Origin of the sequence: Bacillus sp. ISL-45 (genome assembly GCF_018613195.1) — a bacterium.
Classification (GTDB): Bacteria; Bacillota; Bacilli; order Bacillales; family Cytobacillaceae; genus Mesobacillus.
In genome coordinates this window covers 1-111,033 of record NZ_JAGGQQ010000004.1, presented here as the reverse complement: position 1 = coordinate 111,033, position 111,033 = coordinate 1, and the positions used below count along the sequence as shown (strand labels likewise).

Sequence of the window (111,033 nt, the reverse complement as noted above, 5' to 3'; positions counted from 1 at the left end):
CAGGGTATTGCAGAGTTTCCAGAAACATCGGGTGAGTGATTCCCATTTCATCCCGACTACAGGTTACGGCTATGATGATGCCGGCAGGGAAACCCTCGAAAAGATTTACGCAGAGGTGTTTGGTGCTGAAGCCGGGCTGGTCCGCCCGCAAATCATCTCCGGAACTCATGCGATTTCGATTTCGCTATTTGGGATTCTCCGGCCTGGCGATGAGTTGTTATACATCACTGGAAAACCTTATGACACTCTTGAAGAGATTGTCGGGATACGCGGTACCGGAAACGGATCATTGAAGGAATTTGGAATTTCCTATAATACTGTGGATCTTACAAATAAAGGAGAGATTGATTGGGCTGCCGTCGAAAAAGCGATCAAGCCTGAAACAAAAATGATCGGTATCCAGCGTTCAAAAGGCTATGCGACGAGGCCGTCTTTTACCGTTGAGCAAATCAGTGAAATGGTGAGGTTTGTAAAAGAAATCAAATCCGATGTCGTTGTATTTGTTGATAACTGTTACGGGGAATTTGTTGAAGAGCTTGAACCATGCCATGCTGGTGCAGATCTGATGGCTGGCTCCTTGATTAAAAATCCCGGCGGCGGGATTGCCAAGACAGGCGGTTACATCGTAGGCAAGGAGGAGCTTGTCGAGGCATGTTCCTACCGGATGACATCTCCAGGTATCGGTGCAGAGGCTGGCGCTTCATTATATTCATTGCAGGAAATGTACCAGGGATTCTTCATGGCACCGCATATTGTCGCACAGGCCTTGAAGGGTGCTGTTTTCACAGCCGCAATGCTGGAACGTTTAGGGATGAATTCATCGCCTAAATGGAATGCCGAACGGACTGATTTAATTCAGGCGGTCCAATTTGACGACCGGGATAAGATGGTTGCTTTTTGCCAGGCTATTCAGTATGCTTCGCCAATCAATTCTCATGTAACTGCACATCCTGCTTATATGCCGGGATATGAGGATGATGTGATTATGGCTGCTGGTACATTCATCCAGGGAGCGAGCATAGAGTTAACCGCTGATGGACCGATCAGACCGCCGTATGTCGCGTACGTACAGGGGGGCTTAACCTATTCCCATGTGAAAATGGCCGTATGTATTGCAATCGATTCTTTAATCGAAAAAGGTTTAATTCATATAAAATAGGTAAATATACAACAGGACGCTTTCTAAATAAGTCCTGTTCTTTTTTTTATGATTTTTCATGTTAGATTATCTAACATATATTTGACATCATACCTTACATTGAATATAATGAGAGTATCTTAAAAGGAAGGAGGAGAAATCATCATGGGCGGAAGTGAAATTCGCCGGAATATGCCGCTCTTTAGCATTGGGATTGTCATGCAGCTGACAGATTTGACCGCTAGGCAAATCCGATACTATGAAGAGCATGAATTGATTTCTCCGGCAAGAACAGAGGGCAATAAACGACTCTTTTCCTTAAACGATATTGACAAGCTCCTCGAGATCAAAGATTTGATCGACCAGGGAGTCAACATGGCAGGCATCAAGCAAATTTTTAATGTTAAACAACAGACGGCCATTAGTGCTGCTGAGAAAAAACAAGCTGAAAAAACGAGACGGGAGCTATCTGATGCAGATCTGCGGAAATTGCTTCGCAAAGAACTTCAGCAGGCAGGACGCTTTAACCGATCTGGCAATCACGGAGACATGTCGAGATTTTTTCATTAGTAATCCAAAAATTATCTATCATTTAAATTCTAGGAGGAACTTTAACAATGGCTAAGACGTTTACAAGAGAAGACATTATTCGCTTATCAAAAGAAGAAAATGTAAAATTCATTCGTTTGCAGTTCACTGATATTTTAGGAACAATCAAGAACGTTGAAATTCCAATCAGCCAGCTTGAAAAAGCGCTAGATAACAAAATGATGTTCGACGGATCTTCCATTGAAGGCTTCGTTCGTATTGAAGAATCTGACATGTACCTGATTCCTGATTTAGATACATGGGTAATCTTCCCTTGGACAGCTGAAAAAGGCAAGGTTGCACGTTTGATCTGTGATATCAAAAATGCTGATGGCACACCATTTGCAGGCGACCCGCGCGGTAACCTTAAGCGTATTCTAAAGGAAATGGAAGAGCTTGGCTTTACAAACTTCAATCTTGGACCAGAACCGGAATTCTTCCTGTTTAAGCTCGATGTCAACGGCGAGCCTACACTTGAATTGAATGACAATGGCGGTTACTTCGACCTTGCACCAACCGATCTTGGCGAAAACTGCCGCCGCGATATCGTTCTTGAGCTTGAAGAAATGGGCTTCGAGATTGAAGCATCTCACCATGAGGTTGCTCCTGGGCAGCACGAAATCGACTTCAAATATGCAGATGCTTTGACAGCTTGTGACCAGATTCAGACTTTCAAGCTTGTTGTTAAAACAATTGCACGTAAACACGGTCTGCACGCAACCTTCATGCCAAAGCCATTGTTCGGCGTAAACGGATCCGGAATGCACTGCAATATGTCCCTGTTCCGCAACGGCGAGAACTCATTCTATGATCCATCCGATAAAAAGCTTGAGCTAAGCGAAACTGCGTACCAGTTCATCGCTGGAACATTGAAGCATGCTTCTGGATTCACAGCTGTAACAAACCCGACTGTGAATTCTTATAAGCGTCTTGTGCCTGGTTATGAAGCTCCTTGCTACGTTGCATGGTCTGCTAAAAACCGTTCACCATTGATCCGTATTCCTGCATCACGCGGCTTGAGTACACGCGTTGAAGTCCGCAGCGTCGATCCTGCAGCTAACCCGTACCTTGCAATGGCAGTATTGCTTGCAGCAGGCCTTGACGGAATTAAGAACAAAATGGCTCCTCCTGCATCAGTAGACCGCAACATCTACGTGATGAACAAAGAAGAGCGTGTAGAAGAAGGAATCGATGATCTGCCGCCAACATTGGCAGCTGCTCTCGACCAGCTGAAGAAGAACGAAGTAATCAGTTCAGCACTTGGCGACCATATCCTCGAACACTTCATCGAAGCAAAAGAGATTGAGTGGGATATGTTCCGTACTCAGGTTCACCCATGGGAGCGCGAACAGTACATGAGCATGTATTAATCATAATAACCCTTGATACCACTGGTATTGAGGGTTTTTCTTTTTGGGGCGATTTCCTATCGGTGTACAAACTGCCCAGAATTGCCCCAGAATTTAAAAAAGGTTTTTCGTTTGCTCTTCGAACTTTTCGATTGCTACCTGCTCCATCTTCTTCGAAACGTGAGCATACACATCGGAGGTTATCCTTTCACTTCCGTGACCTAGTCGTTCCTGCAACTCCTTCATGCTCATGCCGGCCTCGAGGCAAAGAACTGCATGTGTGTGTTTTGTAGAATGGATTGGCAAAGAAGGAATGCCAGCACGCTTCAATATTTAAAAAGAGAGCTAAAGCACTACTTGGAAGGAAAAGATGACGAGGAATACCTATTCAAGAGCAGGGAAGGCAGGGATAAGCCCATTGGACGTAGTATGGCATATAAAATATTGAGGCAGGTAGCTGAGCAGTATGGTCTTGAGGAAATTGGTACTCATACACTTAGGAAAACCTTTGGTTATCATTTCTATAACCAGACAAAGGATGTAGCAATGCTGCAGGGAATTTTTAATCATAGTTCCCCACACATCACTTTACGCTATATTGGTGTCAACCAAGACAGTATGGATAAGGCGATGAGTAAGTTCAAGATTTAATACCTTAAAATAATTCGAATTCTATAGAACTGAATATTGATCAATACTCAATAAAATTGTTCGGTATAATGAGATTATTTCGGGATTTACTCTTTCAATGGATGAATAATCCTTGTTTGGTATTTTATAAGTCCTTCTTATTTCTGCAGAAAGTGCCTTTAATTTAATGGTTTTTACTCGACTCGGCAAATTTGAATTAATTATTTTTTCATAAACAGCAGCAATTTGTTTAATTGATCTCATTAGCTGGTTCACCTCAAATTTTATTCAACCCTTATATTTGTTTTACTACCCTTACATAGAAATTTAATTCAACAATAGGTCTTTTTATCTAAAAAAGCGCGAGATTAAATAGGATGTTATGACTAAAAAATTCTAACAAAATCTTCTAAAAACTGACATATTGTGATAACATTCGAGAAGGGCAAATTTTACGAAAGTAAAAGACGCAAAGCTTCGGACCTAAAACAGTCTATTTTTTCTGTCATGGTGGCCGGGTTGCCAGAAACGTGAATATCAATCTTTCCTTTCCAATTTGCCTGAATTAATGTGAAAGGTGTTTTTAACATGTATTCTGTATTATTAGCCGATGACTCTACATTTTTAAGAGCTTGGCTAAGACGATTAATCAACAATGAAATCTTTCAAGTCACTGGTGAAGCAAAGAATGGTAAAGAGGCGTTTATGAGTTATAAGGAAAACAAACCAGATATTGTTTTTATGGATATTACAATGCCAATTATGGATGGCATAGAAGCACTAAAGAAGATAAAGGAATACGATCTAGATGCTCGTATTGTAATGGTTTCATCTCTCGGACAACAAAGTATAATATTAGATTGTTTGAGATTAGGTGCAATGGATTTCGTTGTTAAGCCACATTTTCAACATATCCAGTCGATATTGAATAATGTTGCTATAGTCCCTTCATCTAATGACAAGAAAGAAGTAGCAAGATAATGAAAAATATATACCATGATCATTCGTTATCTCCCCGTTGGTTACAGTCTTTAGTGAAATATAGAATTGTTATCTATTTACTTATTTTAATTGCTTTATATTTAACTTCCATATGTTTCAATAATTACCTAGGTTTGTTAACTGTCATTATGATTTTTTTAGGGGTTGTCTTTAGAAGTATAATAGTGCTGATTATCCAAAGTGGGTTACTCGCTATATACAGATTCCATTTTATTCTTTCAAGTTGGCCAGAAGTTGAGGGTTCTCTATTTCAATGGTTTACATACTTCACTGTTGGTTTAGCCGTTTCAACACTGGTAAAAGGAAATTTAAAACAAAAAACTAATCTCCTTGAGGTAACAACAGCTTTAGTAAAATCAATTGACTCTCGGGACCCCTATACAGCAACTCATTCGGAAAGTGTAGCCTTTTATGCGAAAATTATTGCCAAGAGATTAGGTTTACGCGAGAAGATTTGCGATGATATTTATCTTGGAGGTCTTATTCACGACTTAGGAAAAATAGGTATTGATGAGAAAATTTTAAACAAGCCATCAAAATTAACACTTAAGGAATATGACGTTATAAAACAACATCCATTTATCGGATATAAATCTATAAAGCATGTTACATCCTTTCAGAAAAACGGGATTTTAGATATGGTTTTATACCATCATGAAAGGTATGACGGAAAGGGATATCCCGAGGGATTAAAGGGTGCCGAAATTCCCTTCGTAGCTAGAATAATGGCTCTTGCTGATGCTTTCGATGCCATGACATCAAGGCGAATTTATAAAAATAAAAAGGATTTCGATTGTGTAATCAAAGAAATCGAGGAGAATAAAGGCAAGCAATTTGATCCATACATTGCTGATACATTCCTAACAATTTTAAAAACCGAGGGAGAAGCAATATTAACTAAAAAATATACGCTTAATAGTAAATATCAAAACTTCACTCCTAAAAACTGAAAATTTTATTTACACTGATTTAACAGGAAGGACTTTTGTAAAGTCCTTTCTTTTTTTATAAACAACATAAAGGAATTTTTGTGAATTCATCATTTTAAATAGTAGTGTAATTCATTTCCAATCAGTTGTAAAATAATAGATATTTCATAATGAACGCTGATAAGTCTATAACCTACAAGCACCTAATCTGGAATTGGAAGATGCTAAGAAGCTGCTAAATGATTTCTGTATATCAAAACCTGTAAAAGAAATTAACCCACAGATTCCAAAGAAAGAACCTAAACACTTAACTGAAGAGGATGTGTTCTTATGCTAACCGACAGAGATAAAGCGATAATTAAAGACTTGAATCGATTCAGGGTAATGGCTCGGGACAGTATAGCCGAATTGCACTTTGCGGGGCTGAAGAATCCCAAGTATGCTGCCAACAATGTCCTATTACGATTATTGCGTGACGGACAGATTCAGCGTTCTACCTCATTTACTCCATTTGTATACTTTGGACCCGAGGTATCCATGAAGCAGAACAGCGCGAAAATAGGGCATTTTCTAGCGATTTTGAAAGTGTACAAGGAAATGAGGAAGTTAGGTAAATTAGAAAGCTTCTGGGTGGAGCCTAAATACGGAATGAAGGGTATAGGGGCTGAACCTGATATCTATTGCATGTATAGAGGCACAGGCTTCTTCATAGAGGTACAGAGGACAATATATTCAGATAAATTGATGGGAAAAAAAAATAGAGCGTTATTTAGATTTATACCATGGCAGCATAGTTGCTAAACCATTCCCTCATATTCTGATTCTTTCTGAACAGCGATATGCTATTGATGATGAATATCCGTTTAAGATATTCCAGGCACAAAACTTTACCGACTTTGTAAACACAGTGAAAGGAGTAGAGGAAAAGAGGAAACAGGATAGAGAAGTAAAGATTAAAATTGGATAAAAATCGGGCCAAGTTGATTTACTAACTTGACCCTAATATTTTTGTACTGCCCCAAAACTGCCCCAGGATTCGAAAAAACATATGCTTGTAAGTGAAACAATTCATTTATATTTTCCTATTATATAAACTTTTGAGATACCCTAAGAATAATAAACGCAGGATAGAGCATAATCCGTACACAAGTTCACCCATGGGAACGCGAACAGTATATGAGCATGTATTAATAGAACAAATTGGCCTCCTGACTCTGTCAGGAGGTCGTTTTTATACCTGAAAAGGGACATAAGCTGGAGAGAAAGCGTCTTTTGTGGTCACACGCTTAAAATAGTACTCACTACGATCTTAACCTCCTTAGTAAAGGTAGTTTTCTAAAAGATTGTTGTTAAAATCCTAAAGCCGATTTTAACGTGATAAAAGCCATTTTGTAGTTCGGTATTAAGTGTGCAAGCTCTTTTCTCAGTAATAAGATTTAATTTTGTGAAGAAACATAGGTCATTCAATTTCTGCATTGTAGTCAATAACAACAAAGTTTGAGAAAAGAGCCTTAGTAAAATCACCAGGAATTCTCTCACACCCGCTAAAGATTTTCCCAATAATCATATAAAAATCACCACAATCACTTCTTTTACCTTCTGCAACTAGATTTTCTTCAGTAAAAATTAAAGTTTTCAGAAAAATAATTGACTTTTTCCTATATACACGTTATCTTTGTTTTAAAATATATAACACATTTATAGTGTTACGGTTATATAACGTTATATAAATAAAATTTTATGTATTGCAGGGGGCGTAATCTTGATTCTACATGAAATTGAAACGAGCAGTCGTGAGTCCATAGAAGAACTCCAACTTCAAAGACTCAAGGCAGTAGTGGAGAAAGTTGCTCAAAGGGTGCCATTTTACAAAAAGAAATTTGAGGATGCGAATTTTTCGCCTGATAGGCTAAATAGTCTGGAAGATTTGGAAGCGCTTCCTTTCACAGAGAAGCAAGATCTGCGCAATCACTATCCATTCGGGCTTTTCGCTGTTCCACAAAGTGAATTGGTCAGGGTACACGCTTCATCGGGAACAAGCGGCAAGCCGACTGTGGTTGGCTATACACAGAATGATATAGAAATGTGGGGAGAGATTGTCGCCAGGGCGATTGCTCTTGGCGGCGGTGAAGCGGGCAATTTTCTGCATAATGCTTATGGTTATGGCCTTTTCACCGGCGGGTTGGGCCTGCATTACGGAAGTGAACAGTTGGGGATGGTTACTGTACCAGTTTCCGGCGGCAACACCCAGAGACAAATCATGTTGATTGAAGATTTTAAACCGCAGGTCATTTGCGGGACACCTTCTTACATTCTGAATATCGCTGAAACGATGGAGGAAATGGGCATGGACCCACGCGAAACTTCATTGAAATACGGTATTTTCGGGGCTGAGCCTTGGTCAGAAGAAATGAGGAAGACGCTCGAAGAAAAACTGGGAATCAGGGCATGTGACATCTACGGGCTCAGCGAAGTGATCGGGCCTGGTGTCGCAAGTGAATGCCATGAAGCCCAGGAGGGACTCCATGTTGCCGAAGATCATTTTTTAGTTGAGGTAATTGACCCTGAAACGTTAAAACCTGTTCCTGAGGGAGAAGAAGGGGAGCTGGTATTCACAAGCCTGACGAAGGAAGCCTTTCCGGTCATCCGCTATCGTACGGGGGATATTGCTTCCCTGACGAAGGAAAAATGCAGCTGCGGACGGACGACAGTGAGAATGTCCCGAGTCAAAGGAAGAATCGATGACATGCTGATCATCAATGGCGTTAATGTGTTCCCATCACAGATTGAACATTGCCTGCTGACAGTACCTGAACTTGCCCCTCATTACCAGATTCAGATTTTACAGAAGCGTACGTTAAAAGTTCTTGAGCTGCATGTTGAGATGAATGAGGAATATTTCACAGTGATCGGGGCGGATCCGATTTCGGATTCGGTTTACCAACTTGAGCAAAGGATTCAATCATTGCTCAGGAGCCAGTGTCTGATATCGATGGAGGTACGGGTGCATCGTCCAAAAACAATACCGCGCTCTGAAGGGAAGGCAGTGCGGATTGTTGATAAAACAAAGGAAGCGATTGGAACTTAAATCTAAGGAGGTAAGGCAGCATGGAAAACACAATTTCCTTCGAGCTACTGAGCGAAGAGGCTAAATATGAGCACTTTATGAGCCGGATTGAAGCTGGCGATAAAATCGAGGCTGAAGATTGGATGCCGGATGACTATCGAATGACACTGATCAAGCTTATTTCAATGCACGGCATCAGTGAAATAATGGGTGCGCTCCCCGAAAAGGAATGGGTGCCAAAAGCTCCTTCTTTGAAAAGAAAACTGGGGATCATGGCGAAGGTGCAGGATGAAATGGGACACGGACAACTGCTGTTAAGAGTGGCGGAAGATTTGATGAAGCCGCTTGGAAAATCACGCGAGAACATCATTCAGGATTTGCTATCAGGCGACTTGAAATTCCACAATGTCTTCCATATGGAAGCAAAAACCTGGGGAGATGCCGGATTGATTGGCTGGCTTGTCGATGGTGCAGCCATTATATCGCAGACGAATATGCTTGATGCATCATATGGGCCATACGCTAGAGCGTTGAAGCGAATCTGCGCCGAGGAGGTTTTCCACGCCCAGCACGGTGAGGCGATCATCATGGCGCTTGCAGAAGGAACAGACGAGCAGAAAGCGATGATCCAGGATTCGTTGGACCGATGGTGGGAAGCGCTTCTTATGTTCTTCGGTCCTGCAGATGCGTCTACTACTGGAACTTCCAAACAGGACACAACCATCAAATACAGGATCAGAACGAAAACAAACGAGGAGCTCCGCCAGGACTTTTTCACAAAATATATTCCAAGGGTCCTGTCGCTTGGTTTGAAGCTGCCAGATGAAACGATGCATTTTGACCAGGAGTCAGGCATTTGGCAATACAAGCAGCCCGATTGGAGCAAGTTCAAGCAAATCATTAAGAATAATGGACCAAAATCGAAGGATCGTTTAAGGCTTAGGGAAATTTCCTATACCAACAACAAGTGGGTCATCGACGCATTGAGCGCTAAAGCATAATCCTCCAGCAAATGAAGAATTAGCCCCGGGAATACCACAGGAAAGGAGAGAGATCATGTCTGGAAATGGATTTTATCAGGAGTTTGAAGTCTTCAGCAAAAGGACGGCCACTTCGCCTATGCAGTACCAGTTCTCATTGCTGGCCCCGAACCACGAGCTGGCCCTTGTGATGGCTCAGGAGAATTTCATGAGGCGGGAGCCGGTTGCCGATATTTGGGTCGTCAAGCGGGATGATATCAGAAAGATGTCACTTGAAGAGCGACAAACATTGCAAAGGCTTGATAACAAGGATTACAGGAATACGAAAGGCTACGGTTATTTAAAAAAGAAATGGCGCCACTACGAGCAGGAAATGCTTGATGAAAAGGAGATCTTGTCATGGGGAGGGAAGCAGGAGAAATGAAATATGAACTTGAAGATGCGTTAAAAAATGAAGAACTTCGCGACGCTGCAGTTGAACTCCTGTTCCAGCTTGCTGATGATGATTTCATTATTGCCTACCGGGGTTCCGAGTGGCTGGGACTTGCTCCCCATATTGAAGAGGACGTCGCTTTCTCTTCAATCAGCCAGGATACAATGGGCCATGCTGCAATGTTTTATCAGCTTCTTAGCGACCTTGGTGCGGGTGAACCTGACCAGCTTGCCCACTCAAGGCCGGCAGCAGAACGAAAGAATGCGATTTTACTAGAAAAAGTGAACGGACCAGGTACTTATTTGACAGAGCCGCATTATGACTGGGCACTTGCGGTTGTGAGGAACTATTTTTACGCCCAGGCTAAGAAAGTAAAAATTGAATCGCTGAAGAATTCATCCTACCAGCCATTAGCGGAAGCAGCAGTAAAGATCAATATGGAACTTTACTACCATTTACTGCATTGGAAAACGTGGTTCTCTCAGCTTGTGAGTGCTGGAGGAGAAGCGAGGAAAAGGATGGAAGCCGCGATGGAGAAGGTTTTTGCTGAACTCGAAGGATTGTTCTCCATGGGAAGCCAGGCCGAAGAATTCTCAAAGCACAAATTGTTAGATTCAGAGGAAGCTTTGAAAACGAAATGGATGCAAATGATGTCACCGGTTTTCGAATCCCTTAACCTGGAGATGCCAGATCAATTCGGGATGAAGAGCGGAAATGGGCGAAATGGCGAGCATACCGCTGACTTGCAGACTGCTCTTGATACATTGGGTGAGGTCTATAAATCCGATCCGGCAGCAAGCTGGTGATGATGAATGATAAGAGATAAAATTATCGAAGCTTTGCAAACTGTGAAGGATCCCGAAATCGACAGTGTATCGATAATCGAACTTGGTATGCTCGAGGAAGTCGAAATCCAATCAAATGAAGTTTTGATAAAGCTATTGCCTACCTTCATGGGCTGTCCGGCACTAGATATCATCAAAAACAATGTGATTAAAGCAGTATCAGTTCTTGATGAAGTTGAAAAGGTAGAGGTTAAATTCATTTTCAGCCCGCCATGGACATCCGAACGGGTCACAGAGCTGGGCAGGGAAAAGCTGAAGGAATTCGGCATCGCTCCTCCGCCAAGGCACATTGCAGAAACGGGTGAGTGGCAGGCCGATTGCCCTTACTGCGGATCCACCTATACGACAATGGAGAACCTCTTTGGTCCAACAGCATGCCGCAGCATTTTATACTGCAAATCATGCAAAAACCCATTCGAGGCAATGAAACCAGTATCAACTATGATGTGACGCCAAAGTCGAAAAAAGATTCTTAGGTGTCATATCAATTGATTAATAGCTTCAAGAAGCAATGCATATATTCTATTTGGTCTATAAAAATTTTAAAAAGAAAAGGGAGAGATTTTTAATGGTTAAACTAATTGCGATTTACAAGCATCCACAGGACAAAGATGCATTTGACAAGCACTATTTCGAAACGCATGCCCCGCTTACTTCGAAAATCCCAGGTCTCCGTAAAATGGAAGTGACACGCATCGTCGGAAGCCCAATGGGCGGGGAAGGGAAATATTATCTAATGTGTGAAATGTATTATGACGATCATGAAGCATTGAAAGCCGGTATGAAATCTGCTGAAGGCAAAGCTTCCGGAAAGGATGTTATGAGCTTTGCGGGTGATCTGGTCACGATGATGATCGGTGAAGAAGTGAATGAATAAAAGCTATGAAATGATTGAAATATCTGTAAAGGGACAAATTGGATTAATCGAGCTTAACCGCCCGAAGGTCCTGAATGCCTTGAACAGGCAAATGGTTTCTGAGGTGCTTTCGGCAATGGAAGCATATGACGAGGATGCTGACATTAAGGTGATTGTCCTCGCAGGGAAGGGCAGGGCATTTGCTGCAGGTGCCGATATCGATGAAATGATGGACGCGGACGCGATCTCGATGGAAACGTTGAACCAGTTCACCGACTGGGATCGGCTCGCCTGGATCAAGAAGCCGGTCATCGGGGCTGTACATGGATTTGCCCTGGGCGGTGCATTTGAACTGGCGCTATGCTGCGACATGCTGTTCGCCGGCGAGAATGCGGAATTCGGATTCCCTGAAGTTAATCTTGGCGTCATGCCTGGAGCAGGCGGAACGCAGAGGCTCACAAAGCTTGTCGGCAAAACGAAGGCAATGGAATGGATCCTCAGCGGCAGGCGTATCACTGCCAAAGAAGCCTTATACCATGGAATCATTAATTCTACTTTTGCCGAAGAAGTACTGATGGAGGAAACTCTAAAATTTGCGGATACAATCGCGGATCAGGCTCCGATTGCCGTTAGACTTATTAAAGAATCTGTATTGAAAGCAGTCGATTATCCTCTATATGAAGGAATGCAATATGAACGTAAAAACTTCTATATGCTTTTTGCGACAGAAGACCAGAAGGAAGGCATGAGGGCTTTTAAAGAAAAACGAAAGCCGGATTTTAAAGGGAAATAAGGGGGTACATAGCTGTGTTTGAAACCGTTTTGTATGAAGTGCGGAATCAGGTAGCCTACATCACCCTGAACCGTCCTGATAAATTGAATGCATTCACCGAGCAATTGAACAAGGAAATCCAGACCGCAATCAAGTCTGCTTCGCGCGATAAAGAGGTAAGGACGCTGGTTATAACGGGTGCAGGCCGGGCATTTTGTTCAGGTGAGGATTTGGCAGGAGTTTCAGATGAAATGGACCATGGCGAAGTGCTTCGTAAACGCTATAATCCGATGCTTATGGAACTTGACCGTTGTGAAAAACCTGTGATTGCAGCTGTCAATGGTGTTGCGGCAGGAGCCGGTATGAGTCTTGCTCTTGCCTGCGATTTCCGGATCGCTTCTGAAAAAGCAAGCTTTGTAGAAGCGTTTATCCATGTAGGCCTTGTTCCGGATGCCGGCAATCTATATTATCTTCCACGGCTTATCGGCCACGCGAAAGCAATGGAGCTAGCTGTATTTGGGGAAAAAATTTCGGCAGACAAGGCAAAGGATTTGGGGCTGGTTACGGAAATCTACTCATTGGACAACTGGAACGACAATGTCTCTGCGTTTGCAGAAAGACTTGCCAATATGCCTACTAAGGCAATCGGCCTGATCAAAAGGAACTTGAAGGCAAGCTGGCATTCAAGCTTTGAGGAGTATCTTGAAAGAGATGCCCAGAGCCAGCGGATTGCCGGGAAGACCGCCGACCATAAAGAAGGCGTCCAGGCGTTCATGGAAAAAAGAAAACCCGTTTTCAAGGGTGAATAAATTTATCAATCAATTTACTAAAAGGAGATGTTACGCGTGACAACAGTAAAAGAGCAAAAATTCGAAGCAATGGCAGTAAAACGCGAGACATATCAGCTGATCATCAATGGAGTACGCCAGGACAGCGTCAATGGCGAAACCTACAAAGTCTACAATCCGGCGACAGGCGAGGAAGTTGCAACCGTGGCTAAGGCTTCAAAAGAAGACGCAGAGCTTGCGGTACAGGCGGCCAGAAATGCGTTCGATTTTGGGAAGTGGCGCCATTTTCCTGTCAACAAGCGCTCCCGAACACTGAATAAGATCGCTTCAATCATGCGCTCCCGTTTCAATGAACTGGTAGAATTGGAGATTCTCGATACAGGTAAATCTCTGGCTGCAGCACAGGGACAGGTGATGCAGGCAATCGAGGATTTCGAATTTTATGCAGGTGCGATTGTCAGTCACCGCGGTGCAGTGAACAGCATGCCTGGTGCATTCCAAAATATTACCGAAAAAGAGCCTGTCGGCGTTTGTGCCCAGATCATTCCTTGGAACTATCCGATGATGATGGCGGCGTGGAAAATCGCTCCGGCAATCGCCGTCGGCTGCTCGGTTGTCGTGAAGCCAGCCTCACTGACACCATTATCGGCAGTCGTCCTTGGTGAAATCTGTATCGAAGCGGGTGTACCTGAAGGCGTTGTGAACGTCATTCCTGGATCTGGTTCAGTAGTGGGGAACTATCTGGTCGAGCACGATAAAGTTGACAAAGTAGCCTTTACAGGTTCAACGCCAATCGGCAAGGATATCATGGCAAGAGCCTCCCAAACCCTAAAGCGTGTGACTCTTGAACTTGGCGGAAAGTCACCGAGCATCGTTTTTGAAGATGCGGATATTGATGCTGCAGTAGCGGGCTCTCTATTCGGGATTTTCTACAATACTGGCCAATCATGTGAAGCACGTTCTCGTTTGTATGTCCATGAGGATGTATATGAAGAGTTCATGGAGAAATTCGTCGCAAAAACAAAGCAGCTTAAGCTTGGGAATCCATTTGAAAAGGAAACTCATGTCGGCGCGGTCATCAGCCAGGACCAAATGGATGTCATTGATGGATATGTAAAATCTGCAGTTGCTGACGGAGCTGAAGTTTTAACAGGTGGAAAAGCTGCGAATCTAGAAGGCTATGAAAATGGCTACTGGTATGAGCCTACCATCATTGCTGAAACGAATCACAGCATGAAAGCTGTAAAAGAAGAAATTTTCGGGCCAGTTGTTGTCGTCATGAAGTTCAAGGATGAAAAAGAAGCTGTCAAACTGGCGAATGACAGTGAATATGGACTTGGTTCTGCCATCTGGACGAAGGATTACGGCCGTGCAACAAGGGTATCAAAACAGATCCAGGCGGGGATCGTCATGATTAACTGCCCGTTCTCTGCATTCCCGGGCACACCATTCGGCGGCTATAAGCAATCCGGATTCGGCCGTGAACTCAGCATCGAAACACTTGATTTATATACAGAAACAAAGAGTATCGTCTCTTATTACGGCAGCCGCCCGCTTAATCCGTTTAACGTATAATCATGAGGCGAGCACTCTACGATCCGGGTGCTCGCCTTTCAGTTTCTGTGAACAGGAGGAATATATAATGAAGAAACTCGTCGTAATCGGTTCGGGTGTCATGGGGAGAGGAATTGCATATGTCAGCAGCCTGGGCGGTTTTGATACTGTCCTTATTGATGTTGATGAAAAACAGCTTCTTAACGCCGAACAGGAAATCAACAGCATTTTTGATAAGGGGATTGCCAGAGGGAAAATCGAGCTAGAAGACGCAGAGTCGGCGAAAGCAAGACTTAAATATTCGAATTTCCTCGCTGATAATGTGAGGGACGCTGACCTGGTCATCGAAGCCGTGCCTGAAAAAATAGATATCAAGAAAACGATTTTCGAAGTGATTGACCAGCATGCACCTGAACATTGCCTGTTTGCGTCCAATACATCGACAATGAGCCCAACGGAAATTGCCTCTTTTACCAAGCGTCCTGAGAAGGTCATTGCGATGCATTTCTTCAATCCGGTCCACAAAATGCCGCTTGTAGAAATTATCCGGGGTCTGGAAACGAGCAATGAAACAGCTGAAGCAATCCAGAAGGCGGCAATCCAGATGGGCAAAGAAACTGTCATCGTCAACGAATTCCCTGGTTTCGTGACCAGCCGGATCAGCGCACTAGTTGGCAATGAAGCCTTTTACATGCTGCAGGAAGGATTGGGCAGCCCGGAGGATATCGATAAGGCGATTAAGCTGGGGCTGAATTATCCGATGGGACCATTCGAGTTGGGTGATCTTGTTGGGCTGGATACACGCCTGAACAATTTGAAATACCTTCATGAGAAGCTCGGTGAAAAATACCGCCCGGCACCATTGCTTGAGCAATACGTAAAAGCCGGCCGTCTTGGCAGGAAAACGGGACGTGGTGTGTATGACTATCAAGAATCTTTGACGACGAAGTAAGGAGGATGGCGATGAGAGAAGTTGTGATAGTTGATGCAGTAAGGACGCCGATCGGAAGATACAACGGAAGTCTCCGGCATATCCGTCCGGATGATTTAGGGGCAATGGTCATTAAGGCGTTGATCGATCGTAATCCAGACGTACCTGCAGTTGAAATTGAAGAAGTAGTTTTGGGGAATGCGAACCAGGCAGGCGAAGATAATCGAAACGTTGCAAGGATGTCAGGGTTGTTGGCTGGACTGCCTGTCGAGGTTGCCGGGACAACCATTAACCGATTATGCGGTTCAGGCCTGGATGCGGTCAACTATGCGGCCAGAGCGATTTTGGCCGGTGAAGGAGACATTTTCATCGCTGGCGGAACGGAAAGCATGACAAGGGCGCCATTCGTGATGGCAAAGCCGGAAAAAGAATTCCCGCGCGGCAATATGGAGATGTTCGATACGACAATCGGATGGCGTTTCGTGAACAACAAGCTGAAGGAAATGTACGGAACGGACAGCATGCCGGAGACAGCAGAAAACGTGGCGAAAAAATATGGCATTTCAAGGGAGGCACAGGACGAATTCGCTGCAGAAAGCCAGCTTCGCGCACAAAAAGCGGTGGAGGCAGGGCGTTTTGAAAATGAAATTATTCCTGTTGTTTACGAAGATAAAAAGGGGAACAAAACTGTCATTGACCGTGACGAACATCCACGGCCTGGAACGACGGTTGAAAAACTGGCAAAGCTGAGGCCTTTATTCAAGGACGGGACTGTGACAGCAGGAAATGCGTCTGGAGTGAATGACGGTGCATCGGCATTGCTGCTGATGAGCCGAGAAAAAGCAGAGGAACTTGGTTTGAAGCCGCTGGCAAAATATATTGTGTCAGCAACAGCGGGATTGGAGCCTTCCATCATGGGCATGGGTCCTGTTTATGCAGTTCAAAAGGCTCTTAAGCGTGCAAATCTGTCCGTTGGAGATATGGACTTGATTGAGTTAAACGAGGCGTTCGCGGCCCAGTCAATCGGATGCATCCAGGAGCTGGGACTTGATCAGTCTAAGGTGAATGTAAATGGCGGGGCAATAGCGTTCGGCCATCCGCTTGGTGCAAGCGGCGCACGTATTTTGACAACCCTTTTATATGAAATGAAAAAGCGGGATTCCAGGTATGGACTTGCGACCATGTGTGTAGGTGTCGGCCAGGGAATCGCCATGATTATCGAGAATATAGGAGAGAGATAAATGAACAACATCAAATACCAGAAAGAGCAGCATATTGCATATGTGACGATAGACCGGCCAGATTCGTTGAACTGCTTTAATTATGAAACATTAACCGAACTCGGGGACCTGACAGATAAACTTCATACGGATACGGATGTACGGGTTGTGATCTTCACCGGTGCTGGAGAAAAAGCATTCAGTGCAGGTGCAGATTTGAAGGAAAGGAAGCACCTTACAGAGGCAGAAGTTCGCCGGAATGTGAAAAAGATTCGTGATGTCTTCAGCGCGATCGCAGAGCTTCCGCAGCCAACGATTGCAGCTGTGAACGGCTTTGCTTTTGGCGGAGGTTTCGAACTGATGCTTGCCTGTGACTTTAAAATTGCCTCGGAAAATGCGTTAATGGGGATGACCGAGGTTAGCTGGGGCATTATTCCGGGTGCAGGCGGCACACAGCGTCTTTCAAGGCTGATCGGAGAGATGAAGGCGAAGGAATTGATTTTAACAGCGAGAAAAATATCAGCGGAGACGGCTTATGAACTAGGCATTCTGACAGCCGTAGAATCGAAGGAAAATGTCATGGCTGCCTCGAAAGACTTGGCCGAGGAAATCCTGCAAAATGCTCCAATTGCAGTGAGACAGGCGAAATATGCCATCCAGCATGGAAGCAGCACCGACCTGCAGACAGGACTGGCAATCGAATCCAAAGCTTATGAAGTAACCATTCCAACAAAGGATCGTGTGGAAGCATTGAATGCCTTCAGTGAAAAACGCAAGCCTGTTTTTACAGCACAATAAATCCATAGGGAGAAATCCCTATGGTTTTTTCGCAATATAAAGGGAAAATTCCCGGTTTGGTGGTGAACCGTAGAAACGGGGCACATAAAGAGAGGGTATGTTCCCGGTTTGGGGATGGACTAAAGAAACGGGGCACATAAAGAGAGTAAAAGTTCTCGGTTTGGTGGTGAACCGTAAAAAAACGGGGCATTCCATTCAAGTCAAAGAGCGACTTCACAGGTCTGCACTCCGCCGCCTGTTTTTTTGGGGGGCAAGGCGCTTACCAATTATCTATGAGAAAAAGTTTTTGCAAAATAATGATAATACTGTAAAATATTCTATAACGGTTTTATTACGTATATCAAAAACGGATGAGGATGACATAAGCTTGAATACAAGATCAATGATTTTTACCTTATACGGTGACTATATCTCCCATTATGGGAGCAAGATTTGGATTGGCAGCCTGATTCGGCTGCTGAATGAATTTGGCCATAATGACCAGTCGGTGAGAGCGGCTATTTCACGCATGAACAAGCAGGGCTGGGTTCAGGCGGAGAAAATTGGCAATAAGAGCTATTACTCCCTGACACCGCGAGGCCAAAAGAGAATAGATGAGGCAGGTAAGCGTATCTTTAAATTAAAGCCTGAGGAATGGGACGGAAAATGGAGAATCCTCATGTACACGATTCCTGAGGAAATCCGCAATGTTCGCGACGAATTGCGCAAGGAACTGATATGGAGCGGCTTTGGATCAATGTCGAACAGCTTCTGGATTTCCGCCAATAATCTCGAGAGACAAGTCAGGGACCTGATCGAGAAATACGAAATCGAACAATATGTCGATTTCTTTGTGGCTGAGTATAAAGGTCCGCATGAAAATCAACGCCTCGTTCAAAAGAGCTGGGACCTGCAGGAAATCAACGCCAAATACCAGGATTTCATAAGTGAGTATAGCCAGAAATACATCATCGATAAAAATAAGATCCAAAAAGGCAGCATGTCTGATGCTGAATGCTTTGTGGAGCGCACAAAGCTGGTACATGAATACAGGAAGTTCCTCTTCTTTGATCCGGGTCTTCCTGAGGAGCTTTTGCCGGAAAAATGGCTGGGAAGCCACGCCGCCGCATTGTTCAGTGAATACTACAAAGAACTTGCAGAACCCGCATCCCGCTTCTTTGAGTCTGTCTTCAAAGAAGGAAACGAGATCAAGCATAAAGATGTAGACTATAATGTTATGGACCACCCGTATATTCTTGAATGATAATGTCTATGAATATGTAAAAGCTGGCCAGGGGCAGAACCTGTGCCAGCTATTTTTTAATTGGATTTGTCTTCTCTAAGCCCTTTAATAACTGAGATGCACATGAGTACAATTAGAAGGGCGAAAGGGAGGGCAGTAGTAATGGAAGCTGCCTGCAGGGATTTTAATCCTCCGCTGATTAATAGCACGGATGCTGTGCCGGAAATGATAAAACCCCAAATTAATTTGACATATTTCTTGGGGTTAAGAGTTCCTCGTGATGACAATATACTTAGCACATAGGTGGCAGAGTCTGCAGATGTAATAAAAAAGATAGTGATGAGCAACAGCCCGGTAATGCTTAGAACCTTCCCGAACGGTAGATTTTCAAGCATGATAAAAAGGGCCGTTTCTACGTTTTCTTTTGCCGGCTTGACAAGTTCCAGTCCCTCGTATATTTGCATGTGAAGAGCTGTACCCCCAAACACAATAAACCACAGGCCGCCCATCAATGCAGGAACAAACAAGACTCCGAGCACGAATTCACGGATTGTTCGCCCTCTGGACACTCTGGCAATGAACGTGCCTACAAATGGTGCCCAAGAAATTCCCCAAGCCCAATAAAAAATGGTCCAATCCCCTCTCCATGATGAGTCTTTAAAAGGACTGAGTCCGAGGCTGAGCTGAAAATAGTTCCCTATATAGCTGCCAAATGAGGTAATGGCACTCTCAAGCAAAAAGATAGTAGGTCCAGCGAACAACACAAACAGGAATAATAGGCTGGCGATTCCGAGGTTGATATTGCTTAATATTCGAATCCCTTTATTAACTCCGGAAAGGGCCGAAATCATGAAGAGAACGGTAACGACAGCGATGACAATCAATTGGGTCATGGAACTGTTCGGAAATCCAAAAACCTTGCCCAATCCTCCGGATACCTGCATGGCACTGAGACCAAAAGTAGTCGCTACTCCAATGGCAGTAGCGATGATGGATACGATATTAATGGATTTTCCTAAAAAGCCATTTACTTTTTCGCCCAGCAGCGGGTAAAACGCATGACTGATCAGGCTTGCTTTATTTCTGCGGAATTTGAAATAAGCAATTGTCAATCCAACGAGCCCATAACCAGCCCAGGGCTGGAGTCCCCAGTGGAATACACTGTATTTCAGTGCTGATTCAGTTGCTTCGGTGGTCCCTGCTTCAACCCCAGGTGCCGGGTCGGCGTAATGCTGAAGGGGCTCTGCCACACCCCAAAACACTAGTCCTACTCCCATTCCCCCGGCAAATAATAGGCCGAGCCATGTAAAGTAAGAATACTTAGGCTCATCCTCATCTTTGCCCAGTTTAATATTCCGATAAGGACTGAACGCAAGATACAGCATGAAAAAGACAAAAAAAGTAGTTGCAGCCATGTAAAACCAGCTGAAATAGCTGATTGTCCAATTCAGCGCTTTATTGGCACTGGCGTTAAGATTTTCTGGAGCTATTCCTCCCCATAAAACAAAGCCCAGTACAAAAGCTGCAGATATATATAATGTGATCCCTGGTTGTTTTTTTTGTGAAATAATATCCCTCCTTATCCTAATTTCAAGAAAAAGCCCTATAAAATATCTACCCTATCAAACGACGGGAAATCATGGTCTGTTTTATTTACTGAATTAGGAAAATTACCTTTTAAGGAATTAGCGGAGAAAAGAAGCTGCTATGAGAATTTGGTATAATCGTGGGGAATACCGTAGTAAAGCAGGAGGTAACTATGAAAGTACACGAAAGAGGGATTATAGTTGGCAGGATGTCCCCCGGGACCAATAACTGTATAACTGATGTACCTGGTGTAATGGTCGGCCATGTAACGTTGGATTATCCACTGGATGACAAAGGTAAGGAGTATGCCTGTACAGGTGTTACGGCAATCCTGCCGCATGGCGGTAATTTGTTCAAAGAGAAAGTTACTGCGGCGAGCTATGTCCTTAACGGTTTTGGCAAGACGACAGGTCTCGTCCAGGTGAATGAACTTGGAACGATCGAGTCTCCAATCATGCTGACAAATACATTTGCAGTACCTGCAGTCACCCAGGGTACCCTGGAGTACATGCTTGGTGAAAATGAAGAGATTGGCGAGACGACGGGTACCATTAATATTGTCGTCGGAGAATGCAATGACAGCTATTTAAACTCAATTCGCCTTTTTCCGGTAAAACCTGAACATGCCATACAAGCGATTAAGAATGGTTCCGGACGTCCAGCTGAAGAAGGTGCCATCGGGGCAGGAAAAGGAATGGTTTGCTTTGGCCATAAAGGCGGCATAGGGACAGCATCCAGAATTGTCGAAGCAGATGGTCCTCTTACGATTGGCTGTCTGGTGCTCAGCAATTTCGGCAAAAAAGAAGAGTTCTTGGCAGGAAAATATGGGATTGAGTCAATTAAATCAGGGATATCCGAGAAGGCTGACGGTTCTATCATCATCGTCCTTGCCACAAATGCGCCGTTAAGTGACCGTCAGTTATTGCGCCTGGCCAAGAGATGCGGAATCGGCCTGAGCCGGACCGGCAGTCATTACAGTCATGGAAGCGGAGATATTGTGATTGCTTTTTCATCTGCCAATAAAACGATGCACAATTCAGATGAAGTCATTCAATCAAGCAGCCAGGTCAGGGATGACCATCCATTGATGAACGAGCTATTCACGGCTGCAGCAGAAGTAACAGAAGAAGCAATCCTGAATTCCTTATCACTGGCTGACACAACTAAAGGGAGAAGAGGCCGAGTTGTTCAAGCTTACCCTTTTTTGTAGGCATTAACTGAAGAAATGTGATAAGTTAAAAAAAACATAACCTGGAAGGAGAGATACATATGCGAGACAAAGAAACTTTAAAGCAGGAGATTCTTGACGCTTTCCAATTTAGGCATGCCACAAAGGAATTTGATCCAAGCAAAAAAATTCCAGAGGAAGACTTCCGATTTATCTTGGAGACAGGCCAGTTATCTCCAAGTTCATTTGGTTTTGAACCATGGCGCTTTCTTGTCGTCCAGAGTGAGGAACTTCGCCAGAAAGTTAAGAATACCGCCTGGGGAGCGTTTGGCAAGCTTCCGGAAGCAAGCCATTTTGTGATTATCCTTGCGAGGACAAAAGTTGATACAAAATATGACTCTGACTATCTGCAGGATCATTTTAGAAATAAGAAGAAAATGCCAGAGGAATTTATGGCAAATTACCTCAAGCGAATTGAGGAATTCCAAAAAACAGATTTTAAATTGCTTGACGGAGACCGCCCGCTGTTTGATTGGGCGTGCAGGCAAACATATATCGTCCTGGCCAACATGATGACAGCGGCTGCGCAAATTGGTATTGATTCATGTCCGATTGAAGGATTCAATTTTGAAAAGATGAACAAACTTCTTGCAGATGAGGGATTGCTTGATGATGGCCACTTTGGAATATCCGTCATGTGTGCGTTTGGTTATCGTGTAAAAGAACCGAATCCAAAGACCAGAAGACCATTGGATGATATCGTTAAATGGGTGTAAGAGACAAAAATTTTGTCCCTGATAAAACAAAGAGCCAGGCATCTGCCTGGCTCTTGTCTTTAGGTAATATTTTTTAAACTTTCTCGATATTCCTTTCCCTTTTGAACATATGTATCAATCGATAGTTGAATCAGCTCCAAATCCTTATCTCCGATTTCCCTCACCACTTTTCCCGGTGCGCCTACAACGAGAGACCGCGGCGGTATTTTTTTACCCGCAGGTATCAAAGTATTGGCACCGATGATGCATTCTTCTCCAATTTCTGCTCCATCAAGGATGGTTGAGCCCATTCCGATAATGCATCGTTTCTTGATGGTGCACCCATGCAGGATGGCATTGTGGCCGACCGTGACCTCATTTTCAATAACGAGAGGAGAACCCTCATAAAGATGACACGTGACGTTATCCTGGATGCTGCAGCTGTCGCCTATAGTGATTGTGTCTTCATCCCCGCGTAAAACTGCATTGAACCACACGCTGGAATTTTTGCCGATTTTCACATCACCGATGATGAAACTGCCGGGCGCTTGGAATACTGTTTCATCTACAACCGGTTTTTTATCGGAATAACTAAGAATCAATGAAAATCCCCCTTTTTCAATTGTCATAATTTTAGAACTAGTATAACATTAATTTAACGAAGGGGGAATTTTTGTGAATGGAATTACTTCTGTTCTTGGCATAAAATATCCAATCATCCAGGGTGGAATGGGGAACATCAGCAATGCTGTTTTAACGTCAGCTGTTTCTGAAGCCGGCGGCCTGGGGACAATAGGTGCCGGGACGATGCCAGCTGAAGAAGTGGAGCAAATTATTCTTGAAACAAAATCGAGGACATCGAAGCCTTTTTCGGTGAATGTGGCCTTGAGTGTTTCACCGAATGTGGTGGAAATCCTTCGCCTCGCTGTCAAACATAATGTGCAGGCAGTAACATTATCAGCAGGGAATCCCGCGCCATTCATTCCAAAGCTGAAGCAGGCTGGAATCAAGATTATTACCGTTGTTGCATCAGTAAAGCAAGCAAAGAAGGCGGAAGCTGCTGGTGCTGATATTTTAGTAGCCGAGGGGTATGAAGCTGCAGGAATTAATTCGAACCTTGAAACCACGACTTTGGCATTGATTCCTCAGATTGTTGCCCAGGTGAACATACCAGTTGTTGCGGCCGGTGGAATTGGCGACGGAAAGGGTCTTGCTGCCATGCTTGCACTTGGAGCGAGCGGCGTACAGATGGGAACAAGGTTCATCGCCACAAAGGAAGCTCCCTTCCATCAAAACTACAAGCAGAAGCTTTTGCAGGCTGGTGACCATGAAACAGTCATAGTCGGAAGGTCTGTGGGAAGAATTCGCAGGCTGCTGAATACTTCTTATGCAGGAAAACTGCTGGAAGCAGAAAAACAGGGTCTTACTCAAGAAGAATTCGCTGAACTGACAACTGAGGAAATACATAAAAAAGGTGCACTTGAAGGAAGCGAAGAAAACGGGTTCATGAATGGAGGCCAGGTGTCTGGACTGGTTTCTGATATCCCGACTGTACATGAATTATTGGATCGAATGGTTAAGGAAGCAAAAGATCGATTAAAGGCTGCGGAACGTTTACTATAATTTTAAAAAGTGTGCTCAAACAAAGAGCACGCTTTTTTTATGGTTTTTGGAAATATTGTTTTTTAATTTGAAGTCCTAACTAGGTACTTTTAAAAAAATAAAACACCAAAAGCCTGTAAAACGTGCGTTTCTTAATCGCTTTCGTGCATAAAAGCGAAAAAGTTAAATTATTTTTAAAAAACATCTTGATAGTTTGCTAAAGTGATGGTTTAATAATTAGAAATCATAACATACTAAATTTTCGGAATTTTATTGACTTTAAATTAAAGCTGGTGTTAATATAACGATATATTTACGGTGCTCATAGTGAATATCATACTTTTTGGAATCGCTTTCAAAAATTGACATCCAGAGAAACTTTACCTATTGTTTTAAATTTTGGTGTGTTCCGGCTGCTTGCATGTTTCAGACTACATAGTTTACTGCCGGTTTATAAATAATCAAGGGGGATTTTTATGAAAAAATCAGTAAAAGCTATTTCTCTTGTTCTTGCCAGTGCCCTGTTCATGGCTGGCTGCGGAGGAAATGAAGCATCAAATGGATCTTCAGACAAAGATCAGTACAAGATTGGCCTGACCCAATTCGCAGAGCATCCATCGCTTGATGCCGCAACCGAGGGCTTTAAAAAGGCTCTTGAGGACAAAGGGTTCAAAGAGGGAGACAATGTAACATATGACTTCCAGAACGCACAGGCAGACATGAATAACACGGCAAGTATCGCGAACAATTTTGTCGGTGATAAAGTCGACCTCATCTTCGCTAATGCTACACCAAGCGCAGTTGCAGCCCTTAATGCGACGAAGGACATTCCAATTATCTTCACCTCGGTTACAGATCCGGTAGGCGCAGGACTTGTCGAAGCATTCGATAAGCCTGGCGACAATATCACAGGTACTACCGATAACCATCCTGATGCTACAAAAAAGACGATTGACTTTATGACGAATGAAGTTGGTGCCAAGAAGATTGGCGTCATCTACAACGCTGGTGAACAGAACTCGGAAGTACAGCTGAAGGAAGTCAAAAAGCTTGCCGAAGCGAATGGAGCGAAGGTTGTGGAAGCCTCAATCTCAACATCAGCTGAAGTTAAACAGGCTGCAGAATCCCTTGTCGGACGCGTTGATGCTATCTATGTCCCTACGGATAATACGGTCGTATCTGCACTTGAATCTGTTATTTCTGTTGCTAATGGCAAAAAGATCCCGTTATTCGTTGGTGAGCTTGATTCCATGAAGCGCGGCGCAGTTGCAGCCAGCGGTTTTAATTACTATGACATTGGTTACCAGTCAGGCTTGATGGCTGCTGAAATTTTATCTGGCAATAAGAAAGCTTCTGAGATTCCTGTTGAACTTCCAAAATCATTAACACTGACAATCAACAAAAAGGCTGCTGAAGAGCAGGGTGTTGAAGTTAAGGAAGAATGGGGAGACGACGCAGAGTTTTACGAAGAATAAGAGAAAGGATGATTCAACTTGTTTACTTCAATATTTGGAGCTTTTGAGTCCGGCATTATCTATGCCATCATGGCTCTGGGTGTATACTTATCCTTTCGGGTACTTGATTTTCCGGATTTGACGGTTGACGGCAGCTTCGTAACTGGAGCTGCGGTCGCCGCCATCATGATTGTGAATGGTGCCAACCCATTTGCTGCTACGATGGTAGCCCTGGTTGCCGGATTCATCGCTGGTTGCTTGACAGGCATCATCCATACTGTCGGTAAGGTCAATGCGCTTCTGTCGGGTATCCTGATGATGATTGCTTTGTATTCTATCAATCTAAGAATCATGGGCAAATCGAATGTCCCGTTGCTGAATACAGATACTGCCATGACAGCGGTGAGGGACTTTTTCGATAAAACGGGAATTGACGGAATCTTCAATGGCATCCTGACGGCAATCGGCCTTGGGGACAGTCTTCCAAGGACATGGGGAATCCTCCTGTTCATGATTGTCGTTACGCTGGCTATTAAATTCCTCACGGATGCTTTCCTTAAAACAGAACTTGGACTTGCAATCCGGGCAACCGGTGATAACAAGAGAATGATCCGTAGTTTCTCATCAAATACAAACCTGATGATTATCCTTGGCCTTGGCCTTTCTAATGCGATGGTGGCTTTTTCCGGCGCTTTGATTGCACAGCAGGGTGGTTTTGCAGATGTCGGCATGGGTATCGGCATGATCATTATCGGTCTTGCTTCTGTCATCATTGGTGAAGCCCTGTTTGGTACAAAGTCGATTGCAAGAACAACGCTTGCGGTCATTGGCGGGGCGATCATCTACCGAATTGTTGTCACACTGGCATTAAGGGTAGAGTTCCTTGAGCCAGGCGACATGAAGCTGATCACAGCGATTATCGTAATATTGGCATTGACTGCTCCGAAAATGATAGAAAGCTACAAAGAGAAAAAACGGAAGGTGAAAAGACAGCTTGAGCACATGCAGATGGCAGCTGTTCCTTCTGATAGAAAGGGTGAGGCTGGTGCTGCACTTAAATCAGATTCATAGAGTCTTCAATGAGGGGACTCCAGATGAGAAGATAGCTCTGGACAATATTAACCTCACCCTGGATAAGGGAGACTTTGTCACAGTCATCGGGAGCAACGGGGCCGGAAAGTCAACGTTAATGAACGTCATTTCCGGTGTCATGCTGCCAGACCATGGTCAGGTGGAATTGGACGGCAAGGACGTAACCTACATGACCGAGTACAATCGCTCAAAATTGATTGGCCGTGTATTCCAGGATCCGATGGCAGGCACTGCGCCAAGCATGACGATTGAAGAAAACCTTGCTATTGCCTATTCAAGGAACAAGCGCCGCTCCCTGCGCCGAGGGGTGACGAAAAAACGTCGTGAGCTTTTCCAGGAGGTGCTTGAATCACTGCACCTGGGCCTGGAAAACCGCCTTAATGCGAAGGTTGGCCTATTATCAGGAGGAGAACGCCAGGCCTTATCCCTGCTGATGGCAACATTCACGGAGCCGTCCATCCTTTTACTGGATGAGCATACCGCTGCACTCGATCCTTCTCGTGCCGAGTTAATTACCAACCTAACAAAAGAAATCGTCGATAAATACCATCTCACTACACTGATGGTCACGCACAACATGCAGCAGGCACTCGATCTCGGCAACAGGCTGATCATGATGGACAAAGGCCAGATCATCCTGGAGGTAAATGAAGAACAAAAAGCAAAGCTGACAATCGAAGACTTGCTTAATGAATTCCAGCGGATCCGCGGAACAAAAATGGCAAGTGACCGGGCATTATTAGGCTAGACAAACATGCGGTATTATAAAAATTGCGGTTTATAAAAAAAGCCGGAATTATTCCATTTTTTTGGAATTGTTCCGGCTTTTTTTTCGATTATTTATTTAATAGGTTTAATAGCACTAGGTTGATTGGAGCGGAAGGTGCGTAGACTCCTCGAAAATCCTGCCGCATTTTCTTCGTGCGTGGGCAGGTTCACGGATGCCCCAAGGAAGAATTTGATTTTTGATAAAGCCGGCAGGTGGGCTTTTTCATAATTCTTCTCAGCGGAAAGCGAAGCAACCTGGAGTGGAAATCAACCGGCCAATTTAACAAAGCTATCTTTTAACGACTTTTTCAGTGGCCTCGCTCAAAATAGCTGGTTGTTTTTTTGTCTAGCTAAATATTATATCAAAATCATTTTTAAGAAAATACCAAAATTTCTTACAATTTATTGACCATTTATTTAACGAAATGTTATGATAACGTTAAATAAACGTTATACATATTTCCAACTTGGAAAGGTGGGATATGATGCGAGATGGCTTAATCGCTGGGCATACGGCCTCCATCAATGTCAGTGTTACACCAGATATGTTTGCCCGCTTCGGGGGTAAAGTTGTCCATCCAGTATACTCCACGGTTTCAATGGTGTACCACATGGAATGGGTTTCACGGCAAATTATCATTCCCTTTTTAGAGGATCATGAAGAAGGAATGGGAGGTGCGGTCACTGTTAAACACATCGCCCCTTGTACCGAAGGAGCTGAGGTAATTATTACTGCTGCCGTCACTGGTATCCAAGACAATAACATACTTACTAATGTAAAGGCAGAAAGCAAGGGTCGCCTTATAGGAGTAGGGGAAGTAAAGCAAGTGGTCCTTCCTAAAAAGAAGATAAATGAATTGCTTACTGGAAGCTAAAATTTTTGTGCAAAAATGTAAGCGCTAACATGGTTTAACGGAATAAAGGGGGAAAGAAAAATGGATATGTTTGAACAAATTCGTGAGCACGAGCAAGTTGTTTTTTGTAATGATGAAGCAACTGGATTAAAGGCGATTATCGCGATTCATAGTACGCGGTTGGGACCAGCATTGGGCGGCTGCCGCATGTACCCTTATAAATCAGTCGATGATGCACTTGAAGATGTACTGCGGCTTTCAAAGGGCATGACGTATAAATGTGCTGCGGCAGACGTCGACTTCGGCGGAGGAAAGGCTGTCATCATTGGCGACCCTACAAAGGATAAGAGTCCAGAATTATTCAGGGCATTTGGCCAGTTTGTAGAATCGATCCAGGGCCGTTTTTACACAGGAACAGACATGGGGACGGATCCGGAAGACTTTGTCCATGCACTAAAAGAAACGAATTGCATCGTTGGCGTTGATGAAGTATATGGCGGAAGCGGAGACTCTTCAGTCCCAACGGCACAGGGCGTTATCTTTGGCTTGCAGGCAACAAGCAAGGCTCTCTGGGATACCGATGATTTGTCCGGTAAATCCTATGCGATCCAGGGATTGGGCAAGGTTGGTTACAAGGTAGCAGAATACATCCTGGAAAACGGCGCAGACCTGTATGTAACAGACATTAATCAAAAAGCAATCGACCAGATCGTTAAGAAAGCGGAAGAAATGGGAGCAGGAATCAAAGTCGTTAACAGTAACGAAATCTATTCCCAGCCTGCGGACATTTTCATCCCGTGCGCAATGGGAGGAATCATTAACGATGATACAATTCCACAACTCCAGGTAAAAGCAGTCGTTGGTTCGGCGAACAATCAGCTCAAGGAAGAACGGCACGGTCACATCCTTCAGGAAAAGGGAATTCTTTATGCGCCTGATTACATCGTCAATGCCGGCGGATTGATCCAGGTGGCAGATGAGCTATATTCACCAAACAAGGAACGCGTCTTAAAGAAAACGAAGGCAATCTATAATTCTCTTTTAAATATCTACAGGCAGGCAGAGAGTGAAGGAATCACGACTGTTGAAGCAGCGAATAAATTCTGCGAAAACCGGATCGAAGCCAGAACAAGACGCAACAGCTTCTTCTCCCATATGAAGCGTCCAAAATGGGCAGTGAGGATGTAATAGAATCATAGACTTTTAAAAAAGGGTGAGCCGATGGAAAAGGATTTTCCGATTTTTCAAGTGATGGACCAGAACGGAAACATTGTGTCAGAGGAACATAAAAATTTGGTGACTGAAGAGCGAGTGAAGAAATTTTATTCAGAAATGGTAAGGATCCGGACGCTGGACAGGAAATCCATCAGTCTCCAGCGGCAGGGACGAATCGGAACATACGCGCCTTTTGAAGGGCAGGAAGCTTCCCAGGTAGGAACAGCTCTGGCGCTTGACAGTGAAGACTGGATGTTCCCAACCTACCGTGATCATGGAGCGGCAACGGTGTTCGGCCACTCCCTGAGGAATATTTTGCTGTTCTGGAACGGACGGAATGAAGGCTGTGTGCCGCCGGATGGTAAAAAGATCTTTCCGCCGGCCATCCCGATTGCAACCCAAATTCCACACGCTGCAGGGGCAGCATTTGCCGAAAAGCAAAAAGGTACAAAGAATGCGGCCATTTGTTATTTCGGTGATGGTGCAACCTCGGAAGGAGATTTTCATGAAGGCTTGAACTTTGCCAGCGTCTTCAAATCTCCAGTGGTGTATTTTTGCCAGAATAATCAATACGCAATATCTGTCCCTATCAGCAAACAGATGAACTCCGCAACCATTGCACAAAAAGCTCTTGCCTATGATATTCCAGGTGTAAGGATTGATGGCAACGATGTTTTTGCCGTGTTTGCTGAAACGGAAAAGGCACTTAAACGAGCCCGAAATGGCGAGGGACCGACACTGATTGAAGCGATGACCTGGCGGTATGGGTCCCATACCACTGCTGACGATGCATCCAAATATCGTGATCAAGGTGAAAGTGCGCTTAAGCGAATGGAGACAGATCCTTTGCTAAGGCTGGAACGCTGGCTGAAAAATGAAGGGCTTTACGATGAAGCATGGGTGAAGGAAATTGAAGAGCAAGCAGCGGCAGAAATTGATGGTGCTGTACAAGAAATGGAGAAATTCCCTAAAGCTGACCCGGCTGTGATCTTTGACTATGTCTTTGAGAAACCTACATGGACAATCGAGAAGCAGAAGCGGGAGTACCTTGAACTGATCGGAGGTGAGTCATGATGGAAACAGCACTGCATACAAAGACTTTGACGCTTGTCCAGGCGATAACCGATGGACTTGATACGATGCTTGGTGAAAGCAAGGAAGTCATCCTTCTAGGTGAAGATATCGGGAAAAACGGCGGAGTCTTTCGCGTAACTGATGGCCTTCAGGAGAAATATGGGGAGGACCGCGTGATAGATACGCCTTTAAGTGAAGCAGGTTTTGTAGGGGCAGCGATTGGCATGGCAGTGAACGGATTTCGTCCTGTTGTGGAAATTCAGTTCCTGGGCTTTATTTATCCTGCCTATGAACAAATCATGACCCATGCTTCGAGACTGCGGATGAGGACTCTTGGCCATTTTACGGTTCCAATGGTGATTCGCGCTCCTTATGGCGCTGGTGTGCGCGCACCTGAAATCCATTGTGACAGCACAGAATCACTTTTTACCCATATGCCAGGAATGAAGGTAGTCTGTCCATCCAATGCCTACGATGCAAAAGGACTGATGATCGCAGCTATTGAAGATCCAGATCCTGTTCTGTATTTAGAGCCAATGAGAAGTTATCGTTCCTCACGCGGTGAGGTTCCGGAAGGGAAGTATACAGTTGAAATAGGTAAAGGAAAGAAGCTGACAGAAGGCGAAGATGTGACGGTCATTGCCTGGGGCGCTATGGTACCGGTAGCGATGAAGGCCGCTGAAGATATGGGGCAAAAGGGGATCAATTGCGAGGTCCTTGATTTGAGGACACTCTACCCAATCGACAAAGACCTTGTCATCGAGTCTGTGCAGAAAACCGGACGCACGGTGATTGTCCATGAAGCGCATGCGACAGGCGGTACTGGCAGTGATTTGATTTCTTTAATCAATGATGAGGCTTTTCTTTACCAAAAGGCTCCGGCCGAAAGAGTGACAGGCTATGACACGCCTGTGCCGTATTTTGGGTTTGAGGATCATTATCTGCCGACGCCGAAAAGAGTCGCAGCTGCAATACAGAAAGTAATGAAGTTTTAGGAGGCGTGCCGATGGTTGAAGTAAAGCTCCACGACATTGGGGAAGGCATGACCGAAGCGGACATCAATTGTTACCTGGTGAAGCCAGGGGATTTCGTCAAGGCAGATGATCCATTGGTTGAAGTCCAGACAGACAAAATGACAGCAGAGATTCCCGCTCCCCGTTCAGGTGTAATTAAAGAACTGCTGTTAACCCCAGGGCAAACAGTGAAGGTAGGGACAACTTTACTGATCATGGAGGACAGCAGCAGTGCAGGTAAGCCTTTTGAGTCACAGAAGGTGTTTGATGCTGGAAAAGCAGAAGTTGACTCTGCAGAGGCTGCGGTAGCTGTTTTGGAGAGACCCGCTGCAAGTAAGGTGCCTGTAGGTGTTAGTGCACGACTGGGACAGATCCTTGCTTCTCCTTATACAAGGAAAGTTGCCCGGGAAAACGGCGTCAATATTATGGAAGTCAAAGGGACTGGACCAGCAGGCCGAATTACCGAAGAAGATATACTTGTCTTTGTTAATTTAAGGGATCAAGGGGTTGCGAGCAATTCGGAAGGTGGTTCCGAACAGCAGGTTCCGAACGATTCGCAACTAGCTTCCGAACAAGAGGTTCCGATGATTCCAAAACATGCTTCCGAATCGAAGGCTCCGAACGTTTCGGATGTGGGTTCCGAAGTAAAGGCGGCGGCTGGAAATGAGACAGGGGGCAAAGCTCAGGATATATTGCCATTCCGCGGGCGCCGCAAGCAGATTGCAAAAAAGATGGTCCAATCCATGTATACCATCCCTCACTGTACTCACTTTGAGGAAATTGATGTCAGTGAGTTGATCGCTTTAAGGGAAGAGATCAAGACTTCCGGAAATTCTATTTCTGCAACGGCATTTTTCATTAAAGTCCTTTCGATTGCGTTGAAGGAATTCCCGGTCTTTAATGCAAAGCTCGATGAGGAAAACGAAAGCATCCAGCTGTTGCGTGAACATCATATCGGAATTGCCGTGGACACGCCAGAAGGCCTGATCGTGCCGGTAATCAGAAATGTTGAGCGGAAGAATTTAAAGGAAATCCATAGTGAGATGAAGCGTCTGACAAAGCTCGCCCTTGATGACAAGCTTACGGTCAAGGATATATCAGGCGGAACATTCACGATCAGCAATGTCGGACCGCTGGGCGGCAGCATTGGCGCGACACCGATCATACAGCATCCACAGACAGCGCTTGTTTCCTTCCATAAAACTAAGAAGAGGCCGGTTGTGACGGATCAAGATGAAATTGCCATCCGATCTATCATGAATCTGTCAATGGCATTTGACCATAGAGTCGCAGATGGGGCAACAGCTGTTGCTTTTACAAACCGTTTCGCACAGTTGATTGAAAACCCGAAAATGATGCTGTTGGAATTGATGTAACTTGTGATAAATGCAGTCTCTTTACCACACAAAAGCATTATAGCTTTACATCGCGCTCTTGAGAGGGCAGGGATAGTTACTATAGAGTTATTTTAAATATTATAAATATTCTTTCGGGAGGTTTTACAATGCAAGAGAAAGTAATGGTATCTAGCCAAACGACAGAGGATTTTTTTCCGGTACAGGATGTTGATTATTTAGAGCTATATGTAGGGAATGCCAAGCAGGCATCTCATTTTTTCCAGACGGCTTTTGGCTTTAAGGTAGTTGCCTATTCAGGCCTTGAAACCGGTAATCGCGAAACAACCTCTTATGTCCTGCAGCAGCGTAAGATCCGTCTTGTTCTTACTGGAACCTACAATGATTCATCTCGTGTAGCCCAGTTTGTCAAGACTCACGGCGATGGCGTCAAGGACATTGCGCTTGCGGTTGATGATGTCGAGAAGGCGTATGAGGGAGCGGTTAAGCGTGGAGCAATTGAAATCCAGCCGCCGCATGAAGTTTCTGATGAAAACGGTACGCTAAAAAAGGCAGTCATCGGCACATATGGTGACACCATCCATACACTTATTGAAAGAAAAAATTACAAAGGTCTGTTTATGCCAGGGTTTGTTGAGCACGAAACAACAGTCCCTGTGAATGACGCAGGTTTCATCGGGATTGACCATGTTGTCGGCAATGTTGAAAGAATGGAAGAATGGGTCAACTATTATGCCAATGTCATGGGCTTCAAGGAAATGAAGCACTTCACGGATAAGGATATCGTGACAGAGTATTCAGCATTGATGTCCAAGGTAATGCATAATGGCGGCCGCATCAAATTCCCGATCAACGAGCCGGCAGAAGGAAAGCGCAAGTCGCAGATCCAGGAATACCTGGAATTCTACAACGGTCCTGGTGTTCAGCATCTTGCGATTTTGACAGAAGATATTGTCAGCACAGTAGCACAGCTGCGTGCAAATGGCGTTGAATTCCTGAGCACACCGGATTCATATTATGAAATGCTGTCAGAGCGTGTTGGCGAAATTGATGAAGAAATCGATAAGCTAAAAGAGCTTAGCATTCTAGTAGACCGTGACGATGAAGGCTATCTGCTGCAAATCTTCACTAAGCCAATCGTGGATCGTCCGACTCTCTTTATTGAAATCATCCAGCGAAAAGGTGCAAGAGGTTTTGGTGAAGGAAATTTCAAGGCTCTATTCGAATCAATCGAGCGTGAACAGGAACGACGCGGCAACCTTTAATAGCCGGGAGTGAAGGGGGCGAATCGCTCCCTTTTCGTACTTATAATTAGGTACTTTTAAAACTGATATTATTGTCTAGCTCCAGCGCTTGTCGGGGCTGAGCAAGGCGCTTGCGCTTTTCTAATAGAAGTGGGGGATGAACATGAATGTAAAAGCAAGAGCGGAACTCGGAGGAATCACACCATACGCCCTCGGACAAACAATTGAGGAGATCAAAGAACAGTATGGACTTACTAAAGTAAGGAAGCTTTCTGATAATGAAAATGTGTATGGCACTTCGCCAAAGGTTAGAGAAGCAATCATGCAGGCATCTTCTGCGCTGGCATTCTATCCGGACGGATTGACCTCAGGAATTGTGGAGAAACTTTCAACCTTTTATAAATTGGACCAGAAGCATTTTCTTGTTTCGAACGGTTCAGAGGAAATCATTCGCCTTCTGACAAGAGCATACATTGATAAAAATGATGAAGCGGTCATGGCGGAGGTAACTTTCCCTCGCTATAAAACGAATGTACTGATCGAAGGCGGCAGGGCTGTCACCGTTCCGATGATCGACGGCAGGCATGATCTTAAAAAAATGCAGGAAGCCATAAACGAAAAAACAAAAATGGTATTCGTCTGCAACCCGAACAATCCAACCGGGACGATTGTCGCCAAACAAGAATTGCTTTCTTTTATCGATAATGTGCCTTCAAATGTGCTGATCATCATGGATGAGGCGTATTTTGAATACACAGATTCTGATGAATTCCTGGATACGATGCCATTACTTGATCAATATCAAAACATAGTCATCCTCAGAACTTTTTCGAAAATCTACGGCCTTGCCAGTCTGCGAGTTGGCTATGGCATCATGCATGAAAACATCGCGAAGGAGCTTCATAAAGTCAGGGATGTATTCAATGTGAACCAGCTTGCACAGGAAGCAGCGCTGGCTGCAATGGAGGATCAGGATTTCGTGAAAGACTGCGCAGCTAAAAATAGTGCAGAAAGAGCCTTCCTCAGTTCGAAGTTAAAAGAGTTGGAGATTGATAGTTTTCCATCGCAATCAAATTTCTTGTTTGCTTTTACGAATAGACCGGTTATTCAGAAGCTGACGGAAAATGGTGTGCTTGTCAGGCAGATGCAGCTGCCAGGGTACAAGGAAGCATTCAGGATCACTCTCGGAACTCATGAGGACCATGAGTTCATTTTACAAATCGTCAGCCAGCTTTTCCATGAAAGGGCGGTGTAAGCATTGGAAATCAAAACAGAAGATCTTGAATGGAGAGATGCATACAAGCTCTTGCAAGGGTCTGTCCTGCCGCGGCCCATTGCCTTTGTTTCCAGCCGGGATGAAAACGGGAGCGCCAATCTGGCTCCATTCAGTTTCTTTACTGTTATCAGCGCGAACCCGATGATGGTTTGCTTTTCGCCAATGAGAAGAGGGACAGACGGGGCGAAAAAGGATACCTTGAAAAATATTGAAAGCACAAAGGAGTTCGTCATCAATATTGTCAGTGAGGAGTTCGTCCAGCAGATGAATGACTGTGCGACTGAATTCGCGTCAGATGTCGATGAATTTGTGGCTTCCGGACTGAACAAGGTTGACAGCGTCGCGGTTAGACCATCACGAGTCAAGGAGTCCAAGGTCCATCTTGAGTGTATTCTCGATCAGGTCCTGCACTTTGGCGGGGAAGAAGCTGGAGCTGGCAGTCTCGTGATTGGCAAAGTTGTTCATGTCCATGTGGAAGATAGCCTTTATGAAAATGGCCGCATTAATTCTGAGAAGCTAAATCCGGTTGGCAGGCTTGCAGGCGCAACTTATACTCTGCCTCTGGCTGAAACATTTGAACTGCAAAGAAAATAGGTGATGACATGAAATTCATTACGTTTACGAAAAAAGACGGAACAATGAGAGCTGGCTGGATCAACTCCAGGAATATGGCGGTTGATATGCATGAAGCATCGAAGGGGACATTGCCTGACAATATGCTGGCATTCATCGAAAACCATATAGTATTCATGGAGTATATCCAAGCAAACAAAGGTCTGATCGAGACAGGGAATGGTTCATATCCGCTGGAAGAAGTAACCTTAAACGCGCCGATCCCAAATCCTAAGAGTGTACGGGATTTTTACGCATTTGAGCAGCACGTAAAAACAGCGAGGGAGAATCGGGGACTTGAGATGATTCCTGAATGGTATCAGATCCCAGTGTTCTATTTTACCAACCATCTTGCCATCAAAGGACCAGGTGATGAAATCAGGCGTCCGCAGGCGTGTGAGTGGCTCGATTATGAACTGGAGATTGCTTGTGTGATTGGCAAGGAAGGCCGGAATATCAAGGCCGGGGATGCAGAACAGCATATATTTGGATTTTTTATCATGAATGACTGGAGTGCCCGCGACCTGCAGCGCCATGAAATGAAAGTGGGGCTTGGACCGGCCAAGGGGAAGGATTTCGCGACTTCATTTGGTCCATATTTGGTCACGAAGGATGAGTTTGAGACCCTCAAATCTGAAAAAGGCTATAACCTGCAAATGACAGCAAGAGTGAATGGCAGGGAACTTTCGAGTGGCAATGTGAAGGATCTCTATTACTCCTTTGGTGAGATGATTGAGCGTGCTTCCGCGGGGACGACCCTGTACCCTGGAGAGGTAATCGGCTCAGGTACAGTGGGAACAGGATGTATCCTGGAACTGGGTACAGATGTCCACCGCTGGCTTGAGCCCGGTGATGAAGTAGAACTTGAGATTGAAGGACTTGGTGTTTTGAAAAATAAAATAATCGAAGACTAGAAAGAAGGTGTATTTATGTATTACCGTCAGCTGGGAGAAATCCCAAAGAAACGCCATACCATTTTTAAAAAGGAAGACGGTTCGCTGTTCCGCGAGCAGGTAATGGGAACCAAAGGTTTTTCCGGCACACAGTCAATCCTTTATCATCACCATATGCCGACAGAGGTAGTGAAAAGTGAATTGATCGGCAGCTACATGCCTGAATATGAAGAGCAAGAATCATTGAACCATCGTCACTTCCTGACCGACCAGATTACGAAAACGGGGGATGCTTTAAGTGGAAGGGAATATATTCTCGGTAATGAGGACCTCTTGATTGGATTCGCGAATATCTCCGAACCGATGAAGCGATTTTACCGCAATGGTGATGGAGATGAAATGTTCTTTTTCCATCATGGATCCGGCAAGGTGGAAACGATGTTTGGAACTATAAACTATCGTCCTGGTGATTATGTCGTCATTCCAATTGGAACGATGTATCGTGTAGTGCCTGAAAATGCAGAAATGACCAAAGCGTTAATTGTTGAATCGTTCAGCCAGATCACGACTCCTCGACGGTACCGCAATGAGTATGGACAGCTGCTCGAGCACAGCCCATTCTGTGAACGTGATATCCGCGGGCCGGAAACGTTGGAAACCTTCTCTGAAAAAGGGGAGCATGAAGTGATCACCAAGACGCGCGGATATCTGCACCGGCATGTGTTGAACCACCACCCGCTTGATGTTGTCGGCTGGGATGGCTATCTGTATCCGTGGGCGTTCAATATCAAGGACTTCGAGCCAATCACCGGCCGAATCCATCAGCCGCCGCCTGTCCACCAGACATTCGAAGGCCATAATTATGTGGTATGTTCCTTCGTGCCAAGGCTTTACGATTATCATCCTGAAGCGATTCCGGCACCATATTACCATAGCAACGTCAACAGCGATGAGCTGCTGTACTATGTAGAAGGGAACTTCATGAGCCGCAAAGGAATCAAGGAAGGGTCGATTACATTGCATCCAAGCGGGATTCCGCACGGACCGCATCCCGGCAAGACAGAAGCAAGCATCGGCAAAAAAGAAACCTTAGAGCTTGCCGTCATGATCGATACATTCCGGCCGCTGAAAACGGTTAAGAAAGCCAAGGGCATCGAAGACGACCAGTATATGTATACCTGGATCGAAAAATAAGTGAAGAAGGCCAATTCGCTGAAGAGCGGGTTGGTTTTTTTGTTGAGAAACTGGAAAAAATCGATGGTTTTTTCCAGTTCGCCAATAAAATTTTATTTTCGCTAAAAAACTTGTGAAAATCGCCAATAAAATTATTTTTTCGCAAATAAACATGTGAAAACCGCTAATAAAATAAGGCTCTTTTCTCAAACTTTGTTGCTATTGACTACAAAATATGATTGAATGGCCTATTTTTATTCGAAAAAGTTTCCTCTTTTGTGAGAAAAGAGCATGCAAACTAAATATCGACCTGCAAAAATGGCTTTCATTACGTTAAAATCGGCTTTAGGATTTTAACAACAATCTTTACGAAAACAGCCTAAAATAAAAAAATCGCCAATAAAATTGTCAGGATACTGTTTTGAGGGTATATAAATGATGTATTTTTCCCAACTCAGTCAAATAATCGGAAAATCAATTGGCAATACTAACAAAATCGACTACGGATTAGGAGGATATGACGTGACTTTATCTATATTTGCCTTAGGCGGCATCAATGAAATCGGGAAAAACATGTATGTTGTCGAGTATGAAGATGATATTTTTGTGATTGACTGTGGAGGGAAGTTTCCAGATGAGAGTTTATTGGGGATTGATTTGATTATCCCGGAAATGACATATCTTGAAGAAAATAGAGAAAAAATCCGCGGCTTGATTGTCACTCATGGACATGAGGACCATATCGGCGGTGTCCCTTATTTTTTCAAGAAGTTGAAAGCACCGGTTTATGCAACAAATTTCACTCTCGGTTTAATCGAGCTGAAACTGAGTGAACATAAGCTTTTAAGAGGAACTGAACTCAACACAATCAATTCAGATTCAGTATTGGATTTCGGAAAGGTGAAGGTTTCTTTCTTCAAAGTGAGCCACAGCATCCCGGATTGTATGGGGATAGTTTTCCATACGCCTGAAGGGAATGTTGTCCATACCGGAGACTTCAAATTCGACCTGACGCCGGCTAATGATGAACAATCTGAAATTCATAAGATGGCGAAAATCGGAACAGATGGTGTTCTTGCTCTGTTATCAGAAAGCACGAATGCTGAACGTACTGGTTTGACGCCATCAGAAAGAATGGTGGCCAGCCATCTTGAAGAAGCCTTCATGAAAGCGGAAGGTAAAATCTTTGTTTCGACTTTTGCCTCTAACGTGAACCGGGTTCAGCAGGTTGTTGAGGCAGCAATCAAGACGGACAGGAAGCTTGCTTTGCTTGGCAGGAGTATGGTCAATGTAGTCGATGTGGCGATCGAAAGAGGGTACTTGAATGTTCCTGAAGGAATGCTGATACAACCAAATGTAGTTGACCAACTGGATCCACATAAAGTTGCCATCCTGTGCACTGGCAGCCAGGGAGAGCCAATGGCCGCGCTTTCCCGCCTCTCAACAGGAAACTATCGCGATGTTTCGGTATATCCAGGAGATACCGTCATCATGGCGGCATCCCCGATTCCCGGGAATGAAAAGGATGTATCCAAGATCATCGATAATTTGTTCAAGCTCGGCGCGAAAGTCATTTACGGCTCCGGCAGCACTACCGGCATGCATGTTTCCGGACATGGATACCAGGAAGATCTCAAGCTGATGCTGACTTTGATGAAGCCTAAATATTTCATCCCGATACACGGGGAATACAGGATGCTGCATCACCACCGCTTGCTGGCGGAATCTGTTGGTGTAGAAAAAGGAAATACTTTTATCGTTAAAAATGGTGATATCGTTGACATTGAAAATGGTGAAGCGCGCCAGACACGAAATATTCCAGCAGGTGATACGTATGTCGATGGAGTAAGTGTCGGGGATGTCGGAGAAATCGTACTAAGGGACAGAAAGCAGCTATCGGAGGACGGAATGCTGGTCATTGTCCTTACATTAAGCAAAGCTGAACGGAAAATCATTTCCGGGCCCGATACAATCTCAAGAGGTTTTGTTTTTGTGAAAAACTCCGAGGACCTGATGAGAGACGTAAACAATCTTGTGACGAAAACAGTGACCGAACTTCAAGAAGATAATGTCCATCGCTGGAATGTCATTAAGCAAGGGATTAAAAAAGCAGTCGGCCAGCATATCTTCCAAAAAACAAGAAGAAGGCCGATGATCTTGCCGATTATTATTGAGATTTAATTCCATAGTGGACCAGGTACTCACTTTGTGCCTGGTCCATTCTGTTGACATGACACTAAAAGGTGTTATATATTAAGAAAGTGACACCAAATAGTGTTATTTAACCAATGGAGGGCAAAACATGGATGCACAAAGAGAAATCCGTAAAACAATCATTCTAAATGCACCAATCGAAAAAGTATGGAAAGCAGTCGCGACATCTGAAGGGATTACTGCCTGGTGGATGCCGAACACATTTGAACCGGAGCTTGGCAAAGAGTTCATCCTCCACGCAGGTCCTTTTGGAGATTCACCATGCAAGGTAACGGAATTGGATCCGCCGAATCGTCTGGGCTTTGATTGGGGGCAGGATTGGCACCTTCTATTTGAACTGAAGGAGCTGGAAGGAAAGACTGAGTTCACATTAATCCACTCCGGTTGGGACCCTGATAAGGTCACTGAGTTTGGCCAGCCTCATAATGTTATCAAGGGAATCATGGATAATGGCTGGGACAAAATCGTTAACGAAGCACTTCCAGCCTATATCGAGGGCTAACATGTCAGCTTCACATGCAAAACATGATGTTTTCCAGGCTGTTGCAGACCCTACTCGCCGGAAAATACTGAAGCTGCTCGCAGACAAGGAGATGCCGGTTGCGTCCATAACCGAAAAATTTCCGATTACGAGGACGGCTGTAAACAAGCACTTATTTGTACTTTCTGAAGCAGGTTTGGTAACCAGTAAAAAAATTGGACGGGAAACGCGCTATTCATTACAGCCAGAACCGCTTCAGGAAATGCAGGAATGGCTTTCGTTTTTCGAGATATATTGGGATAACAAACTATCAGCATTGAAAAATTTCGTGGAATCGGATGATGACTAAGTTCCGGGTGTCCTGGATGGAAGCTTACTCTTTTATTTTAGAACTTCGAGCATGGAGAATTCTCCATGCTTTTTGTATTCCTGCTTAACAAATGTGGAGATAAGGTCTACACTATTAATTATTGATTACCGCATCTTCGAGGAAGGAGCAGGCCATGGATCTCAAACTAAATCTAAAAGTCATCAAGGAATTATGCGGTACTGTTTCCTTCAAGCGTGGGGATGCGTTTTACCGTGCGGATAAAGTAGAATTCAAAGACTACAATGATAAAAGGCTGAATGCAACAGTTACAGGGGCGGATGTATTCCATGTCATTGTCACGAAAACCGGTGACGGCGGGTTCACAACGGGGTGCACTTGTCCGAAACTTGCTTCTGTCAAACATGAATGCCAGCATGTAGCTGCGGTCCTGCTGGCGATTTTGGATGAGCAAAAGCATGGGTCATCACAAGCCCTTAAGAATATTGATCATCCAGGAAGTGAGCTGGCTGAAGGGCTGCTGACCATTTTCAGTGAAGGGCCACGAAGAACAAGCGGCCACCAGCTCCATTTTGAAACAAGAAAATCCTTGAATACAATATTCAAAATCGAGCCAGTTGAAACAAGCGATCAGCAAATGATGCTTGGGGTTTCGATAAGTATTGGACCAATCGAAATCGTGGATATTCCAGGATTCCTGATGAGTGTTGCGAATCGGGAGTCAGCATCGCTATCTGATTTGTTCACCTATGATCCTAAGCTTCATTGTTTTCATAAGGATATTGATTCAATCATTAATATACTTATCCAAATTGTCCAGGACTCAGAATTATTGATCGATAGCAATAATGACTCCTCTGTTATAATCATTCCGCCATCCTTTTGGCATCAGCTACTGCCGCTGCTGGAACAGGCTCCGGATGTTAAGTTGAAAGACGATGGCCAGGTAACCGGGCTGTTTTCGGTTTCCAACGATAGTCTTCCGCTTTTGTTCAATTTTGAAAAAGTTACGGAGAAAGACTATTCATTAAAAATTGCCGGAATCTCTGATCTGATCGTCCTTCATAAATATGACCTCGTTTGGTCGAAAGCCCGGTTAATCCAGCTCAGTACCGAGGATTGCAGCAGATTATTTGAACTGAAAAATATGCTTGCCCAATCAAGAACGGATAGCATACCGATTTTACAGGATCAAATGGGTTTCTTTGTCGAAAAAGTCATACCAGGCCTGCGCCGGATTGGGGAGGTTCAAATTGACGGCGATATAACGAAACAATTTTTAACAGAACCGTTGGCCGCAAAGCTGTACCTTGATCGCGTGAATAACCGGTTACTTGCAGGGATTGAATTCCAGTATGGAAAAATCGTTTTCAATCCGCTTGAGGAAAGGGAACCCAAAGTGAATTCTCTGCTAATCAGGGACATGGCAAAGGAGGATCTGATTCTGGACTTGTTGGATGAAGGTTCATTCGCAAAAACGGATGGCGGTTATTTTTTGCATAACGAAGAGCTGGAATATGAATTTTTGTATCACCTCTTGCCGAAGCTGCAAAAGCTTGTACAGGTATATGCTACGACAGCTGTCAGAAGTCGTATTTTCAGGGAGCCTGCCCGACCGCAAATACGTGTCAAGGTGAAAAAAGAGCGGACAAACTGGCTTGAATTCAAGTTTGAAATGGAGGGGATTCCTGAAAAACAGATCAGGGATATACTCGAAGCGCTTGAGGAAAAGCGGAAGTATTATCGTTTACGCAATGGTGCGCTTATGTCTCTGGAAACGAGGGAATGGGAGGAAATCCAGCGTTTCTTAAAAGCTGGGCCAATCCAGGATGAAGATTTTGAGAAAGGGTTGAATGTTCCGATTGTCCGGGGGATGCAAATGCTGGAATCATTCGAGGATGGATCTGTTCTTAAATTAGAGGATTCATTCCGCAGTTTTCTGGAGGAAATAAGCACCCCTGGAAAAGTAAAATTTGAGGTCCCGGATAACCTGGATCCGATATTGCGTGAATACCAGAAACAAGGTTACCAATGGATGAAAACTCTCGCTAGTTATGGATTTGGCGGTATCCTGGCAGATGATATGGGACTTGGTAAAACACTGCAAAGTATCACGTATATTGCATCAGAACTAGCCAATGTAAGGGACAGGCAACAGCCGGTGCTGATTGTCTGTCCATCTTCGCTCGTTTATAACTGGCTCAGTGAATTCCTGAAATTCACTTCTGAGATTCAGGCAGTCATCATCGACGGCAATAAGGAGGAGCGTGCCAAACTGCTAAATGATGCTGCGGGTATTGATGTGGTCATTACCTCTTATATGCTGCTGCGAAGGGATATTCACCTGTACGAAAAAATCAAATTCCACACTGTGTTTTTCGATGAAGCACAGGCATTCAAAAATCCGTTGACTCAAACAGCAAAAGCTGTGATGAACATACAGGCAAACCATCGCTTTGCGCTGACCGGTACGCCGATTGAAAACTCAACAGAGGAATTATGGTCTATTTTCAGAGTCGTGTTCCCTGAGTTGTTCCAGGGGTTGAAGGAATTCAGTAATCTGACAAGCAAAGCCATCGCCCGCAGGATTCGCCCATTTTTACTGAGAAGGGTAAAGGAAGAAGTGCTTGGTGAGCTTCCGGAAAAAATTGAATCAATCGATAGAGTGGAGTTGCTGCCTGAACAGAAAAAGCTTTATGCTGCGTATCTGGCAAAACTTCGCCATCAAACGCTGAAGCAGCTGGATAAGAATACAATCAGAAAGAACCGGATCAAAATTCTGGCTGGCCTCACACGATTAAGGCAAATATGCTGCCATCCAGCTTTGTTCGTAGACGGATACAAGGGCGACTCGGCAAAGCTGGAACAGCTGAAACAAATCATCGAGGAATCCAGGGTTGCCGGAAGAAGAGTTCTCATATTCTCACAGTTCACGAAAATGCTCGACTTGATTGGCAGGGAATTGGCATATGAGGGCATTCCGTTTTTTTACCTGGACGGACAGACACCTCCTGAAGAGCGAGTGGAAACGTGCGAAAAGTTTAATGCCGGAGAACGGGACTTTTTCCTGATTTCCTTAAAAGCCGGAGGCACAGGCTTGAATCTGACTGGAGCTGATACAGTAATTCTTTATGATCTATGGTGGAATCCGGCTGTCGAGGAACAGGCCGCGGACCGTGCCCATCGAATGGGACAGAAAAATAAAGTCCAGGTCATCAAATTGATTGCCAGAGGTACAATCGAAGAAAAGATGAACGAGCTCCAGGATAAAAAGCGGAACATGATTGAAGAAATTATCGAAGAGAAAAGCTCAGCTTCACTGACAGAAGAAGATATCCGTGAAATTTTACAGATTTAGCTTTAGTTGAACTAAACAGGATATCGAAGAGTCCCAGCTCGTATAATAGCCAACAGGAAAGCCCCTATGTGACGAATAGGGGCTTTTCTTCATTATTTTGTTACTTCGTTATCCAGATAGGATCTCAATGTTTGCTGTAACGTACCTTTGGTTTCTGCTTTTTGATCAAAAGTGATTCCTGCATGTATCATTTTTCTAACAAGCTCGGGACGCATTCCGGTAATGACAGCGTTTGAACCCATCATCGACACGCCGCTCAAGACTTTTTGGAAATGGGAGATCACGTTCATTTCCATCTCAGCAATTCCTGAAAGATCGATAATCAATGTTTGGACTTTCAGCTTTGAAATATCCATAAGTACCTTCTCTTCGATAATTTGCATTCTGTAGTCATCCATCATACCGATTAGAGGAAGTACAGCAACAGAACTGCTGACTGGGATAATCGGGACTGATAAGTGTTCAACCAATTTCCTCTGCGAGTTAAGCAGTTCATCTTTGTACTTTGTATAAGTCAGGAAGAATGTATTTAGGAATTGGTCAACTCGGTCATTGATCCTTTTCTCAAGCTGGAAGAATTCCTCACGATCAGAAAATCGGTTATATGTTTGATCATATTTGTTTAGGAAGTGCCACAAAGTTCGGCGAATGGCCTGAATCCATTCCAGCTTGAAAGCAACAGTCAACGAATGTTCAGCCCAGGCAATCCCTTCTTGTTCAGCAAAAGCAACCAGATTCTCTTCCTGCTGCTCCACTATGTAGACAATTAACTTTTCAGCGTTCTTTAAAAGGTTGATATTTCCTTTTTGAAGAATCTCATTAATCTTCGAAGCTACATTCACCGCTTCTGATAATAAGTGTTGTTCGAAAAGTTCCCTATTGGATTGAATGAAATCGGTCACTTCATCTCTTTGGTTAAAAGTTGATTCCATTTTTTTTGCACTCCCCAGCAAATTTATTTAACACTATCTAGATAGGTTTAAGTCTCCTTAATTTAACTGTAGCAAAGTAAACTCTAATAATCCAATATTAGACAGCCTGATATTCATTTTTTTGCAGGATATATGCTCAGGAAAACGAATAAATTATTTAGAATATATTTTAGGATTCATCATTTAGCAAGATGAAGGAGGGAAAAATGGGGTGGTTCATCATTGTCATTACGGCTTACTTACCGAAATTTATCGGATTCATCGCCGTCTGGATTTTCTGAAAAAAGAGGTCGAGCGCTTAAGCAAGGAAAAGGAAGTTGTATAACATGAAACAAGAACAAGAGATGATTGGCCAGCTTCTTTATTGGGCCGGCCAAAGTGCAAATATCCGGACTGTGCTGATGACAAGTTCCCGAGCAAATCCACATGCGTTCACCGATCTGTTCACCGATTTTGATTTTGAGATTTTCGTGAAGGATTTAGATGGTTTTACCGAGGACGATGGATGGCTTGATCAATTTGGTTCTCTCATAAAAAAAGTGGTTTTGGAGGATGGCAATTGGCGAACGAGACTAGTCCTATACGAAGATGGAACAAAGATAGATTTTCAGATTACGACGAATGATTTTGTTAAACACCTTGCTGCCATGACTGTACTGCCAAAAAAATATGACAATGGCTATAAAGTCTTGTTAGATAAGGATGGAATTACAAAAGGAATCCCGGCCCCTTCTTATCAATCATATATAACAAAGAAGCCGTCAGCGGAAAAATTCGCCGATATTATCAATAGTTTTTGGGGAGATACCGCATACGTCGCGAACAGCCTCTGGCGAGATGAACTTTATTTTACAAAATACATGCTTGATAATGTCATACGATTCCATTATCTCCAGCCGGTTATTGAATGGCATCTTGGAGTAAAGCATGAATGGAGCGTAAATCCTAATAAGTTCGGGCGATGGTTCAAACGTTATCTGGATTCAGAAACATGGGCAGAACTGGAAGGGACTTACGCAGGACCAGGGAATGAGGAGAACTGGGAGGCTCTTTTCCGGACAGCAGACCTTTTCAGCCGCCTGTCACAGGAAGTCGGGAAGAGTTTGGGTTATGAGTACCCAATGGAATATGAGCAGAAAATGAGGATGTACTTGATGAAGGTGAAAGATTTGCCGCAGGATGCTAAAAGTTTTACATAGTATAAAGACTGCCTGTGTATAATCGCAAGGCAGTCTTTTACATATTAAAAATGATCTAAATATATTTTCTCTTCGAGACCTGTTTTTGCGGATATAAATTTTCCCTCGTCAAAGTACTGCAAATCCGGTTCCATGTAAACCAATTCAAAATTTCCAGTTAAAGCTGAGTAAATGACAACAGCTTTTTTGTCACCAGTTTTGTCAGATGAAGCTTGGAGGTTGACTGCATCCAGTTGTTCGAAGGAAGGAACAGCGGGATTGTGGTGAAAGCTCTCGAGTTCGCCGTTCCTGGCATTAAGGTTAAGAATAGTTTCGGTTTCAAAAGGTGTATACAATGTATAACCTTGAACTTTTGGCACAGCTTTGAAGCTATAAACCTTGTATCTAGAATCATTAGCTGAGGAGTTAAAATTAAAGCCTAAGGAAACGAGTTCAAGATTTATATCTTTTCCGTAAATTTTTTCTAGATATAACCTAGCTTTTCTTTCGGCTTCTTCCTGATTCATGATTGGTCCATCGGTTAGCGGGCCAGTATCTCCAAAATATTCAGTGATTTGGCCGGTGACTGCATCGATCTCTCCGCCATAGCCATTTTTATTCTCAAAACGATAGACATATATATCATTTACCGGGCTTACTTTTTCCAATTCAAATTCATCTTGCTCAATTTCCAGAGAGTCGGAAATTCGGCTTTTTAATTCCGGTTCCTTCAGGGGCTCGACCTGATCAGCCATCTTATGAAAACGAGTATAACTGTAGGTTAATAAGTTTACGTTTTCATAAAACTTATCCATCTCCTTAACATCTAAAATGTGAAGATATGAGCTGTAGCCATGGTGGGTTTTTTCATAGTCTTCCCTAAAATCTTGCCTGTGACTTTGTAAATATTCTTTTAGCGCCTGGTATGCTGTTTCATCCGTTTCAGACCACCTGCCCTGGTTAAAGCGGGTTTTCATCACTTCAAGCATCGCATTCAGTCTTTGAGTATTCAGGATGAGAAAGAATTCTGTTGAATTTTTATTGTACTCTTCGATAAAATTCATATGATCTGTAAGTTTATTATTATATTCAAAGAAACGATTCATTTCATAAGAGTCAAAATTGATTTGGTCTTTGTTTTTCACTACATCAATTACTCTGTCCATTTGCCCGAGAACATCATAATAACCATCGGTAGCCATGAACAATTGTTCTCGCTCATTGATGTAATCGGTAAATACCATGGAAAAAAGGATGCCGGCAAGAACGACAGAAATGAGCCTTAAACGATTCAGTTTCATTTTTAAAATGATTTTATCATCAAGGGCTTTTGATACAGCCGGCTCTACCATGTCATTTATTTGGATTGTCTTTTCGCCAGTTTCGTAAAACTTCTTGCACGCCTCACATTCCTCCAAATGTCCTTCAACTGCTGTTTTCACAGAAGGGGTTAAGTCATTTTCTATATATAACGGATATAGATCCTGGACCACTTCATGTTCCAATTTCATTCTCCATCCTCCAATTGCTTGTAGAGTTCTTTGAATTTTTTTCTGGCCCGGTACAAGCCAACCTTTACCTGGCCAATTGTTTCGTTTGTGATCACGGCAACTTCTTCATAAGTAAGATCGTTCATATCTCGTAAAATGATATACGTTCTGTAATTTTCAGGCAGCTGCAATAACGTCAGCTCAATTGCATTCTGGTCATCTAAACGTTTGAATGGATCGTGCTGCTGAACTAAGTGCTGGTCAATCTTATCTGATTGAAGCTCCATGCTGGTTTGTTTCTTCTTGCTGAAATTGATATATGTGTTTCTTGCAATTTTAAAAAGCCATGTTTTTAATGAGGACTCACCCCGGAAGCTGGAAAGTGACTGAAAGGCCTTCAAAAATGTATCCTGGGTAAGATCTTCAGCAATATGCTGATTTAACGTCGAACGGTATAGGTACAAGAAAATCATATTCTTATATTTTTCGTATAATTCAATCCTCGGGTCTGACATTCCATCCCCCTCTCTAGAAAACATAGACAGTTAGCATTACCAAAAGTTACACATTATTTTATTTTTTTTAGAAAAGTGAGTTGAGAATTTAAAACCAGATGGTAAAATTAGCTAAAAGTGTATCTGCACTTAATAATAACATCGGTACAGAATGAATGTTTTGCAGAAGGACAGGGGGATTTTTTATGGAATTGACCTTAAGGCCTATAGCTAAGGATAGTTGGGAAGAGGCAATAAAGGTAAAGGTTAAGGAAACTTCAGACAGGTTTGCGGTCAAAAGAGAAAAAGCTGTCAGAAGAATGGCCAACTTCAGACAGGCTTGACTCATCAAACGATGAAAAGCTGTCAAAAGAAAGTCGAACTTCAGACAGTTTGCGGACAACCGATGAAAAGCTGTCAAAAGAAAATCGAACTTCAAACACGTTCGGGGTCAACCTTAGTAATGCCAGCAATCATTCCAAATCAACGTTCCAATTGAACTTTTGTTTTAAAAGGAAACACTTTTCCCATAATGCCAAACGCAGTAATTAACTGATTCCTGGTTTGTCTCCAAATATCCGGTATGAAATGATTCTTGTGATAAAACTTGCCAGCGATCCGATAAGTGCACTTCCAATAATATCAGAAGGGTAATGGTGACCGACCCAAATCCGGGAAAAACCAGTTAGAGCAGACAACCACGTCATCAATATTCCTAACTTGCGATGGAACATCAGTAATGTAGTGGAAGCGGCAAAGGCCAGAATAGTGTGCTTACTCGGGAAGGATGAATCATTTTTTGAAGGAATCAGAATACCAACCCGTCTTTTCTTGAAGGGCCGAGGTCTATAGTAAAAGATTTTAATGAAAAATTGAATGACTAAGCTGATAAAAACAGAACTCCCTGTTTCAATGGCAATCCGCTTGTTGTGTCGGTTCTTAAAAAGAAGTAAGGCCGTTATAAGAATATAGACATAACGGATCCGATTAGAGACGAATATCATTAATAAATCCACTGGCCTATTATGGCCGGAAAATCTGGTAATCAACTGGAAAATATTAAGGTCCATAAAGTTTCTCCTTATATTTTTAACCTTACTTTTCCCTGGCTGGTTCTAAAAATGTACAAATAAAGGAGGAGATTAATAAATGGAAGCAAAGGTTGTAAAAAAAGAAGCATTCAAGGCTATAGGAGTGAAATGGGTCGGCACTTTTGAACAGGCAGCCAAAGGAGAAATTAAAGTATTTCACAAGAAGTTTCTAAATAGCAAGAACCAAATAAAGTATGCTGTAAATCCTGAAAATATTATTGGTCTGTCTTATGACAACACGGAAAATGGCTTTACCTATTATCTGGCACTGGAAGTTGAAGAGGGGACAGCTATCCCTGAAGGAATGGAAATCATCTCGGTTCCTGCCTGTACATATGCCACAACTGAGTATAAGGGGGCAGCGGTTTCTGAAGCTTATACAGGCTTGTATACATGGATAAAACAAAATGAATATACTTTAAGACAGAGTGATTTAGAGCATTTGGAAGAGTATCCAGGGAGTTTTGATCCGGTTACTGATGTACCGGAGCTTAAAATCCATATTCCGATTAAGGGGATTTAAACGAGGGCTTTATTAGGGGATGAAGAGGGGCAAATTAAAATTTTCCCAAGTTCATTACCATCAAAAAAAAACAAGCACTTTGGAAGCTGCTTGACCAATGGCGTTAGCAAACTTCTTTCTCTCAGGCTGAGGTGTTGGTATTTTCATTTGCCAATATCCTCCCCACCCTGGTTACCGCTTCCTATTCGAAATAATTCAAGTCCTCTTAGTAAGGCATCACCCCCGAAACCAGCCATGATGGACATCAAAAAGACTCTAAGCAGTGAATCAGCTTCGGATGATACCACCAAAAGTGCGGCGGCTAGTGATCCTGTGAGGATTTCTTCCAAGAAACCCAGGTAAATGAATTTTTTTGTCCTTCTCGGCATGATGATCTTGCCTCTTTTTCTAACATGAGCTGTCAGTCCAACAAATCCACCGATGAGCATTGCGAAAATAACGTTTTCTAACATGTTCATCACTCTCCTAAAGTCCAGATTTTTGTTGGTTCTACCTTAGCTAACTCTAGGTGTATTACTATTATACAAGTAGTAACAGTGGAAAAGTATGCGTAAATTTATCGAATTTTCAGTAAATTTAAATGGTAAAAACTATGTGTAACTTTTTGGTGAAATTTATTAAAAGGGACCTTTTAAAAAAGTTACAGGCCTTTTGTCATAAAGATTGTATTTAATTTAGTGTATCGGAAATGGAGAACAGTAATTGGAGGGAGAACACAAATGTTTGTTCTTAATGTCGAAGGTGCGGTGTACAGAGAGGGAAAGTGGCTTATCATTGAACGGAGTACCAAAGAGGAACACGCAGGAGGACTCCTTTCGCTTGTTGGAGGAACGGTAGAAAACGAAGGATTCTCAACAGGTTTGCTTGAGCGAACTTTGAGACGGGAGCTCTTTGAGGAAGTGGGCATCACCATAAAGGATGATGTTAAATATGTACGCAATTCTTCATTTGTTCTCCCGGATGGCAGGGTAGTACTCGATGTTGTATTTTATTGTGAAATTGCCGGTGGCGAACCATACCCAAAAAGCAAGGATGAAGTTGAAGCAGTTTTTTGGATGACAGCAGCAGAAGTTTTTGCTCACGCAAAGGCTCCTATTTGGCTAAAGGAAAGCATTGAAGAGGCTGATATTCAAAATAATAAAATTGAACTTAAATGATAATTCCGCCTTTTCCAGGTGGTTTTATTTTTGCCTGAAAAAGGGGATATGTGTAAGTTTAGCGAATAAGTAAGTGTATTTTTTTACTTTGAAAAGTGGGGTTGCAGAATGAACGCTGAAGAGGAGTTATTGAGGCAGGTTTTTTCGGTACTATACACAAATAAACGATGTATTTTAGGTATAGATGGTCTTAGCAGGGCAGGAAAAACAACTTTTGTGAAGAGAATCGCTTCATTGCTTAAGGAAAAGGAAATTGAAAGTACAGTCATTCACTTGGACGACCATATTGTAGGGCGGTCGAAAAGGTATAATACCGGCCAGGAGGAGTGGCAGGAGTATTATAACTTACAGTGGGATGTAGAGTCTCTGGTGAAATCCTTATTTGAAAACTTGATTCATTCAGATGAAATTGAACTCCCATATTATGATAATGAGACGGACCAACAGGTTAATAGAACGCTGAATCTGGCTTTAAAAAAAGTAATAATCGTAGAAGGGATTTTCCTCCAGAGAGAGGAATGGAGAGCATTTATTGATTACATTGTTTTTATAGACTGTCCACGAGATGTAAGGTTTGCGAGGGAAAGCAGTCAAACTCAACTGAACATTGAAAAATTCAGAAACAGATACTGGAAAGCAGAGGACTACTACATGGAAAAGCTTCGTCCCGCAGAAAAAGCTGACCTAGTTATCCCTTATTCTCAATTGATGAACGATTAACAAAGAATTGCAGGTGAAGGGAATTGAATTGGAAAAAGCTTTTAAGTTTTGGCAAAAGTAAGGAAAATAATATCAATATTGAAAAATGCGGAATCTCAGAAGAGGCAATGACAATTGTCAGAAGAAATTCTGATGGTAAATTGCATCCTTTTTACAAAGGAGATTTGTATACTGAGAAGCGTGTTGAAATTGCAGGGATTTACGTGGATGCCAAACAGGCAGAAGCGGAACTGCTGGTTTTAAAACTAAGGGAGGAACTTATGGCAATAAACTATTTGGCTTTTATTTGCGATTCCGAACGTGAAAAAATCGGCATTATCCCTGGTTCAGACCAGTTTGAGATCCTGCAGCTCCAGCAGACGAATGGGGATAATTATAATATAAGCAACGAAAGGGTTATATCTAAACTAAGGGAATGGCATAGTAGCCATCCGTTCACCGTAATTGGTGCGGATTACGATTGGGTGGAAGCGAATTTTGATGTTTTACCTGAAGGCAAAGAGCTAAAAACACTGGCAAGAGAAATTGCTGAATTCTGTCCTGATATCGTGGAACAGGGAACAGGAAGCATTAATGGATTAATTGAAGCGATCACAGAAACAAAAAAAATGGACTTATGGTGGGACTGAAAATGCTAGAAAAAGTGCTGCGGGACAGATAGGTATGGATATCCATTTTTATTGGCTGGATAGGCGTTACAGTTACTCCTTTTTTTGATTCTGTCATTGTAACCCATGATTATGATTTGACAAAGCATAGACTTGGGCTCCCTCTGCCGATTATTGAACAGAACACCTGGTTGTCACCCTTGGAGGATGCTTTCCCGTTTGAATTGGGATTAGTGAGTCCTCTGGAGAATCCTACGAAGGTATTAATAGGGAACTATTTATTCCTTGTAGTGGCAGCTGTGTGTGCTGTTTATGTGATTCTTTTAGGTATTGTGTCTTTATGTAGAAGGGTTCGGTGATGTTTGATGTCTAATGATCTCTCTATGAAATTCAGGAGATTTGCGGTTCATGAATGCAGGGAATCAAGTCCGTTATATGAGTTTCTTTCTTTAAAAATTGCTGAAGACGGAGAGATGCTGGAACTTGCATCTTCGGCAAAGAATGGGCAGCCTGTGCCCAATTTGCTTTTTGGAGCGGTGCACTATTTAATATTGAAAGGGTTTAAGCATAGACTGTCTGCTTTTTATCCTAGCATAACAAATCATCCAGGAAAGGCAGAAAATGCTTACCCTGCTTTTGTGGACTTTTGCCAGAAATATTCTTATGAGATTATTGGTTTGTTAAAAAATAAAATCGTCCAGACCAACGAAGTAGGACGGTGTTCATATCTTTATCCAGTATTCAGCCATATATATCAAATAACTAAAAAGCCATTGGCATTAATCGAAATCGGAACCAGTGCAGGTTTGCAACTATTCATGAATCAATACAGTTATTCTTATGGAACTGGAGAGATATATGGGAATCCGTATTCTGAAGTTCATCTTTCCTCAGTAATTAAAGGGGGAAAGACGCTGTTGCAACAAATGAATCACCCTGAAGTGGCAACAAGGATTGGAATCGACTTGCATATAAATGATGTTAGAAATACAGAGGATTACTTATGGCTAAAGGCATTGATCTGGCCAGAACACGGTGAAAGACGGGAGATATTTGAAAAAGCGGCAAGCTATGTGAGCAATCAATCTTTAAGGTTAATAGAGGGGGATGGCGTCGAACTAATCAGATCCCTGGCAACCGAAATCCCGGAAGAACAAGTGATTTGTTTATTTCATACCCATGTGGCCAATCAAATGCCCGTCGAGACCAAGGAGAAGCTTCTGGAGCACATAAAAGAAATTGGAGAACGAAGGGCAATTTTTCATATATACAATAATATTTACGATGCAAAGCTTCACCTGGATTATTATCTCGATGGAATAGAAAGCTTGAACACAATCGGGGAAACAGAAGGCCATGGCCGCTGGTTCAGCCTGGAGTTTTAACTAAATTGGATGGCGGTGATTTAATGAAAACATCGGTGGCCTTTGGCTGCTAAACTAATAACTATGATCAGGAGTGGGGATATGATTAGCGATGATAAGAGATTGCTAGCTGAAAGATGGTTCGGAGAATATTTTACACAGGGGAATCTTGGTATGATTGAGGAACTGACCACTGAGGATTTTGTTTACCATTCGCGAAACGGTGAAAACTCACGGGAATCAATGGTTGATTTCATGAAATGGTATCAATCCGTTTTTCATGATGATGAATGGGTGCTGGAGGATTTGATTGAACAGGGCAATAAGCTGGTAGTGCGTTACACCGGCTGGATGACCTATAAAGGTGGCTGGTTTGATATTCCGTCAGAAAACCAACGGGTAAAAGAGACTGGTATCATGATCTTCATATTTGATACCAGCAAGGTAAAAGAAATGTGGTGTGAGAATAGCGATGCAGGTATTTTATATGATTTAGGGGCATTGAAGAAAAACACTCATGAAGTATTTTAGGAGGGTGAGGAATGGCTGGAACAGTATTTTGGTTTCTGGTTGCAGGATTTGTCGTTCTGTTTATTTGGGGCTTGATGAGTAAATCCAGGAAGCTTCTTATTATAAGTGGATTGGCAATTACCCTGCCGTCCCTATATTTTCTGGGCGCGGAGAATGGATTCAGGCTGTTAGCACTAGTTCCGTTGCTTCCCTTCGGATTTAGTTATTTTTTTGCGAAACAAAAGAAGAACAGCAGATAGATGGAGAGCAGGATTTCACCTGCAGATAACATTTTCTATGCGGAGGAAAATATGAAAATTCGATTAGCCAATAAAAGGGACATTGAGCAGTTAATAAAGATGAGATGGGACTTTACGCTCGAAGACTACCCAGAAATGGGGGAAGGTGTGGAGTTTAGCTCGTTTGAAAATGAATGCAGAAGGTTTCTTGGAACCGCGATAGATAGCAGCAAGTGGTTTGTTTGGGTAGCTGAGAAAAACGGGCAAATCATTTCCCATATTTATGTTGAGTTGATCCAAAAGGTTCCGCGTCCAGGCAGGGTCACACATCCGTTTGCCTATATGACAAATGTATATACTGTTCCTGAATATAGGGGAAAAGGAACTGGCAGCAAGCTGCTATCACGTGTTAATGAATGGGCCGAGGAAAAGAAGCTTGAATTCATCATTGTTTGGCCCAGCGATACTAGCAATGCGTTTTATGGCAGAAACGGCTACACACATAGTACAGAACCAATGGAACGGCATTTTTAAAGACGATTGTTCATAAGAATAACATTTATTTACATTAATGTTCAGATAATTTGAAACCTTCTATCCTGATAAACGTATTACCGTATATATTGGGAAAAGGAGGAAATGGTTATGCCTCGCTTAAGTTTCAATACAGAGAATACAACTAATATAATCCTTGTTACAGCAATTATTTTAATTATCAGCAGTTTGTTCATGCCACTAGTTTTTGTTTATTTTATACAGGATTATCTTTACCTGTCAGCCGATAAATGGTTTTATGATACTCCGCCATCGGCTTATATACTTTTCATGATTGGTATGCTATGGATCTCGGTAATCTTATTCCTGTATTTATTTCTTGATTGGAAGTTTGATTGGAAAGGCGTAAAGTGGATTTCATTTCTCCTCATGTTAGGCTGCATTCCATTTTTTATGTTCGGCGTGTCGAACTATTATTACCTTGATGACAAGGGAATGCACTTTAATGAACATACAACGTTCAATACAATCAATTCTTATTATTGGGAGGATATGAAGGAAGCGAAAGAGATCTTCGTGAAGAACAATGGAGTAACAGTAGTAGACCATTTGAATTTGGTGACAAAATCTGGAGAAGTGATTGAACTGCCTTATAACAGCAAGGTTCGGAACAACAGATATAAAATCATGGAGAAACTGCAAGAAAACAATATCACCCTAACCAATAATATGGGAGATTTATATGAATGATTTCAACTTAAAAAGAAAATACGGTGACCGAGCAGACTGGCTTCGTGTGGTTCAGAGAGAATTCATTCAGGACTATTTTAATGAAGAACGCTTTAAGGGCTACGTTACCTTATTAAAGGTCATCAAAGTGACCGATCCATTAGAACTCGAATATGGGGATAAAAAGATTTGCATTGTAGATGAAGGTTATACCTGGCTGCAGCATTTCCCTGAGGGGTCACGCCATTCCGTGACAACCATGTATAATGCTGCAGGAGAGATTGTCCAATGGTATATCGATATATGTTATCGCATTGGCATTGAAAATAGCCGTCCATGGATGGATGATCTTTTTTTGGATATCATTATCCTTCCTTCCGGAGAAGTGTTTTACAAAGATGCTGATGAACTAGAGTTGGCCTTATCCTCTGGTACTATAGATGAAGAGCTATATAAAATTGCAACCTCTGAGGCTATCTCAATAGAAAAACAAATCGAAGCAAATGAATTTGAATTGCTTCATTTATCTAAGGTGCATAAAGAATTTTTGGAACGGAAAATGAGCAGTTAGTGAAATGGTGAGGAGCGAATTTGTGTTGGACCATATTGAAGTTCAGGATTTTAGACAAAGGTTTTTAAGCTTTTATAAAAAAGCAATAGAAACGGAAGTGGATTCAGAAGAAAGATGGAAACTATGGAAGGAGCATTATGGCTTTGCGGCTGTTCCTCCTGGTACGGAAGGAGAGAAGTTAGCAAGACAGCTCCTGGATAATGGTTGGGAACAGTATGAACAGCATATTGATGACATCATTTCGTGGAATCCGGATCAGGCTGCAATAAAGGATAAGTTAGGGGAAGTAAAACAAGTTTTAGGATTTAAAGATGATATTACCTTATTGCTGCTGTTCTTTGTTGGCAATTTTGAAGGGAATGCCTTCATTGCTCCTACTGAGGACGGGAACATGGCTTTATGCTTCCCAATTGAGACTCAGTCAAATAGAGATTCCGAGATTCTTATTTACCATGAATTAGCGCATGTCGTACACTTTCATAAAGCTGACATCAGTACAAATTGGGAGCGGACAATTGCATCAACGATCCTCCAGGAAGGGATAGCGATGCATACAAGCAGGGTTCTTGTACCGGGAAGGAATCTTGTTGAGTATACCGGAAATGACGATCAATGGTTAACATTATGCAATGAGAAAGAATTAGAGATTCTGTCAGGGGCCATTCCTTTTCTGGAGAAGAGCGATTCCGAATCTGTTTTTCGATTTACATCAGGCGAGGGGACATGCGGATTCCAAAACGAGGCTTATTATATAGGCTGGAAGCTGGTAGAGCATCTTTTGGAAAAAGGAATGTCATTGATTGATTTAGCAGGCTTCCATGAGCCGGCTTTACCAGGATTTGTTGCAACTCACCTAAATCAATATGTAGAGAGTAAATGGTCGGATTATGTATGTCAAGATATATAGATATCGTTTAAAGCCGGGCAGGGAGCAAGAATACCTCGAGATACAAAAAGAAGCAGAGCGGATTTATTCGCATTTCATACAGAAGCAGACTTTGTTTTTGCAAAGCAGCGAAGATAGGGAAGTTTGGCAGGAAATACATATCTATCAGGATAAGAAGTGCTATACTGACACTGTTTCTTTAGTAGACCAACAGCCTGAAATCCAGGTTTTGTACAAACGGTTCCTTGAAGTGATCACCTCAATTGAGGAAATGTCTGAAGAAAACTATCAGCTGATTGACTTGCAGGAAAAAACTTTGAATGCGAGAAGGTCTGGAGATTAAGATGAAAAATACTATTGGGTTATTTATTTTAATTTTGCTCATTACAGGCTGCAGTACTAATTTTGAACCAGAGCTCACAAGGATAGACGTGCAAAAAATTAATGAAGATGGTCTGAAAGACGGTGAAGAAAGAATCATTGCCTCAAGGGAGAAACTGCAAACTTTAGAACAGGCATTTGAACGTATCAAGTGGTCACCAAGGACGGAAGCAGAAATGGCAAGGAAAGAGGATGTAATTGCCATGTTCTTCATCCAGGAAGAGAAGAATATGCCAGAAAGAGTATATCATTATCGAATCTGGTTTGAAGGTGAAACGGCCACTATTATCAGCGACAAAGAAAATGAGGGTTATGGACGGTTAACAGATAAAGAACAGGTCGAGGTTCTTGAATCTGAATTTTTGCCTGAGGGGTAGGGTTTTAGAATTCTACCAGATAGATGGGGGTTCATTCAAATATTCAAAAAAGCAACAATCAATTCGAAAACAGAAATAAAAAGTGAGGGAGCAGTTCAACCCTCACTTTCTTATGCTTTCAACTAACTTACAGCATGAAAGGCAGGCGGATACTCTATTTTCCCCTGTAATCCCGTTAATGAGTCTTTCTTTAGCTCAAGAGCCATAAATACTTCGTCAGGCACAGGGAAAGGGGGAAGTATTCCAAATTGGCTTGTCGGCGAAAAGCCAAAACGAGGGTAAAAATTCGGGTGCCCAAGGACAAATACATGTACATATCCTAAATCCATGCATGCTTTAATCCCTTCATTGACCAAGTCAGAACCGATTCCGCTATTTTGGTAATTTGGTTTCACCGCCATAGGTGCAAGACCTAAAGTAGGAACAGTTCCTTGGGCGGTAACAAGGTGAATGACACTGAAAAGGATATGTCCGATTATTTCACCTTCATCCTTAACCGCTACGAGGCTCAAAGTAGAGATAAAATGTTCCGACTCTCTTATAAGTTCAACCAAAGAAGCTTCATTTTCTCCATTGTTAAAAGCCAAAACATTTAATTCCCTTATACCTGTAACATCACCGGTGTTTTCTGGGCGAATGATATAATTAGCGTTTTTCATATTCCTTATACTCCTTCCATACGAGGTTGGATGTCATGGATTCTGAATTCGTAAATTCCCTATAATAACGGCTTTCATTTTCACCAGAAATAGAGTCAATTTCTTTTAATAATGGAATGAGAAATTTCAAATCTTTGTTTATTTGCTCTTCATTCTGTTTATAGTCGCTGCCGTTCTTTATATTAATGGCCAATTCGCGGTACTGATTTCCAAGGGAATCCAGCACGTCTCCAATCATTGATATTTTACCGTTCATCATATAGTATTGTCTGCTTAATATCGTTATTTCTCCAATGTGGGCCGCTAAAGTGAATTCACCTTCTTTTTCTTGCACATTTTTGATCCAGATGTTCGGGTCGCCATCACTTTCCAAGAGGAAAATAGAGCCCCGTATTGTGCGTTGAAAGTCATGACCTAATTGACTCTCAAAATCTGCGATTCTGTTGTACTGGTAAATTGTAATGAAAATAAGTAAAGCAATGATGGCAAAATTCAGGTAGATAATTCGTCTCGCTTTCATGGAAACGCCCCTTAACATGATTTAGGATTATTTTAACAGTGAATTCCTAATAATGGAATTAGCATTTTTACCTAAATTTAATATTTCAATTTCTTTCACTAAATGACTGGTTATCTGTTATGATAAAAGCTGGCTTTTTGCCGGAATCAATATTTTTGAGGAGAACCTGAATGAAAACTAACCTTCCATTTACCATTACCAAGAATGATACGTTCTTTGATTTATTAGGAGATTATATTGGTGATGTCTTTTATGATATATTGCCTGAAAAGGGCTATGAACTACGTGATGAACAGATTTATATGGCCTTCCAGGTCGAGCAGGCCTTTAAGAATAAAGGTATTGTTTTTGCAGAAGCGGGCGTCGGTACCGGAAAGACCTTCGTCTATCTTATTTATGCCATTCTATACGCAAGATATATGGGAAAGCCGGCGATTGTCTCCTGCTCGGATGAGACACTGATTGAGCAGCTCGTGAAAGAGGGCGGCGATATCGAAAAACTTGAAAAGGCGTTAGGGTTGAAGGTCGATGTCCGATTGGCAAAAGCGAGAGAACAGTATGTGTGCGTGAAGAAGCTTGACGACCTTTCAAACACGTCGAATGAAAAAGAAATTCTGGACGTCCATGACCAGCTGCCAGATTTCATCTTTGATGAAGGGATCTCAATGAATTCATTCACTCGTTATGGAGACCGAAAGGAATATCCATGGGTCACGAATGAAAAATGGGCTTCAATGTCCTGGGATCCACTTCAGCAATGCTCAACATGCAGCTGGCGCCATCGCTGCGGCCAAACCTTGAACCGAGATTATTATCGTCATGCGGGCGATTTGATCATTTGTTCTCATGATTTTTATATGGAGCATGTGTGGACAAAAGAATCTCGTAAACGGGAAGGGCAGATGCCATTGCTTCCAGACGCAAGTACGGTGATATTTGACGAAGGCCACTTGCTTGAGTTCGCGGCGCAAAAGGGATTAACATACCGGTTCAACTCTCAAACTTTGACCACTGTCCTGACAGGATATATGCACCAGGACGTCCGGGAAGAATCTCTTTATTTAATCGAGGATATTCTGGAGCTCCATGATGCATGGTTTGACCTTTTGGTTGAAAATTCCTCGGCAATAGAAGGGTCTAATCGAAAAGAAGTACCGATGCTATCAAGTATCAGGAAAACTGCCGAAACTCTGGAGAAAAAGGTTACCGATTTAATGGACCAGCTGGTTTTTGATGCCGAAATGTTCCTGATTGACGAATACCATTTAAAAATCATGGAAGAATATCTTGAGTTTTTCGCCTATGGTCTATCGATTTTCCTTAAGAACGACGAAGGGATATTCTGGCTGGAAGAGAATGAAGTACAAACATCGCTGGTCATCATGCCTCGACTCGTTGAGGATATTTTGAAAAAAGAAGTATTTTCACAAAACATCCCATTTGTATTTTCTTCTGCTACATTGTCCCAGGGAGGAGACTTCAGCTATATAGCGAAAAGCCTGGGCATCGAAAAATATTCCTTCTTTACTGTCGCATCCCCATTTGACTATGAAGAGCAAATGGAACTGGTAGCACACACTGAGGATGATGAAATAAAGAAATGGGACAATATAGGAGAAGACCTTAGATCCAGTAATGGCAGCTCGCTTGTTCTGTTCTCGTCCCCTCAAGAGATGGAACGATTCCGGGCATGGACTGAAAATCAAGAATGGAGTTTCCCTATCTTGTTTGAGGGAGACCGTGAAATCAGTGAAACCGTGAAGGGTTTCCAGAATGACATCGCAACCGTTCTATGTTCATACAGCCTGTGGGAAGGATTGGATGTACCGGGTGAGTCATTGATTCAAGTCATCATTTCGTCATTGCCATTCCCGCCTCATGACCCAGTCTTCCAGGCGAAAAGAAAGCATGCGTATAATCCAGCTGCAGAGGTCGATATACCATATATGCTGCTCCGCTTAAGACAGGGAATGGGCCGCTTGATCAGAAGCAACCAGGATAGCGGAACAGTACATGTATGGCTTACCACTAATCAAAAAGCAGCTTACCTTGAAGAATTAAAAGGTGTGCTGCCTGTTCAAAATATTCATTGGAAATAGAAAAATCCCGAAAGGACCAACCTTTCGGGATTTTCTTTTTCAAATTAGTATCTGCAGCACTTTTTGTGGCGGCGGTCACGATCGTCATCCCGATCATCCCTGGCGCCTGCTACTAAGTCCTCGATTATACAACGGCGCACAGCACGGCAGAGATCATCAAAATCAACAGTTGCCCTGACTTTGTCTCTGTCCCGGTGAGGGAAAAACAAGCCAGCTACATCATTTTCATTACGATTGTATCCCATTAGAAACTCAACTCCTTTCCATCATGAAAGATACTTACACAATATCTTATGTGGAGAGGGACAAGTTGTCAGGGTCTCTACCTATTTTTCTTATAAATGTGCTAGTTTCATACAGATCCAGTTAAAAAGTTTAGTAGATAGATAGAAAAAAGCAAGCGGGGGCCGCTTGCTTTTTTAATGCATATGGCGATATACACCGATCACTTTACCAAGAATCGATACATTTCGAAGGATAATTGGATCCATTGTAGGATTTTCCGGCTGCAGCCTGAAGTAATCCTTTTCCTTGAAGAAGCGCTTCACTGTTGCTTCATCGTCTTCAGTCATCGCTACAACAATATCTCCATTATTAGCAGTCTTTTGCTGTTTGACAATAACATAGTCGCCATCAAGGATGCCCGCTTCAATCATACTGTCACCCATGATTTCCAGCATGAAAACCTGCTCATCATGCGGAACGAGGCGATCAGGTAGAGGGAAGTATTCTTCAACATTTTCAATGGCGGTAATTGGCATACCGGCTGTTACTTTACCGACAACAGGGACATTCACCACTTTATATTTAGGGATACGGCTATCCTCTTCTATTTCGAGAATTTCAATTGCACGCGGCTTTGTAGGATCGCGTCGGATCAGGCCTTTGCTTTCAAGTCTTGCAAGGTGTCCATGGACAGTGGAGCTGGAAGCAAGTCCGACAGCCTCACCTATTTCGCGTACGGATGGCGGATACCCTTTTTTCTTGACTTCGCCTTTTATGAACTCAAATATATCTTGTTGCCGCTTCGATAACTTTGTCATATTCACGCACCTCGTATATTTTCTTGTCCTAATTATACCATGTCTTTTTCATAGATACAAACATAAGTTCGAATTTTTGAGTTGACACAAAACAAATGTTCGACTTATAATGAGAATAGTTAACCGAACATACATTCGTCAAGGGGTGCCGATAATGAAAAAACTATGGGAAAACTATTCATATGCAATAATCCTGCTTGCTGTCAGCTTAATCTTTTCATTCGTCGCAAAAGCACAGTTAAATAATGAAGATGCGTACATAACTGTTACTATAGAAGAAGGGCAATCACTATGGGAGATTGCTGAATCATTTGCCAGTGAACATAGTCTTTCTGAAAATGAATTCGTAAGCTGGGTAGTAAAAGAAAACGGGATTATAGGGGAAACAATCCTTCCGGGCGATGAGCTGGTAATCCCTGTTGAGGCTGAAAAGATTGAACCTACACAGATTGCTGATGCGGAAAGATAGAAATGGAAATAAGGTGACAACATGAAAGCAATTATTTATTGCCGCGTAAGTACAACGAAAGAAACACAGGAAACTTCGCTGGCCAGGCAGGAAGAAGAGCTGTTGCGGCTGGCAGGCAACTATGGTTTTGAAGTAGCCAGTATTATTAAGGAGCAAGCTAGTGGTTATGATCTTGAGAGAGAAGGGATCCTGGAACTGCTGGAACTGATCAAGGATAAGAAGATTGGTGCCCTGTTGATTCAGGATGAGACGAGACTTGGAAGAGGAAATGCCAAAGTCGCGATTCTTCATTGCATCCTGAAAGAAAATGTAAAGTTATATAGTGTCTCCCACAGTGGGGAACTCCAGCTATCCGAATCAGATTCGATGGTGCTCCAAATTGTCAGTATGGTGGAAGAGTACCAGAGGAAAATCCATAATATTAAGATCAAGCGTGGGATGAAACGAGCAGTGGAGCATGGATACAAACCGCAGCGTAACCTAAAAAATCAAGGTGAAAACTCCGGCCGGGAACGGAAAGAGATGCCGGTCGAGGAAATTGTCAGACTGCGGAATAACGGTCTTACCTTTGCTGAAATCGCAGCAACACTAAGAGGCTTTGGATATGACGTATCCAAAGCAACGGTAAACCGAAGATATCTTGAGTTCATAGAAACAGAGGATTAAGGAAGCTCTATTCTTGTAAAATCGAGAAAATTTTAGTAAGATGACATTTGACGTAATTTTTTACAAAGGAGCTTTACAATGCTATCAAGTGATAAAATTGCTAGAATCAATGAACTGGCAAGGAAAGCAAAAACATCCAAGTTGACTGAAGAAGAAGCAAAGGAACAAACAAACCTTCGCGCGGAATATCTACAGTCTTTCCGATCTTCTATGCTTAATACACTTAAAGGTGTTACAATTGTAGATCCTGAAGGCAATGATGTTACCCCTGATAAGCTCAAGGAAGAAAAAGCGAAGAACAAGCTTCATTAAATATATGAAAAAATGGAATACATCCAGCATGTATTCCATTTTTATTTGTAAATCCTTTGAATAGTTAATTATCCAACCCTGTAGAGCTTAAGAATCAACAATATGAATATGCAGCTTGTATGATCCTCCTTTATTTTAAGGAGGAAAGCAAATAGATTGAAGTATTTCCGGCTGCTCAAACTATTCGAAATTCTTAAATAATGCACTCTGCTGCAATTTCTTTTTCAGCCACGAAGCAGTGTATTTACATAACAACAGCCAGTTTGTGTCAAAATAGATAACAATACGGTCATTTCTGTCTCTTTCAGGCACAATTTGTTGTATAATAATTTCTCTCGCTATAATATTAAGGATGTAGCTAGTACCTATAGAAAGGATGTATTTTATGTTTAAAGAAATTGATATGCTTTCAATTGATTCCATCCGTACCTTATCAATTGATGCAATTGAAAAGGCAAACTCCGGCCACCCAGGCATGCCGATGGGGGCAGCACCGATGGCTTACACATTGTGGACTCGTTATATGAACATCAACCCAAAGAACCCAGAATGGTTTAACCGCGACCGTTTTGTATTATCTGCAGGACATGGTTCAATGTTGTTATACAGCTTGCTGCATCTTGCTGGTTATGATTTAACAATGGATGATATTAAACAGTTCCGCCAGTGGGGCAGCAAGACTCCAGGACACCCTGAGTTCGGCCACACTGCCGGTGTAGACGCAACAACCGGACCGCTTGGCCAGGGGATTGCTATGGCAGTCGGTATGGCAATGGCTGAACGTCATCTTGCTGCAGTCTATAATAAAGATAACTTTAATATCGTTGACCACTATACATATAGTATTTGCGGTGACGGCGATCTAATGGAGGGAGTATCTGCTGAAGCAGCATCACTAGCAGCTCACCTGAAGCTAGGAAGAATGATCGTTCTTTATGATTCGAATGATATTTCCCTTGATGGTGATCTTGATAAGTCATTCTCCGAAAGCGTTGAAGGCCGTTTCAAGGCATACGGATGGCAATATATCCGAGTTGAAGATGGCAACAACCTTGAAGAAATTGCAAAAGCCATCGAAGAAGCCAAGACAGATGAAGACCGTCCAACAATGATTGAGGTCAAGACAGTCATTGGATATGGATCACCTAACCTTTCCGGTAAATCAGATGTTCATGGTGCTCCCCTTGGTGCTGATGAACTGAAGCTTACTAAGGAAGCATATAAGTGGACTTTTGAAGAAGACTTCCACGTGCCAAGCGAAGTATATGATCACTTCAAACAGCAAATTGCTGATAAAGGTGAACAGACAGAGCAGGCATGGAACGAACTTTTTGCAAAATATAAGAGTGAATATCCTGAGCTAGGGGCCCAGCTTGAAACAGCAATGAAGGGTGAGTTAGTAGAAGGATGGGATAAAGACATTCCAGTATACGAAGAAGGCAAGAGCCTTGCGAGCCGTGCATCTTCTGGAGAAGCACTTAACGGCATTGCGAAAAACCTTCCTTACTTGGTCGGTGGATCGGCTGACCTAGCTGGATCAAACAAAACAATGATCAAGGGAACTGGTGACTTCTTCCCAGGTTCATTCGAAGGCCGTAACATCTGGTTTGGTGTTCGTGAGTTCGCCATGGGTGCTGCAATGAACGGTATGGCTCTACACGGTGGACTTAGGATATTTGGCGGAACATTCTTTGTGTTCTCCGACTACTTGAAGCCGGCGATCCGACTTGCTGCATTAATGGGCTTGCCTGTAACATACGTCTTCACTCATGATAGTATCGCAGTAGGAGAAGATGGACCGACGCACGAACCAGTTGAGCAGCTTGCGGGACTCCGTGCAATGCCGAACCTGTCAGTGATTCGTCCTGCAGATGGCAACGAGACAGCCGCTGCGTGGAAGCTTTCAATTGAATCTACAAAGACGCCTACGGCACTTGTTTTGACACGCCAAAACCTTCCAACGATTAAAGACACTGACAAGAACGCATATGAAGGCGTATCTAAAGGTGCTTACGTCATTTCTCCAGCTGGAAAAGACACTGCTGATGCATTGCTTCTGGCTGCAGGATCAGAAGTTGGACTTGCAGTGAAGGCACAAGAGACACTTGCTTCAGAAGGAATCGACGTAGCTGTTGTCAGCATGCCTTCATGGGACCGCTTCGAACAACAGTCCAAGGAATACAAAGAAAGTGTAATTCCTAAATCTGTCAAGAAGCGTCTTGGAATTGAGATGGGATCTTCACTTGGCTGGCACCGTTACGTGGGTGACGAAGGAGAAGTTCTTGCAATCGATACATTCGGTGCATCTGCTCCTGGTGAGAAGATCTTGGAAGAGTACGGATTCTCTGTAAACAATGTAGTCGCACGCGTAAAAGGTTTACTGGAGCAAAACTAAATAACTAGATATAAAAGAGTACGGAACCAATAATGGTTTCGTACTCTTTTTTGTTTGGAATAAAATAATGGAAATTCATGTTAAAATAATCTGGGTTTTATTTATATTTTTTTCATCACCTTGCAACCAGAAAGCGGTTGAGTTCGCCTAAAGAATAGAAGCAAACAAGGAGGTGCTGCTTTTGGAACAGAATGAATTGATGCTGCGAATCCAAAATGGAGATGAGTCAGCATTCGCTGAATTACTGAATCCATTGGTTGAAAAGGCATATAAAACGAGCTATAGTATTGTCCGATCAAAGGAAGAGGCAGAAGAAGTCGTCCAAAACGCAATGCTAGAAGCATATCGGAATATCATGGCCGGTAAGGAAATAGTCTATTTTAATACATGGTTTTACAAGTTGGTTTCACACCGGTCCATTGATAGAGTAAGGAAGAATGCAAGAAAGAAGGAAACGGTAATTGAAATTGAAACGTTACAAGATCATCGGGGAGTAGTAGACGCGGTGATTCAGGAAGAAGTGCATCTTGAAATCAATCAAGGAATTCAGTCTCTCAAAAACGGAGATTATCGGAATGTGCTGCTCTTATACTATTATCAAGATTTTTCTATCCAGGAGGTTTCAGAAATGCTTGGAATGAAAACCTCAACAGTCAAATCACATCTTCACAGGGCCAGAAAAGCTCTAAAGACTAGGCTAATGGAAAATCAAATGATAGGGGTGAGCACATAATGAATAAGGAAGATAAGATAATCAAAAGAGAGATAGAGGAAGACATGGATACGATTGAGGTGCCCTCTTCACTTTATGTTTTTGCCAAAAATATTAAAAAGGAAGAAGCACAAAGGAAATCAGCTGGCAAAATAAGAAAAAACAAATCGTTCCATTTTGCAGCAGCAGCAGTAATTACATTAGGGGTAATGACTGGTTCTGCATTCCTTAATCCTACTGTTGCAGAAATGGCCTCTAAAATCCCTTACCTCGGGCAGGTTTTTAAGACAAAACCTGTTGATACTATGCTTTGGGAAGCACTTGAGAAAGAAGGATATGAAAATTTCTCCCTAGGGACGACTCCGGGTGAAGTGACCAGTTTTGAAATCAGTATCGAGGGCTCAGAAAAGGATGCAGACCGGGAGCGGGACAAAATCACTGCTATCACAGATAAGGTTTTAAAAAGTAAAGGATACGATGAGTATAAAATTAAAGTCAGCTCCTATATTCCTCAAGTTACACCAATTACTAAGGAGGAAGAGGAATTAACTCAGCTGGGTGAAAAACTTACATCAGATTTAAAGTTAGCAGGGTATAACATAATATATGTAAATCCATTCAACAAGCAGATTGAGATCGCCATACCAAAAACAGAAACACGAGGAGAAGAAATTAAACAAGCGACCATCCAATCTACCAGCCGTTATGGGTATGAAAAAGATGTAACCTTAGAAATTGTCGATATAGAAAAAAACAAGCGCGAAGACATTTGGCTTGGTTATATGAGAAGTATATATGAAGGACTGGCCCTGAAAAAAGAGTATCATGTGACGGGTTATGGATATTCGTACAAAAAAAACACAATGAAAATGATCATAAGAACCAACTTGAAACCATCTGATCGAGAAGCAGAAGAAACGGTCAAAAAAATCCGTAAGGAAATTGAGAATTTTGTTGAAACTGAAAAGCCGAATACAATTGTAAAAGATGATCAATATGAGGTCATACTCCGCGACAAAAGCGGTGATGACTTGCCGTATTAAGCTAATTTAAAAAAAGCGGATATCTCCGCTTTTTTATTTTTGTTTCAGTATAAAATTGAACAAAAAAACAGATAATGGTAAAATGGAAACGAACTGGTGTTCTTAAAAATTAGAAAGAGGTGCTGAAATGATTACAGGAATTGTCCCTTATTTAGTGACGGATGGAAATGGCCAGGAAGCAGTGGGGTTTTACCAGGAGGCACTTGGAGCCGAAGTGGTTAGTCTGCAAACATTTGGTGATATGCCTGCAAATCCTGAATATCCGCTTCCTGAAGAAGCAAAAAATCGAGTATTGAACGCCCAGATGAACATTGGAAATGCGAAATTGATGCTATCTGATACATTTCCTGGACAGCCATTTCAGCTTGGATCTCAAGTCACGATAGCACTGATGGTGGATAATCCTTCTGAAGCCAAGACAATTTTCGAGAAGCTTCAAGCAGGTGGGAAGGTTACAATGCCACTTCAGGAGACCTTCTGGAGCCCAGCTTACGGGCAGGTGACAGATCAGTTTGGTGTCGAGTGGCAAATATCGACAGAAGTGAAGAAATAAATCCTGAGCTGGACTGTTATTGCAGTCTGGCTTATTTTCGATATCGAGATTGAAAAGAGGATCGATGTGGAATCAATGGTAATATGAATTTCGTTTAATTGGAGGTAAGAAAATGACAGGAAAGTTTGTAGGGAAGACGGTTATCATAACCGGTGGATCTAAGGGGATTGGCAAAGGAATTGCCGAAGCATTTGCAATTGAGAAGGCGAATGTTTGTATTGCGGATATAGATGAAACAAAGGCGAAAGAGTTAATTTCCAGGCTAAAAGAGTCAGGTGGACAAGCTGTCTTTTATAAAACAGATGTCAGGAAAGAAGAGGATCTTGTCAGCCTGGTGGATCATGTTATACATGATTTCGGGCAGATTGATGTTTTGATCAATAATGCTGGGGTGTCAAGGTTCAAGCCTTTATTTGAGCTTACAACCGAGGAATGGGAAGATGTTGTTTTTACCAATCTCAGGAGTGTTTTCATTGGTTCCCGTGAAGCTGCCAGAAGGATGAACGAGGGTGGACGGATCATCAATATAGCATCAACAAGGGCAGCCATGTCTGAACCGAATTCCGAAGCTTATGCTTCTTCTAAAGGAGGAATTGTTGCCTTGACGCACGCCCTTGCCGCTTCGCTTCAAGAGAAGGGAATAACAGTCAACTCGATAAGTCCAGGCTGGATCCAGACAGAGGGATATGATGGATTACGTGAAGAAGACCATCTTCAGCATTGGTCCAACCGTGTCGGAAAGCCGGAGGATATAGCCAAAGCGTGCCTCTATTTAGCTGACCCGCAGAATGATTTTATTAATGGCCAGGACCTTGTTATTGATGGCGGTATGACACGTAAAATGATCTATGAAGAGTAAAATAAATGAGAGGGAGCTGCGAAAAAAATAGCGGCTCCCTTTTAACTTTGAATGATTTTTTATAAAATAAGAGAAACGAGTACAGTACTTGGGAGAGAAATCATGAATGAAATACAGTAAAAAGAAACCCAAAAAGAAAAAACAAGTGCAGAGAAATTTCAATCTGGCCATCTTATTGCTTGTGAGCTTCGTTGTTTTTTTTCTGCTTGATAGATTCCTGGAGTTATATAATGATAATTTCAAAAAAGTGAATGTAGGTGTGAATAGTTCAATCGGTGAAGTAGCCAAGTATACACCGATGATTGAGGAAGAATTGAAAAAAGTAGGGTTGGACGGACACACAGTCACAGTCGCAGCCTTAATGATGCAGGAGAGCAGAGGGATAGGCGGCGACCCTATGCAAGCTTCTGAATCCTTGGGTTTGGCTCCTAATACCATACAGGATCCGCACAAGAGCATTCAGCAAGGTGTAAAGTACTATCAACGTGTCGTGAATCATGGCAATAAAATGCAAGTTGATTTTCCGACAGTCATCCAGTCATACAACATGGGAATCGGCTATATTGATTTTGTAGCTAGAAACGGCGGGAAGCACAGCGAGGAGCTTGCAAAAAAGTTTTCCATGATCCAGGTCAAGAAAAATCCGCAGACCTATGACTGCGGCGGAGACAAAGACAATTTTCGCTATCCTTATTGCTATGGCGATTTCACTTATAGCACGAAGGTGGCGAAACATATGGACTCCATTACAGTGAGCATTCCAGCAAATTTAAGCGAGGCAAGTACGAAGCGTTCTTTTTAAATTGAGTGATATGACAACCAGAAAAACATCCAAATATTCGGATGTTTTTTTATTAAGGCTGTTTTCGTAAAGATTGTTGTTAAAATCCTAAAGCCGATTTTAACGTAATGTAAGCCATTTTGCAGGTCGGTATTAAGTTTGCATGCTCTTTTCTCACAAAAGAGTAAACTTTTCGAATAAAAATAGGTCATTCTATCCTATTTTGTAGTTAATAACAACAAAGTTAAAGAAAAGAGCCTTTATTAAAGAAAATTTTTAGAATAAAGCAGGAAAAAAGAATGAACACGGTAAATATATTAGTAACAAATACCTATACTAATAATCAGGAGGTGTGTATATATGTTTGAATATGGAAAGGACATTCCACTGGACGGCGCGGTTGTGAATCAAGCAGCACAACAAGGAGCTGCCGAGGAACAGGAATTCACGGAAGGGACTGTTTTCAGCTTCGACCATCGCAAGGACATTCCATTGGACGATGTAAAATAGACCAGTAAAAAAAGCCTGAAAACAGGCTTTTTTTGCTGGTTTAAAATTGCTTGGCAAGCTCGTTCGCGCGCTGAATTGCTTGCTGTTTGATCTCCTGAGCTTTATCAGGCGCAGCTGCCATACCTTCAACCGCCAAGGTTTCAACATCAGTCACTCCCATGAAGGCAAGAACTGCACGAAGGTAACGGTCACCAAATTCCAAATCTTTAGCAGGACCCTCTGAGTACACACCGCCACGTGCCTGGATATGAAGGGCTTTTTTACCACCCAGCAAACCAACCGGGCCTTCTGCAGTATACTTAAACGTCTTACCGGCGATTGCAATATTGTCAATGTAAGCTTTCATTTTTGGAGGGAAACTGAAATTCCATAAAGGAGTCGCAAAGATGTATTTATCTCCAGCAATGAATTGGTCTGTCAGTTGATTAATCGAGCTGACTTTTTGTTTTTCATCGTCGCTAAGCTGTTCAAAAGCCGAACCTTGCTGTAATTTACCCCAGCCGCTGAAAACATCTGTATCAATAAAAGGTACGTCCATTTTATAAAGGTCCAATCTGACGACCTCATCTTCAGGATTGTTTTCACGATAGGCTTTAATGAACTCCTCGCCAACCGATAAACTGAACGATTCCTCAACCGGCTTTGGATTTGCTGTAATGTAAAGTACTGTTGCCATGCATAGTCATCCTTTCTCATTCTAATTAACATTGATATATTCCCCTAATTACAAGTGAGTATTCCATTTTTTAAAAAATTAGTCAAACCACGTATTTCGTGACAACGGAACAGGTGAAAATTATAATAAAAAGTAAGAAAGTTTTGAATTCGACATAATTAGTGGATTTTTTCGGCATCTTTAGACAAACGCAGACTGAACGTTTTCCTATAATAAAGACAAAAGCTTGTCTGCAGAGGAGGGGATCATGTGAGATCCTACCAGCTATATCTAATAGAAGATGAATTTGCCTCCCATTATTTCGGAAGAGAACGGATGTTTTATCAATTGTTTTTGGAATATAGTCAAGCAAACGATGACCTGAAATCTATCATTGCCAAGCAAGTCAAATTCGTTACGAAATCCATTCCTGTACTCCGCATCCATCAGCTTCTTCATCAACAGCTTTCCAAGGCAAAAGGATTTCATGTTGAGAACGGCATATATATATATGAAAATAACTCAAATAACAGTTCAGCCATACTTAGAGTTCATGAGAAATGGCTGGAGTTAGACTCCCATGGGCAAGTCGACGCAGAAACAGTCTTTTTTGAAATCCTTCGGAAATGTGAATCATCCTTCCTTGCCATCGACCTTGAATCAAATAAATACGGCTGGCTAAAACCGATCAAAGAACGAAAATATGTATAATGAAGACAGATGCACCAATGGGTGATTCCATTCTGCGCTGATGAATGCAAAAAGTTTTGAAATTGAATTGATTTAATAGAGAAAAAAACCTGCAGATATTGTATAATAGCTGTTGGTTTAGTACACTGTATGTTAGACAACATGAAGGAGGAAGTTTTATGTGGGATCTAATTCTAGTTGGTATACTGGCATTAGTTGTCGGTGTAGCGCTAGGATTTTTCATTGCTCGTAAATACATGGAGAGCTACTTAAAGAAAAATCCGCCAATCAACGAACAAATGCTTAAAATGATGATGATGCAGATGGGTATGAAACCATCCCAGAAGAAAATCAATCAAATGATGTCAGCAATGAACAAGCAGACAGGAAAATAAAAAAGGACAAGCACTCATTCATATTAATGGGTGCTTTTCTTATTTTTTAAGAACATGTTGAGTTGTGGATAGATTCAATAGTCTGAGAAGAACGTTTTTATGGACATATTGAAGTGTGAGTAACAATAAAATGTCTAAGAACCAGGACTTATTAGACATTTGGGAGTTTGAATGGGATCAAAATGTCTAAGAAGAAGGCTTTATTAGACATTTCGGAGCTTAAAAGGGATCAAAATGTCTATGAAGAAGTCTTTATTAGACATTTCGGAGCTTAAAAGGGATCATAATGTCTAAGAAGAAAGCTTTATTAGACATTTTGAAGGTTGAATGGGATCAAAATGTCTAAGAAGAAGGCTTTATTAGACATTTCGAAGCTTGAATAGCCACGAAATGTCTGAAAAGAGTTTTTTAATATACTGTTGAAGCGTAGATGACATCAAAGTAATAAACGCAGGTTAACTTTTCTGAACGAACCATTAAATTTGCAATAGAAGAGTGACAGCTCCGCAAAAATAACACCTGGAAGGGCGTTATTTTTGTTTGTTTGATTTGTCCTCGGCCTTATTTTTAGCACCTTGCTGAAATATTGAATCGAAAAATTCGTCTGCAGTTTCCATTACACCACCGTGAAGCTGACCGTCCGCCCCAGCTTTGTTTTTATCACCTTTAACTGGATTATGGATTCTTACCATTGTAAGCTCACCTCCTATTATTAGGCTTTGTCATCATAGTTCAAAATAACCGGCTCGAAGCATTTGTTAAACTATGGCAGGACATCTATTGGCCAATACAGAATATGAAACCTAAGAAATTAAAAAAGGGGATCATTTTATGTACCAATTTTTCAACGGACTCGTTATACGTGAAGGTACGGAAGGAATTTCAGCGGAAAAGGTCGAGAAGCTTTTTGAAGACGCGGGCTGGGCCCGTAACACCCCAGAATGGCAAAAAGAAAAGTTTTCGCTGATATTCAAAAATTCTACCTGGGCCTTTACAGTGTGGGACCAAAATGAAATGGTCGGAATGGTCAGGGTCATCTCTGATCAGATTATGGCAGCGAATATTATGGACCTGGCAGTTTTATCAACATATCGCAGAAAAGGCATAGGTCAGAAGCTAGTGCAGCTTTGCATCCAAAAGCTCCCACATGGAGACTGGTTTGCACATACTTCTGCCAACAATTTTAGCTTCTATAAAAAATGCGGTTTCGAGGTCAAGGATCTTTCGCAAAATGGGACATGTGCGTATTATGGGTATATTCAGGCCCGTAAAGATGGACATCGATAGGAGTGCTGTAATTGAATCAACATGAATTTGAGACAGTCATCAAGCAGACAGCTGCGATAAGGTATGAATACTTCATAAAAAAAGCTGCAGATTATGAAGAGGTATGGGGGTTGTATAACAAAGGCTGGGCAACTGCTCAAGATGACATGAGCAATATATTGATCCCGTTTTTTCCTAATGAAAAGTTCGCAGAAACATTTGCTAAAAATGAATGGGAAGGCTTTAGAGCAAAAAAAATCGAATTGGATAACTTCCTCGAAAAATGGCTTCCAGGGATGAAGTCAGACGGGGTAAAGCCTTCCATTTTCCCAACCGACACAGATTCCGCAGTAATGGATGTGGACACGCTGCTCAAAGACCTGGAAGCAGAGCTGGAGAATTATTGATTTAATAAGCCAAACATAAATCATATCCAAAATATACCCAATATGGTATAATAGGATCATCTTGATTTTAGGAAGAGAGAGCTGAAAAAAATGTCGCGTCAATCTGAAGGTGCAGCAGCTGAGGAAAATCAACCCGAGTGGCTGCAAGATTATGTAGAATCACCTGAAAAACAAAAAGCTTTATATAAAAGAACATTATTAATAGTGGTTCTGTCCCAGATTTTCGGTGGAGCCGGTCTTGCAGCCGGGATAACGGTAGGGGCATTATTAGCGAAAGATATGCTTGGCACCGAGAGTGTGGCTGGACTGCCTACAGCGCTCTTTACTCTTGGTTCTGCAGGGGCAGCGCTTATTGTCGGGCGCCTTTCACAACGTTATGGCAGGCGTGCCGGCCTGGCATCAGGATTTTTAACAGGTGGAATTGGTGCGATTGGTGTAATCATTGCCGCAGTGACGAATAACATCTTCCTGTTATTTGCGTCACTATTGGTTTATGGTGCAGGGAGTGCGACAAATTTACAGGCTCGCTATGCAGGGACAGACCTGGCCAGTTCAAAACAACGTGCGACAGCGGTCAGTATCGCGATGGTCTCCACGACGTTTGGTGCTGTAGCTGGTCCTAACCTTGTCGAGGTAATGGGGGAGTTTGCAATATCTGTAGGGGTTCCGGCTTTGTCCGGACCATTCATTCTCGCAGCCGCAGCCTATATCGTTGCTGGATTAGTACTATTGTTTTTCCTTCGACCCGATCCGTTTGTGGTCGCAAGGGCTATAGCTTTGGCGGAACATAAAGTTAAATCCAGTTCCCCAGATTATGTCGAGGAAGAACTTGTTACCGATAAGCGAGGAATCGGAGTTGCCGCCCTGATCATGGTCCTCACCCAAATGGTGATGGTAGCGATTATGACAATGACTCCCGTACATATGGGCAGCCATGGACATGGTTTAAGCGCGGTTGGCATGGTAATTGGTTTCCACATTGGGGCAATGTATCTGCCTTCTTTATTGACTGGGGTACTTGTTGATAAGATCGGACGTGCGACGATGGCGGTCGCTTCCGGAGTTACACTGCTGGCTTCCGGTGTTATGGCGGCTGTTGCTCCGGGTGAATCTATGCTCTGGATCACACTTGCACTCATTCTGCTCGGTCTCGGCTGGAACTTTGGCCTGATCAGCGGAACCGCTCTGCTTGTCGATGCCACAAATCCGACGAATCGTGCAAAAATGCAAGGAACTGTTGATGTAATGGTCGCGTTGTCGGGAGCCTCCGGCGGAATGCTATCAGGTATGGTTGTAGCTAATTCAAGCTTTGCCTTTCTTTCGCTCGCTGGTGGAGCACTTTCCTTAGTGTTAATACCATTTGTAATATGGTCAAATAAAAAGTAATGATTTTATCTTTTGAGTCTGGATGTCTCCAGGCTCTTTTTATTTGGTCTTTTTAAAGGTTTATGCAGTGCCTTTATCGAAATAATTATTAAAATTTTGGAAAGAGATGAACAAGATGAGAAAACTAGTATTGCTGAGTGATTTGAGAAATATGAATCACGCTTTAATAAGCAAAATCAAAAATGTTACTGGTGGCCAGTCTTTTAGGCTTGCTTATATCCCGTCACGAACAGATAAAGAAAGATGGTATTTTGAAAAAGCCAAGCCAGAGTTTTCGGAATTAGGAATTACTGATTTCTTTTATTTTGACGTAGACGAAGATTTTGAATTATCACAGCTGAAGGAGTTTATAAGCTGTGACGCCATTTTTCTGTCAGGGGGAAATACATATCATTTTTTGAAAAACCTGAAGGAACAGAACATTGTAAAATATATCAAAAAAATGGTGGACGAGGGGAAGCCTTTAATCGGTGTTAGTGCCGGCAGCATTATCATGTCCAAATTAATCAAGATTGCCGCATTCCATGACGAAAATGAAGTCCAGTTAAATGAATTAAGTGGGTTAGGACTGGTGGATTTTGAGTTTATGCCCCATTGGAACAGAGAAAGTGATCAGCTGGATGAGCTTTTAAAATATTCCCTTATTCAGGAAGAAAGCATTTTTACCTGCGATGACGGTGATGGAATAGTCATTGAAGGAGATGAAATTGAGTTTTATGGAGATATAAAGGAGATACGAAGAGGTGCGTTGCTATAAAATTAGGAAAGTTCATGCTATACAATCCTCTATCGGACAAACGGCGAAACGCATGAAAAGTGTCCGAAAGAAGAGCTCTATCGGACAAACAGAAGGCGAAACACATGAAAAGTGTCCGAAAGAAGAGCTCTATCGGACAACCAGAAGGCGAAACACATGAAAAGTGTCCGAAAGAAGCGCTCTATCGGACAAACAGAAGGCGAAACGCATGAAAAGTGTCCGAAAGAAGAGCTCTATCGGACAAACGGAAGGCGGACCGCATAGAAAAGTGTCCGATAGAAGTCTATATTACAAGAGCCCCTTTATCTTCGAAACTACATCCTTAGGGCTGAATGGCTTCAAGATGTATTCGTTGGCTCCTAATTCTTCTCCTCGTTTAAGGTCACTAGCTTCCCCTTTAGCTGAAAGCATGATCACGGGTGTGTCTTTGGTTTTCCTGATTTCCTCTAATACTGAAAAACCATCCCTTCCAGGCATTAATATGTCCAGAATAATGACATCAAATGAATCCTGTAAAGCTTTCTCCAAAGCTGCTTCCCCATTGTTTGCAACTTCAACGACAAACGCTTCTCTTTCTAGATACATCTTTAATAAATGGCTAATTCTTTGTTCATCCTCAGCAACTAGCACTTTCTTTCCCATGTTTTCCCCCTGAAAAATCTTTGTTATGGCTGTTTTCGTAAAGCTTGATAAAAAGCCAATTTGTAGGTCGGTATTAAGTGTGCAAGCTCTGTCTCATCATTGTGAGAAACATAGGTCATTCAATCCTACTTTGTAGTCAATAACAACAAATTTTGAGAAAAGAGCTTTGTTTATTGTAAGTATACACTATTGCCAGGTTGTTTTCTTCGATAGTGAGGGAAATTTATCACGGTAAAAAAATTGATTTTAAAAATTGAACGTGATAATATGTGACCTATAATGTTTTAATTCATACTATGCTTATAGGAATTATAATAATTAAATCGGAGTGAATGAAAATGGGTCGGGAATTTATCCCCTTATTTGATGATTGGGCCGAATATTACGAGGACACAGTGTCCGGACTTGATAGTGAATACAAAGAGGTATTTGAAAATTATGATAAAATATTAGAAACAGTTGCCATAAAGTCGAACAGTACAGTTTTGGAGTTTGGAGTAGGTACAGGGAATCTTACTGAAAAGCTGATTTCATTAGGAAGAGATGTATATGGGGTAGAGCCTTCCAAAGTGATGAGAGAAAAAACAAAAGCTCGATTCACGGATTTGCAATTATTCGACGGGGATTTCATTAACTTCCCGGAGATGCCTGGAAAAGTAGATACGATCGTAAGCACGTATGCTTTTCATCATTTAACAGATGAAGAAAAGGATACAGCCCTAAAATTGTACAGCAATCTCTTGGGTGAACAAGGGAAGATTGTGTTTGCTGATACTGCTTTTGTAAATGAAGAGGACCGGGAAGAACGATATCGAATCGTAAAAGAGCAGGGGCATGAAAATTTGCTTGCTGATCTAAAGAGAGAATACTACACAACTCTCGAAGCTTTGGAGAGGCTTTTCGAGAAAAATGGGTTTCAGGTTTCTTTTGAAAAAATGAACTCCTATGTTTGGCTGATGGAAGCTGTTAAAGTAAGCAAAAATTAATATGGTATTGGAGAGTTGCAGCAATGAGAGTTGGAATAATCGGAGCAATGGATGAAGAGGTTGATTTACTGCGCAGCAAGCTAGAGGATAGAGAAGATACGATTCTAGCAGGAAGCGAATTTTACAAAGGCAAGATTGATAGTTTAGAAGTTGTGCTCCTTAAATCTGGCATAGGAAAAGTGAACGCGGCATTGGGAACGGCTTTGTTGATTGAAAAATTCGAGCCGGATGTCATTATCAATACGGGATCTGCAGGCGGCTTCCACAAGGATCTCGATGTTGGAGATGTAGTCATTTCTACTGAAGTGAGACACCATGACGTTGATGTTACGATCTTTGGCTATGAATATGGCCAGGTCCCGAGAATGCCAGCATTTTTTGCTCCGGATGATAAGCTTGTAGCTGTGGCAGTAAAGAGCGCTGAACAAATTGATGGTATCCAGGTTGTTAATGGCTTGATCGCATCGGGCGATTCCTTTATGAATGATCCAGAGAGGGTGGAATTCATCAGGACCAAGCTGCCTGATTTGTATGCTGCCGAAATGGAGGCAGCAGCAATCGCACAGGTCGCATACCAATTTGAAAAACCATTTGTTATTATCAGGTCGCTCTCCGACATTGCCGGCAAGGAATCGAATATTTCATTTGACCAATTCTTGGAAACAGCGGCGAAAAATTCCGCAGAACTAATTTTACTAATGTTAGAGGAGTTGAAGAAGTAATGGTAAAGAAAATGAATGTAGAAAGCTTTAATTTAGATCACACGAAGGTGGCCGCACCATATATCCGTTTGGCAGGAACAACACAGGGTGCCAGTGGCGATGTTATCCACAAGTATGATATCCGCTTTTGCCAGCCGAACAAGGAGCATATGGAAATGCCAGGCCTTCACTCACTTGAACATTTAATGGCTGAAAACATTCGCAATCATCATGCAAGTGTCGTCGATATTAGTCCGATGGGCTGCCAGACTGGATTTTATCTCTCAGTGATCAACCATGATGATTACGACAATATTCTAGAAGTATTAGAAGAAACTCTTAAAGATGTGCTTGAAGCAGATGAGGTTCCTGCCTGCAATGAAATTCAGTGCGGGTGGGCTGCAAGCCACAGCCTTGAGGGAGCAAAAGAAATTGCAGCAAAGATGCTGGAAAAGAAAGATGAATGGCGCCAGGTATTTGCTGAATAAGGAGAGTTAAAAGCAATGACGGTTTACCGCAGTATCCATGAATTAATAGGACATACACCAATGGTTGAACTTACCCAATTCCATTTGCCTGAAGATGTCCGCTTATACGCAAAGCTGGAATACTTAAACCCAGGAGGCAGCATTAAAGACCGGCTGGGAGTAGAGTTGCTAGACGAGGCATTCCGTACAGGCAAGTTGGAAAAAGGCGGCACTCTGATCGAGCCAACTGCCGGGAACACGGGGATCGGGCTGGCGTTGGCAGCAATCAACAAAGGGATTAAGGTTATCTTTGTTGTGCCGGAAAAGTTCAGCTTGGAAAAACAAACGTTGATGAGAGCACTTGGTGCAAATATCATCCATACACCTACTTCGGAAGGGATGGCTGGAGCAATTCGCAAAACAGAACAATTGCTCGAAGAAATCCGTAATTCCTACTCACCGGCTCAATTTTCCAATCCGTCAAATCCGGAAACGTATTATAAAACACTGGGACCAGAGATTTGGCAAGACTTAGATGGCAGAATTGATATTTTCGTAGCAGGAGCGGGAACCGGAGGAACATTCATGGGTACTGCAAAGTTTTTAAAAGAGAAAAATCCAATGATAAAGACCGTCATTATTGAACCGGAAGGATCGATTCTAAATGGAGGCGAGTCTGGTCCCCATAAAACAGAAGGAATCGGAATGGAATTCCTTCCGCCATACATGGACACTGCTTTATTTGATGAGATTTATACCATTTCCGATGAAAATGCATTCGACCGCTTGAAGGAACTCGCGGCTAGAGAGGGAATACTTGCTGCAAGCTCATCAGGCGCAGCTCTTCACGCAGCTTTACAAGAAGCACGAAAAGCCCCTCCTGGCACAAACATTGTTACTGTCTTTCCAGACGGAAGTGAACGTTATTTAAGCAAGAAAATCTACGAGGGGGGAATTTAAATGAAACGCAAAACAAAAATGATTCACGGAGGGATACCTGGAGATAAAACTACAGGTGCTGTTTCGTTTCCTATTTATCAAGTAAGTACTTACAAGCAAGATGAGGTTGGAGTCCATAAAGGGTATGAATATTCACGGACAGGCAACCCAACGAGATTTGCTTTAGAAGAGTTGATCAAGGATCTGGAGGAAGGGAAAAGGGGATTTGCCTTCGGTTCCGGAATGGCGGCAATCACAGCCGTGATGATGCTCTTTAATTCAGGAGACCATATCATTCTGACTGATGATGTATATGGCGGGACATACAGGGTTATGAACAAGGTCCTAAACCGTATCGGCATTGAATCTACATTTGTGGACACAACAGACCTTGAAGCGGTGAAGGCTGCAATTCAGCCAAACACTAAGGCCCTTTACATCGAAACACCAACAAACCCACTTTTAAAAGTAACGGACATTAAGGCATGCGCAGACTTGGCAAAAGAAAATGACTTGTTGACTATTGTCGATAATACTTTCAGTACACCATACTGGCAGACACCTTTGACTCTGGGCGCTGATATGGTTCTTCATTCTGCAACCAAGTATCTAGGCGGCCACAGTGATGTAGTGGCAGGGTTGGTCGTCGTGAATGATGAAAAGCTTGCAGATGATCTTCATTTTGTCCAAAACTCAACCGGAGGAATTCTTGGGCCTCAGGATTCCTGGCTGCTTGTGCGGGGGATTAAAACTCTGGGTCTTCGGATGGAAGCGCACGAGGCGAACACTAAGAAGATCGTCGAGTTTCTATCAGAACACAAAGGTGTGGAGAAAATCTATTATCCCGGTCTGGAAACTCATCCACAGCATGCAATTGCAAAGGAACAGGCAGGAGGATTCGGCGGTATGGTCAGCTTTGACGTAGGAAGCGCTGAAAAAGCGGCTGAGGTGTTAGGGAAGGTAAAATATTTCACACTTGCTGAGAGTCTTGGCGCGGTGGAAAGCTTAATATCTGTTCCAGCCAAAATGACCCATGCATCTATCCCTGCAGAGAGAAGAGCAGAATTAGGAATTACCGACGGGTTAATCCGCATTTCTGTCGGAATTGAAGATGCAGAGGACTTAATAGAGGATCTGAAGCAGGCATTACAATAGAAATCCTATGCCGATTGGCGCCCGAAAATCCGAGATTTGCGAAAAACAGATCACCAAATGAATAATATAATGAAAACAGGCACCGGATTTCAACCGGTGCCTTAATTTTGTTATACCAACCATATTATGAAGCCTTCTGCTCAGCAAAAGAAGCTTGCTGGGCTGCTTTTTCCCCTTTAAAAACATTGAATACCAGATTCAATGCGATGGCGGTTAAACTGCCGGCGACGATACCGTTGTCTGTCAGGATTCGGATGCTTGATGGCATTTGTGTGAATAATTCCGGCACGGCTGTCACACCGAGACCCATTCCGACTGAGCATGCAATGATCAATAAATTCTCCTGTGATGAGAACTCTACCGCGCTAAGCATTTTGATTCCATAGGCGACAACCATGCCGAACATAGCTACCATTGCTCCTCCTAAGACAGGGGTAGGGATGATCGTAGTCAGGGCACCAATTTTTGGTACAAGTCCGAGCAATACAAGAAAAGCACCCGCTGTGTATATGACATTCTTTGTTTTAACTCCTGACAGCTGAAGAAGTCCAACGTTTTGTGAATAAGTGGTATAAGGAAAAGCGTTAAAGAATGCTCCGAGGATAATCGCAAGACCCTCGGCACGGTAGCCATTTGCAAGATCTTTTTCCTCCAGCTTTTCTTCACAAATATCACTCAAAGCAAAGTATACTCCTGTTGATTCCACAAGACTGACCATCGCCACAAGGATCATTGTCAGGATCGCTGATACTTCAAATGTTGGCAAACCAAAATAAAACGGTGCTGGCATATGGAACCAGGAAGCCTCCCCGACAGCGGCGAAATTAACCATTCCCATAAAATAGGCAACGGTAGTTCCCGCGGCTAATCCTAACAAAATAGCTATGGCACGAACAAATCCTTTAAAGAAACGGAATAGCACAATAATGAACAGCAATGTGCCAAATGCCAATCCGATGTTTGTTAGAGAACCATAATCAGGGCTGCCCTGTCCGCCTGCCATATTATTCATCGCTACAGGAATTAAAGTGATCCCAATAATCGTTACAACAGATCCGGTGACAACCGGAGGGAAAAATCTGACGAGCTTTCCAAAGAACTTTGAAATCACGACGACAAATATACCTGAAACAAGTATGGATCCGTAGATTGCTGAAATACCATATTGTCCGCCAATCGCAATCATTGGTCCGACGGCAGTGAAGGTACAGCCTAGTACGACAGGAAGGCCGATGCCGAAGAATTTGTTGCGCCATACCTGCAGGAGGGTAGCGATACCGCACATGAAAATATCAATCGAAACTAAATAAGTCAGCTGTTCTCCTGTTAATCCGAGGGCTCCTCCGACAATGAGGGGAACAATCACTGCTCCTGCGTACATAGCCAGAACATGCTGGATTCCTAATGAAGCTATTTTTATAGGATTCTGTTTCATCATGTCAATTCCACCTTTTTCTCAGAAGTAGGTTGTTCAAAACAGACTAAGCCACCTTCAAGGGAGCTTATTACGGCCAATGATTCGACCCGATAGCCTTTTTCTCGCAGAAGGGATCCGCCATTTTGAAAACCCTTTTCAATCACAATGCCGATTCCTGCTATTGTTGCTTGCGCCTTATTGGCTATTTCTGCAAGGCCAAGTGCTGCTTGTCCGTTGGCGAGGAAATCATCAATGATCAAAACTTTATCGTCTTCAGACAGGTATTGATTTGAAACAGAAATTTCACTAGTCTCTTCCTTGGTAAAAGAAAAGACAGAGGCTGTAATCAGATTATTTACGAGAGTTAGAGACTTTCTTTTTCTTGCAAAAACAACTGGTACACTCAGCTGAAGGCCTGCCATAACAGCAGGAGCTATTCCAGATGATTCAATCGTCAATACTTTGGTTATCCCGCTACCCTCAAACCGCTGGGCAAATTCCTTCCCGATTTCCAGCATCAGCTGCGGATCAATCTGGTGATTTAGAAATGAATCTACCTTCAGTACAGATGATGACAGGACGATGCCTTCGTTTTTAATTTTTTCAACAAGCAGTTCCATCGTATTCCTCCTCTTTAGATGAGGGCCCAAAATACAAAAAAGCCCATAGCCTTGCATTCACAACATAAAATGAGTGAAGCAATGGCCTTGGGCTTACAATAAGCTGCGGGCAAACAGAGGTTGAACAGAACCCTCTGCATTGCTCACTCATAGTCGGATCATTTACGGTAATCCGGTAGAAACTTGCAGGCCATATCCCCGCGATTATATGAGTGAATGTATGAATTTAAAAATATTATATCACTATTTCAACTTGTTTCAACAGGAAAACTCCGAAAATACGAACAAATCGGAAATAGTTTAAATAAAATATTCGTTTATTGATATTTAACTCGTCAAGCCGTGATTTAAAATAAAAAATCTTCCCCATTTTACAAATATTTGATAAACTATTTAAGCATTTGAGGGGTTTGGGGGATATACAGATGAGCGTATTCAAGGATTTATTATGGTATTTCAAGTCAGAGAAAAAGGCTTATTTGACAGGAATTTCCCTTCTGTTATTTGTAGCTTTGCTTCAGCTCGTCCCGCCGCGCGTCATTGGAATAATCGTAGATGAGATCACCAATGGGACACTGACGGCCGGGAAACTAGGGAAATGGATTTTAGTTTTAGCCGCTTCAGGGCTGACGATGTATTCGCTAAGGTATTACTGGCGGATCATGATTTTTGGTTCAGCGGTAAAACTGGCCCGCCTATTAAGAAATCGGCTTTATGCCCATTTTACGAGCATGTCGCAATCTTTTTACCAAAAGAGAAGGACAGGGGACCTGATGGCTCATGCCACAAATGACCTTTCGGCGATCCAGCAGACTGCTGGTGCCGGTGTCCTGACCTTTGTTGACTCTGTCTCAACCGGCGGCTTCGTCATCATCGCGATGGCAGCGACAATCAGCTGGAAGCTGACATTGATCGCTCTGATTCCTATGCCGTTCATGGCTTTGCTGACTAGCTGGTACGGGACGATGCTACATAAAAGGTTCCATAAAGCCCAGGAAGCTTTTTCAAATCTAAACGATAAGACACAGGAAAGCATTACGGGAATTAAGGTCATCAAAACATTTGGCCAGGAAAAAGAAGATATCGAGGATTTCCGTAAACAGTCTGAGGATGTTGTGAAGAAGAACATTTCCGTCGCGAAGGTTGATGCTTTATTTGACCCGACGATTTCCATCATTGTCGGTATCTCATTCTTCTTATCGATTGCTTTTGGAGCTAGGTATGTTTTGAACGGTGAACTGACAATTGGACAGCTGGTGGCTTTCACTTCCTATCTAGGCTTGCTGGTGTGGCCGATGCTGGCGTTCGGCTGGTTTTTCAATATTGTGGAACGTGGAAGGGCCTCATATGACCGTGTTTCCGCCTTGCTTGATGAAAAAATCGACATCCAGGACACACCAGATGCCCTGGATATTGTGCCGAATGGCGACATTAAATATGATATTGAGTCATTTACCTATCCTGGTGACCAGGAAGCTTTATTGAAGGATATCAAATTTGATTTAGGGAAAGGGCAGACGCTGGGAATCGTCGGAAAAACCGGTGCCGGAAAAACGAGTCTATTGAAGCTGTTAATTCGTGAATTCGACCTTTCAGAGGGCAGCATCTGCATTGGCGGGAGAAGTATCCGGGAATATAAGATGGATCGATTGAGACAGGCGATCGGATACGTGCCACAGGATCATTTCCTTTTCTCCGCGACTGTCAAGGAGAACATTGCCTTCGCAAATCCTTCGGTTGATAAGGAAGTTATCTATAGTTCAGCAAGAGTGGCGAACATCCATGATGACATTCTTGAATTTACGGATGGCTACCAAACGGTTGTCGGGGAGCGAGGAGTTTCACTCTCAGGCGGCCAGAAGCAGCGAATCTCGATTGCCCGCGCATTGGTGATGAATCCGGAAATCCTGATCCTGGATGACTCCCTGTCGGCGGTCGATGCGAAGACCGAGGAACAGATTTTATCAGCATTGAAAGAAAATCGAAAAGACAAGACAACAATTATCACTGCACACCGATTGAGCGCCATCCACCATGCTGATCTGATCGTTGTCCTCGAGGATGGCCGGATTGCTGAACGCGGCACTCACGACCAGCTGATGGAGAATGACGGCTGGTACAAGGATATGTATTTGAGGCAGCAGCTTGAAGAGCTTGTCGAGCAGGGAGGGTGACCAATGGAAAAAACGCCTGTGTTAAACGCAAAGGAGCAGCGTTCCGTGCTGTTCCGGCTTCTTGCCTATGGGAAGCCGCATTTAAAAATGATTTTTGTCGCATTCGGATTCCTTCTGCTCGCAACGGTTGGTGACGTGCTTGGTCCGATTTTGGTAAAAATCTTCATCGATGAATACTTGAGGGAAGGATACATGCCTTTCGAGCCATTGTTGATGCTGGGTGCTGCTTATATTGGCATTCAAATTCTCAATGTGCTTGTTTCTTATTTTCAGCTTCTAAAGTTTCAGGAGATTGCCTTAAAAATCATCCAGCAAATGAGGATTGATGTATTTACAAAGGTCCAGCAGCTAGGGCTGAAATATTTCGATAAAACGCCTGCCGGCTCGCTTGTGTCAAGGGTTACCAATGATACTGAGGCGATCAAGGATATGTTCGTCAGCGTCATTGCGACTTTTATCCAAAGCGGCTTCTTGCTGTTCGGGATCTTTGTCGCGATGTTCATCCTGAATGTGAAGCTGGCATTGTTCACAATGCTGATTTTACCATTCATCGTGTTCATCATGAGCTTGTATCGTAAACTGAGCTCAAGGTTTTACCAGGATATGCGTGAACGGCTGAGCCAGCTGAATGCGAAGCTCAGTGAATCACTACAGGGAATGTCGATTATCCAGATGTTCCGACAGGAAGAAAGGTTGAAAAGGGAATTCGGTGAAATCAATGACAAGCATTTTGATGCGGGGATGAAAAACATCAAGGCAGACGGACTCCTGCTGCGCCCGGCGGTTGACCTTGTCTATATTTTAGCGTTAATTATCGTACTCAGCTTTTTTGGGATTACTTCTTTTGACAGTCCGATTGAGATAGGGGTGCTGTATGCATTCATCAATTACCTGGATCGCTTTTTCGAGCCGGTGAACAATATGATGATGCGCCTTTCCATGTACCAGCAGGCGATTGTTGCTGCGTCACGTGTTTTCAAGCTGCTTGATGAAGATGAGCTTGCACCGGGCCAGACTGGGACAGAAGCTGATAAAATCAATGAAGGAAAAATAGAATTCAAGGATGTCAGTTTTTCCTATGATGGCAAAAGGGATGTATTGAAAAATATCAGTTTCACCGTAAATCCTGGGGAAACTCTTGCCTTTGTCGGCCATACTGGAAGCGGGAAAAGCTCGATCATCAACCTGTTGATGCGCTTTTATGAGTTCGAACGGGGCGACATCTTAATTGATAATCGTTCAATAAAAAATTATCCTGTAAAAGAGCTGCGGGAAAAAATGGGACTTGTGCTTCAGGATCCATTTTTGTTCTATGGAACAGTTGGGGATAATATCAGGCTTCACAACAGTGATTTGACCGAAGAAGATATTAAAAAGGCAGCTGAATTTGTCCAGGCAGATTCATTCATTGAAAAACTGGAGGATGGATATGCACAAAAAGTGACGGAGCGAGGCTCAACTTTTTCGAGCGGACAAAGGCAATTGATGGCTTTTGCGAGGACGATTGCGGCAAATCCGAAAATCCTTGTTCTCGATGAAGCGACTGCAAATATTGATACGGAAACCGAAGAGGCCATCCAGACGGCACTCGCCAAAATGCGCAAAGGTAGAACCACGATAGCCATTGCCCATCGCCTGTCGACCATCCAGGATGCAGACCAGATCATCGTCCTCCATCATGGAGAAATAGTTGAACGTGGAACACATCAGGAACTGCTTTCACAACAGGGACTTTACCATAAGATGTATCTCCTTCAGAATGGTTCAGTAGAACGACTGGAAGATGTTGTTGGATAAACAATACTGATGACATAAAAAATAAAACAGCTATAACGCTTATGGCGTTTTAGCTGTTTTTTAGTGGGCTGCTATCTTTTTTATATAAACACGGTTATATTCATTTAATAGTTCATCAAGTTCCTGGCTATAAGTGATAGCTATGGTAGAATTCAAGCCATTTTGAGAAGCGATTTGGATTAGCTCTTCGCGTTTCTTTTCAATGAGGGTGATCAGTTGCTCTTTAGACAATGTGAAAATCCTTTCTTGTTTTATCTCTCGGCAATATAGGAAAAAAGCTTATGTAAAATCGTTATAAATATAGTAATTGTTACAAGTGCTATATTAGTATATAGCATATACTGCCAAATTTCAAAAGAAACATTTGTAAATTATTTTCCTGTTAAAATTATACACCATAGTTTATTACCCAGTTTTTAAATAGGTAAACACCTTTTCTATAGAAATTAATAAATTGTTCACAGTTAAACTATAATAGTAGTATATGGTTTTGTTAGAATGGGACTAACGAATATGGACTGGAGATGGAATGATGACAGATATTAATATTTTCATTGCTATGGGAGCGGGGTTCCTTAGCTTTATTTCTCCATGCTGCTTGCCGCTTTACCCCGCGTTTTTATCTTATATTACCGGAATGTCCGTGGGTGAATTGAAAAGCGAAAATGCGATGCTGCAAAAGCGCAGTCTGCTCCATACATTATTTTTCCTGCTGGGCTTTTCGGTCATTTTCATTGCAATTGGCTTTGGAACCTCTTTCGTCGGCCAATTTTTCATGCAGTACCAGGACCTCATCCGTCAATTGGGTGCCATCTTTATAGTTGCTTTCGGGTTAATGGTAATCGGCTTCTTTAAGCCTGAATTTTTGATGAAAGACAGGAAGATAGAATTCAAGAACCGCCCATCCGGTTATTTCGGGTCCTCATTGATCGGTATGGCATTTGCAGCCGGATGGACTCCATGTACTGGCCCGATCCTCGCCTCAGTCATTCTGCTTGCGAGCTCAAACCCAGGATCAGGAATGCTGTATATGATCGCGTATACTCTTGGATTTGCGATTCCGTTTTTCATTCTTTCTTTCTTTATCGGAAAAATGCAGTGGATCCGTAAGCATAATGTGAAAATTGTTAAAATCGGCGGCTATATCATGATATTAGTCGGAATCATGTTGTTCTTCGATTGGATGACGAAGCTGATTTCGTTTCTTTCAATGTTTTTTGGTGATTTTACAGGGTTTTAAAAAGGGATAATTGGATTCCTGTGACTCTGTGCTTAATGTCATGAGAACCTTTTTAATTACAATGGTAATGAGAAATAGGTAAAATATAGAGAAACCCAATTAAAGCCGTTATAACTTCAGGATAATCAGGAGCATATGCCCATATTTATGATTATATTCATAAGGAAAATTCACCATGTGAGAATTTTGTCGGTGTCTTTACATTGAAAATAATGGTTAAATATAGTTATATAGTAACTAAGGAGAATTTTAACAAATTAATATAATTGTTGTGATTGTCGGGGAGGATACAGCAATGGCCAGAATTTTGATAGTTGACGACGCAAAATTTATGAGAATCACCTTAACCAATATTCTGAAGAAAGCGAATCACGAAATAGTAGGGGAAGCTGAAAATGGACGTGAAGCAGTCATGCTGTATCGTGAGCTAAAGCCCGACCTTGTGACAATGGATATTACAATGCCTGAAATGAGCGGACTGGATGCCGTAAAAGAAATAAAACGGGAATTCAAGGATGCAAAAATCATCATGTGCTCTGCCATGGGTCAGCAGAAAATGGTGGTGGATGCAATCGAGGCAGGGGCAAAAGATTTTATCGTAAAGCCTTTCGATGATTCACAGGTGGTCGATTCTGTATTAAGAGTATTAAGATAAGAAACAGCCATTTAAGTCTATCTTAAATGGCTTATTTTCATTATAATTATGGGGAAATCTATTATAAGGGATGAAATAAAGAATGAATTATGTTCTGGCGTCAACAGTTGGAGCAATTGGCATGGCCATCTTCGTGACTTTCATGAGGATGAAGGCTGCCAAAAAACCAGCATCTGCCAAGAAAATTATCTTACCGCCAATCTTCATGAGCACCGGTGCGCTCATGTTCATCTTCCCAATGTTCCGGGTTCATTTTTTACAGATTATTGAGGCACTTACAGTGGGAATGTTATTTTCGATCCTTCTTATCAAGACCTCTAAATTCGAAGTAAGGGGCCGGGAAATCTTTTTAAAAAGATCCAAGGCATTTGCCTTCATTTTAATCGGTCTGTTGATCGTACGTGTAATTGCTAAGCTTGTGCTAAGCAGCTCATTCGATGTAGGCGAACTGGGCGGCATGTTCTGGATCCTTGCCTTTGGAATGATTGTTCCGTGGAGAGTCGCGATGTATTTGCAGTTTAAAAAGCTTCACACTGAAGTGAATAGTGATAAGAAAATGAATTAATCAGAAATCCCCTGCCAATTGGCGTGGGATTTTTTTAATTCTTTCATCCTGCTTCGGAATATATGGATATAAATGTATTTTGTGGAATGGTATGATGGAAATGATTGAATTATTAAAAAGTATGCAGGTGCCAGGTGAAAATAATATGTGCCGGCAAAACTAAAATTTACTTGGAGTTTGTTTTGTAGGGGGAGATATCGTGTTGCATATCCAGGCTGTTTTTATCGACCGGGATGGGACTCTCGGCGGAAGTGACAAAGTGATTTATCCGTGGGATTTCAAGTTATTCCCGGGTGTCAAGGAATCAATTAAGCTATTAAAAGACAACAATATTTTAGTTTATTCTTTTACGAACCAGCCAGGGATTGCGAACGGTGAAGCTGATGTCGATCAGTTTGAAGAAGAGTTGAACACTTTTGGATTTAACAAGGCTTATATTTGTCCTCATCACCATGAGGAAGGCTGCGCTTGCAGGAAACCTTCTCCCGGAATGCTAAAAAAAGCTGCGTCAGAAAATAATCTGCAATTACATCGATGTGCAGTGATTGGGGATAGATGGACAGACATGGTGGCTGCTGATGAAGCTGGTTGTTTCAAGATATTGGTCAAAACGGGAAGCGGCCAGGAAGCCTATGATAAATACATAAACAAACAGTATTTTGGCCGATGGGGACAAATTCAGCCGGATTTTATTGCGAGAGATTTGAATGAGGCAATAGACTGGCTTATGGGGAAGGAAGGAGTAAAGAAGTGACGGTCATTATAGCCATTCTTTTATTTGCATTTATGGTCGATTTTACAAAGCTCAGGAAGCAAAATGAGAAAATGATTGAGCAGAACGATCAAATCATTTCACTGCTGGAGGAGATGGCGAAAAGAGGAAAAGAATGAGTCAGCGGAATATAAGATTGATACAGGAATATGGCAAGGAAGTAGTGGTGGAATTAATCGAAGATTCGAAGGAGACCGAAGGGTTTTATAGAGCTGTGGAAAGAATCACGGAAAAGCCGGTCGCGGAATTCGAACAAGATGAACTTGGTTTTTATCGTTAAATGAATTTTATGAAGGGTGGCGATTGAGATGAAACAGGCAAGAAGGATTATGGGCATCAGAAAAATAATGGAGAACATCGCAGTCTAAAATTGCGAGGGAGTGCTCGATGTTCTCAAATAATTGGAGGAGCATTCATGTTAAATAAACAAGGTTTTGATTTGTGGGCAGACGGCTATGACAAAACAGTACAGGTTAGTGAAGAAAATGGAGTATACCCATTTGCGGGGTATCGAGCAATTTTGAATACAATTTTTAATGAAGTGATGGAAAAAGAAAATGCGAGAGTTCTGGATATCGGCTTTGGTACAGGTGTTTTAACATCAAAACTGTATGAAAGTGGATATCATATTGATGGAATCGATTTTTCGGAGAGAATGATTGCCCTGGCACAGCCTAAAATGCCGAAGGCCAACCTGATTGAATGGAATATTGCCAACGGCTTGCCCGCAGAATTAAAAAGAAAAAAATACGAGTATATCGTAAGCACCTACGCTTTGCACCATTTAACTGACGTAGAGAAGGTTTCTTTTATAAAGGAATTATTGCCATTGTTAACGGATGGCGGCAAAATCCTGATTGGGGACATTGCCTTTGAAACGAGGCGGGAGCTCGAAGATTGTAAAAAAGACAGCAAAGAATTCTGGGATGATGATGAATTCTACTTTGTTTTCAATGAATTCGGTTCTGATTTAGAGGATAGCTGCAAACTGGAATTCCTGCCAATTTCCCACTGTGGCGGAGTGATAGAAGTTACGAAGAAATGATTAGGTTAGCACTGCTTTGGTTAGGCAGTGCTGATTCTATTTTTAAAAAATGGAGGCAGATGAAGGGTGAAACCAAAACTAGTATCCTTTTCCATAGCAGTCATTCTTTTAGCTGCGGCTTTGACAACACTCCCAACAGCCAGCCACGCTTGCAAATGTGTGGAAGAGAAAAGCGTTGAAAAAGAAATGGAAAGCTCCAAAGCGGTATTCATCGGGAAAATCCTTTATATAAAAAACAAGAATAATAATAGAAAGATATTATTTGAGGTGAAAGAAACATGGAAAGGTGTATCACAAACAGAAATCATATTGAAGGATGAATGGGACAGCTGTTCTATTGATTTTTTTGACGGAGAATCTTACTTGGTATATGCCTATGACTTCCAGGGTGAATTGACAACCAATATTTGTGACCGAACCAAAGAATTAAGCAGCGCCGGGGAGGATTTAGCGGCACTAGGAAAAGGGTCGAGGCCAACCGAAGAAGTGAATCTGCAAAATAAGTTGCAAAGCCCAGTCGTCCGCTACATCTATATCTGGCTTCCATTGGTTAGTTTAATGATAGTATCCCTCATATTTATTAGAAAGCGGTCCGGAAATTGATAGGATGATGGACAAAAAGAGCGAGACTGAATGGAAAAGTGTCCGTCATAGACGTAATGACGGACAAAAAAGTAGGGATTGAGGGAGAGAGTGTCCATCATGAATGTGATGATGGACAAAAAGGTCGGAATCGAGAGAAAAAGCGTCCGTCATAGACGTAATGACGGACAAAAAAGTCGGGATCAAGAGAAGAAGTGTCCATCATAGACGTGATGACGGACAAAAAGAGCAAGATCCCGGAAGAAAGTGTCCATCATAGGTGTGATGGCGCTATTTTTTTTGGAAAATAGAAGGATATCTGCTGCTTCTGTCGAATTCTGTTTACCTAGAAAATTTTTACTTATTAGGGAGGAAATATGGGTTACATAGAGGATTTGCGAAAGGATATCGGTCATCAGCCTTTGATTTTGGCAGGGGTTGCAGTGGCCGTGATCCATGAGTTGCCTGGCCAGCTTAATCCATGAATAAAAAATCTTATGAAGCTTATGAGGTTTCTCAGATGCAAAATAAGCTGAATAAGAAGTTAGCCAGTCTATACAAAGGTGAATTGTTTGCAGTGTTCACTTTTGCTCTAATGTGGATTCTGTATATTCAGCTTTTTGAATGGTCAGTCCCTTACCTAACCTCCTATTCGTCTTTATATGCCTTCGTCCTGTTGGAGTTTATTTTGCTTCAGGGGAGCTATTATTGGTATTTGAAGCTGAAACAGGTTCAACAAAATGATTTTACTGCTCTGCCTAATGGTCAGTTAAGAACTTTCGCGAATTTTAAAAGGCTGAATTCCTGGTTGATATTAATAGGTGTGTTTATATTAATCTATCAATTCATCAGCAAACCAATTGAATTAAATTGGTTCATTTTTCTCTTTCTTTTTGCTGTGGTTGAATATATTAATTACTACCATGTTCGCCTGTCCTATCAAACCATTGATGAAATTAAAGAATTAATGAAGCAAAAGGGCTTTTGGAAATCTAGATTGGCAAAAGAATTAGATGCATTTTTAAAATGAGGAGGACGAACAATGGATGCAACGTTTTACATGGAAAAAGCTGTTTTTAATTATCGGGTAGCGGCGGTTATGATTGTGGACAACCATGTGCTGATCCATAGGCAGGCTAAGGACGAGCACTGGGCGTTGCCGGGAGGAAGGGTCGAGCTTCAGGAGGATTCACAGACAAGCGTGGTGAGAGAAGTAAAAGAAGAGTTAGGGATAGATGTAAAGGTGGAAAAACTTCTCTGGTTCACTGAGAACTTCTTTGATTATAACAATAAAAACTATCATGAAATAGGGCTGTATTATCAAGTTTCTCCTCAAAATGGCAGGTTCAATTTCCACAAGGAAGAGTTCTTTGGAGAAGAGGGTGATCGGCTGGTCTATCAGTGGGTGCCAATCAGCGGCCTTGAAGAATTCAAACTATACCCCGAGTTCATTAGGACATCTTTGAGCGAATTGCCTGAGGCGCCACAGCATCTGATCGTTCATAAGTATAGTATTTGAGGACAAGTAAATGTCATTTGAAGCATGTTTTAGAATGCATTCACTAATGTCAGACTTCAAAAGGCCATGGTATATAGCAGGCGGGTGGGTAGCAGACCTTTATCTTGGCTATGTTTCCAGAGAACATAAGGATATTGAAATTGTGGTATTTAGAGAAGACCAAACCTTCCTGAAGGATTATTTGGGAAAATGGAATATCGACAAAGTCGAAGACCATGAACTAAAAACCTGGGGAATGGAATTCTTACATTTGCCAGTACATGAATTGCATCCCAGCAATAAACAATCCGGTGCCAGGTTTGAAATTCTTTTTAATGAAACGGACGGGTTGGAATGGGTGTATCGAAGGGATTCGAGAGTGAAGATGCCGCTTACGGAGGTAGGGAGTTTTACGCCAAGCGGTCTACCTTATTTAAATCCATTAATAGTCCTTCTTTATAAATCAAAGCATATACGACCAAAGGATCAGCAGGACTTCTTAATTATTTATGACAAGCTTTCCAGCAAACAGAAGAATTGGCTATCCAATGCCTTGGTTTTACAAGACCCAGAACACCTGTGGCTGGAAAAATTGAGGGCATAATAGGGGGGAGAAAAGTGGAATTCTACAGCTTCAATAAAAACAGCGGAGTTAATATAACAAAATTTGATTCAGACTTTGTGATGTCCCGAATTGTGAGAACAACTAATGCTACTCATATTGGTTTTATGTACCTTGAAGAAAACGGAATGATTGGATACCACCAGGCGACCATGCCACAGCTGCTGTTGGTGGTGAGCGGAGAGGGCCTTGTAAGAGGAGAGTCAGATGAATATTTTAAAGTCGAGACTGGTACCGCGATTTTCTGGAACAAAGGTGAATGGCATGAAACGAAAACAGAAGCTGGATTAAATGCAATCGTCATTGAAAGCGAAGAGTTGAATCCGGCAGCTTATATGCCGCTTGCCCGCAATTAAGAAGAATAATCTTTAGAAGTTAAATGCCAGGTTTGAATACTTGAAGGTCAAGAATGAATACACCGATCATAAAAAAGATTTTGTTAAAAAGATCTTCAGCTTAAGGTCTAAAGGAGTTTAGCTATTCATGGTTTCGTATAAATCCAATACATTTATTCCACAACTGGTCTCAATCATGAAAGAATTAGCTGAGAATCAATCGTTCGAAGGTTCATGTACGGATGCAGCTGGAAGATTGTTAGCGGTACTTTCCGGACAAGTGAAACAGGGTAAGATTCTTGAAATTGGCACAGGCTTTGGCGTGGGAAGTGCGTGGATGCTGTCTGCTATTCAACCTCATGTACAATTTGTTTCAGTAGATTTAGAGGAACATAAGGTTAAGTTAGTTCGAAATAATCTTAACCACACGCAAGCAACGTTCATATGTGGAGACTGGAAAGAAATCATTAGGTCCGGACCTTTCCAGTTCGTTTTTGCAGATGCTTCTGCCGCTAAAAGTATTGAAGGAGAATTATTGATTGATATTCTGGAGGTGGGCGGATTGTTATTTATGGACGATTTCACTCCAGAAGAACATTGGCCTGAACAGTGGCGAGGCAAGAGAGACCCGGTCAGGGAGTTCTGGTTGAATCATGAAAACCTATCAGCAACCGAAATTTATCTAACGCCCACATCCTCTGCCGTTTTAGCTGTAAAAAATAACATGAATAGGTGATTGATAGTGAAAAAAGGAGTCATCAGGCCACTGGCTATTTGTCTATTTAAAAAAGGCGAGTCGATTCTGGCAGCAGAAGGTTATGATTCGGTGAAGAAGGATTACTACTACCGGCCGATTGGCGGTGGAATTGAATACGGTGAAAAAAGCTTGGACGCACTTAAAAGAGAAGTGCATGAAGAAATTTCCGCTGAGATTAAGAATATGAACTACCTAGGAACAATAGAAAATATTTTTACGTTTAACGGTGAATTGGGCCATGAAATTGTGGTCGTTTATGAGGCGGAGTTTGTGGATAAAGCCTTCTATGATTTGGAAACTTTTACAGGGAAGGAAGATGACGGATCTATTTTTTCATTAAAGTGGATTCCTGTAAGTGAATTTGGATCTGGCAAATTGAGATTGGTTCCTGATGGATTGCTGGATTTAATCAGCTAGGAGTGGAAAGGGTGGTAAAGGTGGATTTGTATACTGAAACCGAAAGACTGGTTTTACGCCCTTTTAAACGAGATGATTATCATAATTGGTATCGGCAGTTTGACAACCGGTTGCCATCTCAATACAGGTATGACGATGGACGCCCATCCAATCTGGGTGCATACACGGAAGAGTGGTTTACCCAATGGGTAAGTAATTTTGAGCGGTCAGTGAAGGAAGATAAAATGTATAATCTTGGAGTTTTTAGAAATGAAGATGGTGTGAATGTTGGAAAAGTAGAACTAATGACCCTTATGAGAATGGATTATCAATGGGCAATGATGGGTTACTCTATCCATAATCAATGCTGGAAAAAAGGCTATGGAATTGAAAGTGTCGTTGCTGCGACGGAACTATATTTCAATAGACTCGATTTTCATAGAATTGAAATGCATATTAATGAAGACAACCTTCCGTCGATCAACTTGGCCAAAAGAGCAGGTTTTATTTTTGAATGTATTAGGAAGGATTTTTCTCTTGAAGATGGCCGCTGGACTGATTTTTGTATTTATTATCAAAACCTAAGCTAGGAAGGTGACACAAATGAACAAGGTGATTCAGCTGACCCCTATGGACCTTTACCTGCATAGAGGTAACTTAGATTCTTTTCTGTTTAAAAATCTAAGTCCATTAGTAAATGAAAATACATGGATGAAAGAGTGGAAACAAATTGCGGAAAGATTTCAGCTGTTTAAATTCAAAGAACTCACAGAAGTGGAAGCTGGAGCTTATTCCTGGGATGCCGAAAGGGTAAATGAAATCATTGATGATACAATTAACAACGCTCGTAATCATCTTTCCTTTGATGAGGTAACAGTGACTGTTTTTCCAGCGTTACCATTCCCATGGCACAAGAACCTTCCTCAATCAATGTGGACAAATGGATTTACCAACGGTCCAAACAACATCCAGATGGCGATCCCGCCTGAACCAGACGAAGACTTTCTCAGTTATATGATTGCCCACGAACTCCATCATGCGACACCTTGTAATCCTATCTATGACCTTACCCTTGATTCTTTTTCCCTGGCCGAATGGTTCAGGATGGAGGGGGGCGCGGAATTTTTCAGCTTAAGTCTTTACCCGGATAAGCGCTGGTGGAAGGATGAATTCACCTCAGAAGTAGAGTTGAATTATTGGAGGGAAGCGAAAAGCGTATATGATTCTACCGATGGTAAGACCAAAAACCTTTTTGCTTTTGGCAATCCGAAGCAGGGAATCCCATATATGGCTGGCTATGCATTCGCTTATCATCTTTTCCTGGCTTTCGCGGAGGTTTATCCTGATAAAACGTTTGAAGATTTACTGCACATAAAACCTGAATTGTTCCTTGAAAACTATCAAAAAACTGGATGGGGGAAAATGTAGTTAAGGAAAGGGCAGTCAGACTTTGTCGGTAGCTGCCTTTATTCTCTTAAATACGAAGGAATTTTTCCTTCCAAAGCCGTTCACAAGCTGCTAATTCAAATTGGTCATTAATTAAGAGCTTATAAATATCTGGTTTGGTGGTTTGCTTCCAGAACTCGAAGTCATATTTTTTATCAAAATAGTTCATGGTGCAGGCCATAATATTACCGTGAATACCTATAGCTATTTTCTGGCTTTTATACTTCTTCACTGAGTCTCTTAACCCATCAATCCCTCGTTGCTGCACTTCAAGATTGGTTTCTCCTCCAGGAAATTTGAATGCAGGGTTTGAGAAGACCTTTTGCATGGCTTCCTCTGGATTTTCAAAATGATGATTCCTGGCAGCCAGGTCCCGTTCTCTGAACCTGGGATCTAATTCAATTTCCAGATCCAGCAGTTTTGCCAGTCCTTCGACCGTTTGTCTTGCTCTGACATAAGAACTTGAAATGATTTGATTGATATTTTCCTGTGAAAGAATTTGAGTGATTCTCTCTGCATCTCTCCAGCCTTTTTCGGAAAGTTCCCGTGTCTCCTCATTCTCCAGGGAGAAGACCGAATGTGCATGTCTTACGAAATATACTTCTGTAATCATCTTTTAACCCTCTCAGATTTTTAACTTCATAGCTTCTAATACCTTAGCAACGTGAAGATCATCCTTCACCGATTCAAGCGAATGCCATTTCACTTCTTTTAATGTTTGTTTGTCGCCAAGTTCAGGGTCGTGGCCGAGCGTGGCTTCTTTGCCGTTTAATGGGCGAACTAAAAAACACCTTTCCTCCCCACCGCTGTATCGACCAGTAAAAAGATAGTCGACTACTTCCACATCCAAATTCACTTCTTCTTTCACTTCGCGAATTACAGCTTCTTCATACGTTTCACCTGCTTCAAGACCTCCGCCAGGAAGTGTCCAGAAAGAACCGTCCGGATAGACATGTTTGGTCATAAGTATATAATTGTTCTTAATGATGGCAGCAAATGCTCTCAGTCTAGTCAAAAAATTACCCACCTTACTAGTAATATTATAGAAATTTTACTATATTTTAACATATTAGAAGAATCTATTGGACAATTAGAATTTGGATATCGATAAAAATGTCCGATAGAAAGACTCTATCAGACAAACGGAAGGCGGTAGCCGAGAAAAGTGTCCGATAGAAAGACTCTATCGGACAAACGGAAGGCGGTAGCCGAGAAAAGTGTCCGATAGAAAGACTCTATCGGCCAAACGGAAGGCGGTAGCCGAGAAAAGTGTCCGATAGAAGGTCTCTATCGGCCAAACGGACTGCGGAAACCGAGAAAAGCGTCCGATAGAAGGTGTCTATCGGCCAAACGGAAGGCTGAAACCTAGAAAAGTGTCCGATAGAAGGGGGCAGGGCAAATGGTCAATTCAAAATACAATCCAGGTACAGCGATTATCGGTGCTGGTATTGGGGGACTATCCGCGGCGATTGCCTTGCAGCAGCTTGGCCAAAATGTGAAAGTTTTTGAGAGAGCTTCGGAACTAGAGGAGATGGGTGCGGGTATTGTGTTGTCTGCCAACGCAATCAAGGCATTGGAAAAACTCGGGATAGCGGAACAGGTGCGCCAGGCTGGCTCGCCAGTAAAAAAAGCAGAAATTATGACGCCTGATGGACAACTTATTGTCAATATGCCGGTTCACATGCAGGCAGAAAGATATGGGACGTACAGCTATTTACTATACCGTCCTGAATTACAAAGAATTTTATATGAAAAGTTAGAGCCTAATACACTAGTGCTTGGAAAAAAGTTTTTACGACTGGAACAGGACCTTGAAAAAATCACAAGCTTTTTTGAGGATGGCGAAACACTAAATTCAGGCCTTCTCATTGGAGCGGATGGAGTACATTCCCGAGTAAGGCAGTATATTATGGAGGAATCCAAGCTGCGCTATTCAGGCTTCACTGCTGTCAGAGGAATTTCAAATTATGAAGATGCCCGTTTTCCGGCCGAACTGGGCGGAGGCTTCGAGGCCTGGGGAAAAGGGAAGAGATTTGGTTTTTCACATTTAGGAAAAGGTCGTGTGTTTTGGTTCGCTGCAATCAACACGCCTAAAGGGACACTCGTGAAGGAGGAAAATAAAAGACATCTCGCTTTGCAGCAATTCAAAGGTTGGTGGGGCCCAATTACAGATGTCATTGATTCTACAAAAGAGGAGAACATCCTTGTCCATGAAATTTTTGATCGCAAGCCACTCAAAAAATGGCATAAAGGAAGAGTGACTCTGTTGGGAGATGCAGCTCATCCCATGCTGCCGAACCTGGGGCAAGGCGGAGCCCAGGCGATGGAGGATGCTATAATTCTCACACGCTATCTCAAGCAATATCCTCAAGAAGTTGAGGAAGCATACAGTCTATATGAGCAAGAGAGAATACCGCGCGTCACAAAAATTATTCAGGGCTCAAGAATGATGGCAATAATGATGCAACTTGAAAACCCTGCGGCGATTGTAGTCAGAAATCAAATTTTACGGCATGTGCCAGATCAACTTAAAATGAACAGACTGGATTGGATACTTGGATACAAAGCTTAAAAAGAGCTGCTTTCGAGCAGCTTATTTTTATATATTAACCATCTTCAAGAGAACAATATTTTCTAAAAGAAGGAAAATACAGTGTAAATGTAGAAAACTTTTATGAAAAGTGGAGGGATATCCAATGCAGACGAAACATGTCCGCACATCCGGGGCTTATATCATGTATAAAGGATTATTTCCTTTTCAGGTGGGACCAACACGAAAAGGGGACAAGCTTGGCGTGGTCAGGCTTGGTGGTCATCGGGAAAAAGGAGAAAGTGCCCAGGAGACAGCAATACGCGAAGTTTTCGAAGAATCTTCCATGATAATCAAGCTTGTCAATTCCCCGGTCACTTTTTTCAAAAAAGAATGGAATGACACAGCTATTAAAATACAATCAACTGAAAATATGGCGCCAATACTGGTAAAAGGGGCAGGTCCAACTGCTTCAACAGCAATGTATCTGGCCTATTCAAATACGGCTCCTGTACCGTCTTCCGAAACAAGTGGTCTTCTGCTGTTATCACGAGAGGACATCTCACTTATATGTAAGCAGAAAATCACGTTGGAAAAGTTTATTGAACAGGGAGGCAAGGTTATGTTAAGTCAAAAGATTAACTTAGGACTGAGCCTCGAACCTTTTCCCCAGCTGCTCTTTTTAGCTGAATTATTTGAGAAAGAAGCTAGCTTAATCGAACAAGTTATTTCAGTGCTGGAGTCTGGCGTGGATAGGTGATATTACACTAGAAGGTTAAGAAGGGGGCTGATGGAGTGTTTGTTGAAATGACATACCAGGTAAGAGTTTCTGATTTCGATAAAGGCCTAAAATGGTATAAATCTCTATTGAAAAAAGAACCTGATTTTACACCGCATAATGGCTTTGCCGAGTGGGAATTGATACCCGGTTGCTGGCTGCAGGTAGCAGAGGGAACGCCAGCAGAAGGAAGCGGCCCGCTGCGTTTAGGTGTTAAATCAATTGAAGTCGAAAGGTCCAGGTTGATCAATGAAATAAATATCGAGTCATTTGAAATTTTTTCGAGAGAAGAAGTCCCAGTAAAATGGGCAACATTTTCCGATCCCTGGGGAAATCGCATAGGATATTTTGAGTACATAGAAGAAAAGGAAATGAATGAGAGAATAAATGTCGTCTTAGGAAAAAATGGCTGAATTGTTTCCAACAAAATATATTGAAATCGGTATCGGAAATACCTGGCTTGTCAGAACAGAATTTGAAATGGAGAACGGGGATGAATATCAGGAAAAGGGGATTAAGGGGCCTGTATATTTTCACTCAGCTTATATAAGAATCTGGTTCCGGAAGTCAGTGATCATTATCGATTCCAAGGAAGGTATAAAAACCATGATGAAGAACGATAAGAAAATTAAATTTATTTTTGGAATCGTAAGCAAGCAGTGTGGTTTGTCCAAATAGAGAAGCACAAATCTTCAGATTTTGGACATCTGAAGATTAGTACCGTAAATTCATCTGTAAAATCCCCTGGAATTTCTCCTTCCGGTGTAATAAAGGAGATCGGATGTTAAAAAAACACCTACAGGCGGAATAGCTCCTGTGTTGATTGGCGGACCGGTCAACGCTATATCAGTGGTAGCAATCCAGCTGCCCGATTCACCGGCTTGCAGGGATGGAGGTTTCATTAGAAACTTGCCGCTTAACACCAAATGGCGGACATTGATATCTGGATCATCATATATCGTCAATTGGCCAGCAAACGAAGCATAAGGTGAATCGAATTGGATTGTTTTTGCATTTTCATCCCAAGTTCCCTGGATCGGGATTGGATTCCCCCGAAAATTAGCGGTTCCAGTCAAGGTATTCCCTGAGAGGGAATTGATTGTGATTGTCCCTCTGACAATCGGTTTCCCGGCAATCTCCGCGTCAATCCCCCAGAGTGAAGGAACCGGCAAACTTTGCGCCGCATTCTGTCTATTATACAACTTGATCTCTCCTTATTTTATAGATAAAGGGTTTCAGCCTATTAAAGAGTATATGCAGAAATCATTTAAATGGGGAATGGGCAAGCATGGCTAGGAGGATGAGCACTTGAAAATAGATTTTGAAGTATACTGCTGCATTCCTGAGAACGGAGTTTTAGAAGGTATTTTAGATGTCCACAGAGTTATATTCGGTACATCTGATGGAGTTATAGAAAAAATACAGAATAAGCCTCATCTTCTGTTCAGTGTTGCTTTTGAAGGCTCCAAAGTGATTGGTTACAAAATAGGGTATGAACTCACGAATGAAAAGTTTTACAGCTGGCTTGGCGGAGTAGACCCGGATTATCGCCATTTAGGAGTGGCTTCTAAGTTAATGAACATTCAACATCGCTATTTGGAAAACGAAGGATACAAAACAGTTCAAACAAAGACATTGAATAAATGGCGCAGTATGTTAATTTTAAACATCAAAAGCGGTTTTGACATTAGAGAGACATATATCGACCGGCACGGGAATTTGAAGATTGTATTGGAAAAGGAATTAACTAAAGAGGAGAAGAGATGAACGATTACATCAACTATAAGCTATGGACTGTGTGTATGATTCAAAATGAAGACAAAGTTTTACTGATCGACCGACAGCATGATCATTTTAAAGGTTTTATTCCTCCGGGTGGCAAAGTCGATTTTCCCGAAAGTATCATGGAAAGTGCTGTTAGGGAGGTAAAAGAGGAAACAGGTCTGGAAGTTTGGAATTTAAAGTATAAGGGTCTATATGAATATGTAAATCCTGTTTCATTGGACCGTTATATGATTTTTAACTATATAACCAGTGATTTTAAGGGTGAGCTGCTGGAGGACGGGCCGGAAGGAAGGAGCGGTTTGGGTCAACATGGAAGAGGCCTATCACCTCCCTATGCAGGAATCCATCAGAAGAAGGCTTCCATTTTTTTTTCGAGAGGGAACGTTCGAGATCCAGGTTACATGGAATCAAGAAGAGAACAAAGAGGGCAAGGTTGCGATAAAAAACACTTAAATTACTGGTGATTCATTTTAGGAGAGATCATGATGTCAATTGTTGAAAAAGAAATCGTATCTTTGGTCTTTTACCAGCCAGAATATAAAGCGCTGCTGTCGAATTACAATTTGTCTGAGGAGCAGCAAAGGTATACAGCACTTCCGGTCGATGCATTGGAAAAATGCGATTCTGAGCCAGACAGGCACCCAATGATCATATTGTATGGGCGGCAGCCTGCAGGATTCTTTGTCCTCCATGGATGGGAAGGTGTTAAAGCTTATAGCGAAAATAAAGAAGCAATTTTATTACGTGCTTACTCAATAAATGCAGAGTATCAGGGGAAAGGTATTGCATCACAGTCTATTACGCTATTGGGCCCCTTTGTTAAGAAGCATTTTCCAAATGTAAATGAAATCATATTGGCTGTAAATCATGCAAATGTAGTTGCACAGAATGTTTATAAGAAAGGCGGCTTCGTGGACAAGGGCATTACTGCAATGGGGAGAGAGGGAGAAATGTTTATATATCATCTTGATGTTTAAATGGATTTGACAGGCAGCTCGCGTATAGTGTTAAAAAAGGGGGAGTCAAATATGCCAGAAGTAAAACAGTTACCAGGATTGAAGTTGGTGGGGTTCCGGGTGTTGTGTCCAGGTGACCAATATGTCATCGAGATTCCGAAAGCTTCAAAGTGGTTGAGTGAGCGTACGGGTGAAATTGCCAATGTAGTAAATCCGGGTTTTCAGTATGGAGCTTTTGTGGTCGAACATAGTTCCAATGAGGAAGACGGATATTTGGTATGTGTTGAGGTTTCAGAATATGAAGGGATTCCCGAAGACATGGTTGGCCTAACCATACCTGGTCAAATGTACGCCGTTTTAAGACACAGAGGTGCTAACGGTGAAATCAGGCAGGCGTATACCGAGCTGCATCAATGGATTGAAGCTAATGGCTACCTGAGATTAACGGAAAAATGGCATTTGGAAGCCTTTCATAAATGGTCCGATCCTGCCAATATAGATGTGGAACTAATGGATACAGTTGCCTTTGAAGTGTAAAACATGGAAGTATTTGAAACCTGATATCGTCCTCAATCGTAGATAAATACATATAGATGAATACAGGGGGAAGATTATCATGATGGTAGAAGCACAAGGGGATTGGATGTTTACTTTTGTCCCGATTTTTATGGGAGCAATCTTTATTTTAGTAATGGGAATCATAATTTTTACAATCATTAAAAGCATAGGGAGCTGGAGTAAAAACAATCAGTCACCACGTGTGAATTCTAACGCTCAAGTAGTGACGAAAAGAACGAGCGTGCGTGGCGGGGGAGAAACGAATGCCCGCAGCCTATATTATGTGACGTTTGAATTCGATAGTGGAGACCGGCTGGAGCTGCAGGTTGACGGTCAGGAGTATGGCCATTTGGTTGAAGGGGATTATGGAGAACTGACTTTCCAGGGAACGCGTTATCTAGGTTTTACAAGACATCGATCATGATTTATTCGTTTAAAAGACCAAATCAATTTTAGATTTGGTCTTTTTTGTGTACTAATCCACGGAAAGGTCATCCCTGTTGATCATACGGATGGTTGAAATGATGCCTCGGCACACTAACATTTTAATGGCTAAGCTGATAAAGGAGTGCTGCCAGCTCCATCCCCTTTTCCAGGTGATAAAATTTGTTTTCCTGGCCGCGAATGTTTCGACTAATACTTGCGGGAGGAGAAAGGGAAATAGTTTTAGGATAATCCCCAGCGGCTTGCTATTGAGTGTCCATTGATTGTAATAAAGAAGCATTAAAGGGTAATGGACATAGTCAAAAGGTAAATGGATCTTGAAGCTTTTTTTGAAAGGCCGGATATTGTATTTCAGATAACCTCTTGAAACAAGGTATCGATCTGCCATCGAGTTGCCCAAAATACTGACAAGATAAACGATAACCCAATCCTTGAATGAACGTTTTACAATCGCAAAGGGTAAAAGGAAAATGCCTATAATTGTCAAAATATAAAGAAATCCTACGGATAAATTCTTTTGGTTTTTTCGCACGAGTACCACCTCATCATTAAAATGTAACATAGAGGATAATTTATGCATGGCAATCTTTTTCTATAAAAACTGCGCTGGAGGGAATAATGCATTTAAAAGAGTAAAAAGCAGGTGAGACCTTTGCCAAGAAAAGCCGCAGATCACTCAGAGGAAAAGGAAAATGAACAGCAAGAAAAAGTGACGCACCAGGCCGGACCAAAAGATGAAGTGGAACGATTAAACCATATGTTGGCAGCTGTGCTTAACTATATATCCGATGATGAAGTCGAGGTCATTGATATTGAATATTTGCTCAACAACACAGAAGGACTCCGGGAGTGGTGGGACCAATACCGTGAAAGAAACAGAAAAGAGATTGAAGACGAAATCTCAAAGGCGCTTGGCGGACTATCCATCGAGGAGTTAGAAGATCTCAGGGAGAAAATAAAGGGGAAAGATAAAGAGTGAAGAAGGACCGACAAGAAGCACTCCCAAATTAGGGAGTGCTTTATATATTCTAAAGGAAAATATAGACAAATAAGAAGGTAAATACCAGAATGTAGAGAATCTATATACTGAGGTGAGGCGAATGAGAAACCAATTAATCAGGGTAGGAACAATTTATATACCGGTAGCGGATCCAAAGGAATCGTCGAATTGGTATCGAGATATGCTTATGGCTAAGCTGAATTATCTGGATGAAGACAAGGCGATTATGGACCTGGCTGATATCAGTCTGTTTTTGGTGAAGTCTCAGGGGCAGAGTTCAAACTTTACGGACATTAATGGGGAGGAAAGGTTCATTCTAACCTATGAAGTGTATGGTCTCGAGTCTCTGGCAAATTTACATAATGAGTTTATGGAACGTGGAATCAAAGTCGGTGAGATTGAAAACAGAGGCCATGCAGGCAGGAATTTTGTTTTTAGTGACCCCGACGGAAATAAGTTCGACGTGTGGAGTGAGTTAAGCCCACATTATAAAGAGAAGCTTGTGAAGGAGGAAACATGAAATTTGTTTTAATTTTTGGGCCCCAGGCTGTCGGTAAAATGACGGTAGGGCATGAACTTGAAAAGATAACTGATTTAAAGCTTTTTCATAATCATATGACGATTGATCTGGTTAATCCTTTTTTTGACTACGGGACAAAGGAAGGGAAGCGATTAGTCGGACTCTTTCGCCAGGAAATTTTTAAGTCAATGGCAAAAAGCGACCAATATGGCTTGGTCTTTACATATGTCTGGGCATTTGATATGCAGGAAGACTGGGGTTATGTAAATCAAGTATGCAAGATATTCGAGTCAGAGGGCGGAACGGTGTATTTTGTGGAATTGGAAGCGAATGTGGATGAAAGACTCGAACGTAATAAAAGCCCTCATCGGCTCCAGCATAAGCCATCAAAACGAAATCTGCAATGGTCGGAGCAGGACCTGGTAAAGTCGATGGACCAATACCGCCTGAATTCATATGCAGGTGAGATTGATAGAGAGAATTATATTCGAATAAATAACACGCATTTAAACGCAGCTGAAGCGGCACAGCAGATAAAGGAGTATTTTAGTTTGTAAGTTTGCAAGGAAGGGGTTATTTTGTTGCCGGATGGCAAAGGTTTGGGGGAACAAACATGGAAATGAGGAATAGTCAGGCATTCTTTAAGGATGTTCTAGGTGAGATAAAAAAGATTGTTAAGCTTCCTGATCAAGGTTGCACTTCTGAAGTTAGCCGGATTTTCACCGGAGACGGGACTTACCTCCTGAAAAGTGCCTTTAAGGAAAAATATCGAGAGTGGCTAAAGTCCGAGGCGGAGGTTCTTGAGAGTTTGTCATTACAGAGATCAATACCGGTACCAAGATTATATGGATTCATGGAAGATGAGCATGCAAGCCATTTGCTGATGTCGTTTGAGAAAGGAATCTCTCTGACTGCTGCATTAAAAAATGCCGGATCAAGCTGTGAACAGCAGAGACTAATCCGCAGTTTTGGCCAGTTTATGATGCAGCTTCATGAACAAGAGCCTGTATTCATGACAGATTCTGACTGGCTGGAAACCCAGCTGAATAGAGCTCGTAAATACGCTGAATCAGGTCAAGCAGATGGCAGCCTGGAATTGCTGGAACAGTTGATCGCCAATAAACCCAATTATGTAAAACAAACTATGGTCCACGGAGATTGCACATCAGATAATGTGCTGGTGATTGAAGGGGAAGTCAGGGTGTTCATTGACGTAGCTGGTATGACCCTTGGCGATCCACGTTATGATGAGGCTTTGGCTACTCGAAAGATAAGAAACAATCCTGAATTGTTGGCTGCGTTTTATGAAGGATATACTCGTTACAGAGTTACGGATGAAGAATTCCAATATTTTGAAGAAGGTTTATATGAATTTTTTTAGGAGACTATATTATGTGCCAGGTTGTGAAAAAGGAATTTAAAATCATTGCTGAGAAACACACAGGGCTTTACAAAGATTATGCTGAGTTAATCCCGAAGGCAGCACATCAATTTTTACAGAGAGCGTCAAATCTAGCGGGAACTGAAGTTGCGGTGTACGAGCCTAAAGCGAGTGAGAGCCATACTGAGGGAACTTTCTATGTAGGGGTATTGGCAAGTGAGGCGGATACCTTACCCGAAGGAGCGGAATTTCTTGATATACAGCATACATATGGAATGATTAGAGGAAAAGGGACAGAGATGGGCAGTTTATATTCAACGCTGGATCAATGGATTGATGAACAGGGCTACTCGCGGGATACTTTGGAAAATTTCATCTTAGAAACCTACCATCCAGCGGAAAATGACGTGGAGGAAGTAGAAATATATATTCCTATTAAAGCTTAAGATATATGGTAATATATTAAGGATTTGTCTTTCTTTAGGGCTCTTTTCGAAACTTTATTGCTTGCATAAGCAAAAGTAAAAACCGGCACTTGGGTTTTTTACAAGTTTTAATGCAATCCCAGTTTAAACGTTTTCTCTCGAAAAGAGCTATTACCTTTCCAAACGTGGAAGCAAAGAGTAGTTCGGAAGCTGTAAAAATGAAATGTGAAAATAGCATTTATTAGGATGCGGAGGGGATAGGATGGAGTTCAGAGGTGCCTCTGTTTATGACGAAGGGGAATTTTACGAGAGTTATATGAAGCGGAGAAACAGGCCGGAAAGTCCAAACAATATCATTGAAAAGCCTATTTTGCTAGAGATGATAGGAAATGCAACTGGAAAAAGAATTCTGGATTTAGGATGCGGTGATGCGGAAATTGGGGTTGAGCTATTACAACGAGGCGGAGCTTCTTATCTAGGAGTGGAAGGCTCGCAGAATATGGTGCTGGCTGCAGCTGAAAGTCTGGAAGGAACTATTGGCCGGGTAATACACTCTTCAATGGAAGAATGGCAACCGCAGCCAGAGGAATCTGATCTTGTCGTTTCACGTTTTGCTCTCCATTATTTAGCTGATTTATCGAGCATCTTTAAAAAGGTTCATGATTCACTAGTGCCTGGCGGGAAGTTCATCTTCAGCGTTCAGCATCCGGTTCTTACCTCCTCGACGAAAAGTGCAGAAGGCTCGGGCAGAAGAATTGATTGGGTAGTGGATGACTATTTTAAGCAGGGCGAACGGGTCGAACCGTGGATTGGGAAAAAGGTAATAAAATACCATCGGACAGTCGAGGAGTACTTCCAGCTTTTATTGGCTGCCGGTTTCATGGTTAAGGATTTGAGAGAAGGAATCCCGAGGCGGGAGAACTTTTCCAGCCTGGAAGAGTACGAACGCAGGATGAGAATTCCGCTGGTATTGATGATTTCCAGTACGAAGCGAGGGGAATGACAACCGGATGGAAATTCGGCCAGCAAAGCCAGAGGATGTTAAGGAAATACTGTCTATATTAAATTCCGTGTCATTGGCTTTACTTGATAAAGGGATCAACCAGTGGTCCTATCCCTGGGATGAGGAAAAGCTTGTGGATCAGCTAGGGTTTTTGTACGTGGGAACAGTTGGAGGGAATGTTATTGCTACATTCGGAATGAAAGTTTTGAATGATTGGCATGTAGGAAAGAGCGGAAAGTTTCTGTATCAAATTGCCATTCAACCGGAGTATCAGGGAAAGGGATATGGCTCTGTAATTACATGCTGGGCAGGCGAATATGCCCGGCGGCTAGGAGGAGAACTGTATCTAGATTGTTGGGCAGGAAGTGCGAAATTAAAAGACTTTTACAGTGAGAATGGCTTCGAATTTGTCGGCGATTTTCCAGAAGAGGAGTATTACATAAGCGTTTTTAAATGTAAGCAGGAGGGGTAGTATGGAAGCTATTTTTAAAGAAATTGTCCATATTATGCACAATGACTACGCAGGATGGAAGGACAAGGAACGCTGAGACCGGCCTGAGCATTTTTTGGGGAAGATTCAAGGTGATAATTTTGCTAGTGTTGTAAATGAATACTTACTTGACTTCAGAGATAATCATATCTATTTTACAGAAACGGATGCTGAGAAAAATGTCGGGAAAGATAGAGGGTTTAAGGTAAGACGGTATGAGGAGAGGCTTTATGTCACCGAGGTCGGATCAGAGGAGCGTCTTGAAAAAGGTATGGCATTCACAGCGATTGGCGGGTGGTCCATTCCGGAGCTAAGGGAGCGGCATGCGAGGCTGTTGAATGAGAGCCATACCGAACGGGAAAAATGGGCGCCAATACTTGCGCTTTATGAGTATGGTGAAACGGATGCCGGGCAGGAGATACGGTTTCGTTTTTATCCAAAGGGTGAGTATCAGCCCGTATATTCTGTCGAGCCCTTGAATGATAAGACTCTTTTGATGACGATAACGGATTTTGCGGATCCGGATTCGATTATAAAGATGATCGAGGAGCATAAAGACCTCCTTGAGTCTATTGAAAACTGGATAATTGATGTAAGAGTGAATTATGGCGGAGGTGACGCAAGTTATTTTAACCTTCTGCCATATTTGATGCCAGAAGAAGGAGTGGAGCTGGCGGACCCGGATGAAAAAATGCTTTTCAACTGTACCGGAGCCAACTCAGACAGGCAGCTTGCAATGGTAGAGGAGCAGATGAAAGGCGTACGGGATGAACAGACATTGGTTTTCTTGAGAGCATGGCAGCGAGAATGGGATCGGAATAGCGGTAAAGGTTTTGTCGAATTCGATTTTAGTGAATTTATTCCAGATACTTTTGTTAAGGGAAAGTCCGTGCCTAAATCCATTATTGTAATGACGGATGTTTATTGTGGCAGTGCCGGGGACTCGTTTGTTGAAACTTGCAAGAAATCCAGTAAAATCACCGTAATTGGAAGACCCACTGCAGGGTTGAACGATTATGCGAACCTGGCAATCCACCGTTGGGAAGAGGGCTATGAACTATGGTATCCGACCTCGCGTTTGTCCAGAATTGATCATGGTCGGGGCATGACAGGAGTGGGGATTGAACCCCATATTTATATTCCATGGTCACCGAGACATCTGGAAGATGATGTCGACCTGGCTGCAGCGATGAAACTGGTATCCTCTAACTTATCTACATATTAATAGAAAATACGGTAAAAAGTTTACAAAATAGCCGTATTTCTTTTAATTCATCTTTACAATAGTGTGTTAAAGTATAAATGTAAGGTACTCTCAATATAAGGAGTGTTGGCGATGGTTTACAAAGTCATCATAAATTTCTTATTGGTATGTGCCCACTTCTATCTGCTTTAACAATTGTTTAAAATGTCTTAACAAATAACGGCAATGAACTTTATTTTACTCTATTAAAATAGATACTAGGCAGGATAGCAAGTGTGGCTATCGCAGCAACCGGCGCAGGTGGGGCCGGTTGTTTTTTTTTGTGAGTTTTCTTTTTTTGAGAACGGAGCGGTGGTCTTCGCAGTTATGACGGCTACTGGAAAGCTCTATCGGGCAAACAGAGGCCATGAACGAGGAAAAGTGTCCGATAGAAGGGCTCTATCGGCCAAACGGAAGGGATGGAGCGAGAAAAGTGTCCGTTAGAAGGGCTCTATCGGCCAAACGGAAGGGATGGAGCGAGAAAAGTGTCCGATAGAAGGGCTCTATCGGCCAAACGGAAGGGATGAAGCGAGAAAAGTGTCCGATAGAAAGTCAAGTCCATATTAATG

The 111,033-nt window shown here is 42.3% G+C and carries 133 protein-coding genes, 2 pseudogenes and 2 riboswitches (1 of these 137 only partly in view); of the genes and pseudogenes, 112 read left to right on the top strand and 23 right to left on the bottom strand.

The window, feature by feature from the left end; translation table 11 throughout:
* The 3 genes from J7E35_RS03430 to glnA form a co-directional block, all read left to right on the top strand.
* Positions 1-1,159: the 3' portion of a methionine gamma-lyase family protein gene (locus tag J7E35_RS03430; protein ID WP_214776977.1), read on the top strand. Its footprint begins 113 nt before the window's first position; only the last 1,159 of its 1,272 coding nucleotides appear in the window; the start codon falls outside the window, past its left edge; it ends in the stop codon at positions 1,157-1,159.
* A 144-nt stretch (positions 1,160-1,303) separates the two neighbouring features.
* Positions 1,304-1,708, top strand: a complete 405-nt coding sequence (locus tag J7E35_RS03425) for a MerR family transcriptional regulator (protein ID WP_102262287.1) — start codon at positions 1,304-1,306, stop codon at positions 1,706-1,708.
* A 47-nt stretch (positions 1,709-1,755) separates the two neighbouring features.
* Positions 1,756-3,096, top strand: a complete 1,341-nt coding sequence (gene glnA, locus J7E35_RS03420) for a type I glutamate--ammonia ligase (protein WP_214776975.1) — start codon at positions 1,756-1,758, stop codon at positions 3,094-3,096.
* Between the two features lie 93 nt (positions 3,097-3,189).
* Here glnA and J7E35_RS03415 read toward each other — a convergent pair whose 3' ends face one another.
* Positions 3,190-3,381: a tyrosine-type recombinase/integrase gene (locus J7E35_RS03415; protein ID WP_251009426.1), complete on the bottom strand. Its 192-nt coding sequence runs from the start codon at positions 3,379-3,381 to the stop codon at positions 3,190-3,192.
* A 27-nt stretch (positions 3,382-3,408) separates the two neighbouring features.
* On the opposite strand from J7E35_RS03415, the pseudogene J7E35_RS03410 reads away from it, so the two are divergent.
* Positions 3,409-3,726 (top strand): annotated as a pseudogene (locus J7E35_RS03410) (tyrosine-type recombinase/integrase); the annotation flags it as partial.
* A gap of 21 nt (positions 3,727-3,747) precedes the next feature.
* On the opposite strand, the gene J7E35_RS03405 reads toward J7E35_RS03410, so the two are convergent.
* Positions 3,748-3,969: a hypothetical protein gene (locus tag J7E35_RS03405; RefSeq protein ID WP_214776972.1), complete on the bottom strand. Its 222-nt coding sequence runs from the start codon at positions 3,967-3,969 to the stop codon at positions 3,748-3,750.
* Positions 3,970-4,139: 170 nt separating this feature from the next.
* A riboswitch (cyclic di-GMP riboswitch) is annotated at positions 4,140-4,232 on the top strand.
* Between the two features lie 61 nt (positions 4,233-4,293).
* On the opposite strand from J7E35_RS03405, the gene J7E35_RS03400 reads away from it, so the two are divergent.
* From J7E35_RS03400 to paaX, 16 genes are all read left to right on the top strand, one after another.
* Positions 4,294-4,686, top strand: coding sequence for a response regulator (locus J7E35_RS03400; protein WP_214776970.1), 393 nt, complete (start codon positions 4,294-4,296; stop codon positions 4,684-4,686).
* A gap of 185 nt (positions 4,687-4,871) precedes the next feature.
* A complete protein-coding gene (locus J7E35_RS03395; RefSeq protein WP_214776969.1) occupies positions 4,872-5,657 on the top strand; it encodes an HD-GYP domain-containing protein in 786 nt (261 codons plus the stop codon).
* Positions 5,658-5,966: 309 nt separating this feature from the next.
* Positions 5,967-6,437 (top strand): hypothetical protein, encoded by a 471-nt coding sequence (locus tag J7E35_RS03390; protein ID WP_251040734.1) that lies wholly within the window; start codon positions 5,967-5,969, stop codon positions 6,435-6,437.
* 961 nt (positions 6,438-7,398) lie between these two features.
* Positions 7,399-8,724, top strand: coding sequence for a phenylacetate--CoA ligase family protein (locus J7E35_RS03385; protein WP_214776967.1), 1,326 nt, complete (start codon positions 7,399-7,401; stop codon positions 8,722-8,724).
* 20 nt (positions 8,725-8,744) lie between these two features.
* Positions 8,745-9,704 (top strand): 1,2-phenylacetyl-CoA epoxidase subunit PaaA, encoded by a 960-nt coding sequence (gene paaA, locus J7E35_RS03380; protein WP_214776965.1) that lies wholly within the window; start codon positions 8,745-8,747, stop codon positions 9,702-9,704.
* A gap of 55 nt (positions 9,705-9,759) precedes the next feature.
* Positions 9,760-10,107 carry a 1,2-phenylacetyl-CoA epoxidase subunit PaaB gene (gene paaB, locus J7E35_RS03375; protein ID WP_102262291.1) on the top strand — a complete coding sequence of 116 codons (348 nt, stop codon included), beginning with the start codon at positions 9,760-9,762 and terminating at the stop codon, positions 10,105-10,107.
* Positions 10,104-10,922, top strand: coding sequence for a 1,2-phenylacetyl-CoA epoxidase subunit PaaC (gene paaC, locus J7E35_RS03370; protein ID WP_214777690.1), 819 nt, complete (start codon positions 10,104-10,106; stop codon positions 10,920-10,922). Before paaB ends, paaC begins: the two co-directional genes overlap by 4 nt.
* 6 nt (positions 10,923-10,928) lie before the next feature.
* Positions 10,929-11,411 carry a 1,2-phenylacetyl-CoA epoxidase subunit PaaD gene (gene paaD / locus J7E35_RS03365; RefSeq protein ID WP_214776963.1) on the top strand — a complete coding sequence of 161 codons (483 nt, stop codon included), beginning with the start codon at positions 10,929-10,931 and terminating at the stop codon, positions 11,409-11,411.
* Between the two features lie 118 nt (positions 11,412-11,529).
* Entirely contained in the window at positions 11,530-11,838 is a 309-nt protein-coding gene (locus tag J7E35_RS03360) for an EthD family reductase (protein ID WP_214776961.1), read from the top strand.
* Positions 11,831-12,610: an enoyl-CoA hydratase-related protein gene (locus J7E35_RS03355; RefSeq protein WP_214776959.1), complete on the top strand. Its 780-nt coding sequence runs from the start codon at positions 11,831-11,833 to the stop codon at positions 12,608-12,610. Before J7E35_RS03360 ends, J7E35_RS03355 begins: the two co-directional genes overlap by 8 nt.
* A 14-nt stretch (positions 12,611-12,624) precedes the next feature.
* Positions 12,625-13,398 (top strand): enoyl-CoA hydratase-related protein, encoded by a 774-nt coding sequence (locus J7E35_RS03350; RefSeq protein ID WP_214776957.1) that lies wholly within the window; start codon positions 12,625-12,627, stop codon positions 13,396-13,398.
* A 36-nt stretch (positions 13,399-13,434) separates the two neighbouring features.
* Positions 13,435-14,952 (top strand): aldehyde dehydrogenase family protein, encoded by a 1,518-nt coding sequence (locus tag J7E35_RS03345; RefSeq protein ID WP_214776955.1) that lies wholly within the window; start codon positions 13,435-13,437, stop codon positions 14,950-14,952.
* Positions 14,953-15,019: 67 nt separating this feature from the next.
* On the top strand, positions 15,020-15,883 hold the full coding sequence (locus J7E35_RS03340; RefSeq protein ID WP_251040733.1) for a 3-hydroxyacyl-CoA dehydrogenase: 864 nt from the start codon (positions 15,020-15,022) through the stop codon (positions 15,881-15,883).
* Positions 15,884-15,894: 11 nt separating this feature from the next.
* Positions 15,895-17,103, top strand: a complete 1,209-nt coding sequence (pcaF, locus tag J7E35_RS03335; protein ID WP_214776953.1) for a 3-oxoadipyl-CoA thiolase — start codon at positions 15,895-15,897, stop codon at positions 17,101-17,103.
* Entirely contained in the window at positions 17,104-17,880 is a 777-nt protein-coding gene (locus J7E35_RS03330) for an enoyl-CoA hydratase-related protein (protein ID WP_214776951.1), read from the top strand.
* Positions 17,881-18,247: 367 nt separating this feature from the next.
* Positions 18,248-19,123 (top strand): phenylacetic acid degradation operon negative regulatory protein PaaX, encoded by an 876-nt coding sequence (gene paaX, locus J7E35_RS03325; protein ID WP_214776949.1) that lies wholly within the window; start codon positions 18,248-18,250, stop codon positions 19,121-19,123.
* Between the two features lie 56 nt (positions 19,124-19,179).
* Here the strand turns inward: paaX and J7E35_RS03320 are convergent, their stop codons facing one another.
* Positions 19,180-20,634 (bottom strand): BCCT family transporter, encoded by a 1,455-nt coding sequence (locus J7E35_RS03320; protein WP_353050332.1) that lies wholly within the window; start codon positions 20,632-20,634, stop codon positions 19,180-19,182.
* Positions 20,635-20,861: 227 nt separating this feature from the next.
* Here J7E35_RS03320 and J7E35_RS03315 point away from each other — a divergent pair, with 227 nt between their 5' ends.
* The gene (locus tag J7E35_RS03315; RefSeq protein ID WP_214776947.1) at positions 20,862-21,899 is read left to right on the top strand and encodes a DmpA family aminopeptidase; all 1,038 of its coding nucleotides are present in this window, start codon (positions 20,862-20,864) and stop codon (positions 21,897-21,899) included.
* Between the two features lie 59 nt (positions 21,900-21,958).
* Positions 21,959-22,633, top strand: a complete 675-nt coding sequence (locus tag J7E35_RS03310; RefSeq protein ID WP_214776945.1) for an NAD(P)H-dependent oxidoreductase — start codon at positions 21,959-21,961, stop codon at positions 22,631-22,633.
* A gap of 59 nt (positions 22,634-22,692) precedes the next feature.
* On the opposite strand, the gene J7E35_RS03305 is transcribed toward J7E35_RS03310, so the two are convergent.
* The gene (locus J7E35_RS03305; protein WP_214776943.1) at positions 22,693-23,214 is read right to left on the bottom strand and encodes a gamma carbonic anhydrase family protein; all 522 of its coding nucleotides are present in this window, start codon (positions 23,212-23,214) and stop codon (positions 22,693-22,695) included.
* Between the two features lie 73 nt (positions 23,215-23,287).
* On the opposite strand from J7E35_RS03305, the gene J7E35_RS03300 reads away from it, so the two are divergent.
* The 18 genes from J7E35_RS03300 (at position 23,288) to J7E35_RS03215 (ending at position 44,618) form a co-directional block, all read left to right on the top strand.
* Positions 23,288-24,235 carry an NAD(P)H-dependent flavin oxidoreductase gene (locus J7E35_RS03300; protein WP_214776941.1) on the top strand — a complete coding sequence of 316 codons (948 nt, stop codon included), beginning with the start codon at positions 23,288-23,290 and terminating at the stop codon, positions 24,233-24,235.
* Positions 24,236-24,690: 455 nt separating this feature from the next.
* The gene (locus J7E35_RS03295) at positions 24,691-25,689 is read left to right on the top strand and encodes an ABC transporter substrate-binding protein (RefSeq protein WP_214776939.1); all 999 of its coding nucleotides are present in this window, start codon (positions 24,691-24,693) and stop codon (positions 25,687-25,689) included.
* 18 nt (positions 25,690-25,707) lie between these two features.
* Positions 25,708-26,739: an ABC transporter permease gene (locus tag J7E35_RS03290; protein WP_214776937.1), complete on the top strand. Its 1,032-nt coding sequence runs from the start codon at positions 25,708-25,710 to the stop codon at positions 26,737-26,739.
* The gene (locus J7E35_RS03285; RefSeq protein WP_214776935.1) at positions 26,714-27,508 is read left to right on the top strand and encodes an ABC transporter ATP-binding protein; all 795 of its coding nucleotides are present in this window, start codon (positions 26,714-26,716) and stop codon (positions 27,506-27,508) included. Before J7E35_RS03290 ends, J7E35_RS03285 begins: the two co-directional genes overlap by 26 nt.
* A gap of 505 nt (positions 27,509-28,013) precedes the next feature.
* Positions 28,014-28,403 (top strand): thioesterase family protein, encoded by a 390-nt coding sequence (locus J7E35_RS03280; protein ID WP_214776933.1) that lies wholly within the window; start codon positions 28,014-28,016, stop codon positions 28,401-28,403.
* Between the two features lie 60 nt (positions 28,404-28,463).
* Complete coding sequence (locus J7E35_RS03275; protein ID WP_214776931.1) at positions 28,464-29,570, top strand: Leu/Phe/Val dehydrogenase; 1,107 nt, start codon at positions 28,464-28,466, stop codon at positions 29,568-29,570.
* A 33-nt stretch (positions 29,571-29,603) separates the two neighbouring features.
* Complete coding sequence (gene pdhA, locus J7E35_RS03270; protein WP_214776929.1) at positions 29,604-30,671, top strand: pyruvate dehydrogenase (acetyl-transferring) E1 component subunit alpha; 1,068 nt, start codon at positions 29,604-29,606, stop codon at positions 30,669-30,671.
* On the top strand, positions 30,671-31,666 hold the full coding sequence (locus tag J7E35_RS03265) for an alpha-ketoacid dehydrogenase subunit beta (protein ID WP_214777684.1): 996 nt from the start codon (positions 30,671-30,673) through the stop codon (positions 31,664-31,666). Before pdhA ends, J7E35_RS03265 begins: the two co-directional genes overlap by 1 nt.
* Before the next feature lie 11 nt (positions 31,667-31,677).
* Positions 31,678-33,060: a dihydrolipoamide acetyltransferase family protein gene (locus J7E35_RS03260; protein WP_214776927.1), complete on the top strand. Its 1,383-nt coding sequence runs from the start codon at positions 31,678-31,680 to the stop codon at positions 33,058-33,060.
* 128 nt (positions 33,061-33,188) lie between these two features.
* Positions 33,189-34,304 (top strand): 4-hydroxyphenylpyruvate dioxygenase, encoded by a 1,116-nt coding sequence (gene hppD / locus J7E35_RS03255; protein WP_214776926.1) that lies wholly within the window; start codon positions 33,189-33,191, stop codon positions 34,302-34,304.
* A gap of 142 nt (positions 34,305-34,446) precedes the next feature.
* Positions 34,447-35,538 (top strand): histidinol-phosphate transaminase, encoded by a 1,092-nt coding sequence (gene hisC, locus J7E35_RS03250; RefSeq protein WP_214776925.1) that lies wholly within the window; start codon positions 34,447-34,449, stop codon positions 35,536-35,538.
* Between the two features lie 3 nt (positions 35,539-35,541).
* Positions 35,542-36,153 carry a flavin reductase family protein gene (locus tag J7E35_RS03245; protein WP_214776924.1) on the top strand — a complete coding sequence of 204 codons (612 nt, stop codon included), beginning with the start codon at positions 35,542-35,544 and terminating at the stop codon, positions 36,151-36,153.
* An 8-nt stretch (positions 36,154-36,161) separates the two neighbouring features.
* Entirely contained in the window at positions 36,162-37,085 is a 924-nt protein-coding gene (locus tag J7E35_RS03240; protein WP_214776923.1) for a fumarylacetoacetate hydrolase family protein, read from the top strand.
* 15 nt (positions 37,086-37,100) lie between these two features.
* On the top strand, positions 37,101-38,258 hold the full coding sequence (locus tag J7E35_RS03235) for a homogentisate 1,2-dioxygenase (protein ID WP_214776922.1): 1,158 nt from the start codon (positions 37,101-37,103) through the stop codon (positions 38,256-38,258).
* Between the two features lie 552 nt (positions 38,259-38,810).
* On the top strand, positions 38,811-40,418 hold the full coding sequence (locus J7E35_RS03230) for a ribonuclease J (protein WP_251040759.1): 1,608 nt from the start codon (positions 38,811-38,813) through the stop codon (positions 40,416-40,418).
* 121 nt (positions 40,419-40,539) lie between these two features.
* Positions 40,540-40,953, top strand: a complete 414-nt coding sequence (locus J7E35_RS03225; RefSeq protein ID WP_214776921.1) for an SRPBCC family protein — start codon at positions 40,540-40,542, stop codon at positions 40,951-40,953.
* A gap of 1 nt (position 40,954) precedes the next feature.
* Positions 40,955-41,281 (top strand): ArsR/SmtB family transcription factor, encoded by a 327-nt coding sequence (locus tag J7E35_RS03220; RefSeq protein WP_214776919.1) that lies wholly within the window; start codon positions 40,955-40,957, stop codon positions 41,279-41,281.
* A 154-nt stretch (positions 41,282-41,435) separates the two neighbouring features.
* Positions 41,436-44,618, top strand: a complete 3,183-nt coding sequence (locus tag J7E35_RS03215) for a DEAD/DEAH box helicase (RefSeq protein WP_214776917.1) — start codon at positions 41,436-41,438, stop codon at positions 44,616-44,618.
* 92 nt (positions 44,619-44,710) lie between these two features.
* Here the strand turns inward: J7E35_RS03215 and J7E35_RS03210 are convergent, their stop codons facing one another.
* Complete coding sequence (locus J7E35_RS03210) at positions 44,711-45,550, bottom strand: STAS domain-containing protein (protein ID WP_214776915.1); 840 nt, start codon at positions 45,548-45,550, stop codon at positions 44,711-44,713.
* A 326-nt stretch (positions 45,551-45,876) separates the two neighbouring features.
* Here J7E35_RS03210 and J7E35_RS03205 point away from each other — a divergent pair, with 326 nt between their 5' ends.
* Positions 45,877-46,749 carry an aminoglycoside 6-adenylyltransferase gene (locus tag J7E35_RS03205; RefSeq protein WP_214776913.1) on the top strand — a complete coding sequence of 291 codons (873 nt, stop codon included), beginning with the start codon at positions 45,877-45,879 and terminating at the stop codon, positions 46,747-46,749.
* A gap of 44 nt (positions 46,750-46,793) precedes the next feature.
* Here the strand turns inward: J7E35_RS03205 and J7E35_RS03200 are convergent, their stop codons facing one another.
* Positions 46,794-48,239: a zf-HC2 domain-containing protein gene (locus J7E35_RS03200; protein WP_214776910.1), complete on the bottom strand. Its 1,446-nt coding sequence runs from the start codon at positions 48,237-48,239 to the stop codon at positions 46,794-46,796.
* The gene (locus J7E35_RS03195; RefSeq protein ID WP_214776908.1) at positions 48,236-48,733 is read right to left on the bottom strand and encodes an RNA polymerase sigma factor; all 498 of its coding nucleotides are present in this window, start codon (positions 48,731-48,733) and stop codon (positions 48,236-48,238) included. The genes J7E35_RS03200 and J7E35_RS03195 overlap by 4 nt, the downstream gene beginning before the upstream one ends.
* A gap of 185 nt (positions 48,734-48,918) precedes the next feature.
* Between J7E35_RS03195 and J7E35_RS03190 the strand changes: the two genes are divergently transcribed.
* Entirely contained in the window at positions 48,919-49,056 is a 138-nt protein-coding gene (locus J7E35_RS03190; RefSeq protein ID WP_214776906.1) for a hypothetical protein, read from the top strand.
* Positions 49,057-49,260: 204 nt separating this feature from the next.
* On the opposite strand, the gene J7E35_RS03185 is transcribed toward J7E35_RS03190, so the two are convergent.
* The gene (locus tag J7E35_RS03185) at positions 49,261-49,782 is read right to left on the bottom strand and encodes an undecaprenyl-diphosphatase (protein WP_214776904.1); all 522 of its coding nucleotides are present in this window, start codon (positions 49,780-49,782) and stop codon (positions 49,261-49,263) included.
* Positions 49,783-49,861: 79 nt separating this feature from the next.
* Between J7E35_RS03185 and J7E35_RS03180 the strand changes: the two genes are divergently transcribed.
* On the top strand, positions 49,862-50,326 hold the full coding sequence (locus J7E35_RS03180; protein WP_214776902.1) for a GyrI-like domain-containing protein: 465 nt from the start codon (positions 49,862-49,864) through the stop codon (positions 50,324-50,326).
* Positions 50,327-50,469: 143 nt separating this feature from the next.
* Here the strand turns inward: J7E35_RS03180 and J7E35_RS03175 are convergent, their stop codons facing one another.
* Entirely contained in the window at positions 50,470-50,778 is a 309-nt protein-coding gene (locus J7E35_RS03175) for a DUF4257 domain-containing protein (protein ID WP_214776900.1), read from the bottom strand.
* A gap of 267 nt (positions 50,779-51,045) precedes the next feature.
* Between J7E35_RS03175 and J7E35_RS03170 the strand changes: the two genes are divergently transcribed.
* The 12 genes from J7E35_RS03170 (at position 51,046) to J7E35_RS03115 (ending at position 58,363) form a co-directional block, all read left to right on the top strand.
* Positions 51,046-51,483, top strand: a complete 438-nt coding sequence (locus J7E35_RS03170) for an NUDIX hydrolase (RefSeq protein WP_214776897.1) — start codon at positions 51,046-51,048, stop codon at positions 51,481-51,483.
* Between the two features lie 108 nt (positions 51,484-51,591).
* Positions 51,592-52,203, top strand: a complete 612-nt coding sequence (locus J7E35_RS03165; RefSeq protein ID WP_214776895.1) for a kinase — start codon at positions 51,592-51,594, stop codon at positions 52,201-52,203.
* Positions 52,204-52,226: 23 nt separating this feature from the next.
* Positions 52,227-52,832 (top strand): DUF4253 domain-containing protein, encoded by a 606-nt coding sequence (locus J7E35_RS03160; protein ID WP_214776893.1) that lies wholly within the window; start codon positions 52,227-52,229, stop codon positions 52,830-52,832.
* A 362-nt stretch (positions 52,833-53,194) separates the two neighbouring features.
* Positions 53,195-54,196 (top strand): DUF2332 domain-containing protein, encoded by a 1,002-nt coding sequence (locus J7E35_RS03155; protein WP_251040732.1) that lies wholly within the window; start codon positions 53,195-53,197, stop codon positions 54,194-54,196.
* 81 nt (positions 54,197-54,277) lie between these two features.
* On the top strand, positions 54,278-54,706 hold the full coding sequence (locus J7E35_RS03150; RefSeq protein WP_214776889.1) for an ester cyclase: 429 nt from the start codon (positions 54,278-54,280) through the stop codon (positions 54,704-54,706).
* An 11-nt stretch (positions 54,707-54,717) separates the two neighbouring features.
* Positions 54,718-54,945: a hypothetical protein gene (locus J7E35_RS03145; protein WP_214776887.1), complete on the top strand. Its 228-nt coding sequence runs from the start codon at positions 54,718-54,720 to the stop codon at positions 54,943-54,945.
* A gap of 51 nt (positions 54,946-54,996) precedes the next feature.
* Positions 54,997-55,458: a GNAT family N-acetyltransferase gene (locus J7E35_RS03140; protein WP_214776885.1), complete on the top strand. Its 462-nt coding sequence runs from the start codon at positions 54,997-54,999 to the stop codon at positions 55,456-55,458.
* A gap of 111 nt (positions 55,459-55,569) precedes the next feature.
* A complete protein-coding gene (locus tag J7E35_RS03135) occupies positions 55,570-56,169 on the top strand; it encodes a hypothetical protein (protein WP_214776883.1) in 600 nt (199 codons plus the stop codon).
* Positions 56,162-56,719, top strand: coding sequence for a ribonuclease FAU-1 family protein (locus J7E35_RS03130; RefSeq protein WP_214776880.1), 558 nt, complete (start codon positions 56,162-56,164; stop codon positions 56,717-56,719). Before J7E35_RS03135 ends, J7E35_RS03130 begins: the two co-directional genes overlap by 8 nt.
* 25 nt (positions 56,720-56,744) lie before the next feature.
* Positions 56,745-57,626 carry a DUF2268 domain-containing putative Zn-dependent protease gene (locus tag J7E35_RS03125; RefSeq protein WP_214776878.1) on the top strand — a complete coding sequence of 294 codons (882 nt, stop codon included), beginning with the start codon at positions 56,745-56,747 and terminating at the stop codon, positions 57,624-57,626.
* 97 nt (positions 57,627-57,723) lie between these two features.
* Entirely contained in the window at positions 57,724-57,948 is a 225-nt protein-coding gene (locus J7E35_RS03120) for a hypothetical protein (protein ID WP_214776876.1), read from the top strand.
* A 1-nt stretch (position 57,949) separates the two neighbouring features.
* The gene (locus tag J7E35_RS03115) at positions 57,950-58,363 is read left to right on the top strand and encodes a hypothetical protein (RefSeq protein WP_214776874.1); all 414 of its coding nucleotides are present in this window, start codon (positions 57,950-57,952) and stop codon (positions 58,361-58,363) included.
* A gap of 122 nt (positions 58,364-58,485) precedes the next feature.
* Here the strand turns inward: J7E35_RS03115 and J7E35_RS03110 are convergent, their stop codons facing one another.
* Entirely contained in the window at positions 58,486-59,022 is a 537-nt protein-coding gene (locus tag J7E35_RS03110) for a GNAT family N-acetyltransferase (RefSeq protein WP_214776872.1), read from the bottom strand.
* Positions 59,009-59,542, bottom strand: a complete 534-nt coding sequence (locus J7E35_RS03105; protein WP_214776869.1) for a hypothetical protein — start codon at positions 59,540-59,542, stop codon at positions 59,009-59,011. Before J7E35_RS03105 ends, J7E35_RS03110 begins: the two co-directional genes overlap by 14 nt.
* A 170-nt stretch (positions 59,543-59,712) precedes the next feature.
* Here J7E35_RS03105 and J7E35_RS03100 point away from each other — a divergent pair, with 170 nt between their 5' ends.
* Positions 59,713-61,641, top strand: a complete 1,929-nt coding sequence (locus tag J7E35_RS03100; RefSeq protein ID WP_214776867.1) for an ATP-dependent DNA helicase — start codon at positions 59,713-59,715, stop codon at positions 61,639-61,641.
* Positions 61,642-61,685: 44 nt separating this feature from the next.
* On the opposite strand, the gene J7E35_RS03095 is transcribed toward J7E35_RS03100, so the two are convergent.
* The gene (locus J7E35_RS03095; protein ID WP_214776865.1) at positions 61,686-61,886 is read right to left on the bottom strand and encodes a hypothetical protein; all 201 of its coding nucleotides are present in this window, start codon (positions 61,884-61,886) and stop codon (positions 61,686-61,688) included.
* 174 nt (positions 61,887-62,060) lie between these two features.
* Positions 62,061-62,684 (bottom strand): transcriptional repressor LexA, encoded by a 624-nt coding sequence (lexA, locus tag J7E35_RS03090; RefSeq protein ID WP_023614724.1) that lies wholly within the window; start codon positions 62,682-62,684, stop codon positions 62,061-62,063.
* A gap of 154 nt (positions 62,685-62,838) precedes the next feature.
* Between lexA and yneA the strand changes: the two genes are divergently transcribed.
* The 10 genes from yneA (at position 62,839) to J7E35_RS03040 (ending at position 70,984) form a co-directional block, all read left to right on the top strand.
* A complete protein-coding gene (gene yneA, locus J7E35_RS03085; protein WP_214776863.1) occupies positions 62,839-63,153 on the top strand; it encodes a cell division suppressor protein YneA in 315 nt (104 codons plus the stop codon).
* A gap of 21 nt (positions 63,154-63,174) precedes the next feature.
* Positions 63,175-63,819, top strand: coding sequence for a YneB family resolvase-like protein (locus J7E35_RS03080; protein WP_214776861.1), 645 nt, complete (start codon positions 63,175-63,177; stop codon positions 63,817-63,819).
* 78 nt (positions 63,820-63,897) lie between these two features.
* Complete coding sequence (locus tag J7E35_RS03075) at positions 63,898-64,131, top strand: DUF896 domain-containing protein (protein ID WP_214776859.1); 234 nt, start codon at positions 63,898-63,900, stop codon at positions 64,129-64,131.
* 385 nt (positions 64,132-64,516) lie between these two features.
* Entirely contained in the window at positions 64,517-66,526 is a 2,010-nt protein-coding gene (gene tkt / locus J7E35_RS03070) for a transketolase (RefSeq protein WP_214776857.1), read from the top strand.
* 181 nt (positions 66,527-66,707) lie between these two features.
* Entirely contained in the window at positions 66,708-67,259 is a 552-nt protein-coding gene (locus J7E35_RS03065; RefSeq protein ID WP_214776855.1) for an RNA polymerase sigma factor, read from the top strand.
* The gene (locus J7E35_RS03060; protein ID WP_214776853.1) at positions 67,259-68,281 is read left to right on the top strand and encodes a DUF4179 domain-containing protein; all 1,023 of its coding nucleotides are present in this window, start codon (positions 67,259-67,261) and stop codon (positions 68,279-68,281) included. The genes J7E35_RS03065 and J7E35_RS03060 overlap by 1 nt, the downstream gene beginning before the upstream one ends.
* 127 nt (positions 68,282-68,408) lie before the next feature.
* Complete coding sequence (locus J7E35_RS03055) at positions 68,409-68,834, top strand: VOC family protein (RefSeq protein ID WP_214776851.1); 426 nt, start codon at positions 68,409-68,411, stop codon at positions 68,832-68,834.
* 112 nt (positions 68,835-68,946) lie between these two features.
* Positions 68,947-69,693 (top strand): SDR family NAD(P)-dependent oxidoreductase, encoded by a 747-nt coding sequence (locus tag J7E35_RS03050; protein WP_214776849.1) that lies wholly within the window; start codon positions 68,947-68,949, stop codon positions 69,691-69,693.
* Positions 69,694-69,799: 106 nt separating this feature from the next.
* The gene (locus tag J7E35_RS03045) at positions 69,800-70,495 is read left to right on the top strand and encodes a lysozyme family protein (RefSeq protein WP_214776847.1); all 696 of its coding nucleotides are present in this window, start codon (positions 69,800-69,802) and stop codon (positions 70,493-70,495) included.
* A gap of 339 nt (positions 70,496-70,834) precedes the next feature.
* Positions 70,835-70,984: a hypothetical protein gene (locus J7E35_RS03040; RefSeq protein ID WP_214776845.1), complete on the top strand. Its 150-nt coding sequence runs from the start codon at positions 70,835-70,837 to the stop codon at positions 70,982-70,984.
* 40 nt (positions 70,985-71,024) lie between these two features.
* Here the strand turns inward: J7E35_RS03040 and J7E35_RS03035 are convergent, their stop codons facing one another.
* A complete protein-coding gene (locus J7E35_RS03035) occupies positions 71,025-71,660 on the bottom strand; it encodes an FMN-dependent NADH-azoreductase (RefSeq protein ID WP_214776843.1) in 636 nt (211 codons plus the stop codon).
* A 249-nt stretch (positions 71,661-71,909) separates the two neighbouring features.
* Here J7E35_RS03035 and sirA point away from each other — a divergent pair, with 249 nt between their 5' ends.
* Together sirA and J7E35_RS03025 are read left to right on the top strand one after the other, a co-directional pair.
* Entirely contained in the window at positions 71,910-72,350 is a 441-nt protein-coding gene (gene sirA, locus J7E35_RS03030; protein WP_214776841.1) for a sporulation inhibitor of replication protein SirA, read from the top strand.
* A 158-nt stretch (positions 72,351-72,508) separates the two neighbouring features.
* Positions 72,509-72,724, top strand: coding sequence for a YneF family protein (locus J7E35_RS03025; protein ID WP_041966564.1), 216 nt, complete (start codon positions 72,509-72,511; stop codon positions 72,722-72,724).
* 530 nt (positions 72,725-73,254) lie between these two features.
* On the opposite strand, the gene J7E35_RS03020 is transcribed toward J7E35_RS03025, so the two are convergent.
* The gene (locus J7E35_RS03020) at positions 73,255-73,416 is read right to left on the bottom strand and encodes a hypothetical protein (protein WP_214776839.1); all 162 of its coding nucleotides are present in this window, start codon (positions 73,414-73,416) and stop codon (positions 73,255-73,257) included.
* Between the two features lie 139 nt (positions 73,417-73,555).
* Between J7E35_RS03020 and J7E35_RS03015 the strand changes: the two genes are divergently transcribed.
* From J7E35_RS03015 to J7E35_RS03000, 4 genes are all read left to right on the top strand, one after another.
* The gene (locus tag J7E35_RS03015) at positions 73,556-74,011 is read left to right on the top strand and encodes a GNAT family N-acetyltransferase (protein ID WP_214776837.1); all 456 of its coding nucleotides are present in this window, start codon (positions 73,556-73,558) and stop codon (positions 74,009-74,011) included.
* An 11-nt stretch (positions 74,012-74,022) separates the two neighbouring features.
* Entirely contained in the window at positions 74,023-74,397 is a 375-nt protein-coding gene (locus J7E35_RS03010; RefSeq protein ID WP_214776834.1) for a DUF2750 domain-containing protein, read from the top strand.
* Positions 74,398-74,487: 90 nt separating this feature from the next.
* The gene (locus J7E35_RS03005; RefSeq protein ID WP_214776832.1) at positions 74,488-75,783 is read left to right on the top strand and encodes an MFS transporter; all 1,296 of its coding nucleotides are present in this window, start codon (positions 74,488-74,490) and stop codon (positions 75,781-75,783) included.
* Positions 75,784-75,889: 106 nt separating this feature from the next.
* Complete coding sequence (locus J7E35_RS03000; RefSeq protein ID WP_214776830.1) at positions 75,890-76,540, top strand: Type 1 glutamine amidotransferase-like domain-containing protein; 651 nt, start codon at positions 75,890-75,892, stop codon at positions 76,538-76,540.
* A gap of 288 nt (positions 76,541-76,828) precedes the next feature.
* On the opposite strand, the gene J7E35_RS02995 is transcribed toward J7E35_RS03000, so the two are convergent.
* Positions 76,829-77,182: a response regulator transcription factor gene (locus J7E35_RS02995; protein ID WP_214776828.1), complete on the bottom strand. Its 354-nt coding sequence runs from the start codon at positions 77,180-77,182 to the stop codon at positions 76,829-76,831.
* 338 nt (positions 77,183-77,520) lie between these two features.
* Between J7E35_RS02995 and J7E35_RS02990 the strand changes: the two genes are divergently transcribed.
* The 5 genes from J7E35_RS02990 to J7E35_RS02970 are packed head-to-tail and all read left to right on the top strand — an operon-like array spanning position 77,521 to position 81,430.
* Positions 77,521-78,168: a class I SAM-dependent DNA methyltransferase gene (locus J7E35_RS02990; RefSeq protein ID WP_214776825.1), complete on the top strand. Its 648-nt coding sequence runs from the start codon at positions 77,521-77,523 to the stop codon at positions 78,166-78,168.
* 23 nt (positions 78,169-78,191) lie between these two features.
* On the top strand, positions 78,192-78,890 hold the full coding sequence (mtnN, locus tag J7E35_RS02985; RefSeq protein ID WP_214776823.1) for a 5'-methylthioadenosine/S-adenosylhomocysteine nucleosidase: 699 nt from the start codon (positions 78,192-78,194) through the stop codon (positions 78,888-78,890).
* The gene (locus J7E35_RS02980) at positions 78,890-79,357 is read left to right on the top strand and encodes an S-ribosylhomocysteine lyase (RefSeq protein ID WP_214737839.1); all 468 of its coding nucleotides are present in this window, start codon (positions 78,890-78,892) and stop codon (positions 79,355-79,357) included. The genes mtnN and J7E35_RS02980 overlap by 1 nt, the downstream gene beginning before the upstream one ends.
* 15 nt (positions 79,358-79,372) lie before the next feature.
* Entirely contained in the window at positions 79,373-80,296 is a 924-nt protein-coding gene (locus J7E35_RS02975) for a PLP-dependent cysteine synthase family protein (RefSeq protein ID WP_214776821.1), read from the top strand.
* Positions 80,297-81,430, top strand: coding sequence for a bifunctional cystathionine gamma-lyase/homocysteine desulfhydrase (locus J7E35_RS02970; RefSeq protein WP_214776819.1), 1,134 nt, complete (start codon positions 80,297-80,299; stop codon positions 81,428-81,430).
* A 124-nt stretch (positions 81,431-81,554) separates the two neighbouring features.
* Here J7E35_RS02970 and J7E35_RS02965 read toward each other — a convergent pair whose 3' ends face one another.
* Entirely contained in the window at positions 81,555-82,865 is a 1,311-nt protein-coding gene (locus J7E35_RS02965) for a nucleobase:cation symporter-2 family protein (RefSeq protein WP_214777680.1), read from the bottom strand.
* Positions 82,865-83,467, bottom strand: a complete 603-nt coding sequence (locus J7E35_RS02960; protein WP_214776817.1) for a xanthine phosphoribosyltransferase — start codon at positions 83,465-83,467, stop codon at positions 82,865-82,867. The genes J7E35_RS02965 and J7E35_RS02960 overlap by 1 nt, the downstream gene beginning before the upstream one ends.
* Before the next feature lie 130 nt (positions 83,468-83,597).
* A riboswitch (purine riboswitch) is annotated at positions 83,598-83,699 on the bottom strand.
* 193 nt (positions 83,700-83,892) lie between these two features.
* Between J7E35_RS02960 and J7E35_RS02955 the strand changes: the two genes are divergently transcribed.
* Both J7E35_RS02955 and J7E35_RS02950 read left to right on the top strand, forming a co-directional pair.
* The gene (locus tag J7E35_RS02955; RefSeq protein WP_214776816.1) at positions 83,893-85,641 is read left to right on the top strand and encodes an ABC transporter ATP-binding protein; all 1,749 of its coding nucleotides are present in this window, start codon (positions 83,893-83,895) and stop codon (positions 85,639-85,641) included.
* A 3-nt stretch (positions 85,642-85,644) separates the two neighbouring features.
* Positions 85,645-87,438, top strand: a complete 1,794-nt coding sequence (locus J7E35_RS02950; protein WP_214776814.1) for an ABC transporter ATP-binding protein — start codon at positions 85,645-85,647, stop codon at positions 87,436-87,438.
* Between the two features lie 60 nt (positions 87,439-87,498).
* Here J7E35_RS02950 and J7E35_RS02945 read toward each other — a convergent pair whose 3' ends face one another.
* Entirely contained in the window at positions 87,499-87,669 is a 171-nt protein-coding gene (locus tag J7E35_RS02945; protein WP_192471306.1) for an aspartyl-phosphate phosphatase Spo0E family protein, read from the bottom strand.
* A 301-nt stretch (positions 87,670-87,970) separates the two neighbouring features.
* On the opposite strand from J7E35_RS02945, the gene J7E35_RS02940 reads away from it, so the two are divergent.
* The 16 genes from J7E35_RS02940 to J7E35_RS02865 all read left to right on the top strand — a co-directional run bounded on the left by J7E35_RS02940 (position 87,971) and on the right by J7E35_RS02865 (position 97,333).
* Entirely contained in the window at positions 87,971-88,678 is a 708-nt protein-coding gene (locus tag J7E35_RS02940; RefSeq protein WP_214776813.1) for a cytochrome c biogenesis CcdA family protein, read from the top strand.
* A 295-nt stretch (positions 88,679-88,973) separates the two neighbouring features.
* Positions 88,974-89,333, top strand: a complete 360-nt coding sequence (locus J7E35_RS02935; protein WP_214776811.1) for a response regulator — start codon at positions 88,974-88,976, stop codon at positions 89,331-89,333.
* 82 nt (positions 89,334-89,415) lie between these two features.
* Positions 89,416-89,898, top strand: a complete 483-nt coding sequence (locus tag J7E35_RS02930; RefSeq protein ID WP_214776808.1) for a CcdC family protein — start codon at positions 89,416-89,418, stop codon at positions 89,896-89,898.
* A 199-nt stretch (positions 89,899-90,097) separates the two neighbouring features.
* Complete coding sequence (locus tag J7E35_RS02925; RefSeq protein ID WP_214776806.1) at positions 90,098-90,652, top strand: HAD-IIIA family hydrolase; 555 nt, start codon at positions 90,098-90,100, stop codon at positions 90,650-90,652.
* The gene (locus tag J7E35_RS02920; protein WP_214776804.1) at positions 90,649-90,789 is read left to right on the top strand and encodes a hypothetical protein; all 141 of its coding nucleotides are present in this window, start codon (positions 90,649-90,651) and stop codon (positions 90,787-90,789) included. Before J7E35_RS02925 ends, J7E35_RS02920 begins: the two co-directional genes overlap by 4 nt.
* Positions 90,786-90,950 (top strand): hypothetical protein, encoded by a 165-nt coding sequence (locus J7E35_RS02915; protein WP_214776802.1) that lies wholly within the window; start codon positions 90,786-90,788, stop codon positions 90,948-90,950. Before J7E35_RS02920 ends, J7E35_RS02915 begins: the two co-directional genes overlap by 4 nt.
* A 135-nt stretch (positions 90,951-91,085) precedes the next feature.
* On the top strand, positions 91,086-91,715 hold the full coding sequence (locus tag J7E35_RS02910; RefSeq protein WP_214776800.1) for a class I SAM-dependent methyltransferase: 630 nt from the start codon (positions 91,086-91,088) through the stop codon (positions 91,713-91,715).
* A gap of 66 nt (positions 91,716-91,781) precedes the next feature.
* On the top strand, positions 91,782-92,318 hold the full coding sequence (locus J7E35_RS02905) for a hypothetical protein (RefSeq protein WP_214776798.1): 537 nt from the start codon (positions 91,782-91,784) through the stop codon (positions 92,316-92,318).
* Between the two features lie 460 nt (positions 92,319-92,778).
* Positions 92,779-93,327 carry a hypothetical protein gene (locus J7E35_RS02900; RefSeq protein ID WP_251040730.1) on the top strand — a complete coding sequence of 183 codons (549 nt, stop codon included), beginning with the start codon at positions 92,779-92,781 and terminating at the stop codon, positions 93,325-93,327.
* A 12-nt stretch (positions 93,328-93,339) separates the two neighbouring features.
* The gene (locus J7E35_RS02895; RefSeq protein WP_214776796.1) at positions 93,340-93,816 is read left to right on the top strand and encodes an NUDIX hydrolase; all 477 of its coding nucleotides are present in this window, start codon (positions 93,340-93,342) and stop codon (positions 93,814-93,816) included.
* A 46-nt stretch (positions 93,817-93,862) separates the two neighbouring features.
* Positions 93,863-94,399 (top strand): nucleotidyltransferase domain-containing protein, encoded by a 537-nt coding sequence (locus J7E35_RS02890; protein WP_251040728.1) that lies wholly within the window; start codon positions 93,863-93,865, stop codon positions 94,397-94,399.
* A gap of 14 nt (positions 94,400-94,413) precedes the next feature.
* Complete coding sequence (locus J7E35_RS02885; RefSeq protein WP_214776792.1) at positions 94,414-94,773, top strand: cupin domain-containing protein; 360 nt, start codon at positions 94,414-94,416, stop codon at positions 94,771-94,773.
* A 127-nt stretch (positions 94,774-94,900) separates the two neighbouring features.
* Positions 94,901-95,488: an O-methyltransferase gene (locus J7E35_RS02880; RefSeq protein ID WP_214776790.1), complete on the top strand. Its 588-nt coding sequence runs from the start codon at positions 94,901-94,903 to the stop codon at positions 95,486-95,488.
* 6 nt (positions 95,489-95,494) lie between these two features.
* Positions 95,495-95,926 carry an NUDIX hydrolase gene (locus tag J7E35_RS02875; RefSeq protein ID WP_214777676.1) on the top strand — a complete coding sequence of 144 codons (432 nt, stop codon included), beginning with the start codon at positions 95,495-95,497 and terminating at the stop codon, positions 95,924-95,926.
* A gap of 11 nt (positions 95,927-95,937) precedes the next feature.
* The gene (locus J7E35_RS02870) at positions 95,938-96,495 is read left to right on the top strand and encodes a GNAT family N-acetyltransferase (protein ID WP_214776788.1); all 558 of its coding nucleotides are present in this window, start codon (positions 95,938-95,940) and stop codon (positions 96,493-96,495) included.
* A 13-nt stretch (positions 96,496-96,508) separates the two neighbouring features.
* Positions 96,509-97,333 carry a DUF2268 domain-containing putative Zn-dependent protease gene (locus J7E35_RS02865; RefSeq protein ID WP_214776786.1) on the top strand — a complete coding sequence of 275 codons (825 nt, stop codon included), beginning with the start codon at positions 96,509-96,511 and terminating at the stop codon, positions 97,331-97,333.
* A gap of 46 nt (positions 97,334-97,379) precedes the next feature.
* Here J7E35_RS02865 and J7E35_RS02860 read toward each other — a convergent pair whose 3' ends face one another.
* Entirely contained in the window at positions 97,380-97,964 is a 585-nt protein-coding gene (locus J7E35_RS02860; RefSeq protein ID WP_214776784.1) for a histidine phosphatase family protein, read from the bottom strand.
* A 12-nt stretch (positions 97,965-97,976) separates the two neighbouring features.
* The gene (locus J7E35_RS02855; protein WP_214776782.1) at positions 97,977-98,366 is read right to left on the bottom strand and encodes an NUDIX domain-containing protein; all 390 of its coding nucleotides are present in this window, start codon (positions 98,364-98,366) and stop codon (positions 97,977-97,979) included.
* Positions 98,367-98,750: 384 nt separating this feature from the next.
* On the opposite strand from J7E35_RS02855, the gene J7E35_RS02850 reads away from it, so the two are divergent.
* The 4 genes from J7E35_RS02850 (at position 98,751) to J7E35_RS02835 (ending at position 101,337) form a co-directional block, all read left to right on the top strand.
* Positions 98,751-99,923, top strand: a complete 1,173-nt coding sequence (locus J7E35_RS02850) for an FAD-dependent monooxygenase (RefSeq protein ID WP_214776780.1) — start codon at positions 98,751-98,753, stop codon at positions 99,921-99,923.
* Between the two features lie 163 nt (positions 99,924-100,086).
* Positions 100,087-100,641 carry an NUDIX hydrolase gene (locus J7E35_RS02845; protein WP_251040724.1) on the top strand — a complete coding sequence of 185 codons (555 nt, stop codon included), beginning with the start codon at positions 100,087-100,089 and terminating at the stop codon, positions 100,639-100,641.
* 35 nt (positions 100,642-100,676) lie between these two features.
* Positions 100,677-101,072, top strand: a complete 396-nt coding sequence (locus J7E35_RS02840; protein ID WP_214776775.1) for a VOC family protein — start codon at positions 100,677-100,679, stop codon at positions 101,070-101,072.
* Positions 101,065-101,337: a DUF3977 family protein gene (locus J7E35_RS02835; RefSeq protein ID WP_214776773.1), complete on the top strand. Its 273-nt coding sequence runs from the start codon at positions 101,065-101,067 to the stop codon at positions 101,335-101,337. Before J7E35_RS02840 ends, J7E35_RS02835 begins: the two co-directional genes overlap by 8 nt.
* Before the next feature lie 50 nt (positions 101,338-101,387).
* Here J7E35_RS02835 and J7E35_RS02830 read toward each other — a convergent pair whose 3' ends face one another.
* The gene (locus J7E35_RS02830; protein ID WP_214776771.1) at positions 101,388-101,861 is read right to left on the bottom strand and encodes a hypothetical protein; all 474 of its coding nucleotides are present in this window, start codon (positions 101,859-101,861) and stop codon (positions 101,388-101,390) included.
* Positions 101,862-101,967: 106 nt separating this feature from the next.
* On the opposite strand from J7E35_RS02830, the gene J7E35_RS02825 reads away from it, so the two are divergent.
* From J7E35_RS02825 to J7E35_RS02805, 5 genes and pseudogenes are all read left to right on the top strand, one after another.
* Positions 101,968-102,426, top strand: coding sequence for a GNAT family N-acetyltransferase (locus tag J7E35_RS02825; RefSeq protein WP_251040722.1), 459 nt, complete (start codon positions 101,968-101,970; stop codon positions 102,424-102,426).
* Positions 102,423-102,897 (top strand): annotated as a pseudogene (locus tag J7E35_RS02820) (NUDIX domain-containing protein). Before J7E35_RS02825 ends, J7E35_RS02820 begins: the two are co-directional and overlap by 4 nt.
* Positions 102,898-102,929: 32 nt before the next feature.
* Positions 102,930-103,421: a GNAT family N-acetyltransferase gene (locus tag J7E35_RS02815; RefSeq protein ID WP_251009422.1), complete on the top strand. Its 492-nt coding sequence runs from the start codon at positions 102,930-102,932 to the stop codon at positions 103,419-103,421.
* 51 nt (positions 103,422-103,472) lie between these two features.
* Positions 103,473-103,937, top strand: a complete 465-nt coding sequence (locus J7E35_RS02810) for a GyrI-like domain-containing protein (RefSeq protein ID WP_214776770.1) — start codon at positions 103,473-103,475, stop codon at positions 103,935-103,937.
* Positions 103,938-104,016: 79 nt separating this feature from the next.
* Positions 104,017-104,382 (top strand): DUF2500 domain-containing protein, encoded by a 366-nt coding sequence (locus J7E35_RS02805; RefSeq protein WP_214776769.1) that lies wholly within the window; start codon positions 104,017-104,019, stop codon positions 104,380-104,382.
* Positions 104,383-104,433: 51 nt separating this feature from the next.
* On the opposite strand, the gene J7E35_RS02800 is transcribed toward J7E35_RS02805, so the two are convergent.
* The gene (locus J7E35_RS02800; RefSeq protein WP_214776768.1) at positions 104,434-104,934 is read right to left on the bottom strand and encodes a CBO0543 family protein; all 501 of its coding nucleotides are present in this window, start codon (positions 104,932-104,934) and stop codon (positions 104,434-104,436) included.
* A gap of 120 nt (positions 104,935-105,054) precedes the next feature.
* Between J7E35_RS02800 and J7E35_RS02795 the strand changes: the two genes are divergently transcribed.
* From J7E35_RS02795 to J7E35_RS02760, 8 genes are all read left to right on the top strand, one after another.
* Entirely contained in the window at positions 105,055-105,381 is a 327-nt protein-coding gene (locus tag J7E35_RS02795) for a hypothetical protein (protein WP_214776767.1), read from the top strand.
* A gap of 121 nt (positions 105,382-105,502) precedes the next feature.
* On the top strand, positions 105,503-105,922 hold the full coding sequence (locus J7E35_RS02790) for a VOC family protein (RefSeq protein WP_214776766.1): 420 nt from the start codon (positions 105,503-105,505) through the stop codon (positions 105,920-105,922).
* Positions 105,919-106,479 (top strand): DEAD/DEAH box helicase family protein, encoded by a 561-nt coding sequence (locus tag J7E35_RS02785; protein WP_214776765.1) that lies wholly within the window; start codon positions 105,919-105,921, stop codon positions 106,477-106,479. The genes J7E35_RS02790 and J7E35_RS02785 overlap by 4 nt, the downstream gene beginning before the upstream one ends.
* A gap of 56 nt (positions 106,480-106,535) precedes the next feature.
* The gene (locus J7E35_RS02780) at positions 106,536-107,303 is read left to right on the top strand and encodes a phosphotransferase family protein (protein ID WP_214776764.1); all 768 of its coding nucleotides are present in this window, start codon (positions 106,536-106,538) and stop codon (positions 107,301-107,303) included.
* 11 nt (positions 107,304-107,314) lie between these two features.
* Positions 107,315-107,749: a GyrI-like domain-containing protein gene (locus J7E35_RS02775; RefSeq protein WP_214776762.1), complete on the top strand. Its 435-nt coding sequence runs from the start codon at positions 107,315-107,317 to the stop codon at positions 107,747-107,749.
* Positions 107,750-107,990: 241 nt separating this feature from the next.
* Positions 107,991-108,731: a class I SAM-dependent DNA methyltransferase gene (locus J7E35_RS02770; RefSeq protein ID WP_214776760.1), complete on the top strand. Its 741-nt coding sequence runs from the start codon at positions 107,991-107,993 to the stop codon at positions 108,729-108,731.
* 7 nt (positions 108,732-108,738) lie between these two features.
* Positions 108,739-109,203, top strand: coding sequence for a GNAT family N-acetyltransferase (locus J7E35_RS02765; protein ID WP_214776758.1), 465 nt, complete (start codon positions 108,739-108,741; stop codon positions 109,201-109,203).
* Between the two features lie 94 nt (positions 109,204-109,297).
* The gene (locus tag J7E35_RS02760; protein WP_214776756.1) at positions 109,298-110,446 is read left to right on the top strand and encodes a S41 family peptidase; all 1,149 of its coding nucleotides are present in this window, start codon (positions 109,298-109,300) and stop codon (positions 110,444-110,446) included.
* Positions 110,447-111,033: the final 587 nt, after the last annotated feature.

What these genes read in the sequence shown, in the direction of transcription:
- J7E35_RS03425 (WP_102262287.1), top strand. Translation starts at nt 1,304, where the DNA reads ATGGGCGGAAGTGAAATTCGCCGGAATATGCCGCTCTTTAGCATTGGG.
- glnA (WP_214776975.1), top strand. Translation starts at nt 1,756, where the DNA reads ATGGCTAAGACGTTTACAAGAGAAGACATTATTCGCTTATCAAAAGAA.
- J7E35_RS03405 (WP_214776972.1), bottom strand. Translation starts at nt 3,969, where the DNA reads ATGAGATCAATTAAACAAATTGCTGCTGTTTATGAAAAAATAATTAAT.
- J7E35_RS03400 (WP_214776970.1), top strand. Translation starts at nt 4,294, where the DNA reads ATGTATTCTGTATTATTAGCCGATGACTCTACATTTTTAAGAGCTTGG.
- J7E35_RS03390 (WP_251040734.1), top strand. Translation starts at nt 5,967, where the DNA reads ATGCTAACCGACAGAGATAAAGCGATAATTAAAGACTTGAATCGATTC.
- paaA (WP_214776965.1), top strand. Translation starts at nt 8,745, where the DNA reads ATGGAAAACACAATTTCCTTCGAGCTACTGAGCGAAGAGGCTAAATAT.
- paaB (WP_102262291.1), top strand. Translation starts at nt 9,760, where the DNA reads ATGTCTGGAAATGGATTTTATCAGGAGTTTGAAGTCTTCAGCAAAAGG.
- paaC (WP_214777690.1), top strand. Translation starts at nt 10,104, where the DNA reads ATGAAATATGAACTTGAAGATGCGTTAAAAAATGAAGAACTTCGCGAC.
- paaD (WP_214776963.1), top strand. Translation starts at nt 10,929, where the DNA reads ATGATAAGAGATAAAATTATCGAAGCTTTGCAAACTGTGAAGGATCCC.
- J7E35_RS03360 (WP_214776961.1), top strand. Translation starts at nt 11,530, where the DNA reads ATGGTTAAACTAATTGCGATTTACAAGCATCCACAGGACAAAGATGCA.
- J7E35_RS03355 (WP_214776959.1), top strand. Translation starts at nt 11,831, where the DNA reads ATGAATAAAAGCTATGAAATGATTGAAATATCTGTAAAGGGACAAATT.
- J7E35_RS03340 (WP_251040733.1), top strand. Translation starts at nt 15,020, where the DNA reads ATGAAGAAACTCGTCGTAATCGGTTCGGGTGTCATGGGGAGAGGAATT.
- pcaF (WP_214776953.1), top strand. Translation starts at nt 15,895, where the DNA reads ATGAGAGAAGTTGTGATAGTTGATGCAGTAAGGACGCCGATCGGAAGA.
- J7E35_RS03330 (WP_214776951.1), top strand. Translation starts at nt 17,104, where the DNA reads ATGAACAACATCAAATACCAGAAAGAGCAGCATATTGCATATGTGACG.
- J7E35_RS03315 (WP_214776947.1), top strand. Translation starts at nt 20,862, where the DNA reads ATGAAAGTACACGAAAGAGGGATTATAGTTGGCAGGATGTCCCCCGGG.
- J7E35_RS03310 (WP_214776945.1), top strand. Translation starts at nt 21,959, where the DNA reads ATGCGAGACAAAGAAACTTTAAAGCAGGAGATTCTTGACGCTTTCCAA.
- J7E35_RS03295 (WP_214776939.1), top strand. Translation starts at nt 24,691, where the DNA reads ATGAAAAAATCAGTAAAAGCTATTTCTCTTGTTCTTGCCAGTGCCCTG.
- J7E35_RS03280 (WP_214776933.1), top strand. Translation starts at nt 28,014, where the DNA reads ATGCGAGATGGCTTAATCGCTGGGCATACGGCCTCCATCAATGTCAGT.
- J7E35_RS03275 (WP_214776931.1), top strand. Translation starts at nt 28,464, where the DNA reads ATGGATATGTTTGAACAAATTCGTGAGCACGAGCAAGTTGTTTTTTGT.
- pdhA (WP_214776929.1), top strand. Translation starts at nt 29,604, where the DNA reads ATGGAAAAGGATTTTCCGATTTTTCAAGTGATGGACCAGAACGGAAAC.
- J7E35_RS03265 (WP_214777684.1), top strand. Translation starts at nt 30,671, where the DNA reads ATGGAAACAGCACTGCATACAAAGACTTTGACGCTTGTCCAGGCGATA.
- J7E35_RS03260 (WP_214776927.1), top strand. Translation starts at nt 31,678, where the DNA reads ATGGTTGAAGTAAAGCTCCACGACATTGGGGAAGGCATGACCGAAGCG.
- hppD (WP_214776926.1), top strand. Translation starts at nt 33,189, where the DNA reads ATGCAAGAGAAAGTAATGGTATCTAGCCAAACGACAGAGGATTTTTTT.
- hisC (WP_214776925.1), top strand. Translation starts at nt 34,447, where the DNA reads ATGAATGTAAAAGCAAGAGCGGAACTCGGAGGAATCACACCATACGCC.
- J7E35_RS03240 (WP_214776923.1), top strand. Translation starts at nt 36,162, where the DNA reads ATGAAATTCATTACGTTTACGAAAAAAGACGGAACAATGAGAGCTGGC.
- J7E35_RS03235 (WP_214776922.1), top strand. Translation starts at nt 37,101, where the DNA reads ATGTATTACCGTCAGCTGGGAGAAATCCCAAAGAAACGCCATACCATT.
- J7E35_RS03230 (WP_251040759.1), top strand. Translation starts at nt 38,811, where the DNA reads ATGTATGTTGTCGAGTATGAAGATGATATTTTTGTGATTGACTGTGGA.
- J7E35_RS03225 (WP_214776921.1), top strand. Translation starts at nt 40,540, where the DNA reads ATGGATGCACAAAGAGAAATCCGTAAAACAATCATTCTAAATGCACCA.
- J7E35_RS03220 (WP_214776919.1), top strand. Translation starts at nt 40,955, where the DNA reads ATGTCAGCTTCACATGCAAAACATGATGTTTTCCAGGCTGTTGCAGAC.
- J7E35_RS03215 (WP_214776917.1), top strand. Translation starts at nt 41,436, where the DNA reads ATGGATCTCAAACTAAATCTAAAAGTCATCAAGGAATTATGCGGTACT.
- J7E35_RS03210 (WP_214776915.1), bottom strand. Translation starts at nt 45,550, where the DNA reads ATGGAATCAACTTTTAACCAAAGAGATGAAGTGACCGATTTCATTCAA.
- J7E35_RS03205 (WP_214776913.1), top strand. Translation starts at nt 45,877, where the DNA reads ATGAAACAAGAACAAGAGATGATTGGCCAGCTTCTTTATTGGGCCGGC.
- J7E35_RS03200 (WP_214776910.1), bottom strand. Translation starts at nt 48,239, where the DNA reads ATGAAATTGGAACATGAAGTGGTCCAGGATCTATATCCGTTATATATA.
- J7E35_RS03195 (WP_214776908.1), bottom strand. Translation starts at nt 48,733, where the DNA reads ATGTCAGACCCGAGGATTGAATTATACGAAAAATATAAGAATATGATT.
- J7E35_RS03190 (WP_214776906.1), top strand. Translation starts at nt 48,919, where the DNA reads ATGGAATTGACCTTAAGGCCTATAGCTAAGGATAGTTGGGAAGAGGCA.
- J7E35_RS03185 (WP_214776904.1), bottom strand. Translation starts at nt 49,782, where the DNA reads ATGGACCTTAATATTTTCCAGTTGATTACCAGATTTTCCGGCCATAAT.
- J7E35_RS03180 (WP_214776902.1), top strand. Translation starts at nt 49,862, where the DNA reads ATGGAAGCAAAGGTTGTAAAAAAAGAAGCATTCAAGGCTATAGGAGTG.
- J7E35_RS03175 (WP_214776900.1), bottom strand. Translation starts at nt 50,778, where the DNA reads ATGTTAGAAAACGTTATTTTCGCAATGCTCATCGGTGGATTTGTTGGA.
- J7E35_RS03170 (WP_214776897.1), top strand. Translation starts at nt 51,046, where the DNA reads ATGTTTGTTCTTAATGTCGAAGGTGCGGTGTACAGAGAGGGAAAGTGG.
- J7E35_RS03165 (WP_214776895.1), top strand. Translation starts at nt 51,592, where the DNA reads ATGAACGCTGAAGAGGAGTTATTGAGGCAGGTTTTTTCGGTACTATAC.
- J7E35_RS03155 (WP_251040732.1), top strand. Translation starts at nt 53,195, where the DNA reads ATGAAATTCAGGAGATTTGCGGTTCATGAATGCAGGGAATCAAGTCCG.
- J7E35_RS03150 (WP_214776889.1), top strand. Translation starts at nt 54,278, where the DNA reads ATGATTAGCGATGATAAGAGATTGCTAGCTGAAAGATGGTTCGGAGAA.
- J7E35_RS03145 (WP_214776887.1), top strand. Translation starts at nt 54,718, where the DNA reads ATGGCTGGAACAGTATTTTGGTTTCTGGTTGCAGGATTTGTCGTTCTG.
- J7E35_RS03140 (WP_214776885.1), top strand. Translation starts at nt 54,997, where the DNA reads ATGAAAATTCGATTAGCCAATAAAAGGGACATTGAGCAGTTAATAAAG.
- J7E35_RS03135 (WP_214776883.1), top strand. Translation starts at nt 55,570, where the DNA reads ATGCCTCGCTTAAGTTTCAATACAGAGAATACAACTAATATAATCCTT.
- J7E35_RS03130 (WP_214776880.1), top strand. Translation starts at nt 56,162, where the DNA reads ATGAATGATTTCAACTTAAAAAGAAAATACGGTGACCGAGCAGACTGG.
- J7E35_RS03115 (WP_214776874.1), top strand. Translation starts at nt 57,950, where the DNA reads ATGAAAAATACTATTGGGTTATTTATTTTAATTTTGCTCATTACAGGC.
- J7E35_RS03110 (WP_214776872.1), bottom strand. Translation starts at nt 59,022, where the DNA reads ATGAAAAACGCTAATTATATCATTCGCCCAGAAAACACCGGTGATGTT.
- J7E35_RS03105 (WP_214776869.1), bottom strand. Translation starts at nt 59,542, where the DNA reads ATGAAAGCGAGACGAATTATCTACCTGAATTTTGCCATCATTGCTTTA.
- J7E35_RS03100 (WP_214776867.1), top strand. Translation starts at nt 59,713, where the DNA reads ATGAAAACTAACCTTCCATTTACCATTACCAAGAATGATACGTTCTTT.
- J7E35_RS03095 (WP_214776865.1), bottom strand. Translation starts at nt 61,886, where the DNA reads ATGGGATACAATCGTAATGAAAATGATGTAGCTGGCTTGTTTTTCCCT.
- lexA (WP_023614724.1), bottom strand. Translation starts at nt 62,684, where the DNA reads ATGACAAAGTTATCGAAGCGGCAACAAGATATATTTGAGTTCATAAAA.
- yneA (WP_214776863.1), top strand. Translation starts at nt 62,839, where the DNA reads ATGAAAAAACTATGGGAAAACTATTCATATGCAATAATCCTGCTTGCT.
- J7E35_RS03080 (WP_214776861.1), top strand. Translation starts at nt 63,175, where the DNA reads ATGAAAGCAATTATTTATTGCCGCGTAAGTACAACGAAAGAAACACAG.
- J7E35_RS03075 (WP_214776859.1), top strand. Translation starts at nt 63,898, where the DNA reads ATGCTATCAAGTGATAAAATTGCTAGAATCAATGAACTGGCAAGGAAA.
- tkt (WP_214776857.1), top strand. Translation starts at nt 64,517, where the DNA reads ATGTTTAAAGAAATTGATATGCTTTCAATTGATTCCATCCGTACCTTA.
- J7E35_RS03060 (WP_214776853.1), top strand. Translation starts at nt 67,259, where the DNA reads ATGAATAAGGAAGATAAGATAATCAAAAGAGAGATAGAGGAAGACATG.
- J7E35_RS03055 (WP_214776851.1), top strand. Translation starts at nt 68,409, where the DNA reads ATGATTACAGGAATTGTCCCTTATTTAGTGACGGATGGAAATGGCCAG.
- J7E35_RS03050 (WP_214776849.1), top strand. Translation starts at nt 68,947, where the DNA reads ATGACAGGAAAGTTTGTAGGGAAGACGGTTATCATAACCGGTGGATCT.
- J7E35_RS03045 (WP_214776847.1), top strand. Translation starts at nt 69,800, where the DNA reads ATGAAATACAGTAAAAAGAAACCCAAAAAGAAAAAACAAGTGCAGAGA.
- J7E35_RS03040 (WP_214776845.1), top strand. Translation starts at nt 70,835, where the DNA reads ATGTTTGAATATGGAAAGGACATTCCACTGGACGGCGCGGTTGTGAAT.
- J7E35_RS03035 (WP_214776843.1), bottom strand. Translation starts at nt 71,660, where the DNA reads ATGGCAACAGTACTTTACATTACAGCAAATCCAAAGCCGGTTGAGGAA.
- J7E35_RS03025 (WP_041966564.1), top strand. Translation starts at nt 72,509, where the DNA reads ATGTGGGATCTAATTCTAGTTGGTATACTGGCATTAGTTGTCGGTGTA.
- J7E35_RS03020 (WP_214776839.1), bottom strand. Translation starts at nt 73,416, where the DNA reads ATGGTAAGAATCCATAATCCAGTTAAAGGTGATAAAAACAAAGCTGGG.
- J7E35_RS03015 (WP_214776837.1), top strand. Translation starts at nt 73,556, where the DNA reads ATGTACCAATTTTTCAACGGACTCGTTATACGTGAAGGTACGGAAGGA.
- J7E35_RS03005 (WP_214776832.1), top strand. Translation starts at nt 74,488, where the DNA reads ATGTCGCGTCAATCTGAAGGTGCAGCAGCTGAGGAAAATCAACCCGAG.
- J7E35_RS03000 (WP_214776830.1), top strand. Translation starts at nt 75,890, where the DNA reads ATGAACAAGATGAGAAAACTAGTATTGCTGAGTGATTTGAGAAATATG.
- J7E35_RS02995 (WP_214776828.1), bottom strand. Translation starts at nt 77,182, where the DNA reads ATGGGAAAGAAAGTGCTAGTTGCTGAGGATGAACAAAGAATTAGCCAT.
- J7E35_RS02990 (WP_214776825.1), top strand. Translation starts at nt 77,521, where the DNA reads ATGGGTCGGGAATTTATCCCCTTATTTGATGATTGGGCCGAATATTAC.
- mtnN (WP_214776823.1), top strand. Translation starts at nt 78,192, where the DNA reads ATGAGAGTTGGAATAATCGGAGCAATGGATGAAGAGGTTGATTTACTG.
- J7E35_RS02980 (WP_214737839.1), top strand. Translation starts at nt 78,890, where the DNA reads ATGGTAAAGAAAATGAATGTAGAAAGCTTTAATTTAGATCACACGAAG.
- J7E35_RS02975 (WP_214776821.1), top strand. Translation starts at nt 79,373, where the DNA reads ATGACGGTTTACCGCAGTATCCATGAATTAATAGGACATACACCAATG.
- J7E35_RS02970 (WP_214776819.1), top strand. Translation starts at nt 80,297, where the DNA reads ATGAAACGCAAAACAAAAATGATTCACGGAGGGATACCTGGAGATAAA.
- J7E35_RS02965 (WP_214777680.1), bottom strand. Translation starts at nt 82,865, where the DNA reads ATGAAACAGAATCCTATAAAAATAGCTTCATTAGGAATCCAGCATGTT.
- J7E35_RS02960 (WP_214776817.1), bottom strand. Translation starts at nt 83,467, where the DNA reads ATGGAACTGCTTGTTGAAAAAATTAAAAACGAAGGCATCGTCCTGTCA.
- J7E35_RS02955 (WP_214776816.1), top strand. Translation starts at nt 83,893, where the DNA reads ATGAGCGTATTCAAGGATTTATTATGGTATTTCAAGTCAGAGAAAAAG.
- J7E35_RS02950 (WP_214776814.1), top strand. Translation starts at nt 85,645, where the DNA reads ATGGAAAAAACGCCTGTGTTAAACGCAAAGGAGCAGCGTTCCGTGCTG.
- J7E35_RS02940 (WP_214776813.1), top strand. Translation starts at nt 87,971, where the DNA reads ATGACAGATATTAATATTTTCATTGCTATGGGAGCGGGGTTCCTTAGC.
- J7E35_RS02935 (WP_214776811.1), top strand. Translation starts at nt 88,974, where the DNA reads ATGGCCAGAATTTTGATAGTTGACGACGCAAAATTTATGAGAATCACC.
- J7E35_RS02930 (WP_214776808.1), top strand. Translation starts at nt 89,416, where the DNA reads ATGAATTATGTTCTGGCGTCAACAGTTGGAGCAATTGGCATGGCCATC.
- J7E35_RS02915 (WP_214776802.1), top strand. Translation starts at nt 90,786, where the DNA reads ATGAGTCAGCGGAATATAAGATTGATACAGGAATATGGCAAGGAAGTA.
- J7E35_RS02910 (WP_214776800.1), top strand. Translation starts at nt 91,086, where the DNA reads ATGTTAAATAAACAAGGTTTTGATTTGTGGGCAGACGGCTATGACAAA.
- J7E35_RS02900 (WP_251040730.1), top strand. Translation starts at nt 92,779, where the DNA reads ATGAATAAAAAATCTTATGAAGCTTATGAGGTTTCTCAGATGCAAAAT.
- J7E35_RS02895 (WP_214776796.1), top strand. Translation starts at nt 93,340, where the DNA reads ATGGATGCAACGTTTTACATGGAAAAAGCTGTTTTTAATTATCGGGTA.
- J7E35_RS02890 (WP_251040728.1), top strand. Translation starts at nt 93,863, where the DNA reads ATGTCAGACTTCAAAAGGCCATGGTATATAGCAGGCGGGTGGGTAGCA.
- J7E35_RS02880 (WP_214776790.1), top strand. Translation starts at nt 94,901, where the DNA reads ATGGTTTCGTATAAATCCAATACATTTATTCCACAACTGGTCTCAATC.
- J7E35_RS02865 (WP_214776786.1), top strand. Translation starts at nt 96,509, where the DNA reads ATGAACAAGGTGATTCAGCTGACCCCTATGGACCTTTACCTGCATAGA.
- J7E35_RS02860 (WP_214776784.1), bottom strand. Translation starts at nt 97,964, where the DNA reads ATGATTACAGAAGTATATTTCGTAAGACATGCACATTCGGTCTTCTCC.
- J7E35_RS02850 (WP_214776780.1), top strand. Translation starts at nt 98,751, where the DNA reads ATGGTCAATTCAAAATACAATCCAGGTACAGCGATTATCGGTGCTGGT.
- J7E35_RS02845 (WP_251040724.1), top strand. Translation starts at nt 100,087, where the DNA reads ATGTATAAAGGATTATTTCCTTTTCAGGTGGGACCAACACGAAAAGGG.
- J7E35_RS02835 (WP_214776773.1), top strand. Translation starts at nt 101,065, where the DNA reads ATGGCTGAATTGTTTCCAACAAAATATATTGAAATCGGTATCGGAAAT.
- J7E35_RS02815 (WP_251009422.1), top strand. Translation starts at nt 102,930, where the DNA reads ATGTCAATTGTTGAAAAAGAAATCGTATCTTTGGTCTTTTACCAGCCA.
- J7E35_RS02810 (WP_214776770.1), top strand. Translation starts at nt 103,473, where the DNA reads ATGCCAGAAGTAAAACAGTTACCAGGATTGAAGTTGGTGGGGTTCCGG.
- J7E35_RS02805 (WP_214776769.1), top strand. Translation starts at nt 104,017, where the DNA reads ATGATGGTAGAAGCACAAGGGGATTGGATGTTTACTTTTGTCCCGATT.
- J7E35_RS02790 (WP_214776766.1), top strand. Translation starts at nt 105,503, where the DNA reads ATGAGAAACCAATTAATCAGGGTAGGAACAATTTATATACCGGTAGCG.
- J7E35_RS02785 (WP_214776765.1), top strand. Translation starts at nt 105,919, where the DNA reads ATGAAATTTGTTTTAATTTTTGGGCCCCAGGCTGTCGGTAAAATGACG.
- J7E35_RS02780 (WP_214776764.1), top strand. Translation starts at nt 106,536, where the DNA reads ATGGAAATGAGGAATAGTCAGGCATTCTTTAAGGATGTTCTAGGTGAG.
- J7E35_RS02775 (WP_214776762.1), top strand. Translation starts at nt 107,315, where the DNA reads ATGTGCCAGGTTGTGAAAAAGGAATTTAAAATCATTGCTGAGAAACAC.
- J7E35_RS02770 (WP_214776760.1), top strand. Translation starts at nt 107,991, where the DNA reads ATGGAGTTCAGAGGTGCCTCTGTTTATGACGAAGGGGAATTTTACGAG.
- J7E35_RS02765 (WP_214776758.1), top strand. Translation starts at nt 108,739, where the DNA reads ATGGAAATTCGGCCAGCAAAGCCAGAGGATGTTAAGGAAATACTGTCT.